Annotated in this window: 108 protein-coding genes (2 of these 108 running past the window's edge); 62 read left to right on the top strand and 46 right to left on the bottom strand. The window is 72.0% G+C overall.

Translation table 11 applies throughout. The features are described 5' to 3' along the window. The 3 genes in view from ACXJKF_RS01105 to ACXJKF_RS01095 are tightly spaced (at most 44 nt apart) and all read left to right on the top strand, a layout consistent with a single transcriptional unit that may run on beyond the window. Positions 1–155: the final stretch of a carbohydrate ABC transporter permease gene (locus tag ACXJKF_RS01105; protein ID WP_456785897.1), read on the top strand. It extends 799 nt beyond the left edge of the window; only the last 155 of its 954 coding nucleotides appear in the window; the start codon falls outside the window, past its left edge; it ends in the stop codon at positions 153–155. Beyond that, positions 155–1066, top strand: coding sequence for a carbohydrate ABC transporter permease (locus tag ACXJKF_RS01100; protein WP_456785896.1), 912 nt, complete (start codon positions 155–157; stop codon positions 1064–1066). Before ACXJKF_RS01105 ends, ACXJKF_RS01100 begins: the two co-directional genes overlap by 1 nt. Before the next feature lie 44 nt (positions 1067–1110). Further along, the gene (locus ACXJKF_RS01095; protein WP_456785895.1) at positions 1111–1776 is read left to right on the top strand and encodes a hypothetical protein; all 666 of its coding nucleotides are present in this window, start codon (positions 1111–1113) and stop codon (positions 1774–1776) included. Between the two features lie 28 nt (positions 1777–1804). Here the strand turns inward: ACXJKF_RS01095 and ACXJKF_RS01090 are convergent, their stop codons facing one another. The 3 genes from ACXJKF_RS01090 to arfA (ACXJKF_RS01080) all read right to left on the bottom strand — a co-directional run bounded on the left by ACXJKF_RS01090 (position 1805) and on the right by arfA (ACXJKF_RS01080) (position 4712). Beyond that, positions 1805–2053 (bottom strand): hypothetical protein, encoded by a 249-nt coding sequence (locus ACXJKF_RS01090; protein WP_456785894.1) that lies wholly within the window; start codon positions 2051–2053, stop codon positions 1805–1807. Between the two features lie 48 nt (positions 2054–2101). Further along, positions 2102–3100: an alpha/beta hydrolase gene (locus ACXJKF_RS01085; protein ID WP_456785893.1), complete on the bottom strand. Its 999-nt coding sequence runs from the start codon at positions 3098–3100 to the stop codon at positions 2102–2104. 94 nt (positions 3101–3194) lie between these two features. Next, complete coding sequence (gene arfA / locus ACXJKF_RS01080) at positions 3195–4712, bottom strand: arabinosylfuranosidase ArfA (protein WP_456785892.1); 1518 nt, start codon at positions 4710–4712, stop codon at positions 3195–3197. A gap of 109 nt (positions 4713–4821) precedes the next feature. On the opposite strand from arfA (ACXJKF_RS01080), the gene ACXJKF_RS01075 reads away from it, so the two are divergent. The 4 genes from ACXJKF_RS01075 (at position 4822) to ACXJKF_RS01060 (ending at position 8532) form a co-directional block, all read left to right on the top strand. Then, positions 4822–6267 carry a Gfo/Idh/MocA family protein gene (locus ACXJKF_RS01075; protein ID WP_456785891.1) on the top strand — a complete coding sequence of 482 codons (1446 nt, stop codon included), beginning with the start codon at positions 4822–4824 and terminating at the stop codon, positions 6265–6267. Then, positions 6264–7178: a DUF6807 domain-containing protein gene (locus tag ACXJKF_RS01070; protein ID WP_456785890.1), complete on the top strand. Its 915-nt coding sequence runs from the start codon at positions 6264–6266 to the stop codon at positions 7176–7178. Before ACXJKF_RS01075 ends, ACXJKF_RS01070 begins: the two co-directional genes overlap by 4 nt. Before the next feature lie 42 nt (positions 7179–7220). After that, positions 7221–7949, top strand: a complete 729-nt coding sequence (locus ACXJKF_RS01065; protein ID WP_456785889.1) for a cupin domain-containing protein — start codon at positions 7221–7223, stop codon at positions 7947–7949. A gap of 79 nt (positions 7950–8028) precedes the next feature. Next, positions 8029–8532: a hypothetical protein gene (locus ACXJKF_RS01060; protein WP_456785888.1), complete on the top strand. Its 504-nt coding sequence runs from the start codon at positions 8029–8031 to the stop codon at positions 8530–8532. A 3-nt stretch (positions 8533–8535) separates the two neighbouring features. Here the strand turns inward: ACXJKF_RS01060 and ACXJKF_RS01055 are convergent, their stop codons facing one another. The 9 genes from ACXJKF_RS01055 to ACXJKF_RS01015 form a co-directional block, all read right to left on the bottom strand. Next, the gene (locus ACXJKF_RS01055) at positions 8536–10182 is read right to left on the bottom strand and encodes a bifunctional 3'-5' exonuclease/DNA polymerase (RefSeq protein WP_456785887.1); all 1647 of its coding nucleotides are present in this window, start codon (positions 10180–10182) and stop codon (positions 8536–8538) included. 153 nt (positions 10183–10335) lie between these two features. After that, positions 10336–10557, bottom strand: coding sequence for a DNA polymerase beta superfamily protein (locus ACXJKF_RS01050; RefSeq protein WP_456785886.1), 222 nt, complete (start codon positions 10555–10557; stop codon positions 10336–10338). Between the two features lie 234 nt (positions 10558–10791). Then, positions 10792–11556, bottom strand: coding sequence for a hypothetical protein (locus ACXJKF_RS01045; RefSeq protein WP_456785885.1), 765 nt, complete (start codon positions 11554–11556; stop codon positions 10792–10794). A gap of 64 nt (positions 11557–11620) precedes the next feature. Continuing rightward, complete coding sequence (locus tag ACXJKF_RS01040; RefSeq protein ID WP_456785884.1) at positions 11621–12931, bottom strand: AAA family ATPase; 1311 nt, start codon at positions 12929–12931, stop codon at positions 11621–11623. Between the two features lie 252 nt (positions 12932–13183). Further along, positions 13184–13363, bottom strand: coding sequence for a hypothetical protein (locus ACXJKF_RS01035; RefSeq protein ID WP_456785883.1), 180 nt, complete (start codon positions 13361–13363; stop codon positions 13184–13186). Next, entirely contained in the window at positions 13342–13530 is a 189-nt protein-coding gene (locus ACXJKF_RS01030) for a hypothetical protein (protein WP_456785882.1), read from the bottom strand. The genes ACXJKF_RS01035 and ACXJKF_RS01030 overlap by 22 nt, the downstream gene beginning before the upstream one ends. Before the next feature lie 78 nt (positions 13531–13608). Further along, complete coding sequence (locus ACXJKF_RS01025) at positions 13609–14253, bottom strand: GNAT family N-acetyltransferase (RefSeq protein WP_456785881.1); 645 nt, start codon at positions 14251–14253, stop codon at positions 13609–13611. Positions 14254–14335: 82 nt separating this feature from the next. Beyond that, positions 14336–15550, bottom strand: coding sequence for an ABC transporter permease (locus tag ACXJKF_RS01020; RefSeq protein WP_456785880.1), 1215 nt, complete (start codon positions 15548–15550; stop codon positions 14336–14338). Then, on the bottom strand, positions 15547–16482 hold the full coding sequence (locus tag ACXJKF_RS01015) for an ABC transporter ATP-binding protein (RefSeq protein ID WP_456785879.1): 936 nt from the start codon (positions 16480–16482) through the stop codon (positions 15547–15549). Before ACXJKF_RS01015 ends, ACXJKF_RS01020 begins: the two co-directional genes overlap by 4 nt. 47 nt (positions 16483–16529) lie before the next feature. Here ACXJKF_RS01015 and ACXJKF_RS01010 point away from each other — a divergent pair, with 47 nt between their 5' ends. Beyond that, complete coding sequence (locus ACXJKF_RS01010; protein ID WP_456785878.1) at positions 16530–17627, top strand: DNA glycosylase AlkZ-like family protein; 1098 nt, start codon at positions 16530–16532, stop codon at positions 17625–17627. 95 nt (positions 17628–17722) lie between these two features. Here ACXJKF_RS01010 and ACXJKF_RS01005 read toward each other — a convergent pair whose 3' ends face one another. From ACXJKF_RS01005 to ACXJKF_RS00990, 4 genes are all read right to left on the bottom strand, one after another. Next, a complete protein-coding gene (locus ACXJKF_RS01005; RefSeq protein ID WP_456785877.1) occupies positions 17723–19687 on the bottom strand; it encodes a beta-galactosidase in 1965 nt (654 codons plus the stop codon). Further along, positions 19684–20538: a family 43 glycosylhydrolase gene (locus ACXJKF_RS01000; RefSeq protein ID WP_456785876.1), complete on the bottom strand. Its 855-nt coding sequence runs from the start codon at positions 20536–20538 to the stop codon at positions 19684–19686. Before ACXJKF_RS01000 ends, ACXJKF_RS01005 begins: the two co-directional genes overlap by 4 nt. A 218-nt stretch (positions 20539–20756) precedes the next feature. Next, positions 20757–21866 (bottom strand): Gfo/Idh/MocA family protein, encoded by a 1110-nt coding sequence (locus tag ACXJKF_RS00995; protein WP_456785875.1) that lies wholly within the window; start codon positions 21864–21866, stop codon positions 20757–20759. Between the two features lie 114 nt (positions 21867–21980). Continuing rightward, positions 21981–23027 (bottom strand): LacI family DNA-binding transcriptional regulator, encoded by a 1047-nt coding sequence (locus ACXJKF_RS00990; RefSeq protein WP_456785874.1) that lies wholly within the window; start codon positions 23025–23027, stop codon positions 21981–21983. 344 nt (positions 23028–23371) lie between these two features. Between ACXJKF_RS00990 and ACXJKF_RS00985 the strand changes: the two genes are divergently transcribed. The 10 genes from ACXJKF_RS00985 (at position 23372) to ACXJKF_RS00940 (ending at position 35324) form a co-directional block, all read left to right on the top strand. After that, positions 23372–23737 (top strand): L-rhamnose mutarotase, encoded by a 366-nt coding sequence (locus ACXJKF_RS00985; RefSeq protein ID WP_456785873.1) that lies wholly within the window; start codon positions 23372–23374, stop codon positions 23735–23737. Further along, positions 23734–24888: an L-rhamnose isomerase gene (gene rhaI / locus ACXJKF_RS00980; protein ID WP_456785872.1), complete on the top strand. Its 1155-nt coding sequence runs from the start codon at positions 23734–23736 to the stop codon at positions 24886–24888. Before ACXJKF_RS00985 ends, rhaI begins: the two co-directional genes overlap by 4 nt. Further along, positions 24885–26915 carry a bifunctional aldolase/short-chain dehydrogenase gene (locus ACXJKF_RS00975; RefSeq protein WP_456785871.1) on the top strand — a complete coding sequence of 677 codons (2031 nt, stop codon included), beginning with the start codon at positions 24885–24887 and terminating at the stop codon, positions 26913–26915. The genes rhaI and ACXJKF_RS00975 overlap by 4 nt, the downstream gene beginning before the upstream one ends. A 121-nt stretch (positions 26916–27036) precedes the next feature. Further along, complete coding sequence (locus ACXJKF_RS00970) at positions 27037–28515, top strand: rhamnulokinase (protein ID WP_456785870.1); 1479 nt, start codon at positions 27037–27039, stop codon at positions 28513–28515. A gap of 246 nt (positions 28516–28761) precedes the next feature. Next, a complete protein-coding gene (locus ACXJKF_RS00965; protein ID WP_456785869.1) occupies positions 28762–29880 on the top strand; it encodes a sedoheptulose 7-phosphate cyclase in 1119 nt (372 codons plus the stop codon). After that, a complete protein-coding gene (locus ACXJKF_RS00960) occupies positions 29877–30674 on the top strand; it encodes an SDR family NAD(P)-dependent oxidoreductase (RefSeq protein WP_456785868.1) in 798 nt (265 codons plus the stop codon). The genes ACXJKF_RS00965 and ACXJKF_RS00960 overlap by 4 nt, the downstream gene beginning before the upstream one ends. Positions 30675–30714: 40 nt before the next feature. Beyond that, a complete protein-coding gene (locus ACXJKF_RS00955) occupies positions 30715–32205 on the top strand; it encodes a GMC family oxidoreductase (protein ID WP_456785867.1) in 1491 nt (496 codons plus the stop codon). Beyond that, positions 32198–33178, top strand: coding sequence for a Gfo/Idh/MocA family protein (locus tag ACXJKF_RS00950; RefSeq protein ID WP_456785866.1), 981 nt, complete (start codon positions 32198–32200; stop codon positions 33176–33178). Before ACXJKF_RS00955 ends, ACXJKF_RS00950 begins: the two co-directional genes overlap by 8 nt. Beyond that, positions 33175–34131, top strand: coding sequence for a glycosyltransferase family 2 protein (locus tag ACXJKF_RS00945; RefSeq protein WP_456785865.1), 957 nt, complete (start codon positions 33175–33177; stop codon positions 34129–34131). Before ACXJKF_RS00950 ends, ACXJKF_RS00945 begins: the two co-directional genes overlap by 4 nt. Further along, entirely contained in the window at positions 34128–35324 is a 1197-nt protein-coding gene (locus ACXJKF_RS00940) for an MFS transporter (RefSeq protein ID WP_456785864.1), read from the top strand. The genes ACXJKF_RS00945 and ACXJKF_RS00940 overlap by 4 nt, the downstream gene beginning before the upstream one ends. Here the strand turns inward: ACXJKF_RS00940 and ACXJKF_RS00935 are convergent. From ACXJKF_RS00935 to ACXJKF_RS00920, 4 genes are read right to left on the bottom strand one after another with little or no spacing between them, the layout of a single operon-like run. Next, positions 35301–35924, bottom strand: a complete 624-nt coding sequence (locus tag ACXJKF_RS00935; RefSeq protein ID WP_456785863.1) for an HAD family hydrolase — start codon at positions 35922–35924, stop codon at positions 35301–35303. The genes ACXJKF_RS00940 and ACXJKF_RS00935 overlap by 24 nt on opposite strands. Before the next feature lie 51 nt (positions 35925–35975). Further along, complete coding sequence (locus ACXJKF_RS00930; protein ID WP_456785862.1) at positions 35976–36881, bottom strand: AEC family transporter; 906 nt, start codon at positions 36879–36881, stop codon at positions 35976–35978. 41 nt (positions 36882–36922) lie between these two features. Next, a complete protein-coding gene (locus ACXJKF_RS00925; RefSeq protein WP_456785861.1) occupies positions 36923–37381 on the bottom strand; it encodes a hypothetical protein in 459 nt (152 codons plus the stop codon). A gap of 23 nt (positions 37382–37404) precedes the next feature. Next, positions 37405–37539 (bottom strand): hypothetical protein, encoded by a 135-nt coding sequence (locus tag ACXJKF_RS00920; protein ID WP_456785860.1) that lies wholly within the window; start codon positions 37537–37539, stop codon positions 37405–37407. A 129-nt stretch (positions 37540–37668) separates the two neighbouring features. On the opposite strand from ACXJKF_RS00920, the gene ACXJKF_RS00915 reads away from it, so the two are divergent. Genes ACXJKF_RS00915 through ACXJKF_RS00905 form a run of 3 tightly spaced genes read left to right on the top strand, consistent with a single transcriptional unit; the run spans position 37669 to position 41614 of the window. Further along, positions 37669–38427, top strand: coding sequence for a 3-ketoacyl-ACP reductase (locus ACXJKF_RS00915; RefSeq protein ID WP_456785859.1), 759 nt, complete (start codon positions 37669–37671; stop codon positions 38425–38427). Next, on the top strand, positions 38427–40445 hold the full coding sequence (locus tag ACXJKF_RS00910; RefSeq protein WP_456785858.1) for an FAD-binding protein: 2019 nt from the start codon (positions 38427–38429) through the stop codon (positions 40443–40445). The genes ACXJKF_RS00915 and ACXJKF_RS00910 overlap by 1 nt, the downstream gene beginning before the upstream one ends. Further along, entirely contained in the window at positions 40445–41614 is a 1170-nt protein-coding gene (locus tag ACXJKF_RS00905) for an SGNH/GDSL hydrolase family protein (RefSeq protein ID WP_456785857.1), read from the top strand. The genes ACXJKF_RS00910 and ACXJKF_RS00905 overlap by 1 nt, the downstream gene beginning before the upstream one ends. Positions 41615–41679: 65 nt before the next feature. On the opposite strand, the gene ACXJKF_RS00900 is transcribed toward ACXJKF_RS00905, so the two are convergent. The 5 genes from ACXJKF_RS00900 to ACXJKF_RS00880 all read right to left on the bottom strand — a co-directional run bounded on the left by ACXJKF_RS00900 (position 41680) and on the right by ACXJKF_RS00880 (position 47496). Beyond that, complete coding sequence (locus ACXJKF_RS00900; RefSeq protein WP_456785856.1) at positions 41680–42402, bottom strand: hypothetical protein; 723 nt, start codon at positions 42400–42402, stop codon at positions 41680–41682. A gap of 83 nt (positions 42403–42485) precedes the next feature. Beyond that, positions 42486–43361 (bottom strand): sugar phosphate isomerase/epimerase family protein, encoded by an 876-nt coding sequence (locus ACXJKF_RS00895; RefSeq protein WP_456785855.1) that lies wholly within the window; start codon positions 43359–43361, stop codon positions 42486–42488. Continuing rightward, positions 43358–44521, bottom strand: a complete 1164-nt coding sequence (locus tag ACXJKF_RS00890; protein WP_456785854.1) for a Gfo/Idh/MocA family protein — start codon at positions 44519–44521, stop codon at positions 43358–43360. The genes ACXJKF_RS00895 and ACXJKF_RS00890 overlap by 4 nt, the downstream gene beginning before the upstream one ends. Before the next feature lie 348 nt (positions 44522–44869). Next, entirely contained in the window at positions 44870–46384 is a 1515-nt protein-coding gene (locus tag ACXJKF_RS00885; protein ID WP_456785853.1) for a mannitol dehydrogenase family protein, read from the bottom strand. Beyond that, complete coding sequence (locus ACXJKF_RS00880; RefSeq protein WP_456785852.1) at positions 46381–47496, bottom strand: LacI family DNA-binding transcriptional regulator; 1116 nt, start codon at positions 47494–47496, stop codon at positions 46381–46383. Before ACXJKF_RS00880 ends, ACXJKF_RS00885 begins: the two co-directional genes overlap by 4 nt. A 224-nt stretch (positions 47497–47720) precedes the next feature. Here ACXJKF_RS00880 and uxaC point away from each other — a divergent pair, with 224 nt between their 5' ends. The 4 genes from uxaC (at position 47721) to ACXJKF_RS00860 (ending at position 51516) form a co-directional block, all read left to right on the top strand. Continuing rightward, complete coding sequence (gene uxaC / locus ACXJKF_RS00875; RefSeq protein ID WP_456785851.1) at positions 47721–49205, top strand: glucuronate isomerase; 1485 nt, start codon at positions 47721–47723, stop codon at positions 49203–49205. After that, the gene (gene eda, locus ACXJKF_RS00870) at positions 49202–49831 is read left to right on the top strand and encodes a bifunctional 4-hydroxy-2-oxoglutarate aldolase/2-dehydro-3-deoxy-phosphogluconate aldolase (protein WP_456785850.1); all 630 of its coding nucleotides are present in this window, start codon (positions 49202–49204) and stop codon (positions 49829–49831) included. Before uxaC ends, eda begins: the two co-directional genes overlap by 4 nt. A gap of 25 nt (positions 49832–49856) precedes the next feature. Next, entirely contained in the window at positions 49857–50960 is a 1104-nt protein-coding gene (locus tag ACXJKF_RS00865; RefSeq protein WP_456785849.1) for a PfkB family carbohydrate kinase, read from the top strand. Positions 50961–51279: 319 nt separating this feature from the next. After that, positions 51280–51516 (top strand): hypothetical protein, encoded by a 237-nt coding sequence (locus ACXJKF_RS00860; RefSeq protein WP_456785848.1) that lies wholly within the window; start codon positions 51280–51282, stop codon positions 51514–51516. Positions 51517–51561: 45 nt separating this feature from the next. Here the strand turns inward: ACXJKF_RS00860 and ACXJKF_RS00855 are convergent, their stop codons facing one another. Together ACXJKF_RS00855 and ACXJKF_RS00850 are read right to left on the bottom strand one after the other, a co-directional pair. Next, the gene (locus ACXJKF_RS00855) at positions 51562–51765 is read right to left on the bottom strand and encodes a hypothetical protein (protein ID WP_456785847.1); all 204 of its coding nucleotides are present in this window, start codon (positions 51763–51765) and stop codon (positions 51562–51564) included. A gap of 96 nt (positions 51766–51861) precedes the next feature. Then, positions 51862–53391, bottom strand: a complete 1530-nt coding sequence (locus tag ACXJKF_RS00850; protein ID WP_456785846.1) for a UxaA family hydrolase — start codon at positions 53389–53391, stop codon at positions 51862–51864. 91 nt (positions 53392–53482) lie between these two features. On the opposite strand from ACXJKF_RS00850, the gene ACXJKF_RS00845 reads away from it, so the two are divergent. After that, positions 53483–54505, top strand: coding sequence for a LacI family DNA-binding transcriptional regulator (locus tag ACXJKF_RS00845; RefSeq protein WP_456785845.1), 1023 nt, complete (start codon positions 53483–53485; stop codon positions 54503–54505). Positions 54506–54600: 95 nt separating this feature from the next. On the opposite strand, the gene ACXJKF_RS00840 is transcribed toward ACXJKF_RS00845, so the two are convergent. The 3 genes from ACXJKF_RS00840 to ACXJKF_RS00830 all read right to left on the bottom strand — a co-directional run bounded on the left by ACXJKF_RS00840 (position 54601) and on the right by ACXJKF_RS00830 (position 58025). Beyond that, a complete protein-coding gene (locus tag ACXJKF_RS00840; protein ID WP_456785844.1) occupies positions 54601–55305 on the bottom strand; it encodes a FadR/GntR family transcriptional regulator in 705 nt (234 codons plus the stop codon). A gap of 25 nt (positions 55306–55330) precedes the next feature. Continuing rightward, complete coding sequence (locus tag ACXJKF_RS00835) at positions 55331–56200, bottom strand: amidohydrolase family protein (RefSeq protein WP_456785843.1); 870 nt, start codon at positions 56198–56200, stop codon at positions 55331–55333. A gap of 97 nt (positions 56201–56297) precedes the next feature. Continuing rightward, positions 56298–58025 (bottom strand): gamma-glutamyltransferase family protein, encoded by a 1728-nt coding sequence (locus ACXJKF_RS00830; RefSeq protein ID WP_456786018.1) that lies wholly within the window; start codon positions 58023–58025, stop codon positions 56298–56300. Between the two features lie 186 nt (positions 58026–58211). Between ACXJKF_RS00830 and ACXJKF_RS00825 the strand changes: the two genes are divergently transcribed. Further along, a complete protein-coding gene (locus ACXJKF_RS00825) occupies positions 58212–59810 on the top strand; it encodes a beta-1,3-glucanase family protein (RefSeq protein ID WP_456785842.1) in 1599 nt (532 codons plus the stop codon). On the opposite strand, the gene ACXJKF_RS00820 is transcribed toward ACXJKF_RS00825, so the two are convergent. Further along, positions 59807–60268, bottom strand: coding sequence for a tRNA (cytidine(34)-2'-O)-methyltransferase (locus ACXJKF_RS00820; protein WP_456785841.1), 462 nt, complete (start codon positions 60266–60268; stop codon positions 59807–59809). The genes ACXJKF_RS00825 and ACXJKF_RS00820 overlap by 4 nt on opposite strands. Before the next feature lie 28 nt (positions 60269–60296). Here ACXJKF_RS00820 and mgrA point away from each other — a divergent pair, with 28 nt between their 5' ends. Further along, positions 60297–61322 carry an L-glyceraldehyde 3-phosphate reductase gene (gene mgrA, locus ACXJKF_RS00815; RefSeq protein WP_456785840.1) on the top strand — a complete coding sequence of 342 codons (1026 nt, stop codon included), beginning with the start codon at positions 60297–60299 and terminating at the stop codon, positions 61320–61322. 114 nt (positions 61323–61436) lie between these two features. Here the strand turns inward: mgrA and ACXJKF_RS00810 are convergent, their stop codons facing one another. After that, on the bottom strand, positions 61437–62399 hold the full coding sequence (locus tag ACXJKF_RS00810) for an acetylxylan esterase (RefSeq protein ID WP_456785839.1): 963 nt from the start codon (positions 62397–62399) through the stop codon (positions 61437–61439). 2 nt (positions 62400–62401) lie between these two features. Continuing rightward, complete coding sequence (locus ACXJKF_RS00805; RefSeq protein WP_456786017.1) at positions 62402–63391, bottom strand: LacI family DNA-binding transcriptional regulator; 990 nt, start codon at positions 63389–63391, stop codon at positions 62402–62404. Between the two features lie 350 nt (positions 63392–63741). On the opposite strand from ACXJKF_RS00805, the gene ACXJKF_RS00800 reads away from it, so the two are divergent. The 8 genes from ACXJKF_RS00800 to ACXJKF_RS00765 are packed head-to-tail and all read left to right on the top strand — an operon-like array spanning position 63742 to position 73975. Further along, entirely contained in the window at positions 63742–66060 is a 2319-nt protein-coding gene (locus tag ACXJKF_RS00800; RefSeq protein ID WP_456785838.1) for a beta-xylosidase/alpha-l-arabinosidase, read from the top strand. Further along, positions 66057–67094 (top strand): ABC transporter permease, encoded by a 1038-nt coding sequence (locus ACXJKF_RS00795; RefSeq protein ID WP_456785837.1) that lies wholly within the window; start codon positions 66057–66059, stop codon positions 67092–67094. The genes ACXJKF_RS00800 and ACXJKF_RS00795 overlap by 4 nt, the downstream gene beginning before the upstream one ends. Then, on the top strand, positions 67088–67999 hold the full coding sequence (locus ACXJKF_RS00790; RefSeq protein WP_456785836.1) for a carbohydrate ABC transporter permease: 912 nt from the start codon (positions 67088–67090) through the stop codon (positions 67997–67999). The genes ACXJKF_RS00795 and ACXJKF_RS00790 overlap by 7 nt, the downstream gene beginning before the upstream one ends. A gap of 47 nt (positions 68000–68046) precedes the next feature. Continuing rightward, positions 68047–69714 (top strand): ABC transporter substrate-binding protein, encoded by a 1668-nt coding sequence (locus tag ACXJKF_RS00785; protein ID WP_456785835.1) that lies wholly within the window; start codon positions 68047–68049, stop codon positions 69712–69714. Between the two features lie 55 nt (positions 69715–69769). After that, entirely contained in the window at positions 69770–70687 is a 918-nt protein-coding gene (locus tag ACXJKF_RS00780) for a beta-galactosidase (protein WP_456785834.1), read from the top strand. Next, positions 70570–71784, top strand: coding sequence for a beta-galactosidase (locus ACXJKF_RS00775; protein ID WP_456786016.1), 1215 nt, complete (start codon positions 70570–70572; stop codon positions 71782–71784). The genes ACXJKF_RS00780 and ACXJKF_RS00775 overlap by 118 nt, the downstream gene beginning before the upstream one ends. Further along, positions 71781–73292, top strand: a complete 1512-nt coding sequence (locus ACXJKF_RS00770; protein WP_456785833.1) for a GH39 family glycosyl hydrolase — start codon at positions 71781–71783, stop codon at positions 73290–73292. Before ACXJKF_RS00775 ends, ACXJKF_RS00770 begins: the two co-directional genes overlap by 4 nt. 5 nt (positions 73293–73297) lie before the next feature. After that, the gene (locus ACXJKF_RS00765; RefSeq protein ID WP_456785832.1) at positions 73298–73975 is read left to right on the top strand and encodes a glycosyl transferase; all 678 of its coding nucleotides are present in this window, start codon (positions 73298–73300) and stop codon (positions 73973–73975) included. Here ACXJKF_RS00765 and ACXJKF_RS00760 read toward each other — a convergent pair. Then, positions 73965–74969 carry an NADP-dependent oxidoreductase gene (locus ACXJKF_RS00760; protein WP_456785831.1) on the bottom strand — a complete coding sequence of 335 codons (1005 nt, stop codon included), beginning with the start codon at positions 74967–74969 and terminating at the stop codon, positions 73965–73967. The two genes, ACXJKF_RS00765 and ACXJKF_RS00760, sit on opposite strands and share 11 nt — an antisense overlap. Before the next feature lie 131 nt (positions 74970–75100). Here ACXJKF_RS00760 and ACXJKF_RS00755 point away from each other — a divergent pair, with 131 nt between their 5' ends. After that, a complete protein-coding gene (locus ACXJKF_RS00755) occupies positions 75101–76888 on the top strand; it encodes an Ig-like domain repeat protein (protein ID WP_456785830.1) in 1788 nt (595 codons plus the stop codon). A 102-nt stretch (positions 76889–76990) separates the two neighbouring features. Here the strand turns inward: ACXJKF_RS00755 and ACXJKF_RS00750 are convergent, their stop codons facing one another. Continuing rightward, positions 76991–77176 (bottom strand): hypothetical protein, encoded by a 186-nt coding sequence (locus ACXJKF_RS00750; protein ID WP_456785829.1) that lies wholly within the window; start codon positions 77174–77176, stop codon positions 76991–76993. A gap of 78 nt (positions 77177–77254) precedes the next feature. On the opposite strand from ACXJKF_RS00750, the gene ACXJKF_RS00745 reads away from it, so the two are divergent. Continuing rightward, positions 77255–77533 (top strand): hypothetical protein, encoded by a 279-nt coding sequence (locus tag ACXJKF_RS00745; RefSeq protein ID WP_456785828.1) that lies wholly within the window; start codon positions 77255–77257, stop codon positions 77531–77533. On the opposite strand, the gene ACXJKF_RS00740 is transcribed toward ACXJKF_RS00745, so the two are convergent. Both ACXJKF_RS00740 and manD read right to left on the bottom strand, forming a co-directional pair. Continuing rightward, positions 77527–79659: an alpha-glucuronidase gene (locus ACXJKF_RS00740; protein WP_456785827.1), complete on the bottom strand. Its 2133-nt coding sequence runs from the start codon at positions 79657–79659 to the stop codon at positions 77527–77529. The genes ACXJKF_RS00745 and ACXJKF_RS00740 overlap by 7 nt on opposite strands. Then, on the bottom strand, positions 79656–80939 hold the full coding sequence (manD, locus tag ACXJKF_RS00735) for a D-mannonate dehydratase ManD (protein WP_456785826.1): 1284 nt from the start codon (positions 80937–80939) through the stop codon (positions 79656–79658). The genes ACXJKF_RS00740 and manD overlap by 4 nt, the downstream gene beginning before the upstream one ends. A gap of 206 nt (positions 80940–81145) precedes the next feature. Here manD and ACXJKF_RS00730 point away from each other — a divergent pair, with 206 nt between their 5' ends. Together ACXJKF_RS00730 and ACXJKF_RS00725 are read left to right on the top strand one after the other, a co-directional pair. Continuing rightward, positions 81146–82150: a LacI family DNA-binding transcriptional regulator gene (locus ACXJKF_RS00730; protein WP_456785825.1), complete on the top strand. Its 1005-nt coding sequence runs from the start codon at positions 81146–81148 to the stop codon at positions 82148–82150. A 60-nt stretch (positions 82151–82210) separates the two neighbouring features. Beyond that, positions 82211–82690, top strand: coding sequence for a nucleoside deaminase (locus tag ACXJKF_RS00725; protein ID WP_456785824.1), 480 nt, complete (start codon positions 82211–82213; stop codon positions 82688–82690). Here the strand turns inward: ACXJKF_RS00725 and ACXJKF_RS00720 are convergent, their stop codons facing one another. Both ACXJKF_RS00720 and recQ read right to left on the bottom strand, forming a co-directional pair. Then, positions 82691–83506, bottom strand: coding sequence for a hypothetical protein (locus ACXJKF_RS00720; protein ID WP_456785823.1), 816 nt, complete (start codon positions 83504–83506; stop codon positions 82691–82693). 82 nt (positions 83507–83588) lie between these two features. Then, positions 83589–85628 carry a DNA helicase RecQ gene (gene recQ / locus ACXJKF_RS00715; protein ID WP_456785822.1) on the bottom strand — a complete coding sequence of 680 codons (2040 nt, stop codon included), beginning with the start codon at positions 85626–85628 and terminating at the stop codon, positions 83589–83591. 225 nt (positions 85629–85853) lie between these two features. On the opposite strand from recQ, the gene ACXJKF_RS00710 reads away from it, so the two are divergent. The 4 genes from ACXJKF_RS00710 to ACXJKF_RS00695 are packed head-to-tail and all read left to right on the top strand — an operon-like array spanning position 85854 to position 88570. Beyond that, positions 85854–86648: an SDR family NAD(P)-dependent oxidoreductase gene (locus ACXJKF_RS00710; RefSeq protein ID WP_456785821.1), complete on the top strand. Its 795-nt coding sequence runs from the start codon at positions 85854–85856 to the stop codon at positions 86646–86648. A gap of 19 nt (positions 86649–86667) precedes the next feature. Next, on the top strand, positions 86668–87243 hold the full coding sequence (gene pyrE / locus ACXJKF_RS00705; RefSeq protein WP_456785820.1) for an orotate phosphoribosyltransferase: 576 nt from the start codon (positions 86668–86670) through the stop codon (positions 87241–87243). Between the two features lie 7 nt (positions 87244–87250). Then, the gene (locus ACXJKF_RS00700) at positions 87251–87973 is read left to right on the top strand and encodes a DUF3137 domain-containing protein (RefSeq protein ID WP_456785819.1); all 723 of its coding nucleotides are present in this window, start codon (positions 87251–87253) and stop codon (positions 87971–87973) included. Positions 87974–88000: 27 nt separating this feature from the next. After that, a complete protein-coding gene (locus ACXJKF_RS00695; RefSeq protein ID WP_456785818.1) occupies positions 88001–88570 on the top strand; it encodes a LemA family protein in 570 nt (189 codons plus the stop codon). A gap of 58 nt (positions 88571–88628) precedes the next feature. On the opposite strand, the gene ACXJKF_RS00690 is transcribed toward ACXJKF_RS00695, so the two are convergent. Next, complete coding sequence (locus ACXJKF_RS00690) at positions 88629–89369, bottom strand: HAD-IIA family hydrolase (RefSeq protein WP_456786015.1); 741 nt, start codon at positions 89367–89369, stop codon at positions 88629–88631. Positions 89370–89410: 41 nt separating this feature from the next. Next, positions 89411–90145: a VTT domain-containing protein gene (locus tag ACXJKF_RS00685; RefSeq protein ID WP_456785817.1), complete on the bottom strand. Its 735-nt coding sequence runs from the start codon at positions 90143–90145 to the stop codon at positions 89411–89413. Positions 90146–90229: 84 nt separating this feature from the next. On the opposite strand from ACXJKF_RS00685, the gene ACXJKF_RS00680 reads away from it, so the two are divergent. The 7 genes from ACXJKF_RS00680 (at position 90230) to fbaA (ending at position 97902) form a co-directional block, all read left to right on the top strand. Beyond that, positions 90230–91234, top strand: a complete 1005-nt coding sequence (locus tag ACXJKF_RS00680) for a LacI family DNA-binding transcriptional regulator (protein WP_456785816.1) — start codon at positions 90230–90232, stop codon at positions 91232–91234. 154 nt (positions 91235–91388) lie between these two features. Continuing rightward, the gene (locus ACXJKF_RS00675) at positions 91389–92747 is read left to right on the top strand and encodes an extracellular solute-binding protein (protein WP_456785815.1); all 1359 of its coding nucleotides are present in this window, start codon (positions 91389–91391) and stop codon (positions 92745–92747) included. A 15-nt stretch (positions 92748–92762) separates the two neighbouring features. After that, positions 92763–93704 (top strand): carbohydrate ABC transporter permease, encoded by a 942-nt coding sequence (locus tag ACXJKF_RS00670; protein WP_456785814.1) that lies wholly within the window; start codon positions 92763–92765, stop codon positions 93702–93704. Beyond that, positions 93704–94624 (top strand): carbohydrate ABC transporter permease, encoded by a 921-nt coding sequence (locus ACXJKF_RS00665; protein WP_456785813.1) that lies wholly within the window; start codon positions 93704–93706, stop codon positions 94622–94624. The genes ACXJKF_RS00670 and ACXJKF_RS00665 overlap by 1 nt, the downstream gene beginning before the upstream one ends. Beyond that, a complete protein-coding gene (gene arfA / locus ACXJKF_RS00660; protein WP_456785812.1) occupies positions 94624–96159 on the top strand; it encodes an arabinosylfuranosidase ArfA in 1536 nt (511 codons plus the stop codon). The genes ACXJKF_RS00665 and arfA (ACXJKF_RS00660) overlap by 1 nt, the downstream gene beginning before the upstream one ends. Position 96160: 1 nt before the next feature. Then, the gene (locus ACXJKF_RS00655; protein WP_456785811.1) at positions 96161–96796 is read left to right on the top strand and encodes a TrmH family RNA methyltransferase; all 636 of its coding nucleotides are present in this window, start codon (positions 96161–96163) and stop codon (positions 96794–96796) included. 80 nt (positions 96797–96876) lie between these two features. Continuing rightward, the gene (gene fbaA / locus ACXJKF_RS00650; RefSeq protein ID WP_456785810.1) at positions 96877–97902 is read left to right on the top strand and encodes a class II fructose-bisphosphate aldolase; all 1026 of its coding nucleotides are present in this window, start codon (positions 96877–96879) and stop codon (positions 97900–97902) included. A gap of 48 nt (positions 97903–97950) precedes the next feature. Here the strand turns inward: fbaA and ACXJKF_RS00645 are convergent, their stop codons facing one another. Continuing rightward, the gene (locus ACXJKF_RS00645; RefSeq protein WP_307493786.1) at positions 97951–98370 is read right to left on the bottom strand and encodes an STAS domain-containing protein; all 420 of its coding nucleotides are present in this window, start codon (positions 98368–98370) and stop codon (positions 97951–97953) included. 85 nt (positions 98371–98455) lie between these two features. On the opposite strand from ACXJKF_RS00645, the gene ACXJKF_RS00640 reads away from it, so the two are divergent. Then, positions 98456–100558 carry a SpoIIE family protein phosphatase gene (locus ACXJKF_RS00640; protein WP_456786014.1) on the top strand — a complete coding sequence of 701 codons (2103 nt, stop codon included), beginning with the start codon at positions 98456–98458 and terminating at the stop codon, positions 100556–100558. 10 nt (positions 100559–100568) lie between these two features. Here ACXJKF_RS00640 and ACXJKF_RS00635 read toward each other — a convergent pair whose 3' ends face one another. Further along, entirely contained in the window at positions 100569–100940 is a 372-nt protein-coding gene (locus tag ACXJKF_RS00635; RefSeq protein ID WP_456785809.1) for an STAS domain-containing protein, read from the bottom strand. A gap of 99 nt (positions 100941–101039) precedes the next feature. Between ACXJKF_RS00635 and ACXJKF_RS00630 the strand changes: the two genes are divergently transcribed. Together ACXJKF_RS00630 and ACXJKF_RS00625 are read left to right on the top strand one after the other, a co-directional pair. After that, positions 101040–101468 carry a DUF3151 domain-containing protein gene (locus ACXJKF_RS00630; protein WP_456785808.1) on the top strand — a complete coding sequence of 143 codons (429 nt, stop codon included), beginning with the start codon at positions 101040–101042 and terminating at the stop codon, positions 101466–101468. Positions 101469–101592: 124 nt separating this feature from the next. Next, complete coding sequence (locus tag ACXJKF_RS00625; RefSeq protein ID WP_456786013.1) at positions 101593–102879, top strand: adenylosuccinate synthase; 1287 nt, start codon at positions 101593–101595, stop codon at positions 102877–102879. Here the strand turns inward: ACXJKF_RS00625 and ACXJKF_RS00620 are convergent. Both ACXJKF_RS00620 and ACXJKF_RS00615 read right to left on the bottom strand, forming a co-directional pair. Next, a complete protein-coding gene (locus tag ACXJKF_RS00620) occupies positions 102872–103453 on the bottom strand; it encodes a GNAT family N-acetyltransferase (RefSeq protein ID WP_456785807.1) in 582 nt (193 codons plus the stop codon). The genes ACXJKF_RS00625 and ACXJKF_RS00620 overlap by 8 nt on opposite strands. A gap of 10 nt (positions 103454–103463) precedes the next feature. Next, positions 103464–104738, bottom strand: a complete 1275-nt coding sequence (locus ACXJKF_RS00615; protein WP_456785806.1) for an MFS transporter — start codon at positions 104736–104738, stop codon at positions 103464–103466. Between the two features lie 75 nt (positions 104739–104813). On the opposite strand from ACXJKF_RS00615, the gene ACXJKF_RS00610 reads away from it, so the two are divergent. The 3 genes from ACXJKF_RS00610 to purD all read left to right on the top strand — a co-directional run bounded on the left by ACXJKF_RS00610 (position 104814) and on the right by purD (position 108697). Then, positions 104814–105410, top strand: coding sequence for an ArsR family transcriptional regulator (locus tag ACXJKF_RS00610; RefSeq protein ID WP_456785805.1), 597 nt, complete (start codon positions 104814–104816; stop codon positions 105408–105410). 105 nt (positions 105411–105515) lie between these two features. Further along, positions 105516–107381, top strand: coding sequence for a phosphoenolpyruvate carboxykinase (GTP) (locus ACXJKF_RS00605; RefSeq protein ID WP_456785804.1), 1866 nt, complete (start codon positions 105516–105518; stop codon positions 107379–107381). A gap of 11 nt (positions 107382–107392) precedes the next feature. After that, positions 107393–108697 carry a phosphoribosylamine--glycine ligase gene (purD, locus tag ACXJKF_RS00600; RefSeq protein WP_456785803.1) on the top strand — a complete coding sequence of 435 codons (1305 nt, stop codon included), beginning with the start codon at positions 107393–107395 and terminating at the stop codon, positions 108695–108697. On the opposite strand, the gene ACXJKF_RS00595 is transcribed toward purD, so the two are convergent. Continuing rightward, positions 108694–109203 carry an AAA family ATPase gene (locus ACXJKF_RS00595; protein WP_456785802.1) on the bottom strand — a complete coding sequence of 170 codons (510 nt, stop codon included), beginning with the start codon at positions 109201–109203 and terminating at the stop codon, positions 108694–108696. The genes purD and ACXJKF_RS00595 overlap by 4 nt on opposite strands. Before the next feature lie 18 nt (positions 109204–109221). On the opposite strand from ACXJKF_RS00595, the gene ACXJKF_RS00590 reads away from it, so the two are divergent. From ACXJKF_RS00590 to ACXJKF_RS00570, 5 genes are all read left to right on the top strand, one after another. Beyond that, the gene (locus ACXJKF_RS00590) at positions 109222–109629 is read left to right on the top strand and encodes a hypothetical protein (RefSeq protein WP_456785801.1); all 408 of its coding nucleotides are present in this window, start codon (positions 109222–109224) and stop codon (positions 109627–109629) included. Positions 109630–109647: 18 nt separating this feature from the next. Continuing rightward, positions 109648–110532, top strand: coding sequence for a phosphoribosylaminoimidazolesuccinocarboxamide synthase (locus ACXJKF_RS00585; RefSeq protein WP_456785800.1), 885 nt, complete (start codon positions 109648–109650; stop codon positions 110530–110532). Positions 110533–110675: 143 nt separating this feature from the next. Further along, the gene (locus ACXJKF_RS00580; RefSeq protein ID WP_456785799.1) at positions 110676–111689 is read left to right on the top strand and encodes an iron-siderophore ABC transporter substrate-binding protein; all 1014 of its coding nucleotides are present in this window, start codon (positions 110676–110678) and stop codon (positions 111687–111689) included. Positions 111690–111708: 19 nt separating this feature from the next. Beyond that, the gene (locus ACXJKF_RS00575; RefSeq protein ID WP_456785798.1) at positions 111709–112743 is read left to right on the top strand and encodes a FecCD family ABC transporter permease; all 1035 of its coding nucleotides are present in this window, start codon (positions 111709–111711) and stop codon (positions 112741–112743) included. Next, positions 112740–113150 carry the 5' end (the start) of a FecCD family ABC transporter permease gene (locus ACXJKF_RS00570; RefSeq protein ID WP_456785797.1) on the top strand. 618 nt of this gene lie beyond the right edge of the window, so 411 of the gene's 1029 nt are visible here — the first part of the coding sequence; the start codon lies at positions 112740–112742; its stop codon lies off the right edge, out of view. Before ACXJKF_RS00575 ends, ACXJKF_RS00570 begins: the two co-directional genes overlap by 4 nt.

The following is a 113150-nucleotide window of genomic DNA, read 5'->3' as shown; positions in this document are numbered from 1 at the left end:
ACACGCTCTACCTCTACTTCCGCGGCTTCCAGGACTTCCAGATGGGCTACGCCTCCGCGATGGCCTGGATCCTCGTGATCGTCGTCGGCGCACTCGCGGCCGTCTTCTTCTGGAGCTCGAAGCACTGGGTCCACTACTCCGGGGAGGGGAAGTGATGAGCACCATCACGTCGACGTCCGACCACATCGTCAGCGCGCAGGACAGCGCGCGGCTGCGGCAGTCCACCAAGAACCGCAAGCGTGGCCGGGCCCTGGTCTTCCACCTGTGCTCGCTGGCCCTCATCGTGGTCGTGCTCTACCCCGCGGTGTGGATGCTGATGTCCTCGTTCAAGCCGTCCAGCGAGATCGTCGGCAACGTCAGCCTCATCCCCACCGACTTCACCGTGGCCAACTTCCAGAAGGCCATCGAGGGCATCGGCGGCGTCTCGTTCTGGACGTTCTTCATGAACTCGACGATCCTGGCCGTCGGCTCCGTCATCGGGATCACCCTGTCGTGCTCGATCAGCGCCTACGCCTTCGCGCGGATCGACTTCCCCGGGCGGAACGTCTTCTTCGCCCTCATGATCGGCACGCTCCTGCTGCCGTTCCACGTGGTGATCATCCCGCAGTACATCGTGTTCAACCGGCTCGGCCTGGTGGACACGTTCGTGCCCCTGCTGATCGGCAAGTTCCTCGCCGCCGAGGCGTTCTTCGTCTTCCTCATGGTCCAGTTCATGCGCAACCTGCCGCGTGAGCTCGATGAGGCCGCACGCATCGACGGCGCCGGCCACGTGCGGATCTTCCGATCGATCATGCTGCCGCTGATGAAGCCGGCCCTGGTCACCAGCGCGATCTTCGCGTTCATCTGGTCCTGGAACGACTTCTTCGGACCGCTGCTGTACCTGAAGAAGCCCGACCTGTACTCGCTGCCCATCGCGCTGCGACTCTTCGTCGACCAGACCACGACCTCGGACTACGGCGCCCAGATGGCGATGGCCGTCCTCGCCCTCGTCCCGGTCATGCTTTTCTTCCTCGTGTTCCAGCGGTACCTCGTCGAAGGCGTGGCCACCCAGGGACTCAAGGGCTGATGGGGGTTTCCACCGGGCGGCCGGACCGTGTGAGGCTGGATGCCATGAGCACCCCGCCTTCCGACGACGACTCCCGCCGCCCGGCGGACGCACCCGAGGGTTCCGCCGACGGCGACGTTCCGCCCGGTCCGGACCAGAGGCCGCTGCTCGGCGGCGGGCGGTTCGGGCTGTTCAGCGAGGCGCTCCTGGTCGGCCTCGGGGTCTCCGTGCTCAGCCTCCCGATCATCACCGCCGTCCCCGCGCTCGCCGCCGGGGTGTCCCACGTCCGCCGGCACCTCGACGGCCGGCCCGACACCGTCGCCGCGCTCTGGGAGGACTTCCGGTCCGCCTGCCGGGGCGTCTGGCTCGTCTCGATCGGCATGCCGGTCCTCCTGCTGGTCCTGCTGTTCAACCTGCAGCTCATCGGCGTCGGCGGGATGCCGGGCGGGACCGGCGTCCGGATCGCGACCGTGTTCCTGGTCGCCGTGCTGCTCGTGGTCGTGCTCCGGTCCGCCGCCGGCTGGTCGCCCGGCGCGCGCTGGGGGACCGTCGTGCAGACCGCCGCCAAGCGCACCGGCGACGACCTGACCGGCACCGTCCTGCTCGTCGTCGCGCTCGGGCTGTGCGCGGTCATGGTGTGGATGCTCGCGCCGCTCGCCGTCATCGTCCCCGGGCTGCTGTCGCTGGCAGTCGTGGCCGTCGAGCACCGCGCGTCGGTCCGCCAGGGCTAGCGAGAGGCTGCGGAGCGGCCGGCGCTCCTCAGCCCTCCTCGATGGAAGCTTCGTAGCCATGCTTTGCCAGGGCGGCGATGAGGTCCGCCTGCCACCGACTCTCGTCGTCGACGTGCCAGGTGTGGCCGCTCGCGCACCGGTAGTGCACCGGCTCCTCAGGCTCGAAGCAACCCATGAGGGCCAGGTCTCCAGCGTCACCCGCGGCCCGGGCAGCCTCGATCGGGAGCCCGAAGAGCGCAGGTATGCCCCCCTCACCGCACGTCGGGCAGGTCGTCATGCCCGCAGAGTAGGCCGCCGCCACGCGTGGCCGTGCACCCGCGACGGCCTACGGCAGCCGTTCGACGAACCGCTGGATCGCGGCCAGGGCCTCCTGGCCGGCGTCGGTGCCGAGGCGAAACTGGTAGTTGTGCCCCAGGGGCGGGACGTGGTCGGCGTCGAAGAGGAGGGTCTCGTGGGGGACGCCGAACCGCTCGAGCGTGGCGATCAGCGACAGGGTGTGGCCTAGTCCAGGATCGGCGTTGCCGCAGGAGACGAACGTCGGCGGGAAGTCGGCGGTCAGGTGCTCGACGACGGAGATGCCGGAGAAACGGGGGTCGTCGAGATAGTCGAGGGTGCCCGTGAACGACCGCATCACCGAGTCGACGAACCAGCGGTTGCGGCCGCGCAGCCCGCGCGCGAGCGACATGTCGAACGCCCCGCAGAAGAGCACGGTCCCCGCGAGCTGGTCGGGGCTGATCCGCGGGTGGGCGTCGATGGACGCGGCGTATGCCGGGCTCGTCACCATGCCCGCGACCTGCGCGCTGATCTGGGCGCCTGCCGAGTCGCCCGCCAGGACCAGGCGCTGCGCGTCGATGCCGAGCTCGTCGGCGTGCTCCGTGAGGTAGGCGAGGGCGTCGAGAAGCTGGAGTGCCTGCGTCGGGTAGGTGGCCCGAGGCGAGATCGAGTAGCCGACACCGACCACCGTGCAGCCGCCGCCGGCAATCACCCGCAGGTAGTTGGCGATGAGGTCCTTGCTGCCGGACAGCCACGCGCCGCCGTGCACCCAGACGATCGTCGGGAGAGCGACGTCGGGCGTCGTCGAGCGGTGCACGTCGAGGCGGGCGTCGGGGTCGCCGTCGCGGTAGGGGATGTCGAGGGTGGAGACGACGTGCCCGGGGACGAAGGGCAGGGTCGCGGTGAGCCGTTCGGCGCCGTTGCGGTCGAACCGGCGACGGATCACGACCGACGCGGGCTTCGGGCTCAGGTAGGCGGCGACCCCGAAGCCCACCAGGCCCGCGGCCAGCAGGCCGAGCAGCCAGCCGACCACGAGCCCGAGACGTCTCATCTGTCGATAGTCGCACCGTGCGGGCGCTCTGCAGTGGGCGAACTGGCAGTTCGGGCCGGCCTCCGTGGTTCGGGCTGCCGAGCTCGGTGCGGCGTCAGGCGCGGGTCAGTGTGCCCGGCAGCGCGGTCCACGACTCCGGGGCGAGGGTCACGACGGTGCTGCCCGTGGCCGACGCGGGGCCGTCGACCTCGCACACGTGGCGCTCCGCGACCGCGGCAGCGTGCTCCGGTCCCTCGACGGCGGGCTCGTGGTCGGCGGTCACCTGCACGCCCCGGCCCAGGGCCAGCGTCACGCCGGGGTGCGACAGCTCGACCTCGACCGCCTCGGCGGAGCGGTTGACGAGGAACACGGCGACGTCGGACCCGTCGAGCGTCGCGGCCGCGGTGACCACCGGGACGTCGCCGTGGGCCGTCGTCGCCATCGTCGGACAGGAGACGCGCAGGTCGAGGGCGGTGCCGCGGGCCAGGCGCGCGGTCGTCGCGAAGGGGTGGAACGTGGGCTGGCGCCAGGCGGGCCCGTCGGGCTCGGTCATGATCGGCGCGATCACGTTGACCAGCTGGGCCAGGCACGCGACGGGCACGCGGTCGGCGTGGTTGAGGAGCGTGACGAGCAGGTCGCCGACGACGACCGCGTCGAGCGCCGAGTAGACGTCCTCGATGATGCGCGGGGCGTCCCTCTGCAGCGGGAGGTTCTTCTCGCCGACGAACCGGGACTGCAGGTACCAGACGTTCCACTCGTCGAACGACAGGGTGACCACCTTGTCGGACCGGCGCCGGGCGGCGACGGCGTCGGCGGACGCGATGACGCGTCGGATGAACCGGTCCATCGACGTGCCGGACCCGAGGAACGAGGCGCGGTCGCCGTCCATCTCCTCGTAGTAGGCGTGCATCGAGAGGTGGTCGACGACGTCCCACGTGTGCTCGAGGACGGTCTGCTCCCAGGAGCCGAAGGTGTCCATCATCATCGACGACGAGCCGCAGACCACGAGCTCGATCGACGGGTCCACCAGCCGCATGGCCTTGCCGGCCTCGGCGGCGAGCTTGCCGTACTCGTCGGCGTCCTTGTGCCCGATCTGCCACGGGCCGTCCATCTCGTTGCCCAGGCACCACAGCCGCACACCGTAGGGCTCGGCGCGACCGTTCGCGATGCGCAGGTCGGCCCAGCGCGACCCGGCCTCGCCGTTGCAGTACTCGACGAGCGCCGCCGCGGCGGCGACCCCGCGGATGCCCAGGTTGACGGCCATCATCGGCTCGATGCCCTCGCGCTCGGCCCACTGCAGGAACTCGTCGGTGCCCACGGTGTTCGGCTCGATGGTCCGCCACGCCAGGTCGATGAACGGCAGGCGGTTCTCGACGGGTCCGACGGCGTCCTCCCAGACGTAGTTGGAGACGAAGTTGCCGCCGGGGTACCGGACCATGCTCACGCCGAGCTCGCGGGTCAGGTCGGCGACGTCGCGGCGGAAGCCGTGCTCGTCGGCGGTCTCGTGGCCCGGCTCGTAGATGCCGGTGTAGACGGCGCGCCCGAGGTGCTCGACGAACGACGCGAACAGGCGGCGGTCGATCTCGCCCACGCGGAAGTCGGGGTGCAGCAGGACGGTGGCTCGCGGGGACATCGGATCTCCTCTGTGCAACTTCAGGTCCACCGCTTAGGCTACCTACCGACGGACAACGCTTTCCCACGCGTCCGTCGCAACGAGGCGACGACACACACCGAGGACACCCGTGAGCGACCAGAACCCCACCGCACCGCGTCCCGCATCGAGCAGCAGCACGGTCGCCGGACCCGGCGTCATCCCCGAGTTCGCCCCCGCGCCGCCGGGTGAGCGCCTGCGCTACGCCGTGGCCGGGACGGGGCACCGGGCGGGCATGTACGTCGACGCGATCGTCGGGGAGCACGCCGACGTCGCCACCCTGGTCGCGCTTCTGGACACCAACCCGGGCCGGATGGACCACTACGAGGGGGTCGTCTCCCAGGCTCTCGGCCGGACCGCCGGGCTGCCGCAGTACGCGCCGGACGGCCTCGAGAAGATGATCGCCGAGCAGTCCGTCGACGTCGTGATCGTCACCGCACCCGACCACGCGCACGCGGAGCTCGTCGCGCGGGCGCTCGCCGCGGGGGCCGACGTCGTCGTCGAGAAGCCGCTGACCGTCGACCGGCCCGGCTGCCGCCGCATCACGGGCGCGGTCGCCGAGACCGGCCGGGACGTCGTCATGACGTTCAACTACCGGTACGCCCCGCGGAACTCCTCCCTGCGCCAGGTCATCGCGTCCGGCGAGATCGGCGAGGTGACGTCCGTGCACTTCGAGTGGGCGCTGGACACCGTGCACGGCGCCGACTACTTCCGCCGCTGGCACCGCGAGAAGAAGAACTCCGGCGGCCTGCTGGTGCACAAGTCGAGCCACCACTTCGACCTGGTCAACTGGTGGCTGGGCGACGTGCCGGCCCGCGTCTACGCCCGCGGCGGCCTGAAGTTCTACGGCGACCGCAACGCCGCCGACCGCGGGCTGGGCGCCCGACCCGCCCGGGGCACCGGCGTCGTGGGCGACCCGTTCACGCTCGACCTCAACGCCGACCCGCGCCTGAAGTCGCTGTACCTCGACGCCGAGGAGCACGACGGCTACCTGCGCGACCAGGACGTGTTCGGCCCCGGCATCACCATCGAGGACAACCTGGCGCTCCTCGTCGACTACCGCCGCGGCGCCACCCTGACCTACTCGCTGAACGCGCACAGTCCCTGGGAGGGGTACCGCGTCACCGTCAACGGCACCGCCGGGCGTGCGGAGCTCGAGGTCGTCGAGCGCGGGGCGATCGCGCTCGACGAGGACGGCAACGCGCTGCTCGACCCGTCGGCCACCCCGACCTCGCTCGGCGACGCGCTGCGGCCCGAGGGGGAGCGGCTGCTGGTGCAGAAGCACTGGGAGCGGGCCACCGAGTTCCCGATCCCCGACGGCATCGGCGGGCACGGCGGCGGCGACGCGATCCTGCTCAAGGACGTGTTCCGACGGCACCTGCGGGTGTCCGAGGACGCCCTGGGCCGCCCCGCGGGGTACCTCGACGGGCTGCGGGCCGTGTCGGTCGGCATCGCGGCCAACCAGTCGCTGGTCACGGGCCTGCCGGTGACGATCGGCGACCTGGACCTCGGCGTCTCGCTCGAGGCGGACCGGTGACCCTCTCCGCCCTGCACGACGTCGGCCGGGCGATCGACGTCGTCCTCGACGGGACCACCCTGGCGCAGTACATCTACGTCCCCACCGACGTGCAGCTGGAGAGCCCGCGCCCCTACCTGCACCCGGTCCGCACGCGCGGCGGCGACCTGGTCACCGCGTTCCGGCCGCACGACCACGTGTGGCACAAGGGCATCGCCTGGTCACTGCCGGTGGTCGGCGAGCACAACTTCTGGGGCGGCCCCACCTACGTGCACGGTCAGGGGTACGTGCAGCTGGAGAACGACGGGTCGATGGACCACGTCGCGCTCACCTCGCTGACGGTCGAGCAGGACCGGGTCGACCTCACGCACACCCTCGCCTGGCACACGCAGGCCGGAGCTCACGTGATCGACGAGCAGCGGACCCTCGGGTTCGTCGTCCCGGAGGGTCGCGACGACGCCTGGGTGCTGACGTTCGAGACGACGATGACCAACGTGTCCGCCGACGACCTGACCATCGGGTCGCCCACGACGCGCGGTCGCGAGAACGCCGGGTACGGCGGGCTGTTCTGGCGCGGTCCCCGGTCGTTCACCGGCGGCACCCTCCTCGCCCCCGACTTCTCCGGCGGCGAGGAGGCTCGCGGCACGCGCGGTCCCTGGATGGGGTTCGTCGGCCGGCACGACGACACCGGCGGGGAGTCGACCGTCGTCATCGTCGACGGCACCGACAACCCGTCGCACCCGCCGCAGTGGTTCGCCCGGACCGAGCAGTTCGGCTGCCTGAACCCGGCACCGTTCTTCTCCACCGAGGTCCCGTTCGTCCCCGGGGACACCCTGCGGTTCCGGTACGCGGTCGTGATCGCCGACGGTCCCAGCGACCCCACGTCCGCCGCGGCGCTGGCCGCGCTCGGCGCGGAGTCGGTCCCGGCATGAGACGACCGACCGGTCGGCCCCAGGTCGGGGGATCCTGATCCGATGAGCGGACTTCCCGGTGGTGTCTCGATCAGCCACCTGCGCGTGTACGACTGGCCCTCACCCGACGGCGTCGGCGTGGCGGGCAGCGGGTCGCCGCACCTGCACGTCGCCTCGTCCGAGGCGTACGTCGTCCTCGGCGGGACCGGGGCCGTCCACACGCTCGGGCCGTCGGGGTTCTTGGTGCACCCGCTGCGCCCCGGGTCGATCGTCTCGTTCGGCCCCGGGGTCGTGCACCGCGCCGTGAACGACGGCGACCTCGAGGTCCTGGTCCTCATGTCGAACGCGGGGCTGCCCGAGGCCGGCGACGCCGTCCTGACCTTCCCGGCGGCCGTCCTCGCCGACCCGGCCGCGTACCGCGAGGCGGCCACCCTCCCGGGTGAGGGGGCCTCCGACGACGAGATCGCCGCAGCCGCCCGCCGCCGCCGCGACCTCGCCCTGGAGGGGTACGCCGAGCTCGGCGCCGCCGTCGACCGCCTCGGCCCCGCCGCCCTCACACCGCTCCACGACGCCGCGACCCGCCTGGTCCGACCGTTCGCGCCGCGCTGGCAGGAGACGTGGACGCGCAACGTCTACCCGGAGACCGAGAGCACCGCGGCCGCGCTCGAAGGACTCTTCCGCGGTGTCGCGCCGCACCTCGCCCGCGGCACGGTCTCCGGTGTCGAGGCCGACCCGGCGCCGCGCCGGTACGGGATGTGCGGCCGGCTCCAGACCTGGCCGACGTCGTCCTGATCGGCGCCGAGGCGGTGGCCCGTCTCCGGATAGGTCACGATAGGGACCGTTGTCCGACCGCGGAGGGTTGAGGGAGAACGTGGACGATCGCGTCACGCGCGTAGGACGGTTCCTGCACAGCAAGGGGCCGGCGGAGATGCTCTACGGCGCCCTGGTGTCGAGCGTCGTCCTCGCCGCGACCAGCGCCGGCGCAGAGACGGGCGAGCTGGTGGTCGTCGCGACCGCCCTGGTCTCGGTGACCTACTGGCTCGCGCACGTCTACGCGGACGCGATCGGCGGGCGCTTCGAGGACACCGACCACAGTGCGCACCACCGGCTCCGCCACGCGCTGCGCAACAACACCGGCGTCCTGCTGGGCAGTTTGCCGGTGCTCGTCGTCTTCCTGATCGGTCGGATCCTCGGCATGAACGTGGCGAACGCCGCGTTCCTCTCGCTCTGGTTCACGGTCGCGATGCTCGCGGGCGTCGCCGCGTTCGCGGCACACCGAGCCGGGGTCCGTGGTGCTCCGCTGCTGGGCGAGACCGCCCTGGCGGCAGGCTTCGGGCTCCTCGTCATCGCGCTCAAGCTGATCCTGAGCCACTGACCGCTACTTCGCCTGGTCGTAGCTGTCCACCACGGTGACGTTCAGCGCGAAGTCCACGGGGGTGTCCCCGAACAGCAACCGTCCCGCCTCGACCGCCGACTCCCGCACGGCGACCGCGACCACGTCGGCGACGTCCGCCGGCGAGTGGACCATGACCTCGTCGTGCAGGAAGAACACCAGGTGCGGCCGGCCGTCGACCGCGAGCAGCCGGCGCCGCAGCGACGCCATCCAGCACAGCGCCCACTCGGCGGCGGTCCCCTGCACGATGAAGTTCCGCGTGAACCGCCCCCAGTCCCGCCCGCGTCGGCGTGCGGCCCGGACGTCCTCGGCACCCGCTCCCTCGGCCGACGCGGCGGCGAGCTCCGCCTGCCAGGCTGCGTCCGGACGCGGTGACGTGCGGCCGAGCCAGGTGGACACGACATCGCCGCGCTCTCCGGCCCGGGCGCCCGCCTCGACCAGCGCGACCGCCCGCGGGTAGGCCTTGGTCAGGCGGGGCATGAGGACCGCCGACGGGCCGGTGGTCGCGCCGTAGATCGCGCCGAGCATCGCGTACTTGGCCTCGGAGCGGGTCTCGACGATGCCCGCGTCCACCACCCCCTGGTACAGGTCGGCGTGCCGACCGGCCGCGGCCATCGCGCCGTCGCCCGACATCGCGGCCAGCACGCGCGGTTCCAGCTGGGCGGCATCGGCGACGACGAGCTTCCACCCCGGGTCGGCACGCACCGCCGCACGGACGCTCGCGGGCAGCTGGAGCGCACCCCCACCGCTGGTCGCCCACCGCCCGGTCACCACACCGCCCGGCACGTAGTCGGGACGGAACCGGCCGTCGTGGACCCAGGCCTCCATCCACGCCCAGCCGTTGGAGCTGAGGAGCCGGGCGAGCTTCTTGTACGCGAGCAGAGGCTCCTTCACCGGGTGGTCGAGCTGCTGGATCTCCCACTTCCCGGTCGACTCCACGTCGCAACCCGCCGACCGCAACCCGCGCAGCAGGTCCGGCTGCGAGTCCAGGTTCAGCGACGGCTGCCCGAGCGCCTCCCGGACCTCGTCGGCCAGCGCCTCCAGCTTGGCCGGCCGTCCGCTTCGCGGGCGCGGACCGAGCATCTCCGTCAGGAGGGCATCGTGCGCCTCGACGCTCCACGGCATCCCGTCGTGCTGCATCTCCGCGGCGATCAGCGCACCCGTGGACTCGGCGGCCAGCAGCAGCCGCAGGCGCCCGGGCTCGTCCGCACCCGCCACCGCCGCGAGCTGGTTCCGCAGCTCGTCGAGGGGATCCGCCGGGGTCGACGGTCCCGCGTCGTCGAACAGGCTGCCCTCGACCGGCGGCGGCGTGCGAGGCCCGTCCCACGGCCCCGCTTCCGCAATGGCCAGGGCCGATTCCTTCGAGTACACGCTCCGCCGCAGGATCGCGTGGCAGAGCCGCAGGTCGTGACACCGCTCGACCCGCACCCCTGCCGCCAGCAGCGCCGGGTAGCGGCGCGACGTGTCGTCCCAGACCCACCGCGGCCGGTCCGCCTCACGCTCGCGGACGACCTCGACGAGGTCCTCGGCAGCGACCGTGACCGAGCCGAGCGCCTCGCCCTGGTCAGTCAGCGACTGCAGCTCCACCACGCCAGCGCGCGACGGGTCGTCGAGGAGCAGCAGCAAGGACACGGCTCATGGTCGCAGCCGCGTCCGACAGCACAGGTCAGGCCGCGTACGTCCGCAACGCGTGGCGGAGATTTCCGCGGCGACCGCCCGCGTGGCGTCGAGATCGGTCCGTCGATACTCCAGCCAGGGCCGGTCGAGCAGCTCCACCGACACCAGCTAGCTCAGCACGGCGGGCATGGCGCCGGAACCCGTCTCCTGCGTGACCGCCTTGAGCGCGACGAGGTCGTCGATCGCGTCGCATTGCCCGGCCGTCAGAACCGTCTGCGCCGCCACATCGCCGAGCGTCATCGGCGGGAGCGCGGCGTCCGGGAGCTGGCCCAGCCAGCGCACCGCGAGCGCCGGCCGCACCGAGTGGAACAGCTTCTTCGGATCGTCCATCGTTGCGGGCGAACCGCCCCCACTGCTGCCGCCCTACGCCCACGTAGTGCCGACCGACCAGCGCGCAATCCCCGACCTTGTCGGCGAGCGCGAGGAACTCCCCGGCGAGCCCGGCTGCGACCGGTACACCATCGGCGAACCGAGCCGGCTCTTTAGCGCCTAAAGCACTAAACGGCGGCCTGGCGGCATGATAGCGCGCGCCGGTAGTGGGGGACACATGGGTTCAGGGGAGAACTATTCGCCAGAAAGATAGGACACGATCGCGGCAAGCGTCGGATACTGGGCGACGTGCTCGCGGGCGAACGTGCTGCGCACCAGCCTGCCAGCGTCATCGACGCGAATTCCGAGAGTCGCAAGTTGCTTTGTCAGGATCCGCATGCTGTCCTTCCCGTGGATAACGTCGCGTTCTGGAATCGTTTGAAGGTGAGCGGAAATGACTTCGATATCGAGCAACAGCTGGTCCAGCAGCCTCAGGGAGTGATCGGCGGCTTGAAGAAGAGCACTAACTGCCGGCCTCTTGCGAATATCAATGCACAAACCGTCAGCAGTGTCGACGTGTCGGATCCATTTGCCGTCCGAAACGGGTAGTCTAAGTCCTTGCTGGATAGAAGCAAGTCGCACAGCTGCAAAGAAGCGCGCGCACGTCACCATCGAATTAAAGATATCTAGTGCGGGTGGCTCGGAGATGCCGCAGCCTGCGCGCAGTACCGAATCGAGATTCGGCTCTGCGAGCACATAACTCTCAAGGTCCCGATGATCAGTGAGCCACGCCTTGGCTGGTAGTACTTCACCACCATCGTGCAGGCGGAAATGATCGGCGTCCACAAGTCCGCGAATATCAGCGTCGACATCGTCGGCGAGAGTGAGAAATCTCAAGAGACGGCCGCGATTTCCGCCGTCAGTGCCGGAGTCGATCTCGACAAAATCTATCCCGATGACTCGCGCATTGCTCGAAATTTGCGCCTGGGCGAGCCACTCAAGGAATATCTGGTCCGTCACCCCCTCGACGTACAACTCGCGTCGATCAGGATCCATTCGATGCGCCGCGAAGATTGCCTGGGGCTCACGTCTCAGCATCGAACATCACGGACCCGCTGAGTTCGATCAGGCTCTGCGGATATCCAGCAGCGACGTCGGGGGAATGTGTTGCAATCACGAACTGAGGAGCCGCCCGTGATGCACAGCGGATTAGGCTTGGAAGCAGTTTCCGTTGCCAGCCGACGTGCATCGAGAGCTCTGGCTCGTCGATAGCGATGATTGTCCCTCGTCGGCGCGTGGTTAGCGCGGAGACCATGAGGTAGAGCAGTTGGAACTCGCCCGATGAAAGTTGGCTCTCGGACAGGCTGGACACCTCGTCCGTACCGTTTATTGTCAAGCCTTGTCGAGCGTCGACGCGTACATACTTGTCGAAAAGGAATTCGTCCATTACGGATTCGAATGTGAGCAATCGCTCCGCAATAAGTTGGCGGGCGCCAGCTCGCGATTCCAGGAATTCTGTGTAGGTGCCGAGAACCGCTAGCACCCGCTCGTCTAGGTTCGATCCACTCGCACCGAGAATTCCCATTAGTCGCTCGAAGTCCCACTGATCGCGACCCAAACCGAGACGGAGATGCGTCGCCTCCATTTCGTGGACGCGGCTAAGCGTCTGAACAATCTCCTCTCTTTTCATGGGCGCCTTGCCCGGATTTGCAAGTTCGTCAATTACCCGAATAAACAGGTCGGGCTGATTGGATCGAAAATATGAAGGGGAGTCGAGTTGCGCTTCGCGAATGAAGCGCTTGACCTTCTCAGCCAAGCTAGTGCGAGGGCCGCGATCTCGATGTCGGTCGGCGGCCAGTGCCGCCTCAAGCGCAATGACATCCGACAACTCGCCGGAACCTGTGTGCACCAATCTATTCCGTGCAGCGCGCACAACTTGCGCGCGTTCGCCTGCTACGACTTCTTCCAAAGGGTCTCGACGTGTGCCGAGATACTCGAAGGAGAGCAGTTCCGTTGCTGTCTTGAAACGGTTGCGGAAGTTTTCGACGTCTTCCACATCCTGCTCGCGCCAAGGACCGGATTGGTCGGGGCTGAGTAGCGCGGATCCGCCGTCGAACTCGGCCACGAGCACACCGTCGGGCCGCCTTGCGACCGAAATGGCGGAACCAGTGTTAAAGACTAGTCGCGCTGTTCCAAATGGCACGGCCCGAAATGCGGAGAAGTCGAGCGCCATCATTCCATTGAGCATGCGAAGCACGGTTGTCTTCCCAATACCATTGCGCCCATGCAGGATGACGACGGATGGAACCGCGTCCTCCTCGGAAGCGGTGGGAAAAGGTACTCTATGATCATATTTTCCGAACAAACCTCTAACCGTAAGTTCAGCCAACTGCACGGCGCGCCCTCCTTGTGGAAATCGGTCGGGCTCGACGGCTGCCCTTGGCTAGGGTAGCGGCCGGCGAGGGGGGTTTGGCTTGATCGTGAAATTCACTCTTTCGCAGGACGAACATGGCGCCGGCGGTGTTGACGACTATCGAACGGCGGTTCGGCGATTCGCCAGGTGCGAGGTCCGAGAACTTGCCGACCACCGGACAGTTGGCGAGTTCGCGGTCCGTGATGGACTGACCGGACCGTCGGCGGCCAGATGTCACGTCACCGCCTCGAGCTCGGCAGCGCCGGCCGCACCGTCACCGCCGACCCGTCCAGCGGTCCCTGCCGCGAGCGCCTCGCACGCGTCCGACCCCGCTGCGGACACCGCCAGCCGCCAGTTGGCGTCGGCGTGGATGTCCCACCCGTACCGCTTGCTCAGGTAGCTGGACCGCGGCACGGGTGCGACCGGGAGTAGAAGGACGCCAACGCGTCAAGAGACGAAGGGTCGACCGCGTGCCGTGAGGGCCACACCTGAGAGATCACGTCGGAGCGCCGCAGCGCGTAGGGCGCGGACGCGATTAGGGAGAAGGTAGTGGCGGCGATGGTCGTCCCGGACGGTTCCACGCCGGCGACGGCAGAGGCGTCCGGCGCGACCGTGATGAAGGTGGACGCGAAGTCGACGTCCCCCCATGCGGGCTGACGCTACATGCCGCTAGCCACAGGCGAGCGGTGCATCGGGAAGATCCACGGTCCGTCGTCGGGGTGGCCGAGGGGCACGCGCGACTTCACCGGGTTGTAGCCGAGGGCGGTGTAGTAGCCGACGTTGTCGGGCTTGGTGGTCTCCAGGTAGGACGGTGCGCCGGCGCCGTCGATGAGCCCGAAGACGGTCGCCATGAGGCGCTTGCCGCGGCCGGCGCGCTGGAGGTCGGGACGGACGCCGAGGGCCTCGACGTACCAGGAGTCGCCCGGGACGCCGGCGGAGGTCACGTCGCCGAACTTGATGATGCCGAGGCTGTGCTCGCGGGTGTTGACGGCGATCCGCACGATGCGGAACGCCTGGCGCCACCAGCGGGCGGGGGTCATCGGGTAGGTGCCGGGCGGGTAGAGGGCGATGGCGCCGGTCACCTCGCCGTCGAGCCGGGTCACGAACGCGTGACCGTGCTGCACGGAGTCGGACAGGGTCATCCGGTACATCGCGCGGAGCTCACGTTCGCGACGCGCGCGGACGGGGAACAGGTGGACGAAGCCGGGGTCGTCGGCCAGGGCTGCTGCCAGCACCGTCGCCGCTTCCGCGATGCCGGACGGGTGCAACGGCTCGACGACATCGGGCGGCGGGGCGGCGGGCATGTCGCGCATCCTCTCTGGGACATGCGTCCAGATGCAACCCCCGAATGACTCTCGTGAACACCCACCTGACCTGCGCAAACACTTACGACGCTGTCAGTGCGTCCTTGAGCTTGATCCGCCCGCCGCTGCGCAGGACCGCGTTCGAGTAGATCCGGCCGGCCAGCCAGACGAGCACCGGGATCAGCGCCAGCGACAGCCCGAGCGACACGGCGACCTCCCACGGCGCGACCTCGCCGAGCGCGATCCGCATGGGCATCAGCATCGGGGCGCAGAACGGGACGAAGCTCAGCCACACGACGAGCGGGTTGGTCGGGTCCCACGGGGCGATGCTGACGCCGACGAGGTACGGGATCATCATCAGCGTCATGATCGGCGCGGTCACCGAGCCGACGTCCTCCTGGCGCGACACCAGGGCGGCCAGCGCGGCGAGCGCGAGCGCGTACATCGTGAAGCCGACGACGAACCAGATGATCACCCACAGCGCGGTGACGCCGAGGTTGATCGAGCTGGCGTCGACGAGCCCCAGGGCTGCAGCCGTCCCGGCCCCCGCACCGACGACGAGCACCACCTGGCTCAGCCCGATGACCCCGATGCCCAGCACCTTGCCGGCCATGAGCTGCCACGGCCGCACGGTCGCCAGCAGCAGCTCCACGACGCGCGACGACTTCTCCTCGACGACGCCCTGCGCGACCAGCTGGCCGGCGGTCATCAGCGAGATGAACAGCAGGATGCCCGCGACGAACCCCGCCACGATCTGCGCGCTGTCCTGCTCCGGCTCGGGCTCCAGCGCGGTGACGTCCGGCTCCGCCTGCGCGATCGCGCGACCGACCTCGCCCGGGTCGCCGCCCAGGTCGGTGACCTCGGACGTGAGCGCCTCCTGCTGCGCCAGCGACGCGAACACGGGGGTGAGGGCGTCGGGGAGCGACGTGTGCACGCTGACCGCCAGCGGGTCGGTGCCCGTCACGACCGCGGCGAGGGTGCCGTCCTTCAGGAGCGCCTCGCCCTCCTCGACGGAGTCGACGTCCTGCGTCTCGATCGTCGTGCCGGTCACCGCGCCGATGGCGACGATCTGCTCGGCGATGTCGGCCGCCTCAGGCGTGACGCCCACCTGCTGGGCGGTGTCGGCCTGCGAGCCGATGATGTTGAGCAGGACCCCGCCGAGCACCACGGCGGCGACGAGCGCGACGGTGGTCCAGACGAAGGCCTTGGACCGGACGCGCGTGCTGATCTCCCGCCCGGCGATGAGGCGGATGGCGGCGCCGTTCGAGATCTCGACGACGGTCGGGCGGGGGGTCATGCGGACACCGTCTCTCGGTCGGTCGCGGTGGCGTCGGTGGTCACGACGTGCCGGTACAGCTCGGTCAGGGAGGGGCGCAGCAGGCTGAACTCGTGCACGGGCCCGGCCGCCATCGCCGCGCGGAGGATCTCCTGGTCGACGCCGTCGGAAGACTGCCCGCGGACCTCGACCACCGACCGCGTGCCCTGCGCGGACACGACGTGGGCCGACGGGACCGCGCCGGCCCAGGTCGCCGCGGGCGGACCGTCGACCACCCAGCGCCGGTCGTCGGTCCGGCGCAGCTCCTCGATCCCGCCGAACTTCACCATGGACCCGCTCTTGATGATCCCGACGCGGTCGCACAGGGCCTCGACGAGCTCGAGCTGGTGCGACGAGAACAGCACGGGCACACCCGCGGCGGCCTGGTCGCGCAGCACGCCGCTCATCACGTCGACCGCGACGGGGTCGAGGCCGGAGAACGGCTCGTCGAGCACGAGGATGTCGGGGGAGTGCACGAGCGCCGCGGCCAGCTGGACGCGCTGCTGGTTGCCCAGCGACAGCTTGAGGATCTCGTCGCCGCGCCGCTCCGCGATGCCGAGCACCTCGGTCCAGTGCTCCATGGCGGCCTTGGCCGACGACGGGCTCAGCCCGTGCAGCCGCGCGAGGTAGACCAGCTGGTCGCTGACCTTCATCCGCGGGTAGAGGCCGCGCTCCTCGGGCATGTAGCCGATGCGCTGCCGCACCGCCAGGTCGACCGGCCGCCCGTCCCAGCTGACCTCGCCGGAGTCCGCCTCCAGCACGCCGAGCACGATCCGCATCGTCGTCGACTTGCCGGCGCCGTTGGAGCCGACGAAGCCGACGATCTCACCGGCCCGCACCTCCATCGACAGGTCGCGCAGCGCGCGGACCTCGCCATACGTCTTGTTGAGGGACTCCATCGTCAGTGCACCCATGGCGCCCATCGAAACATCTGTCGGAGGTCAGGCCTAGTCTGCCGAGCGTGCACCACCTCACCCGTGCCGACGCCCGCCGCATCGCCGTGCGTGCCCAGCGCCTCACGGCGGACCGGCCGACGGACGTGCACGACACGGTGCACGACCTGTGGCTCCTGCTGCTCAACCCGACCAGCGCCATCGCGCCGAGCGCGGACCTGGTCCTGTGGAGCCGGATCGGGTCGGCGTACGACCCGCGCGAGCTCGAGGACGCTCTCGACGCGCAGTCGATCCTGGAGTACCGCGGCACGCTGCGGGTCGCGCAGGACCTGGCTCTCTACCGCGCCGAGATGGCGGTCTGGCCGGAGGTCGGCGACCGCGCGACGGACTGGCAGCGCTCCAACCGGCGGTGGGTGGCGGACAACGAGGGGTGCCGGCAGGACATCCTCGACCTGCTGCGCTCCGACGGGCCGCTGCCGATAAGCGAGCTCCCGGACACGTGCGTGCGGCCGTGGAAGTCGTCGGGCTGGAACAACAACCGCAACGTCACCATGCTGCTGGGCCTGATGGTGCAGATGGGCGACGTCGCCGCCGCGGGGGGCACCGGCCGCGACCGGGTCTGGGACCTGGCCGAGCGGGTCTACCCGCAGGATCCCCCGGTTCCCCTGGAGGAGGCGTCCCGGACCCGCGCCGAGCGCCGGCTCGCCGCCCTGGGCATCGCCCGGCAGCGCGGGCCAGCGCACCCGGTCGAGCCGGTGGACGTCGGAGAGGTGGGCGAGGAGGCGGTCGTCGAGGGGGTGCGCGGGACGTGGCGGGTGGACCCGGCCCAGCTCGACGCGCCGTTCGAGGGCCGTGCCGCGCTGCTGTCCCCGTTCGACCTGCTCCTGCACGACCGCAAGCGCATGTCCGACATCTTCGAGTCCGACTACGTCCTCGAGATGTTCAAGCCCGTGGCCGAGCGTCGCTGGGGCTACTACGCGCTTCCGGTGCTCGTCGGCGACGAGCTCGTGGGCAAGCTCGACGCGACGGCCGACGTCAAGGCAGGGGTGCTGCGCGTCCACGCGGTGCACGAGGACCACGCGTGGAGCCCCGACGCACGCGCCGCCGTGGACGCCGAGATCGAGGACCTGGCGCAGTGGCTGGAGCTGGACCTGCTCCGGCCCTGACTCGTCGCCTCGGTGAGTAGCGGTCGGCAGGGTCGCCGGTCTGTGCGCAGCACAACGCCCGCCCGGTCATCGACCCGGCGGGCGTCGTCGTCGGATCAGCCCTCGCGGACGACCGCGACCGCGCCGGGCGCGACGACGACCGTCCCGGGTGCCGGCTCGTCGCGGAGCAGCTCGTGGCCGGTGGCCGGAACCTTGACCTCGTCGGTCGTGTGGTTGAGGACGAACAGCCACGAGCGGCCGTCGTCGGCGACCCGGCGGACGGCCTCGACGCCGTCCAGCTCCGGCGTCAGGCCCGCCTCCGCGATCAGCGCGTCCGTCACGTCCTGGAGCCCGTCGGCGTCGAGCCGCGTCCCCAGGTACCAGGCGGCACCCGCGCCGACGGGTCGCCGGGTCACGGCCGGCCAGCCGGCGAGGTCGCCGTCGGCGAACGTGCGGACCGCCGACGTGCCGGGTTCCAGGTGGGTCTGCTCCGACCAGACGTCGGCGGGCGTGCCGTCGTCGAGCGTCAGCGTCTCGCCGTCCTGCAGCGCCCAGAACTCCTCGGTGCGCACGCCCAGCAGCTCCCGGAACGCGCCCGGGTAGCCGCCGAGGCGGATGTGGTCGTTCTCGTCGGCGATGCCCGAGAAGTACGTGACCAGCACGGACGCACCACGCTCGGCGGCCCGGGCGATGTTCGACGCGTCGGCGTCGGTGACCAGGTACAGCCCTGGCACGACGACCAGCGAGTAGCCGGACAGGTCCGCCGACGGCCGCACGATGTCCACCGTGACGTTCCGCTGCCACAGCGCGCGGTAGTGCGCGAGGACGCGGTCCGGGTAGGTGACGGCGGCCGACGGGTGGCTGTCGAGCTCGGTGCCCCACCAGGCCGGGTAGTCGAAGACGATCGCGGCCTTGGCGTGCACGCGGCTGCCCTCGACCTCGCTCAGGGCCGTCAGCGCGTCGCCGAGCGCCACGGTGTTCCGCCACACGTCGGTGTCGGTCCCCGCGTGCGGCAGCATCGCCGAGTGGAACTTCTCCGCCCCCGCGGCGGACTGGCGCCACTGGAAGAACATCACCGCGTCCGCGCCACGGGCCACGTGCGCGAGCGAGTGCCGGAGCATCTCGCCCGGACGCTTGGTGCGGTTGCGCGGCTGCCAGTTCACCGCGCTCGTCGAGTGCTCCATGAGCAGCCACGGGTCACCGCCGGCCACCCCGCGCGTGAGGTCCGCGCTGAACGCGAGCTCGACGTGGGCCTCCGGGTCGTGGGCGCGCGTGTAGTGGTCGTTGGCGATGACGTCGAGGTCGTCGGCCCAGGAGAAGTAGTCCATCCACTTCGTGCCCGTGGAGAGCATGAGGTTCGTGGTCGTCGGCACGTCCGGCGTGACCTCGCGCAGCACGTCGCGCAGCGCCCGGTAGTGCACCAGCAGCTCGTCCGAGGAGAACCGCGCGAAGTCGAGCTGCTGCGTCGGGTTCGGGTACGTCGGGGCGCTGCGCGGCGGCAGCACCTCGTCGAAGTCGTCGTACCGCTGCGACCAGAACGCGGTGCCCCAGGCGTCGTTCAGCGCCTCGACCGTGCCGTACCGGTCCGCGAGCCAGCCTCGGAACGCGGCCGCGGCGTCGTCGGAGAAGTCGTGCGGGACGTGGCAGCCCAGCTCGTTGTCCACGTGCCAGAGCGCCAGCGCCGGGTGCTTCCCGTACCGCTCCGCCATCGTGCGGGTCATCCGCAGCACGTACGCGCGGTACTCCGGCGACGACACCCGGTACGCCTGCCGGCCGCCGGGGTGCAGCACGGTGCCGTCCGCCAGCACCGGCAGGAACTCCGGGTGCTTGCGCGTCAGCCACGGCGGCGGGCTCGCCGTCGCGGTGGCCAGCGCGACCTTGATGCCCGCCGCGTGGAGCCGGTCGAGGATGTCGTCCAGCCAGCCGAACTCGAACTCGCTCTCGCGGGGCTCCAGCTGGGCCCAGCTGAAGATCCCGACGCTGACCAGCGTGACGCCGGCCTGCTGCATGAGCTCGACGTCCTCGATGCGCGTGGCCAGGGGCCACTGCTCCGGGTTGTAGTCGCCGCCGTACTGGATCATCGGGTCCTCGCTGCTCGTCGTAGGTCTAGGTCAACAGGGTCGTGGGGGTCGCACACCAGGTGGCCGTCGACCACGCGGGCTCCTGCGACGCGCACGACGGCCCGCCGTGTCGCCGGGTCCTCGCCCGCGCCGGTCGCGCCGAACGGGGACACGTCGTGCGTGAAGTAGAAGATCCAGGCCTCGGTGGCGGTGGTGACGACGTCCGCGTGGTGCCCGCGCGGCTCCACCAGGATGCGCCCGTCGGCGGTCCAGCGCTCCAGGTCGTCGGACCGGTACACCGCCTGACCGCGCCACTCGTCGACGATCATCCAGTGCCACCCGCCGAGCGTGAACACGTTCGGGCCCTCGTGCGGGCGCCCCTCGATGACCGGTCGCGACGGGCCCCAGGTCTCCAGGTCGGCCGAGTCGGCGCACCAGGTGGTCGAGTCCGCCGCCTCGTCCTTGAACCACATGCGGTAGCCCGTCGGCGTCGGTGCCACGCACGCGTCGATCACGTAGTCCGAGCTCAGCGGCACGATCCCGCGGAACTCCCAGTGCACCAGGTCGTCGGACACGTGGTGCAGGATGTGCCGCTCGTGCCCCGCCCACTGCTCCGGGACCCCGGCGATGTAGCTGACGAACAGGTGGAACCGGCCCTCGGCGAACACGACCTCCGGAGCCCAGAGCGTGTTCCGCCCCTCTCCGGGGTCCAGCCCGTCCACCACGCCGCGGTGCGTCCACGTCAGCCCGCCGTCGTCGCTCGTCGCGACCGCGATGTCCGTCCCGTGCACCCAGCGGACCCCGGGCCCGTCGTCGTCCACCCGGCGCTGCGTGGCGAACAGCCACCAGGTCCCGTCGGGCCCTTCGACCACGGTGGGATCGGTGGGCGCCCCGAGCGGATCGGTGAACAGGGGATCGGGCGCGACGCCCGCAGATCCGGGAGCCGCAACGCGTACGTCCGAGGAACTGGCTGCTCCAGCGCTCACTTCCTCGGACGTCGCGGGGGTGGGCGTGGGTGCGTCCGAGCGTGTGGTCGCTCGGGCAGCCACTTCCTCGGACGTTGTGAGGGGGGTGGTTCGGGTGGGGTGCGTCATGTGGGGCGGAGGTCTTCGACGCCGTGCAGGAAGCCGTCGCGCAGGGTGCTTCCGGGGGCCAGGTTCGCCTTGGTGACCGGGCGGCCCAGGGTCGCCGACGCGTAGATCGCGGTGACCAGCTCGAGCGACCGGTGCGGGTCCGCGGCGACCGGCGGCAACGGGTCGCCGGAGCGCAGCGCCGCGTAGACCGCGCGGAGCAGCGGGGTGTGGCCGGAGGGCTCGTCGTCGACAGGGAGCGACCAGGCGGCCGGTGCCGGGTCCGGCTCTCCGCCGGTGCGGGACGGTGCGGGGGTGAGCCGCCACGAGCGGGCGTCGTGGCCGTAGAGGTGCTCGACCTCGACGGTGCCGAGCGTGGTGTCGACCCGGACGTAGCTGACCTGACGCGGCGACAGCGCGGTGGTCAGCACGGACACGATCGCGTCGTTGGCGAACCGGATGACCGCCGTCGACGTGTCCTCGGTCTCCAGGTCGCGGTCCAGCCGGAACGCGCGGGCGTCGACCTCGGCCCACTCGCCGAGCAGGAACGCGAGCAGGTCGAGCTGGTGGATGCCGAGCCCGAGCAGGGGTCCGCCGCCCTCGGTCGCCCACTTCCCGCGCCACGGCACCGCGTAGTAGTCCTCCTGCTTGCGGTACCAGAGCGTGTGGCAGACGCCGACGAGCGGGCGGCCGAGCGTGCCGTCGGCCAGCAGCCTCTGCACGTGACCGACGGCGGTGCCGGTGCGCTGCTGGAACACGACGGCGTACTCGCGGCCGACCTCGTGGGCGACCGCGAGCACCGCGTCCAGGTCCGCCAGCGACAGGACCGGCGGCTTCTCGCAGACCACGTGGGCGCCGCCGCGCAGCGCGGTGATCGCCTGGTCCTTGTGCAGACCGGGCGGGGTGCACAGGTGCACGACGTCCACGGTCTCGGCGGCGAGGAGGGCGTCGAGGCCGTCGTACCGGCCGGCCACGTCGAACTGATCGGCGAACACGTCACGGACCGCCGGGTTCGGGTCCGCGACCGCGACGACCGTCGCGAGCGGGTCGAGCGCGAGCACCTGGGCGTGGGCGTGGGCGATGGCGCCGGTCCCGACGATGGCGACTCTCAACGTGCCCTGCTCCGTCACGTACGGCTCCTTCGCCTGTATGAATCGACTCAACGCCACGGTAAGCGCTTGCCTACCGATCCGTCCACCGCCTCCGGACGAGGGCGGACAGGGACGGGGTGCGTGACGTGGTCGTCAGGCCGACGGGTCCGACGAGCCGCGGACCACGAGCTCGGGCTGGAACTGGATGCGCTGGTGCTGGAACGTGGCGCCCTCCGAGCGCTGGCGCAGCAGCAGGTCGGCGGCGGTCCAGCCCAGCTGGTGCGTCGGCTGGCGCACGGACGTCAGCGGCACGGTGAGCATCGACGCGAAGACGACGTCGTCGTAGCCGACCACCGCCATCTCGGCGGGGATGGCGACGCCGTGGGCCCGCAGCGCGCGCAGGGCGCCCAGCGCGGTGAGGTCGTTGACGCAGAACATCGCGGTGGGCCGGTCGCCGTCGGCCGCGAGCAGCCGGTTCACGCCGTCCTCGCCGCCCTCGGCGTTGAGCGAGCCGATCGTGATCTCGACGAGCGCCGCCGCGGGGTCCAGCCCGGCGGCGGAAAGCGCGGCGAGCACACCCTCGCGGCGGTCGACGCACTGCTTGATCGTCAGCGGCCCGTTGACGAACGCGATGCGGGTGTGCCCGAGGCTGACCAGGTGCTCGACGGCCAGGGCGCCGCCGCGGACGTCGTCGACGGCGACGGAGGAGATGTCGTCGACCGGGGACGTGGTGTCGAGCAGGACCACGTCGATGCCGCGGTCCCGCAGCGCCAGCAGGCCGTCGAGCGAGCCGGCGGACGGCGTGACCATGACGCCCTGCACGCCGTGCTCCTCGAACAGCCGCAGGTACCGCGCCTCGCGCTCGGGGTCCTCGTCGGAGGAGCTGAGCATGAGCGTGTACTCGTCGGCGGCCAGCCGGTCCTCGACGCCGCGGGCGACCTCGGTGAAGAACGGGTTGGCGATGTCGAGCACGATGGCGCCGACCGTCTGGATGGTCCCCGCGCGCAGCTGCCGCGCCGAGGCGTTGCGGACGAACTGCAGCTCCTCGATGGCCACGAGCACGCGGTCGCGGGTGTTCTCGCTGACCTGGTCGGGCCGGTTGAGCACGTTGGAGACGGTGCCGACCGACACCCCTGCCCGCTTGGCGACGTCCGTGATGGAGGGTCGGCGATCCGCGCGTCCCCGTGTCGTCGTCGACATCGACCGTCCTCTCCTCGAACCACCGAGCGTGCGCCCGATGCTAGTTGCCCGCTGGCGGCCGTCGTGGGTGCCTCGCTGCATCACGATGACGTCACGACCCTTGTCGTGCTCGGGGCGCGCGCGTACGGTGCAGGGTAGTGAATCGATTCACGAACCTCAAGGGAGAGGCCGCGCGGGAATCGTGACCGGGACGTGCTCGACAGGGATCGGATCGGCGACGCCGACTACTCCTCTGCTGCAGATAGGTCGCCACCCCGGCGCCCGGCTCTACCCTTGACACGGCGGTAAACGCTTACATAGAGTGCGTGAATCGTTTCAAAGACGATTCGAGAAAGGCGAGAGCCATGACCCGCGTGTGCTTCGTGTCCCGCGTCCGGCCGGACCGGCTGGACGAGTACCGGTCCCGGCACGCCGCCGTGTGGCCCGAGATGCTCGAGGCCCTCCGGGACACCGGCTGGCGGGACTACTCGCTCTTCCTGTCCACCGACGGGCTGCTCGTCGGCTACCTCGAGACCGACGACTACGCCGCCGCCCAGGAGGCCATGACCCGCACCGCGGTCAACCCGCGCTGGCAGGCCGAGATGAGCGAGTTCTTCGTCGACGACGGCAACCCGGACGAGGGCTTCCAGGTCCTCGACGAGGTGTTCCACCTGGAGGACCAGCTGCGTGCGGCCGGCCTCGCCACCCACCCCCAGGAGCTCCGCGCATGACCATCCAGGACGTTCTCCGACAGCAGACGATCGAGCTCCCCTCCTGGGCGTTCGGCAACTCCGGCACCCGGTTCAAGGTGTTCGCGCAGCAGGGCGTCCCACGCGACCCGTACGAGAAGATTGCGGACGCCGCGCAGGTGCACCGGTACACGGGCGTCGCGCCGCGCGTCAGCCTGCACATCCCGTGGGACCTGGTCGACGACTACGACGACCTCGCGCGGCACGCCAAGGAGCAGGGCGTCGCCATCGGGGCGATCAACTCGAACCTGTTCCAGGACGACGACTACATGCTCGGCTCGCTGACGCACCCGTCGGCGACCGTCCGGGCGAAGGCGGTCGCGCACCACCTGCAGTGCATCGACGTCATGCGCGCCACCGGGTCCACGGACCTCAAGCTCTGGCTGCCGGATGGTCTCAACTACCCCGGCCAGGACTCGCTGCGCGCCCGCCAGGACCGGCTCGCGGACTCCCTCGCGGAGATCTACGCGGCCCTCGACCCGAACCACCGGCTGATCCTCGAGTACAAGTTCTTCGAGCCCGCGTTCTACTCGATGGACATCCCCGACTGGGGCACGTCGCTGCTGCACTGCCTCGCGCTGGGGGACCGTGCGTTCGTCGTGCTGGACACCGGGCACCACGCGCCGGGGACCAACATCGAGTTCATCGTCGCCCAGCTGCTGCGCGCCGGCCGGCTCGGCGCGTTCGACTTCAACTCGCGGTTCTACGCCGACGACGACCTCATGGTCGGCTCCGCGGACCCGTTCCAGCTGTTCCGGATCATGCACGAGATCGTGCAGTCGGGAGCCCTGGCGCCGGACTCGGGGGTCAACTTCATGCTCGACCAGTGCCACAACATCGAGCCGAAGATCCCCGGGCAGATCCGCTCGGTGATGAACGTGCAGGAGGCCACGGCGAAGGCGTTGCTGGTCGACGCCGACGCGCTGCTCGCGGCGCAGACGGCCGGTGACGTGCTGGGCGCCAACGGCCTGGTCATGGACGCCTACAACACGGACGTCCGGCCGCTGCTCGCGCAGCTGCGGGAGTCGCAGGGCCTCGACCCCGACCCGATCGGGGCGTACAAGGCGTCGGGGTACGCGGAGAAGATCGTCGCCGAGCGGGTCGGCGGCAACCAGGCGGGATGGGGAGCATGAGCGTCGCAGAAGAGCTGGTCGCACGGTCCAACAGGCTCGGGGCGGACCCGCGGACCACGAACTACGCGGGCGGGAACACCTCCGCGAAGGGCACGGCGACGGACCCGGTGACGGGTTCGGACGTGGAGCTGCTGTGGGTGAAGGGGTCCGGGGGTGACCTGGGGACGTTGACGGAGAAGAACCTGGCGGTGCTGCGCCTGGATCGGCTGCGTGCGCTGGTCGAGGTCTACCCGGGCGTCGAGCGCGAGGACGAGATGGTCGCCGCGTTCGACTACTGCCTGCACGGCAAGGGGGGTGCGGCGCCGTCGATCGACACGGCGATGCATGCGCTGGTCGACGCGGTGCACGTGGACCATCTGCACCCGGACTCGGGGATCGCGTTCGCGACGGCCGCTGACGGGGAGGCGCTGACCCAGGAGGTCTTCGGCGACTCGGTGGTGTGGGTGCCGTGGCGTCGGCCGGGGTTCCAGCTGGGGCTGGACATCGCGGAGATCAAGGAGAAGAACCCGCAGGCCATCGGCTGCATCCTGGGTGGGCACGGCATCACCGCCTGGGGGGACACCTCCGAGGAGGCTGAGGAGCGGTCGCTGGAGATCGTCCGCACGGCGGAGGCGTTCATCGTCGAGAAGCTGGCCGCAGGCCCGCACCCGTTCGGTGAGGTGGTCGTGAGCCCGTTGCCCGACGAGGAGCGCCGAGCCCGTGCGGCGGCGCTGGCGCCGGTGATCCGGGGGCTGGCCTCCACGGACAGGCCGCAGGTCGGTCACTACACGTCCTCCGAGGTGGTGCTGGACTTCGTGTCCCGCGCTGCGCTGCCGCGGCTGGCTGAGCTCGGGACGTCGTGCCCGGACCATTTCCTGCGCACGAAGGTCAAGCCGCTGGTGGTGGACCTGCCCGCGGATGCGCCGGTCGAGGAGGTCGTGGGCCGGCTCAAGGAGCTGCACGCCCTGTATCGGGCGGACTACCAGGGTTACTACGACCGCAACGCCACCGCGGACAGCCCGGCGATCCGGGGTGCGGACCCGGCGATCGTGCTGGTCCCGGGGGTGGGGATGTTCTCGTTCGGCAAGGACAAGCAGACCGCGCGGGTGGCGGGGGAGTTCTACGTCAACGCGATCAACGTGATGCGCGGCGCCGAGGCGATCAGCACGTATGTGCCGATCGGTGAGGCGGAGAAGTTCCGCATCGAGTACTGGGCGTTGGAGGAGGCCAAGCTCGCGCGGATGCCCAAGCCCAAGCCGTTGGCCACCCGGGTCGCATTGGTGACCGGGGCCGGGTCGGGCATCGGGCGGGCGATCGCCGAGCGGCTCGCCGCCGAGGGCGCGTGCGTCGTGATCGCGGACCTGAATCTCGAGGGTGCGTCCGAGGTTGCGGCCGCACTGGGTGGTCCCGATGTGGCCATCGCGGTGCAGGCCGACGTGACCTCCGAGGACGACATCGCCCGCCTGATCGCTGAGACGTCGCTGGCGTTCGGGGGTGTGGACCTCGTCGTGAACAACGCGGGGCTGTCGATCTCCAAGCCGCTGCTGGACACCACGGTCAAGGACTGGGACCTGCAGCACGACGTGATGGCGCGCGGCTCGTTCCTGGTGGCCCGCGAGGCGGCCCGCGCGATGATCGCCCAGGACATGGGCGGCGACATCGTGTACATCGCCTCGAAGAACTCCCTGTTCGCCGGGCCGAACAACATCGCGTACTCGGCGACCAAGGCCGACCAGGCCCACCAGGTCCGCCTGCTCGCCGCCGAGCTCGGCGTGCACGGGATCCGGGTCAACGGGGTCAACCCCGACGGCGTCGTGCGCGGGTCCGGGATCTTCGCGGGCGGCTGGGGCGCCCAGCGCGCGGCGACCTACGGGGTGCCCGAGGAGGAGCTGGGCGCCTACTACGCCCAGCGCACCCTGCTGAAGAAGGAGGTCCTGCCGGAGCATGTGGCGGCGGCGGTGTTCGCCCTGACCGGCCCCGACCTGGTCCAGACCACGGGCCTGCACGTCCCGGTCGACTCCGGCGTGGCAGCAGCCTTCCTGCGATGACGACCGAGAACGTCACGTTCCCGCGAGAACGGCAGTGTGAAGTGCCGTTCTCGCGGGGAACTGCCGGTCTCGTCGGACGACGCCACGACCTGGGTGATGTCGGGGAGAGGGGCGGTGGGGGGTGAGCGCGTTCGCTGCCGTCGACCTCGGCGCCTCGTCGGGGCGCGTCATCGTCGGGACCGTCGGTGACGGGCGGGTGTCGCTGCACGAGGTCAACCGGTTCCCCAACGGCCCCGTGCGGGTGGCGGGTGCGCTGCACTGGGACGTCCTCGGGCTGTACCGCGGCGTGCTCGACGGGCTGCGCGCCGCGGGCCGCGAGGCGGGCGCGCTCAGCGGCGTCGGGATCGACTCGTGGGCCGTGGACTACGGGCTCCTCGACGGCGACGGCGCCCTGCTGGGCAACCCGTTCCACTACCGCGACGGGCGCACCGACGGCGTGCCGGAGAAGGTCTTCGCGACGGTCCCGGCGGCCGAGCTCTACGCCCGCACGGGCCTGCAGGTGCAGCCCTTCAACACGGTGTTCCAGCTGGTCGCCGCGCAGGGCACCGCGGCGCTGGGCGCGGCCCGCACGGCCTTGCTGATCCCCGACCTGCTGGGCTGCTGGCTGACGGGCGCCCACGTCGCGGAGGTCACCAACGCGTCGACCACCGGCCTGCTCGACGCGACCACGCGGACGTGGGCGGCGGACCTTGCGGAGCGGCTGGGCATCGACGCCACGATGCTCCCGCCGCTGCTCGACCCCGGTGCGCTGCTGGGCCACGTGCGCGCGGACGTCGGGCTGCACGGGCAGGTGCCGGTGTGGACGGTGGGCTCGCACGACACCGCCTCGGCCGTGGTCGCGGTGCCGGCCGTCGGGGACGACTTCGCGTACATCTCCTGCGGCACCTGGTCACTCGTCGGTCTCGAGCTCGACCAGCCCGTCCTCACCGAGGCCAGCCGCGCCGCCAACTTCACCAACGAGGCGGGGGTCGACGGGACCGTCCGCTATCTGCGCAACGTCATGGGGCTGTGGGTGCTCCAGGAGTCCCTCCGGACCTGGAACGAGGCCGGGCTCCCCGCCGACCTGCCCGACCTGCTCGCGGCGGCCGCCCGTGTCCCGGCGCTGACCACCGTGGTCGACCTCGACGGCCCCACGTTCCTGCCGCCGGGGGACATGCCCGCGCGTATCGCCGCCGAGGCCGAACGGACCGGGCAGACGCCGCCGCAGTCGCAGGCCGAGACGGTGCGCTGCATCCTCGACTCGCTCGCGCTCGCGTACCGCCGGGCGGTCCGGCAGGCGTCGACGCTCGCGGACAAGGACGTCCGCGTCGTGCACGTGGTGGGTGGCGGAGTGCGCAACGAGCTGCTGTGCCAGCTCACCGCCGACGCGACCGGCCTGCCCGTCGTCGCCGGACCCGTCGAGGGCGCCGCGCTGGGCAACGTCCTGGTGCAGGCGCGCGCGGCCGGGGTGCTGTCCGGCGGGCTGGCCGAGCTGCGGGCCGTCGGTGCCCGCGGGCTGGACCTCCGGCGCTACACCCCCCGAGCGACCGGTGGACCCCTGCCACGTGCCTGGGACGCCGCTGAACGTCGGCTTCACGGCGAGATTTTGGGACAGGGTTGACGGCCTGTCAGGGGTCAAGATAACGCCGCACAAAACGGACATCACTCACTTGTCAGACACTCGTCCGGTCCCCTATGGTCTGCGCCGGGGGCATTCCATGCACGTGCGGTAATAGCCCCCTGTCCACAGGGTGCTGCCAATGGTGTCGCGTACTCGTCGTTCCGTTCGTGAGTACGCATAGGGGTAATCCTGATGTCATCAGCCGCAGTTCTGACTCGTTCGTGGAAGATCGAGACGACGCTTCCCGTGTCGTACGCGGTCACGGAATCGCACGACATCCTCGACCCGCTCAATGCCGAGCTCGCGTCGACCTGTCACCCGCTCCGTGGCGAGCCCACGACGGTCATCGTGGACGACCGGATCGACGCGCTCGTCGGTACCCGGCTGCGCGCCTACTTCGCGGAGCGCTCGATCGCGGCGCGGTTCCTCGTCATGGAGTCCGCCGAGGAGATGAAGACCCTGACGTCGGTCCAGGCCGTCGCCCGGGACCTCAACGTCGCCGGCACCCTGCGGGCGACGAACCCGCCGATCGCGATCGGCGGCGGCGCGATGCTCGACGTCGTCGGCCTGGCCGCCAGCCTGTACCGCCGCGGTGTGCCGTACGTGCGGGTGCCCACGACCCTGCTCGGCCAGGTCGACGTGAGCGTCGCCGCCAAGACGGGGATCAACTTCGACGGCTACCGCAACCGGCTGGGCTCGTACACGCCTCCACTCAAGACGGTCATCGACCGCAGCTTTCTCGCGACGCTGCCTCGCCGGCAGCTGGTCAACGGGATGGGCGAGATCCTCAAGATGGCCCTGGTCAAGGACGCGCGGCTGTTCGAGGTCCTCGAGGCCCGAGGGCGTGACCTGGTCGACACGTCGTTCGACCTCGGGGACGTGGCGGACGAGGTGATCCGGCGCGCCATCACGGGGATGGTCGAAGAGCTGGCGCCGAACCTGTGGGAGAAGGACCTGCGTCGGTGCGTCGACTACGGGCACTCGTTCGGGCCCCTCGTGGAGATGCGGGCCCTCCCGGAGCTCCTGCACGGCGAGGCCGTCGCGCTCGACTGCCTGTTCTCGGCGTGCCTGGCGGTGGAGCGAGGTCTGCTCGACCACGCGGAGGTGCTGCGGATCGCGCGCGTCGCCCAGGACATCGGCCTCCCCGTCCGGCACGCGCTGTTCGAGGATCGCGCCCTCCTGTGGGAGGCGCTCGAGGACACGGTCAGGCACCGGGACGGGAACCAGCACCTCCCGGTGCTGACGTCCATCGGCCGGCACACCTTCCTCGAGGACGTCACGCCCGCGCAGGTCGGCGCCGCGTCGGCGCTCATGGTCGACGTGGCCGACGCGGTCGCGCTCACGTCCGTCGGCGCCGTCGCGTGAGCGTGCAGGTCGCGACGGCACCGCAGCCCGGGTTCCGGGCCGACGACCTCGCAGGCAAGGTCGCCGTCGTGACGGGCGCGACGTCCGGCATCGGCGCGGCGACCGCCGAGGTGCTCGCCGCCCGGGGCGTGCGCCTGCTGCTCGTCGGCCGGGACGAGGAACGCGGGGAGCAGGTCCGCCGACGCGTCGTGGAGGCCGGGGCGGAGGCGGTGTTCGTGCCGCTCGACCTGCGCGAGGCCGGTGCCGTCGACGCGGGCATCCAGCGCGCGGTCGACTCCTGGGGGCGGCTCGACTGCGCGTTCAACAACGCCGGCGTGCTCGGGCCGGGCACTGTCGCGGACGCCGACGTCGACGTGTACGACGAGGCGTTCGCGGTGAACACCCGGGGTCTGTGGCTGTGCATGCGGAGCCAGGTCGCGCTGATGGGGCAGGGCGGGGGCGGCTCGATCGTCAACAACCTCTCGGTGCACGCGGTGCGCACCGTGTTCCCCGGCATCGCCCCCTACGTCGCGTCGAAGGCGGCCGCGCTGGCGCTGACGCGGTCGGCGGCGGTCGAGCTGGCCGACCAGGGGATCCGGGTGAATGGCGTCGCACCCGGTCCGGTCGACACGGAGCTGTTCGCCCGCTCCCGGGCGCTCTGGGCGGGCGCCGACCCGTGGACACCTCTGCTGCCGATGGGGCGGATCGGGACGCCGCAGGAGGTGGCCGACGTCGTCGCGTGGCTCTTCAGCGACGACTCCCGCTACGTCACCGGAAACGTCGTCGCGGTCGACGGCGGATTCCTCGCGTCCTGACGTCCGCCGACATTTCCCGCCATTCTTGAGAGGTTCCTCCATGGAATTCGACTATGTCGTCGTCGGGGCCGGTCTGGCTGGCTCCCTGGTGGCTTCCGAACTCGCATTGAAGACGCATTCGACGGTTCTCGTCCTGGAATCCGGTCCGCCCGCGACGGATTCGCGCATCGGCATTCCTGCGCGCTGGGTCGACCTCTGCGGCAGCGCGCTGGACTGGTCCCGGACATCGACCCCGCAGGACGGCCTCGACGGGCGCGAGCTCGCACTGCCGCGCGGCCGGGTGGTGGGGGGCAGCGGGGCGATCAACGCGATGGTCTACATCCGTGGCCACATCAGCGACTACCGGTCGTGGGCCGCCGCCGCAGGCCCGCTCTGGGGACCCGAGCGGGTCCTCGGGGCGATGGTTGCGCTCGAGGCGGGGGAGACGGCCGGTGGGGACCCCGTGCCGCGCGAACCCACCCACGACCTGCACCCGTTCTGTGCGGCGTTCCTCGCGGCGGCCGACGAGGCCGGGCACCGTCGCAACCCCGGCTTCACGGCCCTCGACATGGAAGGCGTCGGCGTCTACGACATCACCCGGCGTGACGGGCGACGGTGGAACACCGCCTCCGCCGGCCACGACGCCGCCGGCGGCCCCACGGTCCTCACCGGCGCGCATGTGACCCGTCTGACCATCGAGAACCGTCAGGTGACCGGGGTCGAGGCGCTGGTCGACGGTGCCCCCCGGACGATCCGTGCACGCCGCGAGGTCATCCTGTGCGCGGGGGCGTTCGAGTCACCGGCTCTGCTGCTGCGCTCCGGGGTGGGTCCCGCCGAGCACCTGCGCGAGGTCGGGGTGCCGGTCACCCACGACCTGCCGGGCGTCGGCTCCGGCCTGCACGACCACGTGCAGGTCTCGCTGGGCTTCCGGACCCGGGAGACGCGACCCGTCCTGCCGACCTCGAACCTGGGGGAGGTGGGTGGGTTCGTCTCGACGGCCCCCGGCCTGCCCGCTCCGGACGTCCAGCTGTCGTTCGCGCCGATGCTCGGGCTCAACGGCGCCGCGTCCGCCGGTGCAGGCTTCACCATCGGTCCGGCCGTGACCAGACCCACGAGCCGCGGGCGGCTCCGGCTGCACGACGCCCGACCACTGAGCGCACCGCGGATCGACCCCGGCTACCTGTCGACCGAGCAGGACGTCGAGACGCTCGTCCGTGGCGTCGACGTCGCCCTCGACATCGCCCTCGCCGGCCCGCTGCGCACGCTCATGGACGACCCGCGGGAGCTCCCGGACCGTCTGCGCACCCGGTCGGCGCGGACGGCGTTCGTGCGCGCGAACGCGCAGACGCAGTACCACCCGGTGGGCAGCACGGCGATGGGCGACGGTGACGACGCGGTGGTCGACCCCCGGCTGCGCGTCCGCGGCATCGGCGGCCTGCGGGTGGTCGACGCGGGCGCGATACCCGTCATGCCGACCGGCAACATCCAGGCCGCGGTCCTCGCGGTCGCCTACCTGGGCTCCGCCCTGATCCTCGAGGAGAACCATGCCTGAGCGTCCTGTCCGGTGGGGGGTCCTCGGCTCCTCCGCCTACATCAGCGGACTCGTCGTCCCGGCGATCGTCTCGTCGCCGACCGGGGCCCTGGCCGCGGTGGCCACCCGCGGCGACGGGACGGACGCGACGTCCCGGCTCGCCGTCGAGCACGGCGCTGCGCTGCTGCCCGACTACGCGGCGGTCGTCGACTCGCCCGACGTCGACGCCGTCTACGTCCCGCTGCCCAACACCCTGCACGTCGAGTGGGTGCTGCGGGCCGTCGAGGCGGGCAAGCACGTGCTCGTCGAGAAGCCCCTCGCGATGACCGAGGCCCAGGTGGACAAGGTGCTCACCGCCGCCGCCGACCGCGGCGTCGTGGTGATGGAGGCCTTCATGTACCGCTTCCACCCGCAGCACGCCCTCGTGCACGACCTGATCGCCGAGGGTCGCATCGGTGAGGTGCGCGGCGTGCGGGCGTCGTTCGCGTTCCGGATCGACGACCCGCGCAACATCCGCCTCTCTCCCGAGCTCGGCGGCGGCGCGACCTGGGACGTCGGCTGCTACGCGACGGACGTGGCGCACTGGTACCTGCAGGACGCACCGACCACGGTCCGGGCGACCGCTCGCCGTCGACCGGGCACCGACCTCGACTCGACCGTCGCGGCCGTCCTGGAGTTCCCCGGTGACCGGTTCGCGGTGCTCGACTACAGCATCGACTTCGGGCAGCAGGCGTCGTACGAGGTGCAGGGCACCGCCGGGTCGATCTCGGTCCCGAACGCGTGGGCGATGCGCGAGGACCAGGCGACGGTCGTGGTCCGCGACCAGCACGGTGTGCGCACCGAGACCGTCGTCGCCCCGGCCGACCACTACCGGGCCGAGGTGGTCGCGTTCGAGCGTGCGGTGCTCGACGGTGCGGCGTCGCCGTACAGCGCCACGGACTCGCTCCGGAACGCGCAGACCCTCGAGCGGATCCTCGCGGAGGTGGCACCGTGACCGACCTGACCGATGCCCCCGTGTTCGTCTTCCCGTGCTTCCTGCGCTCCGCGGACGACGCCCGCCACCTCGAGCTCGCCCTCGCCGGGCTGCGCGCCCAGACCGACCAGCGCTGGCGGGCGGTCCTCGTCGACGACGCGTCGCCCGACACCGGTGCCGTGGACGTCCTCACGGCGCTCGCGGCCGGTGACCCCCGCTTCCACGTGATCCGCTCCGCGGTCAACGAAGGACCCGGCACCTGCCGGAACGTCGGCGTCCGCTGGGCGGCGCAGGCCGGCGCGCCGTTCGTCCTCTTCCACGACGCCGACGACGTCTCGCACCCGATGCGCCTCGAGGTGACCCGCCAGGTGTTCGACACCCGCGAGGACGTCGACTTCGTGTACTCGACGTTCATCCCGATCGACGAGCACGGGCGCGCCGTGGACCCGGCCCGGCTGACGCCGTCGGTGCGGGAGGTGCTTGACGCGCACATCGAGCATCCCGTGCACGGCCTCGACGCCTGGGTGACGATCGGCACGGTCACCGGCTACGTGAGCCAGACGTCGACGGTCGCCGTCCGCACACCGCTCGCGGTCGCGCAGCCCTTCCCCCCGATCCGCGGTTCGGAGGACACGCACACCTGGTACCGGATGTCCGCAGCGGGTGGCAGCGTCGCGTTCCTGCCGGGGATCGCAGGGCTCTACCGGGTGCCGTCGGCCGGCGGGGGGAGCAGCGACCGCGACCGCCTCGGGGCCGGCCTCTACTACCGGACGCTCATCGAGATGAACTGCGCGGGCTTCGACGAGGCGTTCACGATCGCGACCGCGCGCGGACGTGTCGACGCCGGGCAACGGTCGGTGCTGCGGTCGCGGCTGCTGCGGCGCATCGCGGTGACCGTCGGCAAGGAAGGGCACGACCAGCTGGCCGACGAGCTCCGTGCGCAGGCGGCCGAGCTCGAGCTGAGCGACGCGTGAGCCTTCGGGTACGCCCACGCGCCGCCGTGACCGTGCTCTTCCTCGTGCACGCCGCGGTGCTCGGCGCGTGGACCCCGGCGATCCCCGGGATCACCGGTGCGCTGCACCTGAGCACCGCCCAGCTGGGGCTGGCGCTGGCGGCGGAGCCCGTCGGTGCCGGCCTCGTGATGGTGCCCGCCGGAGCGTTGATCTCGCGGTTCGGCAGCCGTCGCGTGCTGGCGTGGTCCGTGGTCCCGTACGCGCTCACGACCGCGGCGATCGGGATGGCTCCGTCGCTCGCGGTGCTCGCCGGCGCCCTGTTCCTCTGGGGCGCGTCCCAGGGCGTGATGAACATCGCGATCAACGCCCAGGGGATCGTCGTCGAGGAGCACCTCGGGCGGCACGTCCTCGCAGGGCTGCACGGATGGTGGAGCCTCGGCGCGTTCGGTGGGGCGCTCGTCGGCTCGCTCGCGGTCGCGCGCGGGGTGTCGCCCGCGGTGCAGCTCGGCGCCGCCGGTGGGCTCGCGCTGCTCGCCATCGCGGCGGTGCTCCCGAGCCTGCTCCCGGACACCCCTCGGGCCGACGCGGGCGAGGGGCGGCGACGGCTCGTCGTGCGTCCGAGCCCACGGCTCGTGGCGCTCGCGGCGATCGCCTTCTGCTGTCTCCTCTGCGAGGGAGCCGTCCTGACGTGGAGTGCGCTCTTCCTCACCGGGGCCGTCGGTGCGGCGGCAGGTCTGGCGGGTCTCGCCTACGCGGCGTACGCCCTGATGATGGCGGTGGCGCGCATGACCGGCGACCGGGTGATGGCCCGGTGGGGCGCGCGCACGGTCCTCTGCGGCGCGGCCGTCGCAGGGGCGGTGGCGATGTCGGTGGCTCTGCTGGTGCGTGACGTGCCCACGGCGCTGCTCGGGTTCGCCGCGCTGGGGGTCGGGCTGGCCCTCGTCATGCCGTTCGTGACGCGGTCGGCGGCGCAGGCGTCGCCGCAGGCCGTGGCGCCCGCGATCGCGCTCGTGTCGAGCAGCGGGTGGTTGGGTGTCGTCGCAGGTCCGCCCGTCGTCGGCGCTCTCGCGGTCGCGGTCACGCTGGGGAACGCGCTGTGGTTGCTCGTCGCCCTGCCCGTGGTGATCGCCGTCGCGGGGCTGTTCCTGTTCCGCGCCGACGCCTCGGCCGCGCCCGTCGAGGACGAGGTCCTAGACGCGGTGGGTCGGTCGTAGGGGACGGACGTCGATCGCGTCGATCCCGGCGGCGCGGGCGGCCTCGAGGCCCTCGTCGCTGTCCTCGAGCACCAGGCACTGCGCGGGGTGCAGCGAGAGCCTGTCCGCGGCGACGAGGAAGATCTCCGGGGACGGCTTGCCTGCGCTGACGTCGTCACGGGTGACGACGGCGTCGAGGAACGGGAGCAGGTCGAGGGCCTCGAGCGTGGGGACGACGGTCTCGCGCTGCCCACCGGTCGCGAGCGCGGCCAGGTGGGTCCCGCGGGTGGCGCGCAGCAGGTCGACGACCGGGGTGAACGGTCGGACCTCCGTGACGCGACGCAGGTACTCGTCGTTGCGGACGGCCGTGAGGTGCTCGGCGTCGATGTCACGTCCGGCGAGCTGGGCGAGCATCAGCACCATCTCGGTCGTGGACACCCCGGTGCGCGCGTCGTACCAGGTCTCGTCGAGCGTGAGGTCGACGGTGGCGACGGCGTCGCGCAGAGCCCGGTAGTTCACCGCCTGGCTGTCGACCAGCGTCCCGTCGTGGTCGACGAGGAAGCCGCGGTGGTGCGGCGCCGGCGCAAGGTCGGCGGTGGTGCGGGCTGCTGAGACGGTCATGGATCCCCCCAAGGCGGTCGATGTGCGGGCCGAGCCTAGGGCCTTCCCGGGTCAGCCCAGCGCCGCGGCCACGACGAGGAGCACGGGCACGCACAGCACCGTCGTCACCAGCCCCGCGTCGCGCGCGAGCGCCTCGCCGTGCCGGTACTGCATCGCGTAGACGAGGACGTTCTGCGCGGTCGGCAGCGCCGCCATCGCGACGACCGCGAGGAGCGCGTGCGGCGGCAGGCCCAGCGCCGTGCCCAGCCCCCACGCGAGGAGCGGGTGCACCACCGCGCGCAGGCTCACCGCGAGCGTGAGGTCGGCGCGCGGTGCCGCACTGTCGACCGTCCGTGGCACGGCGAGCGCCATGCCGAAGGTGAGCAGCGCGAGCGGCGCGGCCGCGGCACCGACCAGGCGGAACGGCTCGTACACGACCTCGGGCAGCGACCAGGGCAGGGCAGCCAGGACGAGACCGAGCAGCGTCCCGACGATGATCGGGTTGCTGAGGGTGCGCCGCAGCACGGACCCGCCGCGCGAGCCCCTGTCCAGCACGGCGAAGGCGATCGGCGCGAGGACGAGGAGCTGGAACAGCAGGGTCGGCACGACGGCGACCGCGTCGTCGAGCAGGTAGACGGCGAGCGGGAGGCCGACGTTGCCGGCGTTGACGTACGACGACGCGAGCGTGCCGACGGTGACCTCGGCGGCCGGTCGGCGCAGGGCGAACCGCAGGACGAGGACCGCGACGAGCGCGACGACGATCGTCGACGACCAGGTGACGAGGGCCTGGCGGGACAGCAGCAGGTGCAGGTCGGCGTGCGCGACCGTGGTGAGCAGCAGCGCCGGGGTGGCCACCGCGAACACCACCCGGGCGAGCACCGGCGCGGCCCGCTCGCCCAGCACGCGGCGGCTGGCCAGGAACCAGCCGAGCGCGACGACCGCGCCCATCGTGCCGAGTGCGGTGACGACTGCGCCCATCAGGTCGGGGTCTCGTCGGTCACCCCCCGATCCTCGCAGGATCAGCGTCGCGCGATGTCACGCCCCAGGTGGGCGGGCTGCAGGCCGGACGCGCGCAGGCGTCGGCGGTCCGCGGCTGTGTCGTACATGAGCTGGGTGTGGAAGTAGTTGACCTGCTCCAGGACCGCGAGCACCCAGAACGCGAGTCCGGCGACGACCTCGTCGAGCGGGCCGGTCAGCAGGGCCACGACGAGCACCGGCAACGCGAGCGCGAGCAGCACGGGGTTGAGCCACCGAAGGACCGCGTAGACGCGCATGCCCGCCGGGTCCGCCGGGCGGCGGAGCTTGAGCAGCCAGTACACGGCCCCCTGCAGCAGGATGAACAGCGCGAGCGCGGTGCCGAGCACGTTCGCCGGAGACAGCGGCAGACCGACGAGGCCGTAGGCGACCCAGGGCAGGACGACGACGCTGACGAGCTCGCCCGTCGCCAGCGACCAGAGGCGGCGGCGGACCAGGTGCATCCGTCGAGGCTAGGTGCGCGCGCTCAGGGTCGCTGCTCGGAGGACCGGGCTCGGGCGGCCAGGATCCCGTCGCGCACGGCGAGCCGGATCACCCAGTACAGGGCGGCGAGCACCAGGAGCGGGATCGCGACGTAGAGGAGGAGGTGGGACCCGAGCATGGCGCACGCTAGCGCCTTAGTTGACCGGCCGGACGTCGGAAAGCGCTTGCCCTCACGACCGTCGGCATGGCACGATCGGTTCCGACGCGCAGGTCAGACGTGCGTCCCGCACACGGAGGTAGGGCAACGATGCCAGCAGTCGCACTGGTCACCGGGGGCAATCGGGGGATCGGCCTCGGAATCACGCAGCGGCTGCTCGCCGACGGCTTCGCGGTCTCGATCCTCGCCACGCGCGAGGAGCCGACCGAGCTGCTGGAGTCGCTCGACGCCCCGGGCAGGGTCCGGTACGTGCGCGGTTCGGTGGCCGACCTCGAGGACCACACCCGGTTCGTCGACGACGCGGTCGAGGCATGGGGTCGCCTCGACCTGCTGGTGAACAACGCCGGGGTCGCTCCCAGCGTGCGGGCGGATCTCCTCGAGGCCGGCCCCGAGAGCTTCGACCGGGTGCTCGGCATCAACCTGCGCGGGCCGTACTTCCTGACGCAGACGTTCGCGAACCGGGTGATCTCCCTGGGGGCGGACCGCCTTCCCCGAGCCACGGTCGTCAACGTGTCGTCCATCTCCGCGACGACCGTCTCCACCAACCGCGGTGACTACTGCATCTCGAAGGCCGGCGTCGCGATGGCCACCCAGCTGTTCGCGGTGCGCCTGGCGCCCGAGGGGATCGTCGTCTACGAGGTGCGGCCCGGCGTGATCGCCACCGACATGACGGCCGGCGTCACCGAGAAGTACGACGCACTCATCGCCGAGGGCCTCGCGCCCATCAACCGGTGGGGCCGACCGTCCGACGTCGCCGGCGCGGTGTCGATCCTCGCGTCCGGTCAGACCCCGTACTCCACCGGCGAGGTGTTCCACGTCGACGGCGGCATGCACATCCCGGTGCTGTGATGACGACTCTCCAGGGTGTCCCCGTCGTCACCGTCAACACCGTCGTCGTCGGCACCGGCTCCGCCGGCTTCTGCGCGGCCGACCGCCTGTGGGAGCTCGGTCAGACCGACCTCGTCATGGTCGCCGACAAGGTCAACGCGGGCTCGTCGCGCAACGCCGGCTCCGACAAGCAGACCTACTACAAGCTCACGCTCTCGGGCGGCGACGGCGACTCCGTGCGGGAGATGGCCGAGACGCTGTACTCCGGCGGGGCGATGGACGGCGACAACGCGTTGGCGGAAGCCGCCCTCTCTGCTCGTGGATTTCTGCGCCTGTGCGACCTGGGCGTGCCGTTCCCGCAGAACCGGTACGGCGAGTTCATCGGCTACAAGACCGACCATGACCCGCGCCGTCGCGCCACGTCGGTCGGGCCGTACACCAGCCGGTCGATGGTCGAGCAGTTGGAGAAGAAGGTCCACCGCAACGGCACGCGCATCTACGACGAGTGCCGGGTGGTCGACGTGATCGTCGACGACGGTGCGGTCGCGGGGTTGCTGGTGCTGCGCACCGACGTGCCGCACGACGGCGTCGAGTCCCCGTTCCTGCTGTTCCGGTGCACCAACATCGTCTACGCGACCGGCGGTCCCGCCGGGATGTACGCGACGCGCGTCTTCCCCAACGGCCAGTGGGGTGCGTCCGGGGCGGCCTACCGTGCGGGCGTGCACGGCAAGAACCTCACCGAGTGGCAGTTCGGGCTGGCCTCGACGCACCCGCGCTGGAACGTGTCCGGCACGTACATGCAGGTCATCCCGACGTTCGTCTCGACGGACGCTGACGGTGGCGACGAGCGCGAGTTCCTGACCGAGGCCATCCCTTCGTATGGACAGCTGATGTCGCTCGTGTTCCTCAAGGGGTACCAGTGGCCGTTCGACATCCGGAAGGCGCTCGACGGCTCGTCGCTGATCGACCTCCTGGTCTACCGGGAGACGGTCCTGCGCGGGCGGCGGGTGTTCCTCGACTTCCGTCGGAACCCTGTCCAGGCGGAGTTCGACCCGTCCGCGCTGAGTCCCGAGGCGTACGAGTACCTCGACCGCGCGGGCGTCCTGTTCGGCACGCCGATCGAGCGGCTGCGGCGGATGAACGAGCCCGCCTACCAGTTCTACCTGGGCAAGAACCCGTACGTGGACCTCGAGACGACCATGCTCGAGGTCGACGTCTGCGCGCAGCACAACAACGGCGGGCTCGTGGTCGACTCCTGGTGGCAGTCGAACATCGAGGGCTTCTTCCCGGTCGGCGAGGCCGGCGGCGCGCACGGGGTCTACCGACCCGGCGGCGCGGCGCTGAACAGCGGGCAGGTCGGCGCGACCAGGGCGGCGCAGTTCATCGCGGCCCGTCGCACCGCCGACCCCGCGCCGTTCGACGAGGCCGCTACCTCGGTGCTCGACGCTGCTGTCTCCTTGGTCGCCGCCGCGTCGGAGCGAGCAGCCTCCGGGATCCCCGACAACACCGGCGACCTGCTGCGCGAGGTCCAGGTGCTCATGAGCGCCAAGGCCGGCCCGGTGCGTTCCGCCGAGTCGATCCAGGAGGCGCTGGTCCAGGTCCACGCGTGGCTGTCGGCGTACGAGTCGACCGTGTCCGCGGATGCCTCGTCGCGCCGCTCGATCAACCGCACGTTCCTCGTCCGCGACATCCTGACCAGCGCGTACGTGTACCTGTCCGCGATGGCCGACTACGTCGCGCACGGTGGTCGGTCCCGCGGGTCGGTCCTCTACACCGACCCCGACGGCGCGATCCCGCACGGCCTGACCGAGCTCCCTGACGTCTTCAGGTTCACGCTCGACGGCGGTGCGCTCGACGACGAGGTGCAGGAGACGTCCTGGGTGCCGGCCGAGGGGTTCGTCCCCGTGGTCCCCCGTTCCGAGGGCGACCCGGCCGGAGAGCCGGTGTTCCGGTGGCGTCCCCGCCGGCCGATCCCCGAGGACGACGACTTCTTCGAGAACGTCTGGCGGGAGTTCCGCGAGCACGGGAACATCCACTGATGCGCGTCGCCCTGCCGGATCCTCGGGTCGAGCTCCGCGGGGCGTCGTGGGTGGAGGACGGACCTGGGGGGGTGCTGCCGCACCGGCTCCCCGCCTGGGCTCGCCCGCAGTTTCCCGACGACTTCCTGGCGATGGTCGAGGCGCAGGCGTCCGGTGTCCGGCTGCGGTTCCGGTCCGCGGCGCGGCATGCCTCGCTCGACGTGGCTGTGCTTCGCGTCGCCGTCGATCCCGCACCGCCCGGTGAGCCGCAGCCCTATGACGTCGTCGTCGACGGGGAGGTCGTGCCGCAGCCCTCGGGGACCGCGTCCAGGGGCGGCGTCATCGCGCTCGAACCGCTCGCCCGGACGACCGTCGAGCGACCCGGGCCCGCGGGGGTCGTGGAGCTCGTGCTCGGCGGCGACGGCACCGTCGAGCGTGACGTCGAGATCTGGCTTCCGCCGGGCGAGACCACCCGGCTCGTCGCGCTGACCACCGATGCGCCCGTGGCCGCACCGTCCGCCGTGACCGCCCCGCGCTGGGTTCATCACGGCTCGTCGATCAGCCACGGCGCCGGAGCCGCGTCGGCGCTCGGCGCCTGGCCGATGGTGGCCGCCCGGATCGCCGGGCTGGACCTGGTCAACCTCGGGTTCTCCGGCAACGCCGTGCTCGACCCGTTCGTCGCCCGCGCCATCCGCGACCAGCCCGCCGACGTCATCACCCTCAAGCTCGGCATCAACGTGGTGAATCACGACGCGATCCACCTGCGCGCCTTCACCCCCGCGGTGCACGGCTTTCTCGACACCGTCCGCGACGGCCACCCGACCACGCCGCTGGTGGTCGTCTCACCGCTCCTGTGCCCGCTCGTCGAGACCATCCCGGGGCCGACGTCGCTCGACCCGGCCGACCCGTCGGTCTTCCGCACCACCGGCACCCCGTCCGAGATCGCCGACGGCAAGCTGACCCTGACGGTCATCCGGTCCGTGCTGCGGTCGGTGGTCGACGCGCGCGCGGACAGCGCACTGACCTACGTCGACGGCACGTCCCTCTACGGCTGGCCCGACTGGGACGACCTGCCGATGCGCGACCTCATGCACCCGGACGCCGAGGCGCACCGGCTGATCGGGACCCGTTTCGCGGCGGTGCTACGGACCCTCCAGCGCACCTCGAGCCTCTCCGGGAGTGCCACCTAGCGTTCGCTGGGTGTCGAGCAGGGCCCACGGCCAGCGGCCTGGTGCGGGCCTTCGCTCGTGCCGGTCTACGACGTGGCTGCCGCGGGAGCCCTCCCCAGGGCGAGCGCGACGAGCCCCGCGCCCGAGAACGCGACGGCCACGAGCAGGATCACGATCCCGTTCGACCCCGTGGTGTTCAACCACGAGGCATCGTCGAGGACCGGCCGAATCTGGGCCGCTGTGGAGTGGGCGGAGAACCGTCCCGCCCCCACGACGGCAAGTGCGAAGCCCGCTGCACTCAGCACGACCGCCGCCGTCCGGTACATCGACCTCGCCGGGGCCGTCACCGGCCGACGACCGATGGTCACGCTGCCCGCGATCGACAAGCCGACGAACACGACTGGGAACAGCGCCAGGGTCGCCTCTCGGAGGAGGTTGTTGTCCGCACCGGGCAGCTCGACGAACGCCCACCCGATGGCACCGAGTGCCGCCGAGACGGCGAACAGGGCAAGGCCGGTCGCGCCCGTCACGACGACGTAGAGCCACGCACTCGCGTCGGCGGTGACCAGGACACGTCGGTCGAGGTCCGGCGCCTCAGCGAGCCTCGCCTCGGCTGACCGCCCCGCCCGGGCGAGGACCCGCGCGTCGACGTCCAGCGGGTCGCGACGGGCGTCGCGCAGCACCGTGATCATCCGTGCCGCGACGACGACCGACCAGGCGGCGCCCGCCAGGAGCAGCAGAGACACCAGGACGAACAGGACGGTGGCGACCGCGTCGCCGACGGTGGGCAACAACGGGTTCGGGTCCATGTCGTCCTCCAGGGCGAGTCAGTTCGCTGGCGGTGACGCTAGCGGTCCCGACCGCGACCCGTCCTGGAGGACGAGGGAGGCGCTCAGAGGTGCGGGAGAACGAGCCGCACGTACCGGTCCGCCAGCGTCGCGACGGTCTCGTCGCCGGGGGTGTCCCAGATGGACTGGTTGAAGATCTCCACCTCGACGTCCCCGGTGTAGCCGGTCTCGGCGACCCACCGCGTGATCGTCGCGAAGTCGATGTACCCGTCGCCCACGTGCCCGCGCGACAGCAGCGCATCGGCCGCCAGCGGCAGGGTCCAGTCGCACACCTGGTAGCTCGCGATGCGCCCGGCCGCGCCGGCCCGGGCGATCTGCCGCTGCAGGTCCGGGTCCCACCACACGTGGTACGTGTCGACGACGACGCCCACCACGTCCGCCGGGTACGGCTCCGCGATGTCGAGCGCCTGGCCGAGCGTCGAGATGACGGCGCGGTCCGCCGCGAAGATCGGGTGCAGCGGCTCCAGCACCAGCCGGACGCCGTGCTCGGCCGCGAACGGCGCGAGCTCCCCGATCCGGTCGGCAACCCGCTGGCGCGCGCCGACGATGTCCCGACCACCCGTCCCGGGCAGCGCGGGACCGCCGGGCGCGCTCGCGGCAGGCAGGCCGCCCACGACCATGATCAGCTCGCGCGTCCCGAGGGTCGCCGCCTCGACGATCGCCCGGCGGTTGTCGTCGAGCGCCGCGGTCGTCGCCGCCTCGTCGTCCGCGGTCAGGAACCCGCCGCGGCACAGCGAGGAGACCCGCAGTCCGGCGTCGGCGATGATCTTCGCGGACTCGCCGACCCCCGCCTCCTGCACCCGGTCACGCCACACGCCGATCGCCGGGAGGCCCGCGCGCACCGCGCCGTCGACGGCCTCGCGCAGGGTCCAGCTCTTGGTGGTCGCCGTGTTCAGCGACAAGCGGCTGAGGTCGCTCACAGCGTGATCGTCGGGACGTCGAGACGACGACCCTCCGCCGACGACTGCAGACCCAGCTCGGCCAGCTGCACGCCGCGCGCGGCCGAGAGCAGGTCGAACCGGTGGGTGCGCCCGGCGACGACGTCGCGCAGGAACTCCTCCCACTGCAGCTTGAAGCCGTTGTCCAGGTCACCGTTGGCCGGCACCTCGAGCCACTGGTCGCGGAACGACTCCGTGACAGGCAGGTCCGGGTTCCACACCGGCTTCGGGGTGTGCGCACGCTGCTGGGCGACGCACTTGTTCAGCCCTGCGACCGCCGAACCGTGCGTGCCGTCGATCTGGAACTCGACCAGCTCGTCGCGGTACACCCGCACCGCCCAGGACGAGTTGATCTGCGCGACCACCGGGTCGCCGCCGGGCGTCTCGATCTCGAAGATGCCGTACGCGGCGTCGTCGGCGGTGGCGTCGTACGCGTTGCCGCGCTCGTCCCAGCGCGTCGGGATGTGCGTCGCGGTCTGCGCGCTCACCGTCTTGACCGTGCCGAGGATGCCCTCCAGCACGTAGTTCCAGTGGCAGAACATGTCGACGACGATGCCGCCGCCGTCCTCCTTGCGGTAGTTCCAGCTGGGGCGCTGCGCCTCCTGGCCGTCGCCCTCGAACACCCAGTAGCCGAACTCGCCGCGCAGCGACAGGATCCGTCCGAAGAAGCCCTCGTCCACCAGCCGGCGGAGCTTGACCAGGCCCGGCAGGTACAGCTTGTCGTGCACCACACCCGCCGTGACGCCCGTGCTCTCGCGCAGCCGGGCGAGGTCGATCGCCTCCGCCAGCGTCTCGGCCGTCGGCTTCTCCGTGAAGATGTGCTTGCCGGCCTTCATCGCGGCGGTGAGCGCCGAGTACCGGCGGCTGGTCACCTGGGCGTCGAAGTAGATGTCGACCGTCGGGTCGTTGATGACGGAGTCCGCGTCCGTCGTCCAGTGCTCCACCCCGTGCAGCTCCGCCAGCTCACGGACCTTGTCGGCGTTGCGGCCGACGAGGATCGGCTCCACCTGCACGCGGGTGCCGTCCTCGAGCGTGACGCCGCCCTGGTCGCGGATCGACAGGATCGAGCGGACGAGGTGCTGGCGGTAGCCCATCCGGCCGGTGATGCCGTTCATCCCGATGCGCAGGGTGCGGGTCGTCATGAGTGCTCCGAGTGTTCTGGACCGCGATGTCGGTCGGAGTGTGGAATGCGCTTTCCAGCGTAGCCTACCGGTCTGCTGTCTCGTCAAGAGCCCGACGCCGAATGCTGGTCGTCCACGGTCGCCCGCGAACAGATCCCGAGCGTCACCCCGCCGTGCCCGCCGTGCTGGCGTACCGGCGCGCTCGGCGCGACGCGCGTGCCTGACGCACCCCACGAGGCTCGCTTCGCGCGAGCGCATGTGCCGTCCCTCGCGTCCAGCGGCGCACCCGTGTCGACCGATCGACGAGACCAGTCGTGCCCGGTGCCCCTCGGCATCGGGCGGACGTAACAGGTCCGGCTTGTCCGCCGGCTACGCCCGGATGCTCACCAGATCCGCGACCGCACTGCGGACCGCCGACCGGAACGTGTCGGAGCCGGCAAGGTCCTCCCCGAACACGGCTCGCACGTCCAGCATCCTGTCGGCCAGCGAGTCGAGCGGTCCCTCGGCGGCGGCGGCGAGGGTCGATGCCAGCGGGTCGTCGAGACCGACCTGCCGCCCGCCGACCTCGAGCTCACCCTGTGAGGTCGCCCGGACGTAGGCGATCCAGGCGGCGACAGCCGCTGCGGCTGCAGTGGGCACGGCGCCGCTGCTGAGCCGGTCGCGGACCGTGCCCAGCAGGCGCTGCGGCAGCTTCTGCGACCCGTCCATGGCGACCTGGACGGTGGTGTGGCCGGTGTTCGGGTTGGCGAACCGCGACAGGACGTCGTCCCGGTACTGCACCAGGTCCAGACCGTCCGGCGCGACGAGCGTGGGCAGGACGTCGTCGTCGACGAGCGCCCGGACGGTCGCCTCCAGGGCCGGGTCCGCGACCGCCTGCGCGATCGTCGCGTGACCCCGCAGCGCGCCGAGGTAGGCCAGGGTCGAGTGGCTGGCGTTCAGGACGCGAAGCTTGGCGCGCTCGTACGGTGCGACGTCTCCGGTGAGCGTCGCGCCGACGCGCTCCCATGCCGGTCGTGGTCCTGCGAACGAGTCCTGGATGACCCACTGCGTGAACGGTTCGCCGATCACCAGCCCGGCGTCGGTCAGGCCGAGGAGCGACTGCGCCTCGGCCCGGTGCGCGTCCGTCGTGGCAGGCACGATCCGGTCCACCATCGTGCCCGGGAAGCGCACCGAGGTCCCGATCCACTCCCGGAGCCGGTCGCCGTGCGGCACGGTGTCGAGCGTGGCGGCGACGAGCGCAGCGAGGACCGCTCCGTTGTCGGCGAGGTTGTCGCAGCAGACCACGGTGAGGTTCCCGGCGTCGTGCCTCGCGCGCAGCGCCAGTCCTCGCAGCAGCAGCCCGAGCGGAGAGCGGGCAGGCGTGTCGGCCGTGCCGCCGCGCAGCTCGGAGGCGAGTGCGTCGAGGTCGGCCGCCAGGTCGGGGTCGGCCAGGTCCGGCCCACCGTCGGCCGCCCGCCGGTATCCCTTCTCCGTCACGGTCAGGGTCACGACGTGGGTGGTCGGCGCCGCGATCGTCGTGAGCACCCGGGGGGTGTCGGTCCCGGGGAACGCCACGTCGCGCAAGGATCCGACGAGCCGCAGCGAGGTCTGCGTGGTGCCCTTGGTCAGGACGCCGTAGAGGCCGTCCTGCGGTGCGAGCTGCTGCACGACGCGGGCGCTTCGCTGGGTGACGCCGAGGATGCCCCACCCGTTCTCGCCCGTCGCCGCGGCGGCGTCCTCGGTGAAGACGGCCTGGTGCGCCCGGTGGAACGCCCCGAGCCCGAGGTGGACCAGCCCCACGCTCACGTCGGCGGGGTCGACCGACAGTGGCTGCACCCCGGACGGGAGCACCGTGCTGCTGAGCGTCGCGCGCGAGAGGCGGGGCGTGCTTGCTGTGGTGGTCATCCGCCGGCCACCGACGACTGTGCGGGCGCCACGCCCGTCGAAGCGCGGACCACCAGCTCGACCCCGATGAGGACCGATGGGGGCGTGGCGGCCGCACCGAGGGTCCCGACCGTGATCGAGGGTGTCGCGTGCGGCGTCCGCTCGGCGGCCGTCAGTGCGGCGGCGATCGCCGACTCCGCTGCGGTCGGGACGGAACCGGCCTCGATGAGCAGGTCGACCGCCGCCCGACCCAGCCGGGCCAGCGGGACGGTGACGGTGGTGAGGGTGGGCGAGACGAGGGTCGCCGCCGGGATGTCGTCGTACCCCACGACCGAGACGTCCTCGGGGACGTGTACGCCCCGGGCGCGCAGCCTGCTCAGGATGCCGAGCGCGAGCAGGTCGTTGTGTGCGAGGACCGCGGTGACGCCGCTCGCGGCGACGAGGTCGCCCGCCGCCACACCGCCTCCGAACAGGGGAGGGAAGTGTCCGAGGTCGACCACGTCGATGCTGCGCAGGCCGTGCGACGCGTGCTCGAGCCCGCGCCGCCGCTGGGCGTCGGACCACGAGCCGACCGGGCCGCCCGCGTAGCCGATGCGACGGTGCCCGAGTGCGTAGAGGTGGGTCACGGCCTGGCGGATGCCGTCGGTGTTGTCGATCACGACGGACGGCAGACCGGCGTGCAGCCGGTTGACGAGCAGCAGGGGGACGTCGTCGTCGAGCACGTCCCGGCCGAGCCGGTCGAGCTCGAGGTCCGTCATCCGGGGCGAGCAGAGGATCACGCCGTCGACCTGGGCGCCGAGGTGTCCGACCAGCTCGCTCTCGAGGCGCGGGTCCTCCTCGGCGTCCGCCACGAGGAGCGCGAAGCCGAGGGCGCGGGCGCGGGCCTGGACGCCTTTGGCGACGGCGGCGAAGAACGGGTTCTCGAGGTCCGGCACCACGAGGCAGAGGTTCCCCGTGCGACCGGTGATCAGCTCCCGAGCGGCTCGGTTGGGCCGGTACCCGAGCTCGCGGGCGACCTGCTGGACGTGCTCGCGGCGGGCGGGCGCTACCAGGTCGGGTGCGCTGAGCGCGCGGGAGGCCGTCGCCGGTGAGACACCCGCAGCTCGCGCGACATCGCGCAACGTGACCACCACAGTCCCTCCTCGTCTCGACCCCTCGATGGAATGAATGCGATTTCAGCACGCGAGGTCGACGCGTCGCAAGTGTCGTCCCGACATGCGGGATGTCTCGGCTTCGGGGCTTGTGGTCGACCCCGTCCACCTGGTTGGGTGCCATGAATGCGTTTGCACTGTGCGTCATCGAGGACCCTCGGCGGCGGGACGACAGCTGCTCGACTGCTGCTCGAAGGAGGATCCCGATGGTGAGCGAGACCGGGTGGTCGTTGCACCCCGACCGGGCGCTGCCCAGCGACCCGGTGGTCCGGCCGATCGCCCGGGAGATCCTCGCGGCGACCGCGGCGCTGCCGATCGTCTCGATGCACGGCCACGTCGACGCCGGCCTCCTGGCGCGTGACGAGCCCTTCGCGGACCCGGCCTCGTTGCTGGTCACACCTGACCACTACCTGGTGCGGATGCTCGTGTCCCAGGGTGTGCCGCACGACGCCCTCGGGGTGCCGCGCCGGGACCGGCCCGACGTCGTGGCGGATCCGCGGGAGGTCTGGCGGACGTTCGCGACGCACTGGCCGCTGTTCCGCGGGACGCCCACGCGCTACTGGCTCGAGCACGTCTTCGTCGAGGTGTTCGGCCTGGACGAGCGGCCGTCGGCCGACTCCGCCGACCGCCTGTTCGACCTGCTCTCCGAGAGGCTGGAGAAGCCGGCGTTCCGGCCGCTCGCCCTCTTCGACGAGTTCGGGATCGAGATCCTGGCCACCACCGACGCGGCGACGGCGACGCTCGCGGACCACGCCGACCTGGCGGACCGCGGCTGGGGCGACCGCATCGTGCCGACGTTCCGGCCCGACGCTCTGCTGCACGTCGACCGTCCCGGCTGGCGGGCGGACGTCGCACTGCTCGAGGAGCGTTCCGGGGTCGCGATCCATGGGTATCGCGACCTCGTGCACGCGCTCGAGGAGCGCCGGCGGGCGTTCGTCGCCGCCGGGGCGCGCGCGACGGACCACGGGCACCTCTCCGCGGACACGACCCCGCTGAGCGACGCCGAGGCCGAGCGGATCGTGTCCGCGGCGCTGCGTGGCGACGTCGGCGCGGCGGACGCGCAGGCGTTCTCGGGTCACATGCTGTTCGAGATGGCACGCATGTCGGCCGAGGACGGCCTCGTCATGCAGCTGCACCCCGGCGTCCTGCGTGACCACGACCGCGCCGTCTTCGACCTGCGCGGCCCGGACGTCGGCTACGACATCCCCGTGACGACCGAGTACGTGCACGCCCTGCGGCCCGTCCTGGAGGCGTTCGGGCACCACCCCGGTCTGCGACTGGTCCTGTTCACGGTGGACGAGGACACGTTCAGCCGCGAGCTGGCACCGATCGCCGGTGTCTACCCCGCGGTCCGACTGGGTGCGCCGTGGTGGTTCCTCGACACCCCGGACGGCATGCGGCGCTTCCGCGAGGCCGTGACCGACTCGGCAGGCTTCGCCAACACGACCGGGTTCGTCGACGACACGCGCGCGTTCTGCTCGATCCCCGCGCGCCACGACCTGGCCCGGCGCATCGATGCCGGCTTCCTCGCCCGGCTGGTCGCGGAGCACCGGCTCGACGCCGACGAGGCGATCGAGACCGCGGTCGATCTCGCGTACCGGATCCCGCGCCAGGCGTATGCTCCACCGAGGACGGCAAACGCTTTCCCGCGATCGAGCGGGTCTGAGCACGGTGCGAAGGAGCACAAGTGAGCGACATCCTGGAGCGCCTGGCGGCGCACCGCCTGGTCCCCGTCGTCGTGATCGACGACGCCTCCCACGCCGACGCGCTGGCGCAGGCCCTCGTCGACGGGGGACTGCCCGTCGCGGAGGTCACGTTCCGCACGGCGGCCGCAGCCGACGCCATCCGCGCCATCGCCGCGCGCGGTGACGTCCTGGTGGGTGCCGGCACGGTGCTCACGCCCGCGCAGGTCGACGCCGCGGTCGCCGCCGGTGCGTCCTACGTCGTGTCGCCCGGCACCAGCCGCGCCGTCGTCGAGCGCTGCCAGGAGCACGGCATCCTCGCGCTGCCCGGCGCCGTCACGGCCACCGAGGTGCAGGCCGCGCTCGAGCTGGGCCTGACCACCGTGAAGTTCTTCCCCGCCGGCACCTCCGGCGGCGCCAAGGCGGTCGCCGCGCTCGCCGCGCCGTTCGGCGACGTCGGGTTCGTGCCGACCGGCGGCATCGGACCCGGCAACCTCGCCGAGTACCTCGCCCTGCCGTCCGTCCGCGCCGTCGGCGGCTCCTGGATGGTTCCCCGGGACCTCATCCGCGGCGGCGACCTCGACGCCGTCCGGGACCTCACGGCCGAGGCCGTGAGCCTCGTCGCCCACCCCTGACCTCGATCGCGAAGGAACACCGCACATGTCCGACCTGGTCATCCGCCCCGCGGGCGAGACGCGCTACGACGCCGTCTCCCTCGGCGAGGTCATGCTCCGTCTCGACCCCGGCGAGGGTCGGATCCGCACCGCCCGGTCGTTCCGCGCCTGGGAGGGTGGCGGCGAGTACAACGTGTCCCGCGGGCTGCGCCGCGCGTTCGGGCTGCGCACCGCGATCGTGACCGCGCTCGCGGACAACGAGGTCGGGCGGCTGGTCGAGGACCTCATCCTCACCGGCGGGCTGGACACCTCGTTCATCCAGTGGGTGCCCTACGACGGCATCGGGCGCCAGGTCCGCAACGGACTCAACTTCACCGAGCGCGGCTTCGGGGTCCGCGGCGCGGTCGGCGTGAGCGACCGCGGGCACACCGCAGCCGCGCAGCTGGCGCCGGGGGACGTCGACTGGGAGCACCTCTTCGGCGAGCTCGGGGTGCGCTGGTTCCACACGGGAGGCATCTTCGCGGCCCTGTCGGACAGCGCCGCCGAGACCGTGATCGAGGCCGTGACCGTCGCGCGGAAGCACGGCACGATCGTCAGCTACGACCTGAACTACCGGCCCAGCCTCTGGAAGGCGGTCGGCGGCCAGGCGCGCGCGCAGGAGGTCAACCGGGCGATCGCGCCGCACATCGACGTGATGATCGGCAACGAGGAGGACTTCACCGCCTCGCTCGGCTTCGAGGTGGAAGGGGTCGACGAGAACCTGTCCGCCCTCGAGCTCTCGTCGTTCGCCGCCATGATCGACCGCGTGGCCGAGGCCTACCCGAACTTCCAGGTCATCGCCACGACGCTGCGCACCGTGCACTCCGCGACCGTCAACGACTGGGGCGCGATCGCCTGGTCGAAGGGCACCGGACTCGTCAGCGCCACGCACCGGGAGCGCCTGGAGATCCTGGACCGCGTGGGCGGCGGAGACTCGTTCGCGTCCGGTCTCGCGTACGGCCTGCTCGCGGGAGAGGACCTGCAGACCGCTGTGGAGTACGGCGCCGCCCACGGAGCCCTCGCGATGACGACGCCGGGCGACACCACCATGGTCAGCAAGGCCGAGGTGCTCAAGCTCGCGGGCGGCGGCGGAGCCCGCGTCGACCGCTGATCCCCGACCCCGGCCGCCACGAGTGCTGGACCGCAGACGCAGCGGCGACTGCACCGCGGCGGCGGGGTCCGGACGGACAGGCCGCACCGGCGCAGACGAGCCATCGGTGCGGACCGTCCGGACGGGCGGCCCGCACCGGTGCGGACGATCCACTGATGCACGACCCACCGATGACGACGACCCGCCGATGTGGACGATCCATAGAGGTGGAGCGTCAGTCCGCCGATGACCCGATGTGGACCGACAGGCGCGTCCCCGTGCCGTCGTGGTGCACTGGGGCCAGCGTCCGCACCCTCAGCACGACCTCCGGAGGTACCCCATGAGCCACTCGAGCCTGCCGTCTGCGATGCCCGGAGCGTCGCTCGAGCTGGACCCTGAGGGGCAGCTGCTCTGCCCGAGGTGTCGGGCGTTGACGCTCGACGTCGCGGGGATCGACCAGGTGGGTGGCATGCCGTGGGTGAACCACGTTCTCGTGTGCCGGTCGTGCGGTGTCACGTCCCGACTCGCCCTCGTGGGCGCCTTCGGCCGCACGGTCCTGCGCTGGCTCGACGACTGAGCCGTCTCGACCACCGAGCCGCCTCGAACGCCCCGAGTCGCCTCGTCAGTCCACCGACTCCGGCGCGGCGATGATCGTCCAGGAGCCGACGGGCGCGTAGGTCGAGTCGGAGATCGTCTCGCCCGACCCGGGTTGGAGCGGGTAGTGCTTCACGTTCCCCGCCCAGTAGCGCAGGATCCGGCCGAGCTCTTCGAGCGGGGCATCGGCGACTGCGCCGGCGGACAGGTCGACCTCGAGCACGAACTTCATCGCGGTACCTCCTGACGGTGAACCTCCGACCGTAGCGCTGAGGTCGGCGAGATCGTCAACAGGGGCACGGTGGATGCGCCGCCGGTCAGGACCGGGTCAGGTGACGGCGCCGAGCTGCCAGGGGACGAACTCGTCGGACCCGAGGTCGAGCTCCTCGGAGACGGTCTGCCGGCCGGACGCGACGGCGATGATCAGCTCGAACAGCTCGTCGCCGACGGACGCGACGGTCGCGGTGCCGTCGACGATGCGCCCGGCGTTGAGGTCCATGTCCTCGGTCATCCGCAGGTAGGTGGCGGTGTTCGTCGCGACCTTGATGGACGGTGTCGGCTTGCAGCCGAGGACGGAGCCGCGCCCGGTGGTGAACACGACGACGGTGGCGCCGCCGGCGACGAGGCCGGTGACGGAGACGGGGTCGTACCCGGGGGTGTCCATGAAGGTGAAGCCACGGGCGGTGACGGGTTCGGCGTACTCGTAGACCTCGACCAGCTCCGCGGTGCCGCCCTTGGCGACGGCGCCGAGCGACTTCTCGAGGATGGTGGTCAGGCCACCGGCCTTGTTGCCGGGGGAGGGGTTGTTGTCCATGGTGCCGCCGCCGGCCGCGGTGTAGCCCTTCCACCAGTCGAGCCGGTCGAGGAGCTTCTGGCCTACGGAACGGGAGACGGCGCGGCGCAGGAGGAGGTGCTCGGCGCCGAACACCTCGGGGGTCTCGGCGAGGATCGAGGTGCCCCCGCGGGCGACGAGCTGGTCGGACGCGTGGCCGAGCGCGGGGTTGGCGGTGATGCCGGAGTACCCGTCGGAGCCGCCGCAGTTGAGGCCGAGCACGAGCTCGGAGACGGGTGCGGGGGTGCGGCGCTGGGCGTCGATGGCGGGGAGCATCTTCTCGATGGCCTCGACCCCGGCGCGGACGGTGCGGCGGATGCCACCGGTCTCCTGGATGACGAGGGTGGTGACGGGCTTGCCGGCGGGCAGGTCGAGGCCGTCGAGGAGCGACTCGGCGGGGATCATCTCGCAGCCGAGGCCGAGGACGAGCAGGCCGGCGATGTTCGGGTGGTCGGCGTACCCGCGCAGGGTGCGACGGGTGATCTGGGCGCCCTCGCTGGTGGGCACGAGGCCGCAGCCGGTGTCGTGGGTGAGGGCGACGACGCCGTCGACGTGCGGGTAGGCGTCCAGGACGCGACCGCGGAACTGGTCGGCGATGAGCCGGGCGGTCGACGCGGAGCAGTTCACGGAGGTGACGATGCCGACGTAGTTGCGGGTGCCCCAGCGGCCGTCGCTGCGGGCGTACCCGTCGAACGTGCGGACGGGTCCGGGGGGCGTCGGGAGGGTGACGCGTGCGGTGCCGAACTCGTAGGCGCGCTCGTCGTCGTCCATGCCCAGGTTGTGCGAGTGCACGTGGTCGCCGACGGCGATGTCCCGGGTGGCGCGCCCGATGGACTGCCCGTACTTGTGCACGGGTGACCCGGCAGCGACGGCCCGGACGGCGAGCTTGTGACCGCGTGGGACGCTCTGGATGACGACGAGCGTGTCCAGCTGCGTGCCTGACTGGAGGTCCCGGGTCGCGACACCGACGTCGTCGTCGGGACGCAGCACGAGAACGCAGTCGGCCAGCCTGAGCGTCGTCGTCACCGCGTCAGGATACCGCTTTCCCGAGCATTGCACCGGCGTGCCCACCCCCGAACGGGCCACCGACCTCCGGCAAGCGCCTACCCTCCTGACCATGGCCGCTTCCGTGACCCTCAGCGACGTCGCACGCGAGGCCGGCGTCTCGCTCGCCACCGCCTCCCGCGCGATCAACGGCAGCGCCAACCGCACCGTGCGTGCCGACCTGCGCGACCGGGTGCTCGCCGCGGCGACCCTCCTGCGGTACACCCCGGACGCGAACGCGCAGGCGATGGCGCGGGGCCGCACGACGTCGTTGGGCCTCGTGGTGCACGACATCGCGGACCCGTACTTCTCCTCGATCGCGGCGGGGGTCGCCCGTGCGGCGGACCGCGCCGGCCTGCAGGTGACGCTCGCGAGCACCCAGCACGACCCGAGCCGGGAGAGCGGGCTGGTCGACCTGCTCAAGCGGCAGCGGGCGCGCGCGATCGTCATCGCGGGTGGCCGCCTGGACGACGAGGCCACGAACGACGAGCTCCGCGCGGCGCTGGCCGACTACCGGTCGGTCGGGGGGTCGGTGGCCCTGATCGGTCAGCCGATCCTCGGTGTCGACAGCATCGTGGTCGGCAACGCGCAGGGTGCCGGCGACCTGGCGAAGGCCTTGCACGGCCGCGGGTACCGACGGTTCGCCATCCTGGCCGGTCCGGCCGACCACCTGACGGCGTGCGAGCGGCGGGACGCGTTCCGTGGGGCGCTCGCCGAGCTGGGCAGCCCGGTGCCGGACGACGCGGTGATCACGAGCGCGTTCACGCACGAGGGCGGCGAGGACGCGATGCGCACCCTGCTGCGTCGCGGCGACCTGCCCGAGCTCGTGTTCGCGGTGAACGACGTCATGGCGCTCGGTGCGCTCGCCGCAGGCCGCGAGGCGGGGATCCAGGTGCCGCAGGACGTGGCGCTCGCGGGCTTCGACGACATCTCGACGCTGCGCGACGTCGTCCCTGCCCTCACGACCGTGCGGATCCCGCTCGTCGACGTCGGCATCGCCGCCACCGAGCTCGCCCTCGCGGAGGCGTCCGACGAGCCGCGGCTGACGCACGTCCCGACGCAGGTGGTCCTGCGCGACTCGACCCCGGGTCGCTAGCGCGCCGTCGTCGGACCGCGACACCCGCGCCAACGACGTCGTCGGACCGCGACCGCCCGCGGTGACGACTCGCCGCGCAGGCTCGTCGTGACCGGTCAGGACTGTGCGGCGTGGGCGGGCGCCCAGACGCCGGTCGCCGAGTCCTCCAGGGAGAGCAGGTGCGTCGCCATCCGCAGGCGCGCCCGGTCGGGGTCGTGGGCGGCGACGGCCGCGAGGATCGCCTCGTGCTCGACGAACGCGCGGTCCTCGGCGCCCTCGTCGGAGAGCCCTCGCCACAGCCGGGTCCGGGACGCCCGGCCCGCCAGGCCCACGACGAGCGCTGCCAGCACGGGGTTGCCGGACGCCCGGGCGACCTCCTCGTGGAACGCCAGGTCCGCGTCGACGAGCCGGTCGTGGTCGAGGGGGTGCTCGACGAGCGCGCGTGCGGTCTCGTCGAGGACGGCGCGCAGGCGGGCGAGGCAGGCGTCGTCGACGTGCAGCGCGGCGAGGCCGGCGGCCTCGGTCTCCAGGAGCCGCCGGACGGTGTGGAATGCGGAGGCGTCGTCCTGGAGCTCGGCGACGAAGCCGACGGGGGCGAGCAGCAGCGCGGGGTCGAGCGTGGTCACGTAGGTGCCGTCGCCGTGCCGCGACTCGAGGATGCCGAGCGTCCCGAGCGCGTGGACGCCCTCGCGCAGGGAGCCGCGCGAGACGCCGAGGGTGGCGGCGAGCTCTTTCTCGGCAGGGAGGCGTTGCCCTGCCTGGAGGCGTCCGTCGAGGATCATCTCCTTGACCCCGTCGACGACGTCATCGGAACGTGACACAGAGTGAACTTACGCGGTCGCGCGGTCAGAACGAGTCGAACGGGAGGCCGTACACCTGCGTGGCCGTGCCGCCGAGCACCGCTGCGCGGTCGTCGTCGCCCAGCTGGTCCACCGTCGAGCGCAGCCCGTGCCAGACCTGGGCGTAGGAGTCGCCCTCCAGGAGCGCGTACGGCCAGTCGCTGCCGAGCATGAGCCGGTCGGGGCCGAAGACCTCCAGCGCACGGTCGACGGCGGGCCGCAGGTGGTCCGGGGTCCAGCCGGCGCCGGCGGCGGTGGCCAGCCCGGACACCTTGGCGACGACGTTGGGCAGCTGGGCGACGGCGCCGAGCAGGGCGGACCAGCGCGTCCAGCCGTCCCGGTCGCCGGCTCGCAGGGCGGCCAGCGGGGGAGCGCCCAGGTGGTCGAGGACGACCGTGAGCTTGGGGTGGTTCTCGGCGAGGGTCGCCACGTGGGCCAGGGCCGTCGGGGTGTGTGCGGTGAGGTCCAGGGTCAGCCGCCGCTCGGTCAGGAGCGTCAGGCTGTCGTCGACGGCGGCGTCGAGCAGCCAGTCGGGGTCACGACCGTCGTGCCCGCGGTGCCCGATCCCGACGATCGGCTCGCGCCGCCACTTGTCGAGCTGGTTGGCGGCGTCGTCGGGGGCGTCGAGGGGGACCCACGCCACGACGCCGGCGACCCGGGAGGAGGAGAGGGCCTGGAAGAGCATGAGCTCGGAGTCCGCGCGGTTGTCCGCGGCCTGCACGAGAACCACCCAGGCGACGTCCTCGTCGGCCAGCTGGTCCTCGATGTCCGGCACCCGGTACGTGCGATGCACTCCCGCGTTCTCCGCGGTCATCCAGGGGTAGTGCACGGAGTCCGGGTTCCACACCTGGAGGTGGGCATCCACGACATTGGGCATGACCCGGACGCTAGCAGTGGTCCGATGTCTGAGCGCCGGTGGGGCCGGTTCCCTCATCGAACCCTCATCGATTCCTCAAGTCATCGGAGGACTTGGGTCATCGACCGACGGCGTAGCCCTGCATGCCCCGAGGGTTGGCGGCCGCGACCAGCATCCCGTCCCGCCGCACCCCGGCCGCGCTGAGACGTCCGAGCTCCCACGGTCCGACAGTCTCCACCTGGTGCCCGCGGTCCGCGAGCGCGTCCAGCACCTGGGCCCCGAGGCGCGACTCGGCGACCAGTCCGCGCGGTTCGTGGGTACGCGGGTAGAACGATCCGGGCACGTGCGACGAGTGCCATGCCGGCGCGTCGATCGAGGCCTGCAGGCCCGCGCCGCCCAGGAGGTGCCGCAGCAGGAACGGCACGGTCCACTGGTCCTGCTGGTCGCCGCCGGGGGTGCCGAAGGCGACGCCCGAGCCGTCGTCGTCGAGCAGCAGCGCGGGGCTCAGCGTGGTCCGCGGGCGCTTGCCCGGCGCCAGGCTGTTGGGCAGCCCCGGCTCGAGCCAGAACATCTGCGCGCGCGTCGGCAGCGCGAACCCGAGGCCGGGGACGACCGGGCTCGACTGCAGCCAGCCGCCCGACGGCGTCGCCGACACGCGGTTCCCCCACCGGTCGACGACGTCCACGTGGCAGGTGTCGCCGGGGCTCAGGCCGATCGGGGAGACGGTCGGTTCGCCGACGCCGGGCGCGGACTGCTCGCGAGCCGCCCACAGGGCTGCGGCGACGTGGGGGACGCGCCCGTCGGGAGAGCCGGGCAGGAGGCCTTCGGAGGCGTCGGCGCCGACGAGCCGCGCGCGCTCCGCCGCGTACGCCCCGGAGAGCAGGGTGGCGAGCGGGACGTCGGCCACGTCGCCGTACCAGGCCTCCCGGTCGGCGAACGCGAGCTTGGCCACCTCGACCACGGTGTGCACCAGCTCGACGGTGTCGTTGGTGCGCACGAGGTCCCCGACGCCGAGCGCCTCGAGCATCGCGAGCTGCTGCAGGAGCACCGGCCCCTGCCCCCAGGCGCCGGTCTTGTGCACGGTCCGGCCGGCGAACCGCAGCGACGCCGTGGGCTCCTCGGTCGCGCGCCAGCCGGCCAGGTCGGAGGCCCGCAGCAGCCCGGTGTGGGGCCGGCCGGTGGAGTCCTGCACGGCCACGCCCGACTGGAACGCGTCGACGGCCTCGGCGACGAAGCCCTCGTAGAACGCGTGCCGCGCGGCCTCGATCTGCGCCTCGCGCGAGCCGCCGCTCACCAGGAGCCGCTCGAACGTGTCGGCCAGCGCGGGGTTGCTGAACCGTGTGCCTGCAGCGGGGACCTCGCCGTGCGGGAGGTAGACCGCGGCGGACGTGGGCCAGTGCTCGGTGAACATCGGCGCGACCGTCGCGATCGTCCGGGACGCGGCGCGAACCAGCGGGTAGCCGTCGCGCGCGTAGCCGATGGCCGGCGCGAGCACGTCGGCGAGCGGGAGGGTGCCGTACCGCGCGAGCAGGTCGAGCCACGCGCCGAACGCTCCGGGGACCACGGCGGCCAGGTGCCCGGTGCCGGGGACGAGGTCCAGGCCCAGGTCACGGTAGGCGTCGATGGTCGCGGCGGCGGGCGCGGTGCCCTGCCCGCAGATCACGAAGGTGTGCCCGTCGTCGGCGCGGTGGCCGAGGATCGGGGCGTCGCCGCCGGGACCGTTGAGGTGCGGCTCGACGACGCTCAGCGTGAAGCCCGCAGCGGCCGCGGCGTCGAACGCGTTGCCGCCGGCCTCCAGCGTGCGCATCCCGACGGCCGACGCGAGCCAGTGCGTGGAGGCGACCATGCCGAAGGTTCCGAGCAGCTCGGGGCGGGTGGTGAACACGTCTCGATCTTGCCCCACGGCACCGACGACCACCGGAGGGCCGACGTTGTTGCGTTTCCGTCCACAGAAGTCATAGTGTCCTGCGACTGGTGTTGATACGTGTCAACACGGGTGGGGCATGCCGGCACATGATGAAGGAGCGGGTCAATGACGACCAGCAGACGGGTGATCGGTGCGCTCAGCGCGCTCGCGGTCGCCATGACGACGATGGTGGCTGCGGCCGCAGGAGCGCAGGCGGTGGGGCCCGACCGGCTCCCGCTGACCATCACGAACTCGAGCGGCCGGGGTGAGGCCGTGCACGTGTACGTGCTGGGCACCAACCTGAGCACGGGCAGGCTCGGCTACGTCAACGCGGCGGGCACGTTCACGGCGTGGCCGGCGGGCTCCAACCCGCCGTCGGCCGCCCCCGACGTGTCGATCGCAGGACCGGGCAACGGCGGCAGCACGACGATCCAGGTCCCGCGCGGCATCTCCGGCCGCGTCTACTTCTCGCTCGGGGAGAAGCTGAAGTTCTTCCTCACCCCGGACGGCCTGGTCCAGCCGGCGCCGTGGGCGAGCGGGGACGCCAACCACCAGATCCTGTTCGACTGGAGCGAGTTCACCTACAACGACGCCGGGCTGTGGCTGAACAGCTCGCAGGTCGACATGTTCGCGGTGCCGCACACCGTCACGGTCACCGGTGCGCAGGGCACCCGACGGTCCGGTGACCTCGTCGCCAACGGCCGTGACAGCACGATCAACCAGATCGCCGCGCAGTCCGGCTGGGCGAACACGGTGGTGAAGCGCTCGGACGGGACGGTCCTGCGGGTGCTCGCCCCCGGCAAGGCGGCGGGCGCCGGACTGATGAGCGCGACCTACCTCGACCCGTACATCGCGTCGGCGTGGAACGCGTACACCGGCAAGACGCTCACGGTCGTGCCGTTCGGCGACCAGCCGAACCTGAAGTACTACGGCCGGACCTCGGGCACGACGATGACGTTCACCAACGGCTCCGGCGGGCAGGTGGCGTCGTTCGCCCGGCCCAGCAGCGCGGACGTGTGGGGCTGCGACGGTGCCCTGCACGCACCGAACGACCTGGTCGTCGGCCCGATCGCCCGCACCCTGTGCGCTGCCCTCAACCGCGGCACCCTCGGCACGGTCGACACCCAGCCGAGCACGGACGCGTCGGCGTTCTACAAGAGCAACCCCACCAACCAGTACGCGCGGATCATCCACGCCAACATGGCCGACGGGAAGGCGTACGCGTTCGCGTTCGACGACGTCGGCAACTTCGAGTCCCTGGTGCACGACGGCTCCCCGTCCGCGGCGGGCCTGATCATCCAGCCGTTCACCGGCGGTGGCACGACGAACCCGCCGCCCACCGGCAGCGGCAGCGCCCTGGTGAACGCCAACGGCATGTGCCTGGACAACAGCTCGCAGAACACCGCCAACGGCAACAAGATCCAGATCTGGGGCTGCAACGGCACGGTCGCCCAGAAGTGGACCTTCGTGCAGGCCGGCACGACGCTGCGCGTCCAGGGCAAGTGCCTCGACGTCACCGGCGGCGGCACGGCCAACGGCACCAAGGTGCAGCTCTACGACTGCAACGGCACGGGCGCGCAGGTCTGGCTCCCGCAGAACGGTGGCTACTACAACCCCGCGTCGAACCGGTGCCTGGACAACCCCGCGCACTCGACGACGCCGGGCACCCAGGCCCAGATCTGGGACTGCAACGGCGCCAACGCCCAGAAGTGGAAGCTGGGCTAGACCCCGCCCTCGAAGCCCAGCTGTCGCCATGCCTCGTACGTGGCGACAGCTGCGGCGTTCGAGAGGTTCATGGACCGCCGGTCGGGGAGCATCGGGATGCGGACCTGGCCGGTGATCCGGGGGTGTTCGAGCACCTCCGCCGGCAGCCCCGTGGGCTCCGGGCCGAACAGCAGGACGTCGTCCGCGCGGTACGCGAGGTCGGTGTGGTGCTGGGTCGCGTGCGTGGTGAACGCGTAGACCCGGCCCGGCACCGCGGCGAGCAGGGCCTCCAGGGACGGGTGCACCACGACGTGCGCCAGGTCATGGTAGTCCAGCCCCGCCCGGCGCAGCTTGGCCTCCGACAGGTCGAACCCGAGCGGCTCCACCAGGTGCAGCGTCGAGCCGGTTCCGGCCGCCAGCCGGATGGCGCTGCCGGTGTTGCCGGGGATGCGGGGCTCGAAGAACGCGACGTGCAGCACGGGCTGATCCTACGGATAGCGTTGTCTCATGCCTTTCCTTGCCGACGACTCCCGGTACGACTCGATGACCTACCGCCGGACCGGCCGGAGCGGGCTGGACCTTCCGGCACTCTCGCTCGGCCTCTGGCACAACTTCGGCGACACCACCCCGCTGGACACCCAGCGTGCGGTCCTGCGTCGGGCGTTCGACCTCGGCATCACGCACATCGACCTGGCCAACAACTACGGCCCGCCGTACGGCTCCGCGGAGGAGAACTTCGGCCGCATCCTCGCGTCCGACCTGCGCCCGTACCGCGACGAGCTGGTCATCTCCTCCAAGGCCGGCTACGACATGTGGCCCGGCCCGTACGGCGACGGCGGGTCGCGCAAGTACCTGCTCTCCTCGCTCGACCAGTCCCTGACGCGCATCGGCGTGGACTACGTCGACATCTTCTACTCCCACCGCCCCGACCCGTCGGTGCCGGTCGAGGAGACGATGGGCGCCCTGCACACGGCGGTGACCAGCGGCAAGGCCCTGTACGCCGGCATCTCCAACTACACGCCCGCGCAGACCCGGGTCGCGCAGCAGGTGCTCGCGGACCTGGGCACCCCGCTGCTCATCCACCAGCCCAGCTACTCGATGTTCAACCGGCACATCGAGAACGTGGCCGACGGGCAGACCGAGAGCCTGCTCGACGTGGTCGGCGAGCTGGGCATCGGCACCATCGTGTTCTCCCCGCTGGCGCAGGGTCTGCTCACCGGGCGGTACCTGTCCGGGGACGTCCCCGCCGACTCGCGCGCGGCCGTCGGCCACTTCCTCAAGCCGTCTGCCCTGTCCGAGACCTACCTGTCGCGGGCACGGGCGCTGAACGAGATCGCGGCGGGCCGCGGGCAGTCGCTCGCGCAGCTGGCCCTGTCCTGGGTCCTGCGCGACGACCGCATCACCTCCGCGCTCGTCGGCGCCAGCTCGGTCGCCCAGCTGGAGGACAACGTCCAGGCCCTGAGCGCCCCCGCGCTGACCCCCGAGGAGATCGCCGCGATCGACCCGCACGCGGTCGACGGCACCGGCCGCTAGCCCACGCCCGCGGACTCCGGGCTCGAGAACGTCAGTTCGCCGCGAGAACGGCAGTTCGAAGTGCCGGTCTCGCGGCGAAGTGACGCTCTCGGCGACCTCGGTCGGGGGCGAGGGTCAGGTGAGCCGGCCCGCCAGCCACGTCAGCTGGCGGGCCGTGTGGTGCGCCTCGCCGCCCTCGTGGTGGTTGTACGGGTAGACGGCCATCTCCCGCTCGGCCGCGTAGGCGTTGTGCGCCGCGAACACGCCCGACGGGGGACAGACCGTGTCGCGCAGCCCCGTCGCGAACAGTGCCGGGGCGATCGCGCGGCGGGCGTGGTGCACGCCGTCGACGTACGACAGGGTCCGGAGCACCTGGTCCGCGGCGCCGCGGTGCACCGCGAGGTACCGCACGATCTCGCCGTACGGGTCGGCGTCGGTGATCGAGAGCGCCCGGGGGATGTCGCACAGGAACGGTGCGCTGACCATGACTGCGGCCAGGTCGGGCACCAGGCCGGCGACAGCCAGGGCGATCCCGCCGCCCTGGCTGTTCCCGACCACCGCGACCCGGTCGACCCCGGGCAGGGCGCGCACGGCTTCGACGGCCCGGACGGCGTCGGTCAGGACGCGGCGGTAGTAGTACGTGGCGGGGTCGAGGATGCCGCGGGTGACGAACCCGGGGGCGGCGGGGCCGGAGCCGACAGGGTCCGGGGTGTCGCCACCCGAGCCGTACTGGCCGCCCTGGCCGCGGGTGTCCATGAGCAGGTGGGCGTACCCGGCGGCGACCCAGGTCAGCCGCTCCTGCGGCAGCCCGCGGCCCCGTCCGTAGCCGAGGTACTCGACGACCGCCGGCAGGTCCGCGGTGACACCGGCTGGGCGGGAGTACCAGGCCCGCACCGGCTGCCCGTCGAACCCGGCGAACGTCACGTCCCACGTCTCGACGAGGGTGAGCCCGGTCGGTACGGGGACGACGTCGAGCAGCACGTCGTGCCGACGGGCGTCCGCCACGGACGAGGCCCAGAACACGTCGAAGTCGGCGGGCTCGGGGGCGTCGGACAGGTAGCGCTCGAGCTGGTCGAGCGGAAGGTCGAAGAGCGCCACGGTCAGGACACCGTCGCCGGGGGTGCGGTGCTCTCGCGGATCACCAGCTCGGTGCCCAGCTCGATGCGCGGGTTGGACGGGGCCTCACCACGGGCCATGCCCAGCACCATCCGGGTCGCCGTGGCGGCCATCTCGTAGAGGGGCTGGTGGATGGTGGTGAGCGGGGGGCCGATCCACTCGGTCACGGGCAGGTCGTCGTAGCCGACGACGGACAGGTCCTGGGGCACCCGCAGGCCCAGCTCGCGGGCGGCGCGGAGCACGCCCAGGGCCTGGAAGTCGGAGCCGGCGAAGATCGCGGTCGGGCGGTCGGGCCGGTCGAGCAGGTCCATGCCGTGGGTGTAGCCGCCGCCGACGAAGAAGTCCCCGTACCGGACCAGCCCTGCGTCCACCGCGACGCCGGCCTCGTCGAGCGCGGTGCGGTACCCGTCGATCCGGGCGCGGCTGCAGAGCACGTCCACCGGGCCGGAGACCACGGCGATCTTGCGGTGACCGAGGCCGAGGAGGTGCCGGGTGGCCGCCAGCCCGCCTGCCCAGTTGGCGGAGCCGACGGTCGGGACGCCCGCGGGCTGCTCGCCCGCGGTGTCGACGACGACGAACGGGATCGACCGGGTCTCCAGCTGGCGCCGCTGCGCCGGGTCGAGGTCGGACAGGACGAGGATGACGCCGCGCGGACGGCGGGCCAGCACGTCGTCGAGCCACTCCTGGCGTGGCCGGTGCGCGCCGCCCAGCTCGGACAGCACGACGCCGAGGCGTTCGGGCCCGGCGACGGACTCGACGCCCTTGATGATCTGCACGGACCAGCCGGCGTCGAGCTCGTGGAAGACGAGGTCGAGCAGGCCCGGCCCGGTCTGGGCGCGGCCCCGGCGGCGGCGGTACTGGTGGCGGTCGATGACCTCCTCGACGCGTGCGCGGGTGACCGCGGCGACGTCGGTGCGGCCGTTGAGGACCTTGGAGACGGTCGGGATGGAGACGCCGGCCTCTGCGGCGATCATCGCGATCGTCGCGGTGCTCCCGGGGACCTCGGCGCCGGCCACGTCCTCGTCGGAGGCGGCGGCGGCGCTGTCGGCGCTGTCGGCGCTGGTGGTCGTCATGTGGGTGGTCCCGGTCTGCTCGTCGCAACTATCGGGCCGAACGTAGCACTGACCAGGGCGTCGGCCCAGCATCGCCCGGCGATCTCATCCGCTGTCCAGCAGGGGACCGAATGAGAAACGTTTGCCAAAGTTCCCGTCCGGATTGCCAGTTTGCGCGCGGACGCCTAACGTCCGTCAGCGGCAGATATCGACAACGCGGTCGATACTTTCGGCGCTCACAAGGCTGTGAGACGGGGAGGTGGACAGGTCACATGACGGGGTACGGACCCACGCACGAGCACGCACACCAGACCCGGGTCGAGGACCTGGTCGCCCGGATGACCCTGGAGGAGAAGCTCTCGCAGCTGGTCGGCCTGTGGGTCGGGGCCGACGCGAGCGGTGCGGGCGTCGCGCCGCACCAGTCCGAGATGACGAGCGACGGCCTCGGCTGGTCCGAGGTCATCCGCGACGGGCTCGGCCAGCTCACCCGCCCGTACGGCTCCGCGCCGGTGGACCCCGCCGCGGGCGCGCGGTCGCTGGCCGCGTCGCAGGCCGAGATCGTCGGCGCGAACCGCTGGGGCATCCCCGCCCTCGTGCACGAGGAGTGCCTCACCGGGTTCGCCGCGTGGGGCGCCACCGCCTACCCGGTGCCGCTGTCCTGGGGTGCGAGCTTCGACCCCGAGCTGGTCGAGGAGATGGCCGCCCGGATCGGCGCGTCGATGCGAGCGGCGGGCGTGCACCAGGGGCTCGCCCCCGTGCTGGACGTGACGCGCGACTACCGCTGGGGCCGCACCGAGGAGACGATCGGTGAGGACCCGTACCTCGTCGGCACCGTCGGCACCGCCTACGTCCGCGGGCTCGAGGGTGCGGGCGTCGTCGCCACCCTGAAGCACTTCGCCGGCTACTCCGCCAGCCGCGCCGGACGCAACCTGGCGCCCGTCTCGATCGGCGCGCGCGAGCTCGCCGACGTGATCCTCCCGCCGTTCGAGATGGCGGTCCGCGACGGCGGCGCGCGCTCGGTCATGCACTCCTACGCCGAGCTCGACGGTGTCCCGTCGGCGGCGGACAGCACGTTGCTCACCAACCTCCTGCGGGACCGGTGGGGGTTCACCGGGACGGTCGTCGCGGACTACTTCGGCATCCGGTTCCTGCAGACCCTGCACGGCATCGCGGGGTCCGAGAGCGAGGCGGCCGTCCTGGCGCTGACCGCGGGGGTCGACGTGGAGCTGCCCAGCGTGCACTGCTACGGCGAGCCGCTGCAGCAGGCGCTGGCCCGGGGCGAGGTCGACGAGGCGCTGGTGGACCGGGCGCTCCGGCGCGTCCTGACGCAGAAGGCCGAGCTCGGCCTGCTCGACGCCGACTGGTCGCCCGTCGCGGACCCGGACCTGGACCTGGACGACGAGGGCAGCCGGGACGTGGCGCTCCGCCTCGCCCGCGAGGCGGTCGTCCTGCTGACCAACCGGGGACCGGTCCTCCCGCTGCGGCCCGAGGCGCGGGTCGCCCTCGTCGGACCGCTCGCGGACGACCCGATGGCCATGCTCGGCTGCTACTCCTTCCCCGCGCACGTCGGCGTGCACCACCCGGAGCACGGGCTCGGCATCGAGATCCCGACGCTTCTGGACGCACTGCGAGGCGCCCACGAGAACGTCACCTACGCCCGTGGCTGCGACGTCACCGACACCGACCGCACCGGGTTCGACGCGGCGGTGGCCGCCGCCCGGGACGCGGACGTGTGCATCGTCGCGGTCGGCGACCGGGCCGGGCTGTTCGGGCGGGGCACGTCGGGCGAGGGCTGCGACGCCACCGACCTGCACCTGCCGGGCGTCCAGGCGGACCTGGTCCGGGCGCTGCTGGACACGGGGACCCCGGTCGTCCTCGTGCTGCTCACGGGGCGGCCGTACGCGATCGGCGCGCTCGCCGACGACGCCGCCGCGGTCGTGCAGGCGTTCTTCCCCGGGCAGCTCGGCGGGCTGGCGCTCGCGGACGTGCTCACCGGTGCGGTGTCCCCGTCGGGCCGCCTGCCGGTCAGCATCCCCGCGGACGCCTCCGGGCAGCCGGGCACCTACCTGTCCGCACCGCTGGGCCGGCGCTCCGGTGTCTCGTCGGTGGACCCGACGGCCGCGTTCCCGTTCGGCCACGGGCTCTCCTACACGGCGTTCTCCTGGTCGGCCCGCGCCACCAGCGACGAGTGGGCGGTCGACGGTGACGCCGAGGTCGAGGTCCTCGTCACCAACACCGGGGACCGCGCCGGCGCCGACGTGGTGCAGCTCTACCTGCACGACCCGGTGGCCCAGGTGACCCGGCCCGTCGTGCGCCTCGTCGGCTACGCCCGCGTGGAGCTGGCGCCGGAGGAGTCGGCGCTCGTCACCTTCACCGTCCCCGCCGACGTCACCGCGTTCACCGGGCGGTTCGGCTCGCGGATCGTCGAGCCGGGCGACGTCGAGCTGCGGGTCGCGCGGTCGAGCGCCGACGACAGCGACGCGCTCGCGCTGCGCCTCACCGGCGAGCTCCGGGCGGTCGACCACACGCGCCGGCTGACGACCGCGGTGTCCGTGACGCCGCTGCACGCGTTGGAGGCGACGAACGCATGAGCCTCAAGGAACCCGCCGTGGCCGAGCCGCTGGCGCCCATCGCGCCGGCCCTCGACCCGAAGAAGAAGAAGTCGCGCAACCCGCGCAAGGAGACCTGGGTCGCGCACGACGGCTCGATCATCCCCGCCGCGCACCAGACCTGGCGGACGGCGCTGCGCAAGGACTGGCGGCTCTACTCGTTCCTGGTCCTGCCGCTGCTCTTCCTGCTGATCTTCCGGTACGTGCCGATCCTCGGGAACGTCGTCGCGTTCCGCCGGTTCCGCCCGGGCGGCAGCATGTTCGGCGACGAGTGGGTGGGCCTCTACTACGTCCGGATGTTCATCAACGACCAGCAGTTCTGGCACGCGTTCACCAACACGGTGATCCTCGGGGTCCTCACGCTCGTGGTCGTGTTCCCGCTGCCGATCATCCTGGCGCTGATGCTCAACGAGGTCCGGTCGCGCCGGTTCAAGCGCAGCGTCCAGACCATCTCCTACCTGCCGCACTTCATGTCCGTCGTCATCGTCGCGGGCATCGTCTTCCAGCTGACCAGCGTCAACGGCACGGTCAACCAGATCATCGAGGCGGCCGGCGGGCAGGCGATCACGTTCATGCAGGAGCCGTCGTGGTTCCGCACGATCTACCTGACCTCCGAGGTCTGGCAGACGGTGGGCTGGGGCACGATCCTCTACCTCGCGGCGCTCACGACGATCGACGAGCAGCTCTACGAGGCGGCCCGGATCGACGGCGCCAACCGGTGGCAGCAGACGTGGCACATCACCCTGCCGGGCATCCGCCCGACCATGATCGTGCTGCTCATCCTCAACATCGGGACGTTCATGGCGGTGGGCTTCGAGAAGATCCTGCTGCTGTCCAACCCGCTGATCTACTCGACGGCCGACGTCATCTCCACGTACCTGTACCGCGTCGGGATCGTGTCCAACTCCATCAGCTACGCCACGGCGATCGGCCTGTTCGAGGCGATCATCGGCGTGACGCTGATCCTGTCGGCCAACGCGATCTCCCGGAAGACCGTGGGGGCGAGCCTGTGGTGACCACCGATCTCACCCGTACCCCGTCGACCGGGGTCAAGGACGGCGCCGGCTACCGCACCTTCCGCTGGGTCAACGCGGCGGTCCTCATCATCATCGCCGCCCTCGTCCTGTACCCGTTCGTCAACATCGTCGCCCAGGCGTTCAGCTCCGAGGGCTACATCAACTCGGGACAGGTCAACCTGATCCCGCGCGGGTTCAACCTCACCACGTTCCAGGTGGTGTTCGGGGACTCGATGTTCTGGCGCAACTACCGCAACACCCTCGAGTACACGGTGGTCGCCACGGCCATCGCGATGGCCCTGACCACCACGTACGCGTACGCCCTGTCCAAGCACCACCTCAAGGGCCGCAAGTTCTTCATCGGCGTCGCCGTCGCCACCATGTTCTTCAACGGTGGTCTGATCCCGAACTACATCCTCATCAGCCAGCTCGGGTTCCGGAACACCCTCTGGGCGATCGTCCTGCCCAACGCCATCAGCATCTTCAACCTGCTGGTCATGAAGTCGTTCTTCGAGAACTTCCCGAGCGAGCTCGAGGAGGCCGCCTCGATCGACGGCATGAGCACCTACGGCGTGTTCTTCAAGGTGGTGCTCCCGCTGAGCAAGGCCGTGGTGGCGACGATGCTGCTGTTCTACGCGGTCTCGTTCTGGAACGGCTGGTTCGGCGCGTTCCTCTACCTGGACGACCCGAACCTCTACCCGGTGACCGTCTACCTGCGCAACCTCATGGCGGGCGTCACCGGCGGCACCTCGATCCAGGGCGGCGGCACGGACAACCTCACCCAGATCGGCGCCAACGTGCAGTCCGTGACGATGCTCCTCACGGTCCTGCCCATCATCTGCCTCTACCCGTTCCTCCAGAGGTACTTCGTGTCGGGCGTGATGCTCGGCGCGGTGAAGCAGTAAGCCCACCCCTCCCCAGCTCCACTCACGCACTCTCAACGAGGAGAACCATGAGGACCACCAGGAAGCGCGTCGGGGCGGCGGCGTCCGTCGCCGTGCTCGCGCTCACGCTCACCGCGGCGTGCTCGTCGGGCGGCGACCCGGCCGACGAGCCGTCGGCCAGCAGCAGCGGCATCCCCGACGCGCAGCGCGTCGGAGCGATGGACGACTTCGCGGTCGGGACCGAGTTCGTCGCGACGGAGCCGATCGAGCTCGGCGTGCTGTACCGCGACCACCCGAACTACCCGCTGAACGAGGACTGGCTGTTCTTCTCGGACCTCGCGGAGAACACCAAGGTCAGCTTCGACCTGACCAGCGCGCCGCTGTCGGACTGGGACGCCAAGAAGTCCCTGATCATCAGCGCGGGCGACGCCCCGGACCTCATCCCCGTGACCTACCCGGGCCAGGAGACGCAGTTCGTGTCCGGCGGCGCGCTGCTGCCCATCAGCGACTACGTGCAGTACATGCCGAACTTCCAGCAGCGGATCGAGGACTGGGAGCTCCAGCCGTACATCGACAACCTCAAGCAGGCCGACGGCAAGTACTACATGCTGCCCGGCCTGTACGAGTCGCCGCAGCCGCAGTACTCCATCGCGATCCGCCAGGACGCGTGGGAGAAGGCCGGGATCACCGAGGACCCGCAGACGTGGGACGACCTGCGTGACGACCTGGAGACGATCAAGGACGCGAACCCCGGCGTCTGGCCGATGTCGGACCGCTGGTCCACGACGAACAACAGCCCGCTGGGCGCCACCCTGAACCTGGCGGCACCGAACTTCGGCACGGTCGCCGGTTGGGGCTTCGGCAACGGCCTGGTGTTCGACGAGGACTCCGAGACGTTCTCCTACGCGGCGTCGGGCGACGGCTACAAGGAGCTCGTCTCGTACTTCGCCTCGCTCGTGGAGGACGGCCTGCTCGACCCCGAGTCGGTCACGCAGGACGACGACACCGCCAAGCAGAAGTTCGGCAGCGGCAAGTCCCTGGCGATCTCGGGCAACACCCAGGAGATCACCAGCTACGCCAAGACGTTCACCGACGCGGGCAACACCGAGGCCCAGGTGCACCTCATCCGGGTGCCCGAGGGCCCCGCGGGTGACAACGTCGCGTCCGGCAGCCGGGTCGCGTCGGGCTTCATGCTCTCGTCGGAGGCGGCCGAGAAGCCGTACTTCCTCGCGCTGCTGCAGTTCGTGGACTGGCTGTACTACTCCGACAGCGGTCTCGAGTACGCCAAGTACGGCGTCGAGGGCACCACGTTCACCAAGGACGGCGACACGCGCGCGCTGGCCGCCGACGTCGACTGGAACGGCGTCAACCCCGCCGGGACCAAGAAGCTGAACGCCGACTTCGGGTTCAGCAACGGCGTCTGGATGCTGGCCAACGGCACGACGGACGACCTGATCCGCGGCCTGAACACCGAGGCCACGAACGAGTTCATCGACGTCATGGCGGACAAGACCGAGCTGCCGCTGGTCCCGTCCGCACCCCTGGACGAGATGCAGCAGGAGCAGATCACGCTCTGGCAGGCCGCGCTCAACGACTCGGTCACGCAGAACACGGCCGCGTTCATCCTCGGCCAGCGCCCGATGTCCGAGTGGGAGGACTGGCAGACCGAGCTCAAGGGTCTCAACGTCGACCAGTACGTCGACACGTTCAACCAGGCGCTCGCCGCCAAGGGCTGAGCACCACCGGCCGGCCCCGCGTATAGCGCGGGGCCGGCCCTTGCCATGGAGAGTCATGACGAACCAGATCCTGTACGGCGGCGACTACAACCCCGAGCAGTGGGCCCCCGAGGTGTGGGACGAGGACTACGCCGCGTTCGACCTCGCCGGGATCACCACGGTCACGCTCGGGGTGTTCGCGTGGGCGCACCTGCAGCCCGCCGAGGACCGGTACGACTTCTCCCGGCTCGACGCGATCGTCGAGCGCGCGACCGCGGAGGGCCGCTCGATCGTGCTGGCCACGCCGAGCGGGGCGATGCCGCCGTGGCTCGCGCGCGCGTACCCCGACGCGTGCCGGGTCGACTTCGAGGGCCGTCGCCACGTGTACGGCCAGCGCCACAACCACTGCCCGTCGTCGACGGCGTTCGCGCGGCTGTCGGTCGCGCTCGCCGGCCGGCTGGCCGAGCGCTACGGCGACAACCCGGCGGTCGTCGCGTGGCACGTCGGCAACGAGTACGGCGGCGCCTGCTACTGCGAGGAGTGCGGGGCGGCGTTCCGCGTCTGGCTCCGCGAGCGGTACTCCACGCTGGACCGGCTGAACGACGCGTGGAACACGACGTTCTGGTCGCACATCTTCACCGACTGGGACGAGGTCCAGCCGCCGACGGCGCTGTCCGAGCACTGGCGCGGACCGAACCACACCGCGTTCCAGGGCATCACGCTGGACTACCGCCGGTTCCTGTCCGACGCGCTGCTCGGCGGGTTCCTCGCGGAGAAGTCCGCGATCCGCGCGCACGTCCCGCACACCCCCGTGACCACCAACCTCAGGGCCTGTACCAGCCGGTCGACTACCACCGGTGGGCCGAGCACCTGGACCTGGCGACGTGGGACAACTACCCGCCCGAGGACCCGTCGCCGCTGCGCACGGCCGCGCGGATGGCCCTGGCGCACGGCGCGATGCGCGGGCTGCGCGGGGGAGCGCCGTTCTGGGTGATGGAGCAGACCCCGTCGACCACGGCCAGCCGGGACGTGAACGCGGTGAAGCGCCCGGGCGTCCTCGGGCTGTGGACCTGGCAGTCGGTGGCGCACGGCGCCGACGCGACCCTGTTCTTCCAGCTGCGCCAGTCGCGCGGCGCGTGCGAGAAGTACCACGGGGCCGTCCTCGACCACGGGGGCCGCACGGACACCCGGGTCTTCCGCGAGGTCGCGACGCTCGGCACGCAGCTGGCCGGTCTCGGGGACGCGACGCTCGGCGCCCGGACGCCCGCGCGCGTCGCGCTGCTGCTCGACTGGGACTCCTGGTGGGCGGTCGAGCTGTCCGACGGGCCCAACCGGAACGTCCGCTACCTCGACGTGCTCACCGGCTACCACCGGGCGCTGTGGAACCTGAACGCGCTGGTCGACGTCGTCCCGGTCACCGCCGACCTCGACGGGTACGACGTCGTCGTCGCGCCCCTGCTGCACCTGGTCAAGGGCGACCTGCCGTCGCGGCTGCGGGCCGTTGTCGAGCGCGGCGGCACGCTCCTGACGACGTTCCTGTCCGGCCGGGTGGACGAGGACGACAACGCGTTCCGCGCGGACGCACCCGGTCCGCTGCGCGACCTGCTCGGGCTGCGGGTCGAGGAGACCGACGCGCAGCAGCCGACGGTGGTGAACCCGGTGACGCTCGACGGGGTGCTGCACGAGGCGCGGCACGTGTTCGAGGTCGTCGTCCCCGACCCCGCCACGGAGGTCGTCGCGACGTACGGCGCCGACTTCTACGCGGGCTCTCCGGCTGTGACCCGGGCCCTTCGGGGTGGGGGCGAGGCCTGGTACGTCGCGACCGCGCTCGACGACGCTGGGGTGACGGACGTCGTCCGGCGTGTGGTCGACCGGCACGGCCTCGTCGGCCCGCACGGCGACACCGACGGGATCGAGGTGGTCGACCGCGTCTCGCCCGAGGGCGTCCTGCACCGCTTCGTCCTGCACCACGGCACCGACCCGGTGACCGTGACGTCCGAGGTCTCCGGCACCGACCTGCTCACCGGCCGCCGCATCGAGGCCGGCCAGCCCCTGACCCTGTCCCCGACGGAGGTGCTCGTCCTCTCATGAACCGTGTCCTGATCCCGTCCGAGCCGTCAGGCCCGATGCCCGACGCCTGGCGCGAGTGCGTCGGCACCGGCCGCCTCAACCTCGCCCTGCGCGCCGACTACCAGGAGTCCGCCGCGCTGGTGCAGCGCGAGATCGGGTTCCGCTACATCCGGGGCCACGGCCTCCTGTCCGACGACATGGGCGTGCTGCGCGAGTCGCAGGGCGTGACCCGGTACACGTTCACCTACGTCGACCAGGTCGTCGACTCCTGGCTGCGGGTCGGCCTCAAGCCCTTCCTCGAGCTCGGTTTCATGCCGTCGGCGCTCGCGTCGGGGGACCAGACGGTGTTCTGGTGGAAGGGCAACGTGACGCCGCCGCGCTCGCACGACGACTGGGCCGCCCTGGTCCGCGCGGTGCTGCGGCACCTGATCGACCGGTACGGCCTGGAGGAGGTCCGCACCTGGCCGATCGAGGTGTGGAACGAGCCGAACCTGACCGTGTTCTGGGAGGGCGCCGACCAGGCCGCCTACCACCGGCTCTACGAGGTGACGGCCCGCGCGGTCAAGGACGTCGACGCGTCCCTGCAGGTGGGCGGCCCGGTCCTGTCTCCGGGGTCCGACGAGTGGTGGGCGCCGTTCGCCGACTTCGTCGCCGCGCGGGACGTGCCCATCGACTTCGTCAGCCGGCACGCGTACTCGTCGGGACCCGTCCAGCAGGTGCCGTTCGGGGTCTACCAGACGTTCGAACGGCCGCAGGCGCTGCTCGACCAGTTCGACGCACCCCGCCGCTACCTGGAGGGCACCGCGCTCGCGGGCCTGCCGGTCCACATCAGCGAGTTCAACACCTCCTACCGTCCCGACAACCCGGTGCACGACACCGCCTGGAACGCCGCCTACCTGGCGCCCGTGCTGGCCGGTGGCGGGGAGCTGGTCGACTCCTTCTCGTACTGGACGTTCTGCGACGTGTTCGAGGAGGCCGACGTCCCGACGTCGCTGTTCCACGGGGGCTTCGGGCTGTTGACCCACCGCCAGGTCCGCAAGCCGACATACCACCTGTACGCGTTCATGGCCCGGCTCGGGACGTCCGTCCTGGCGCGCGGCGACGACCACCTCGTGTGCCGGGACGGCGACGGCCGCGTGACGGTGCTCGCGTGGCAGCCGGTCGGGGGTTCCGACGACGGCCCCTACGGCTCCGCGCCCTCCACCCACGACGTCCGGCTGCGGGTGCCCGTCCCGTCGGACGTGGCGGTCGTGCGGCGTTCCGTGAACGAGACCGAGGGCAACGCCTGGGCTGCCTGGCGCGAGCTCGGCCGCCCGCGGAACCCGTCCGAGCGGGTGCTCGACCTGCTCCGCGACGCCTCCGCGCCCGTCGTCCGGCACTCCGCCCTGTCCGCGGCCGACGGTCACGTCGACCTCGACCTCGTCCTCGGGCAGCACGAGGTGACCCTGGTCGAGCTGGTGCCGGTGACGCCCGACGAGCACGACGGGCTGGACGACAGGCGGTTGCTCGGGCAGGACGTGGTGGGATGACGGCCATGACGACGAAGCCCGACGACGAGATCGGCACCGGCCCCCTGCCGCGCTGGTCGGCGGTCGTCTACTGGTTCGTCGTCGTCGAGGGGATGCTCCTGCTGACCTCCGCGCCGGGGCTGGTGCTGCTGGCGCTGCTCGACCGGGACGCCAGCAACCTCCCGCTCGTCGCGCTCGCGTGCGTGCCGTTCGGCCCGTCGGTGGCCGCCGCGCTGTTCGCGTGGCGGGTGTTCGGCCGGGACCGTGACCTGTCCCCGGCGCGGCACTTCTGGAGGGGCTACCGGCTCGACGTCCTCGATGTGCTGCGGTGGTGGGTCCCGACCCTCGGCGTCCTCGGCATCGTCGCCGTCAACCTCACGCACCTGGGCGTCGCCGGCATCCCGCCGGTCCTCGGGGTCGCGCTCGGCGCGGTCGCGGTGCTCGTCGTGCTCTGGTCCGGGCACGCCCTGGTGCTCAGCGCGCTGTTCTCGTTCCGCACCCGCGACGTCGCCCGGCTCGGCGCGTACTTCGTGGCCGGCAAGCCCCTGGTCACGCTCGGGTTCGTGTCCGTCCTGGTGCTCACCGGCGCGCTGGCCTACGTCTCGGACTGGCTCCTCGTCCTGCTCGCCGCGCCCCTGACCTACCTGTACGCGCGCACGGCCGCGCCGATGGTCGCCGCGGCCGAGGCCCAGTTCACAGCCTGACCACCGTCTTGCCGGTCGTCTCGCCGCGCATCATCGCCAGGAACGCGTCGACCGTGTGGTCCAGCCCGTCGACCACGGTCTCGTCGTACGCGATCTGCCCGCTCGTGAGCCACCCCGTCATGTCCGCGAGGAACGCCGGGTAGTGCTGCAGGTGGTACGGGACGGTGAACCCGCGCAGCATCAGCCCCTGCTGGATGATCCGTGCGAGGTTGCGCGGGCCGGGCTGCGGGTGCTCGTCGTTGTACCCGGAGATCGCCCCGCACAGCGCGACCCGGCCGTCACGACGCAGGGCGCCGACGGCCGCCTCGAGGTGCGCGCCGCCGACGTTGTCGAAGTACACGTCGATCCCGTCCGGTGCGGCCGCGCGCAGCTGCCGGTAGAGGTGACCGTCCTTGTAGTCGAAGGCCGCGTCGAACCCGTACCGCTCCTGCACCAGCGCGACCTTCTCGGGCGACCCCGCGGAGCCGACCACGCGGGACGCGCCCTTCAGCCTCGCGATCTGCCCGACGACCGACCCCACGGCACCGGCCGCGCCCGACACGAACACGACGTCACCGGGCTGCATCTGCGCGATCTGCAGCAGCCCGAGGTGCGCGGTGAACCCGGTCAGGCCGAGCACCCCGAGGTACGCCGACAGCGGGACGGAGTCGTCGACCACCCGGAACTGACCGGCGTCCCCCTGCGCGACGTCGCGCCAGCCGAGGTCGTGCGTGACGACCGCGCCGACGGGCACGTCCGCCGACGTCGACTCCACGACGCGACCGACCGCGCCGCCGGTCATCGTCGCGTCGAGGGCGAACGGCGCGACGTACGACTCGGCGTCGTTCATCCGGCCCCGCATGTACGGGTCCACGGAGAGGAACGCGTTGGCGACCCGCACCTGCTCCGGCCCGAGGTCGGGCACGTCGACGCTCACGGTGCGGAAGTCCTCGGGCACGGGCCACCCCTGCGGCCGGCGGACGAGCTGGACCTGGGTGCTGGTGGTGTGAGGCATCCGGCGAGTCTGCTCCCGATGTCCGCCTCAGGCACGCGGGCCGCCGAGCTGCCGGCATCCGTGAAAGGCGTCACGACACCCTCGCCGATGGCCTAGGGTCGGCTCCGCCGGCGCCGTCGAAGGAGCAGATCGTGAGCCTCACCACTGTGACCGTCCGACGCCGGTCGGTGCGGCGCCTCCTGGCGGTCGCGGGCATCGCCGCGGTCGCCGTCGCCGGCATGGTGCAGCCGGCCGTCGCTGCGGGCGGCGCAGCCCTCGTCGCGACGACCACGACGACGACCCTCCCGGACGCGGTGCTCGTCGGGGACCCGGTGACGGTCAGCGTGACGGTCGCGGCAGCCGAGGGCGTCCCGACAGGGAGCGTCAACATCTACCTGGACGACGACACGATGACTGCCGTCCCCCTCGTGGGCGGCATCGCGACACTGGCGCTCGACGACGTCGCCGTCGGGCAGCACCACATCTGGGCCGACTATCCCGGTGACGGCAGCTTCGCCCCCTCCTTCCAGCGGTTCGGGCAGGACTTCTGGGTGATCGAGCGCACGGCTCCGGTCGTCACCGACGTCCTGCCCGCCGTCCTGCCGTCCGACCACGACGTCCGCGTCTCCCTCATCGGCGCGCACCTCGGGGGCGCCACGAGCGTGACGTTCGGCGGCGTGCCCGGTACCGGCCTCGAGGTGTACTCGACCGGCAGGATCTACGTCGACATCCCCCGACACCCCGCGGGCACGGTCGACGTCGTGGTGACCACGCCGGCCGGCACGTCGAAGGCCGTCCCGGTGCAGTTCGTCGACACGCACGCCGGCATCGTGTCCCGGGTCCCGGTGCGGATCCACGACTCCTGGGCCTACCCGTCGTCGCCGAGCTGCCTGCAGGTGGCGGAGACGAACGGCATCCCCGCCGGCGCGACCGGCGTGATCGTGAACGTCACCGTCGTCGCGCCGTACGGGGCGGGCAACCTCGTCCTCTACCCCGACCGGGGCCCGCTCACACCGGTCCCGACGGCCTCCACCGTGAACTTCGAGTACAACCGCGAGGTCGCGAACGCCGCCTTCGTCGCCCTGCCCGACAACGGCAGGATCTGCTACGACGCCCGAGGGTTCGGGGGCGCCCGGGTGCTCATCGACCTGACGGGCTTCGTCATGGGTGACTCCGGCATGGAGCTGCAGGACCCGGTCCGGCTCCTCGACACGCGGCCCGGCACGGATCACGTCGGAGACGTGTCGGGGCCGGTGCCCTCAGGTGTCGTGCAGACGGTCCAGGTCCGCGGCAAGGCCGGGGTGCCCGCCGACGCCACGGCCGTGATCGTCAACGCCACCGTCACCGGCACCATCGCCCCGGGGAACCTGCGGATCTTCCCCGCCGGGGTTGCCGTCCCGAACGCCTCGGTCGTCAACTACGCCCCCGGGAACGACAAGGCGAACCAGTCGATCGTGCAGCTGTCGTCGTCCGGGAAGCTCTCGTTCCTGTCCGACGCCGGCGGGTCCACGGCGCACGTCATCCTGGACGTCGTCGGCTACGTCACCGCCGGCCCGTACCGCGGCCAGACCCCGACCCGCGTCCTCGACACACGTGGGGGGACATGGCAGGTCGGCCCGATCAGGGGGGCGCTGAAGGCGGGCAGGCCGTACACCGTCACGCTGCCCAGCGCGATGGTCCCGGACGGGGCGACCTCGGTGGTCCTGAACGTCACGGCGATGGCGCCCAGCGACCTGGGCAACCTGCGGGTGTACCCGAGCGGGTCGGAGGTCCCCGACGCGTCGACGGTGAACTACATCCCGTTCCGTGACATCCCCAACCTCGTCGTCGTGGACCTGCCGGACAGCGGGCCGGCGACGCTGCAGCTGTACTCCGACATGGTGGCGTACGGCTCGATGTGGGTGGCCGCCGACGTCGCCGGGTTCGTGGTGGCACCTTGACATGCACGGCACGGGAAAGACGGATCCACCGGCATCCAGGGAACGGCCACAGGGTGCCGAGCGTGTCGGTCGCCGCGGGCGTGCCGTCGGACAGCGTCCAGATCACCGACCCTGCGTGCGTTCGCGCCGGTTGATCGCCCACGCCACACCCCAGGCGAGCAAGAGCGCGAGGATCAGCTTGACCAGCAGCTCGACGACGTCGAACCCGCTGACGAGCTGCTGGACAACGACTCCGGCGACCAGCCACACGGAGACACCGGTTCCGATACGCCGCGCGCGCAGACTCATGCGGGGCATCGTCGCACCTGGATGACCTGAGTCCCGGCCAGCGCGGGCGAGCACGAGCATCCGCGGGACCATGGAGGCGTGACCGCTGACCGTGACCTGGAACCCACGAGGCACCACCGCTGGTTGGTCGCGCACGAGTCGGGGGTGAAGGTGACGATCGTGGGCGTGGTCGTCTTCTTCGTCGCCGTGGCCATCGTGGTCACCGTGCTCGACGGAAGCTGGACGGCGTGGCTGTCCGCCGTCGCCATGGCGTCGGTCGGGTCGTCGATCTGGCTCAGCATCGGGGCCAACCGTCGCCACATCGAGCAGTACGACCGGCGGCACCCCGCCGGGTCTGGAGACGGCCCAAGTCAGTAGATCCTGCGCCCCGTCGCGTCCGGGACGCCCGAGCGCCGGTGGAACGCGCTGCGCAGCTGGTCGCGCCACTCGCGGGCGCTGCGCTCCTGCTCGACCAAGCGGTCGGTGACCCGGTCGAAGAACGGCTCGGGCACCCGCCCCCGGACCGACTCCCACGCCGCGGCCATCCGCACGACCTCGTCGTACCCGTCCGCGTGCGTGTCGTAGAGGTGCTGGATCACGGTCGATCCGCTGTGCAGCACGTGGGTGTACGGGACGTGGTGGAAGAACAGGAGCAGCTCGTCCGGGCACGTCTCCACCGACTCGTAGACGTCCCGCCACGGCGCCGGGTACTGGCCGGTGAAGCCCGTGCCGGTCGCGCGGGTGCGGTCGACGCCGATGCCGTCGCGGTCCGCGAAGTGGTAGGTGCCCCACGCGGTGTACTCGTAGCCGTCGACGTCGGGGCCGTAGTGGTGACCGGGCCGCACCATGAAGCCGACGCCGAGCGGCGCGGTGTACCGCTCGTAGGTGCGCCAGGAGTCGTCGAGCACGGCGTGCACCGCCGGCGCCACAGACGGGTCCTGGAAGGTGAGCGCGATCCACTCGTCGAGGATCGCGACCGGGTCCTCCTCACCCCAGGCCAGCCGCGCGAACGCGTAGAGGTTCGCCTGCGCGAGGGGGTGGCCGGTCCAGAACTCGTCGTCGCCGACGTTGGAGACCGCGACGAGCCCGGCAGGGCGCCCGTCGGGCAGCCCGGCGGCGAGGAGCCCGACCGTGCGCCCGTCCTCCGCCAGCGGGAACCCCAGGATCTGCGCCCACTGCGGGCCGAGGTACACCGCGTGCTTCTGCTGGCCCGTGTACTCCTGCGTCACCTGGAGCTCGACGGCGAGCCGGGTCTGCGGCATCGCGGCGATCACGGGGGAGACGGGCTCCCGCGTCTGGAAGTCCATCGGGCCGTACTTGACCTGGAGCACGACGTTGTCGTCGAAGCGGCCGTCCAGCGGCGTGAAGTGGTCGTAGGCCGCCCGCGCGCGGTCCGTGGAGCGGTCGCGCCAGTCCTGGTGGTGGTCGTAGACGAACGCACGCCAGAACACCGTGCCACCGAACGGCGCCAGGGCCCGGGCCAGCAGGTTCGCCCCGTCGGCGTGGTCGCGCCCGTAGGCGAACGGGCCGGGTTGCCCCTCCGAGTCCGCCTTGACGACGAAGCCGCCGAAGTCCGGGATGGTCTCGTAGACGCGGCGGACGGTGTCCGCCCACCAGTCCTGCACGCTCGGGTCCAGCGGGTCCGCCGTCGGGAGCCCTCCGACGGTCAGTGGCGCCGCGAAGCTCACCGACAGGTACACGCGGATGCCGTGCGGCCGGAAGGTGTCGGCCAGCCGGGCGACGTCGCCGAGGTGGTCGGTGAGGAGCCGGGCCTCGGCCGCGTGCACGTTGACGTTGTTCAGCCCGACCGCGTTGATCCCGACGGACCCGAGCAGCCGCGCGTACTGCGCGACGCGGGACAGGTCGTCGCGGACCCGGCCGTCGGCGTAGAAGATCGAGCCGCCCGCGTACCCGCGCTCCACCTGGCCCATGACGGGGTGGACGACGGTGTTGTCCCAGTGGTCGAGCATGCGGACCGGGTGCACGGGGCCGTCCCACCACATCTCGCCCTGGGGGGCGGTGAACGCCGACTCCCCGCGTCGGACCAGGGCGTGCATCCCGTAGAGCAGCCCGGCCGCACCGTCCGCCAGCACGACCGTGGTCCGGCCGACCCGCCCGGTCGTGAACGAGTCGGCGCCGATCGTCGGCCACCGCAGGGTCGTGAAGCGCTCACCGAGCACCGCCGCGATCGCCGGAAGGTAGGGGTCGTGCCGTTCGGGTGTGCCGGGCCGGGGCACCATGCGGGTGACGGCGCTGCCCGCCGGCGCGACGCCGGGCACGATCGCGAGCACCACGTCGCAGTCCAGGGCCTCGTCGGCGGTGACGGGACGCTCGACGGACGTGGTCACGAGGGACCCGCCGAACCGTTCCGTGGCGGCCGCGACCTCGGCGACGAGGGTGTCGGCGACCGGCCCGTCGTCCGGGCCCACCGCGACGAGCACGCGCCGCGAGCCGAGCGCCCGGAAGGCCTCGTCGGGCAGCCAGAGGGGGTGCACGGCCGTCACCAGTCGTGCACCGTGCCGTCCTTGAGCCGGTTGAACGGCAGGTACGCCTGCTCGTACGGGTACCGCGCGGCAGCCTCGTCGTCGTACTCGACCCCCAGCCCGACCGACGAGCCCGGGTGCAGGTAGCCGTCCTCGAACGTGAACGACTGCCGGAACACCTCGTCGGTCCGGGAACCGTGCTGCATGTACTCCTGGATGCCGAAGTTGTGGATCGCCAGGTCCAGGTGCAGGGCGGCGGCCATGCCGACGGGGGAGATGTCCGTCGGCCCGTGGATGCCGGACTTGATCTGGTACTGCGCGGCGAAGTCGAGGATCTTGCGCAGCGCGCTGATGCCGCCGGTGTGCGTGACGGCGGACCGGACGTAGTCGATGAGCTGCTCCCGGACCAGCGTCTGGTAGTCCCACACGGTGTTGAACACCTCGCCGATCGCCAGCGGCGTGGTGGTGTGCTGCCGGACCAGGCGCAGCGCGTCCTGGTTCTCCGCGGGCGTGCAGTCCTCGAGCCAGAACAGGTCGTACGGCTCCAGGTCCTTGCCCAGCCGCGCCGCCTGGATCGGGGTCATCCGGTGGTGCCCGTCGTGCAGCAGCGGAACCTCGGGACCGAACTCGCTGCGGACCGCCTCGAACACCGACGGGATGTGCCGCAAGTAGGCGCGGGTGTCCCAGTCCTCCTCGGCCGGCAGGGGAGCGCGCTGCGCGGGCTCGTAGTCGTAGCGTCCCGACGACGACGGCTGCGCAGCCACCCCGTAGACGGCGTCGATGCCCGGGACCGAGGTCTGCACGCGGATCGAGCGGAAGCCCTGCTCCTGGTGGTGCCGGATCGAGTCGAACAGCTCGGGCAGGTCCCGGCCGCTCGCGTGCCCGTACGCCATGATCCCGGTCCGGCTGGCGCCGCCGAGCAGTTGGTACAGCGGCAGCCCCGCGACCTTCGCCTTGATGTCCCACAGCGCCACGTCGACGGCGGCGATCGCGGCCATGGTCACCGGACCGCGTCGCCAGTACGCGGAGCGGTAGAGGAACTGCCAGGTGTCCTCGATGCGGTGCGCGTCGCGTCCGAGCAGCAACGGCACCACGTGGTCGGACAGGTACGACGCCACCGACAGCTCGCGGCCGTTCAGGGTGGCGTCCCCGAGGCCGACGACCCCGTCCTCCGTCGTGATCCGCAGCGTGACGAAGTTGCGGTCCGGACTGGTGATCAGCACCTCGGCGGACCGGATCGCGCTCCCGCGGGCCGCGGGGGCGAGGTCGCTCGGTGCGGTGTCGGGGTGGTCCGTCGGCATGCCTGCTCCGTCCCGCCGACGACGCCGTCGGCGCTGCTCTGCTGACTCTCGCACCTCCGCCCGTGCGGGGTGCGGGTCCACCGTAGGCGTGCTGCCCTCCGCCGGGCAAACGTTTGCCTACGGTTGCCATCTGGCGGCTTCACCGTCACGATGGGACCCGCGCCGGGCCGGTCGGCCCGTCGCTGCCGATCGTTCGACGAGGACCGATGACCAGGCCACCCACCCTCCGCGACGTCGCGGCCGCCAGCGGCGTGGCCATCTCCACCGCCTCCCGCGCGCTCACCAAGCCGGGACGGGTCAACGAGCGCACCGCCACGCGCGTCCGCGAGGCCGCGCGGGAGCTCGGCTACGCGCCGAGCCCCACCGGTCGCGCGCTGAGCTCGGGCCGCACCCGTATGGTCGCGCTCCTCGTTCCCGACGTCACCAACCCCTACTTCTTCGGGATCGTGCGCGGCACCGCCGCCCGGCTGCGTGCCGACGGCTACGTGCACGTGCTGGTCGACGCCGAGGAGTCGGTCGAGGCGGAGGAGCGGGCCCTGCGCGCGCTGCGCCCGACCGTCGACGGCGCCGTCCTGGCGGCCTCCCGGCTCGACGACGACCGGCTGACGTCCTGGTCGCACGAGTTCCCCATGGTCACGGTGAACCGCCCGGTGCCCGACCAGTCGGGCGTCCTCGTCGACACCGCGGGCGGCACCGGCCAGGCTCTCGCCCACCTCGCGTCCCTCGGGCACCGCCGCGTCGCCTACGCGGGCGGCCCGCGCGCGTCCTGGTCGGACCGTCGCCGGCGCGCGGTCCTGCGCACGGCCGCCAAGCGGCTCGGTGTCGAGGTCGTCTTCCTCGGTCCGTTCGTGCCGCGCCGCGAGGACGGGGCAGCCGCGGCCGACGCCGTCCTGCACGCCGACGTCACCGCCGTCCTGGCGTTCGACGACCTGCTGGCCTTCGGCATCCTCGACCGGCTGGCCGAGCGCGGGGTCGACGTGCCCGGTGCCATGAGCGTCGTCGGCTGCGACGACGTCTTCGGCGCCGACCTGGTGCGCCCCGGCCTGACCACCATCGCGGCGCCGCTGGAGCGCGCGGGCCACGCGGCCGCCGACCTCCTGCTGGCGCGCCTGGACCCCAGCCACCCGGGCGGCACCGTGACCGTCGAGCTGCCCACCCACCTCGTCATCCGCGGTTCCACCGGCACGGCCCCCCTGCGCGTCGTCCGCTGACGGGCGGGGAGACCCGCTCGGGCGTTGTGCCGGGGCGACCGATTGCGTCAGGGTGGCGCGATGGCGATCACCGCGACCGACCTCCTTCACCTGCGCCGGGCCGTGGACCTCGCGCGCGAGGCACTCGACGACGGCGACGAGCCGTACGGCTCCGTGCTGGTCGACGCCGCCGGTCGGGTCCGGTTCGAGGACCGCAACCGCATCAAGGACGGCGACGAGACCCGGCACCCCGAGTTCGAGATCGCCCGCTGGTCGGCCAACCACCTGACGCCCGAGGAGCGCGCGGCGTCGACCGTCTACACCTCCGGCGAGCACTGCCCGATGTGCGCCGCGGCCCACGCCTGGGTCGGCCTGGGCCGGATCGTCTACGCGACCTCGTCCGCGCAGACCGGCGCCTGGCTGGCGGAGTGGGGCGTCCCCGCCGCCCCGGTGGCGCCCCTCCCGATCACCGCGGTCGCACCGGGGATCGCGGTCGAAGGGCCGGTCCCGGCGCTGGCCGACGAGGTCCGCGACCTGCAGCGCCGCCGCTCCGGGCGCTGATCAGGAGTTGACCAGGTCGTCGGACCAGCCGAGCGAGTCGGTCTGGGTCACCTCGACGACCTCCAGGCCGGGCGCCGCGAGCAGGTCGTCGACCAGCGCCCGGGTTCCGCCCACCACCGTCGAGTCGAGGTCGACCTCGGTGGCCAGGCACCACGCCTCGTCGACGGGCCAGAGCAGGTTCGGCGTGCGCCCATCTGGGCGGAACGGGTCGACGTCGGCGCGGGCGCGGCCGTCTGCGAGGTCGACCAGATCGTCCGGGCCGGCCCGGAACAGCACGTACGTGCGGTGCGGGAGCTCCAGCTTCGGGCCGTGCAGGACCTCAGGGTCCAGGTCGTCCGGTGCGGGGACCGAGGACGGCAGCTCACCGGCGGCCCCGGACCACAGGCACAGCATCGCGCCGCCCGTCCAGCCGGTGCCCTCCCAGAACGCCGCGACGAGGTCGCTGCCGGTGTGCCGAGCGAGCACGCGGGCGATCACGCGGAGCTCCCGACCGTCCACGGACCCCGCGGCCGGCTCGAGGCCACGCCACTCGTCGACCTCCGCCACCCGGTTCCCGAGCGGCTCCGCCTGGGGTGCATGGACGCCCGGCCTTCCCGCCACCCGCCACGACTGCGCGGTCGGGTGCACCACTCGGCCGGTCACCGCAGCGACCGACGCCCACGTCACCGGGGCGTACGCCTCGTCGAACATCGGGTGCAGGACGCGCGCGTACGCCTCGTAGCCCTGGGGGACGAGCGAGCCGACGACCGCGCCGAACGGGCCGAGCCGTGGCCGGAGCCAGTCCCCGACGCTCGGGTCGGCCTCGTAGCGGAACATGTCGCGATCGAAGCACGTCGGGTCCACCTCATTGCCGGGCCGCCCGGGCCGCCCGGTCCGTGCGCGGACGTCTCGCGTCGGCTCAGACCGGCTCGGTCACCCCGTTGAGCGCGGCAAGCAGTCCCGGACCGTGCCGCTCCAACTTCGTCGCACCGACGCCGCTGATCCCGCCGAGCGCCTCCAGCGAGGCCGGCCTCTGCGTCACGATCTCGCGCAGGGTCGCGTCGTGGAACACGACGTAGGCGGGGACGCCCTGCTCCTTGGCGACTCCCGCGCGCCACGCCCGCAGCACCTCGAAGAGCGCGACGTCGTCGCCCGTGAGGTCCGCTGCCGCGGTGGCCCGGGCGCCGCGCGAGCCGCGCGACCGGACGACCTTCTCGGTCTCCCGCCGCAGCCGGACCTCGCGCGCCCCGCGCAGCACGTCGGCGCTGTCGGGCGCGAGCCGCAGGGTGCCGTAGCCGTCGGAGTCGACGCCGAGCAGCTCCATGGCCAGCAGCTGCCGCACGACCCCGCGCCACTCCCCGTCGGACAGGTCCTTGCCGACGCCGAACGTGCTGAGGTCCCGATGACCGAGCTGCGTGACCCGCGGCGTCTCCTTGCCGAGCAGGATGTCGACCAGGTGGCCCGCGCCGTACCGCTGCCCGCGCTGCTCCAGCCGGACGACCGTCGACAGCAGCTTCTGCGCCGCGACCGTGCCGTCCCACGACTCGGGCGGCGTCAGGCACGTGTCGCAGTTGCCGCACGCCTGCGACGGCTGGCCGAAGTAGTTGAGCAGCTGCACCCGACGGCACGACACCGTCTCGCACAGCGCGAGCATCGCGTCCAGGTGCGCGGTGAGCCGGCGCTTGTGGGCGGCGTCGCCCTCGGACGTGTCGATCATCCGCCGCTGCTGCACCACGTCGGCGAGGCCGTACGCCAGCCACGCCGTCGACGGCAGCCCGTCACGGCCGGCGCGGCCGGTCTCCTGGTAGTAGCCCTCGACGGACTTCGGCAGGTCCAGGTGCGCGACGAACCGCACGTCGGGCTTGTCGATGCCCATCCCGAACGCGATGGTCGCGACCATCACGATCCCGTCCTCGCGCAGGAACCTGCTCTGGTTCCGTGCGCGCACCTGCCGGTCGAGGCCCGCGTGGTACGGCAGCGCCGGCACGCCCCGCTCCACCAGGAACTGCGCCGTCTGCTCGACCGAGTTCCGGGACAGGCAGTACACGATGCCCGCGTCGCCCTCGTGCTCGGTGCGCAGGAGGTTGAGCAGCTGGTCGCGCGGCTTGTCCTTCGGGGCGATCCGGTACTGGATGTTGGGCCGGTCGAAGCTGGCGACGAAGTGCTTGGCGTCCCCGAGCTGCAGCCGCTGCGCGATCTCCGCATGGGTCTGCTCGGTCGCGGTGGCCGTCAGGGCGATCCGGGGGACCTCGGGCCAGCGCTCGTGCAGCATCGACAGCTGCAGGTAGTCGGGCCGGAAGTCGTGCCCCCACTGGGACACGCAGTGCGCCTCGTCGATGGCGAACAGGGCGACCGTGCCGCGGTCCAGCAGCTCGATCGTCTCCGGCACCCGCAGGCGCTCGGGCGCAAGGTAGAGCAGGTCCAGCTCACCGGCGAGGTAGGCGTCCTCGACCTTGCGCCGCTCGAACGACTGCTGCGTCGAGTTGAGGAACCCCGCCCGCACGCCCAGCGCGGACAGGGCGTCGACCTGGTCCTGCATCAGGGCGATCAGGGGGGAGACGACGACCCCGGTGCCCTGCCGGACCAGCGCCGGGACCTGGTAGCACAGCGACTTGCCGCCGCCGGTCGGCATGAGCACCAGCGCGTCGCCGCCCCGCACGACGGTGTCGATGATCTCGGCCTGCTCACCCCGGAAGCTGTCGTACCCCCAGACGCTGTGCAGCACCTCCGCCGCGGCAGCCAGCGCCGCCTCCGGGTCGAGGGTCTGCGCGACCTGGCGCGGGATGTCGGGGCGCGCGGCCGGTGCGCGCCGCGGGATGCCGGACCGGTCGCGTCGCTCCGCCGCCGGGAGCGCGCGCGGGTCGTCCTGCTCGGGCGGCGGGGCGTCGTAGAACGGGTCGAACGGCGGCTCCTCGTCGAGAGGCCAGTCCGGCACGTCGCTACCCCACCCGTCAGTCACGCGGCACACCCTACGTCCGACCGCCGACGGTCCCGGTCGCACCGTCCACAGCCCGACCCTGCCGGTCGGCGCCCGGGGCCCACCATGCCATCGGTGTCGTCCGGGCGGGCCGTGGCGTGCCTCAGGGCACGGTCGCCGTGCGCTCCCGACCCGGACCGGGCACAGACCCGGCGAGCAGGGGGCACGCGACGCGCGACGCCTCCGACCGATCCGTAGGGTGGGCGCATGGCAACCGCACTCATCACCGGCGCGTCCGCAGGCCTGGGCCTGGAGTTCGCCTGGCAGCTGGCCACGGCCAAGCACGACGTCGTCCTGGTCGCCCGCAACGAGGAGCGGCTGACCCGCCTCGCGGCGCAGCTCGAGGCCGCCGCGGGCATCCGCGCCGAGGTGCTCGTCGCCGACCTGTCCGTCCGCGCCGACGTCGAGCGCGTCGCGGACCGGCTGCGCGCCACCGAGCGCCCCGTCGGGCTGCTGGTGAACAACGCCGGCCTGGGTCTCAACCAGCGGTTCGTGCCCGGCGACCTGGCCGACGAGGAGTCGGCGCTCGCGATCATGGTCACCGCCGTCATGGTCCTGTCGCACGCCGCCGCCGGTGCGATGGTCCCGCGCGGCCGCGGTGCCATCCTCAACGTCGCGTCCGTCGCCGCCCTGCTCACGTCCGGCACGTACTCCGCGCACAAGGCCTGGGTCCGGGTGTTCACCGAGAGCCTCGCCGTCGAGCTGCGCGGCACCGGTGTCACCGCCACCTCGCTGAACCCCGGATTCGTGCACACGGAGTTCCACGCCCGCGGCGAGATCGACATGACCGCGTACCCCGAGATCGCGTGGCTGAACGCCGAGGACGTCGTCGCGACCGGCCTTGCCGACGTCCGACGCGGCGCCGTCCTGTCGACCCCGAGCCTGCGCTACCGGACGCTGTCGGCGGCTGCCCGGCTGGCCCCCCGCTCCGCCGTCCGCGCGTTCGGGCGCTACCGCCGGGCGTACCAGGGCCAGGAGACGGACGCCCCGACGGTCGGCTGACCCCGGTAGCCTGACCGCCGTGAGCACCGACCTCTCCTTGACGCCCCGCGAGCAGCTGCTCGACCTCATCAAGACTCTCGCGGTCGTGCACGGGAAGGTCACGCTGTCGTCGGGCCGCGAGGCCGACTACTACGTCGACCTGCGCCGCGTGACGCTGCACCACCGCGCCGCCCCGCTGATCGGTCACCTGCTGCTGGACCGGCTCGAGGAGGTCGGCCTCGGCACCGCGGAGATCGACGCCGTCGGCGGGCTGACGCTCGGTGCCGACCCCGTCGCGACCGCGCTCCTGCACGCCGCCGCGTCCCGCGGTCAGGACCTCGACGCGTTCGTCGTCCGCAAGGAGGCCAAGGCGCACGGCATGCAGCGTCGCGTCGAAGGGCCGGACATCGCCGGGCGCAAGGTCGTGATCCTGGAGGACACGTCGACCACGGGCGGCTCGCCCATCACCGCGATCGAGGCGGCGCGCGAGGCCGGTGCCGAGGTGCTGGGCGCCGCCGTCATCGTCGACCGCGCGACCGGGGCGCAGGCCAAGATCGAGGCGCTCGGCGTGCCGTACCACTACCTGTTCAGCCTGTCCGACCTCGGCCTGGCCTGACCCGACCGTGGCGGAGGCCGGGTACCTGCTGCTGATGCTGCTCGGCGGGGCGGCCGTCGTCGCGGTCGTCCTCGGCCAGTACTGGGTCCGGCGCACGCGGTACGAGCGGTTCCGGGCGTGGTCGCTGCGCAACGGCTGGACGTACGCGGAGTCCGACCCGACGCTCGTCGACATCTCGACGGGACAGCCCTTCGGGGAGGGCAGCGCGCGTCGGGCGACCGACGTGCTGCGGGGCACCTTCGAGTCCCGTCCCGCCCTCTCGTTCACGTACCAGTGGACCACCGGCAGCGGGGAGAAGCGCAGCACGCAGCACGCGCACGTCGTCGGCCTCGGGCTGCCCACCTACCTGCCGACGGTCGAGGTGACGCCCGAGGGCCTGGGGGCGTTCCTGGCCAAGCTGGTCGGCGCCCAGGACATCCAGTTCGAGTCCGACGAGTTCAACAGGGCGTTCCGCGTGACCGCGCGTGACCAGCGGACCGGGCACGCGATCGTGCACCCCCGGCTCATGGAACGGCTGCTGCGGCCGGACGCCCGGGGGACGTGCTGGCGGATCGACGGCCTGTGGATCCTGTCGTGGCAGCCCGGCAGCACCGACCTCGAAAGCATCGCGCCACGCCTCGGGCTGCTGGCCGGGGTCGTCCGCACGATCCCGCGGCACGTCTGGCTGGACCACGGGCACGACCCGCTGGCACCCGCGGGGAAACCCGGTCCCGACGCTACGATCTCCTGAACCGCCCGACCTCCGAGAGGCCCTGCTGTGAGCACCGGTGTCATCGTCCTGATCGTCCTCGCCGTGATCGTCGTGATCGTGCTCATCTGGGCCGTCGCGACGTACAACGGCTTCGTCCGGCTGCGGAACCTGGTGCAGGAGGCGTGGCGCCAGATCGACGTCGAGCTGCACCGCCGCCACGACCTGATCCCCAACCTCGTGGAGACCGTCAAGGGCTACGCGGCCCACGAGCGCGGCGTGTTCGACGAGGTCGCCCGCGCCCGCGCCGCCGCCGCCGGACCGGCCTCGGGCCCGGCCGAGCAGGCCGCGCAGGAGAACCAGCTCACGCAGGCGCTCGGCCGGCTGTTCGCCGTGGCGGAGGCCTACCCGGTGCTGCGCGCCAGCGAGAACTTCCAGCAGCTCCAGGCCGAGCTCACCAACACCGAGGACCGCATCGCCGCGGGCCGCCGGTTCTACAACGCGAACGTGCGGGAGCTGAACACGAAGGTCGAGACGTTCCCGCCCAACATCATCGCCAACATGTTCCACATCGAGCGGGCCGAGTACTTCGAGGTCGAGGAGCCCAGCGTCCGGGCAGCGCCCGAGGTCAGCTTCTAGGACGACACCCAGAAGCCTTCGTCCTGCCCAGCAGGACGAAGGCTTCTGGATGTGCGGATCAGACCCGGTCCACCAGGTCCTGGACCGAGTTCAGGATCTCGGTGGGCCGGAACGGGAACGCCTCGACGTCGGCCAGCTTGGTGGACCCGGACAGCACCAGGAACGTCCGCAGCCCGGCCTCGATGCCCGCGACGACGTCGGTGTCCATGCGGTCGCCGACCATCACGGTGGTCTCGGAGTGGGCGTCGATCCGGTTCAGCGCGGAACGGATCATCATCGGGTTGGGCTTGCCGACGAAGTAGGGCTGGCGCCCGGTGGCGGCGCTGATCATCGCGGCGACCGCGCCCGTGGCAGGCAGGTCTCCGTCGGCGGACGGGCCGGTGACGTCGGGGTTGGTCGCGATGAACCGCGCGCCGCCCTGGATCAGGCGGATGGCCTGCGTGATCGCCTCGAAGGAGTACGTGCGCGTCTCGCCGAGGACCACGAAGTCCGGCTGCGCGGCGGTCAGCGTGTAGCCGGCCTCGTAGAGCGCGGTGGTCAGCCCGGCCTCGCCGATCACGTAGGCGGAGCCGCCCGGCATCTGGTCGGTGAGGAACTGCGCGGTGGCCAGCGCCGAGGTCCAGATCGCGTCCTCGGGGACGTCGATCCCGGAGGCCGCCAGGCGGGCGCGCAGGTCCCGCGTGGTGAAGATCGAGTTGTTGGTGAGGATGAGGAACGGGCGGTCGCCGTCGCGCAGGGCGGTGACGAACTCCGCCGCACCGGGCAGGGCGGTGCCCTCGTGGACGAGCACGCCGTCCATGTCCGACAGCCAGGAGCGGATCTCCCGGGGACCGTGATGGGTCACGCGCCGAAGGCCTTCCGCTCGACCTCGTCGCGCTCGGCCTGGTCGTCGTAGCGCTCGTCGCGCTCCTCGGGCTCGGGGCCCTTGCGGCGTGCCTTGAGGAGCTCGATGCCGATCGGGATCACCGACAGGCCCACCACGACCACGAGCAGGATCTCGATGTTCTCCTTGATGAACGTGAAGTTGCCCAGCCAGTACCCGAGCAGTGTCACGCCGACGGCCCACAGCAGCGCACCGACCACGTTGTAGGTGACGAAGAAGCGGTAGCGCATCCCGCCGACGCCTGCGGCGACGGGGGCGTAGGTGCGCACGATGGGCACGAACCTGGCCACGATGATCGTGCGGCCGCCGTACTTGTCGAAGTACGCGTAGGTCTGGTCGATGTACTTCTTCTTGAAGAAGCGTGAGTCGGGCTTGTTGAACACCTTGGGCCCGACCGTGCGGCCGATGAGGTAGCCGGTCTGGTCGCCGAGGAACGCGGCGGCGAACAGGACCAGGCAGAGCACCCAGATGTTGATGTCGAGCGAGTCCTGCGCGACCAGGGCGCCGGCGGTGAACAGCAGCGAGTCGCCCGGCAGGATCGGGAACAGCAGGCCGGTCTCCACGAAGATGACGAGGGCGATGCCGACGAGGGCAGCGGTCCCGAACGACTCGATCAGGTGGTCGGCGTTCAGGAAGTCGGGCCCGAGGGCCGCGACGGGTCCGGCGGCCGTGAGGGCGGTCGTCATCAGCATGTGCCCAGAGTACGGGGCGGTCGGTGGGCAGCCCGTGGCCGGGTTGTGCGGACCGTGTGCGTCGCCGTGCTGAACAATGGCGCCGTGCGCGCCACCGTGAAGGACGTCGCAGCCCGAGCGGGCGTGTCGCCGAAGACCGTCTCCAACGTCATCCACGGCGTCGTGTTCGTGCGCCCGGAGACGCGCGAGCGGGTGGAGCGCGCGCTCGCGGAGCTCGACTACGTGCCGAACCTCGGCGCGCGCGGCCTGCGCAACGGGCGGTACGGGCTCATCGCGCTGGCGCTGCCGGACCTGTCGACGGCGTACTCCGCGGAGCTGGCGCACCACTTCGTCGAGGAGGCGCACTCGCGCGGCTGGTCCCTGCAGATCGAGGAGACGGCTGCGGAGCCGGGCCGGGAGCGGGACCTCCTCTCCCGGGCGCGGTCGCACCTGGTCGACGGGCTCGTGCTCAACCCGGTCTCCCTGGCGGACTCGGCCGTCCCGGTGGTGGCGGGGCCGCTGCCGCCGACGGTGCTCATCGGCGAGGTGGTGCAGGACCGGGCCGACCACGTGGGCGTGGACAGCGTGCGGGCGTCGCGGGACATGACGGAGCACCTGCTGGCGACGGGCCGGCGCCGCATCGCCGCCGTCGGGACGCCACCCGCCGGGGTGGAGACCGCGGCGGCACGGCAGCGCACGGAGGGGTACCGGGCTGCCCTGGCGGCGGCCGGGGTGGCGCACGACCCGGACCTCGAGATCCCGGTGCGGCACTGGACGACGGAGCGGGCGGTCGAGGCGACGCGGGCCCACCTGGCGGAGCACCCGGCGCCCGACGCGTTCGTCTGCTTCACGGACTCGATGGCCCTCGGGGTGCTGAGCGTGCTCTGGGAGCGCGGGCTGCGGGTGCCCGACGACGTCGCGGTGGCGGGGTTCGACGACGTCGCCGCCGCGCGGTACGCGGTCCCTCCGCTGACCACCGTGGCGTTCGACCTGCGGGGCTACGCGGTGGCGGCGCTGGACCTGCTCAGCGAGCGCATCGCGGACCCCGGCAGGCCGGCCCGACAGCTCGTGTACCCGCACCGGGTCGTGGTCCGGGCCAGCACCGGCTGACGGCGCAGCAGGTCACTGTCCCGATGACTCGGGTGTGAGCGCTTCTGTTGGCAACCCTGTTCCAACGATGTAATGATGCGAACCGGGCACGGCGACGACGCCGGACCCACCTGCCGACGATGACGTCGGACGTGTCTCACGAAGGAGTGAGGGCATGGCACCGCACCACTCTGCGCCCCCGAGCCCAGCCGACCCGCCCGGACCGGGCCTCACCCGTCGCCAGATGCTCATCGGCTCGCTCGCCGCAGCCGGCGGCGTCGTCGCGATCGGGTCGCTCGCGGGCTGCACCCCCGCGAACGCGACGGCGGCCGGCGTCCGCGAGCTGGCCTTCTGGCACCTGCTCAGCGGCGGCGACGGCATCAACATGGCCGGCCTGGTCGACGACGTGAACGCCCTGGACCACGGCTACGAAGCCACCCAGACCGTCCTGGCCTGGGGGGCGCCGTACTACACGAAGCTCGCCATGGCGAGCGTCGGCGGCCGGGCCCCGGACACCGCGATCATGCACGCCTCACGCGTCGCCGGCTACGCGCCGGGCGGCCTCCTCGACCCCTGGGACCTGGACCTGCTGGCCGAGAACGGCGTGCAGGAGTCCGACTTCCTCGACCGGGTCTGGGCCAAGGGCGGGCTGGACGGCAAGCAGTACTCGATCGCCCTCGACTCGCACCCGTTCATCATGATGTACAACCTCGACGTCGCCGAGCAGGCCGGCGTCCTGGGGTCCGACGGGCAGCTGGCCCCGATCGACAGCCCGGAGCAGTTCCTCGAGGTCGCGCGGGCCATGCAGGCCGTGACCGGCAAGCACGGGCTCTCCTACGGGTACCTCGGCGACGGCGCCCAGATGTGGCGGCTGTTCTACACGCTCTACAAGCAGCACGACGCGGACTTCGACCTGTCCGGCCTGACCGCGAAGGTCGACGACGACGCCGCGGTCGCGTCGCTCGAGTTCATCCAGACGCTCCTCGACGGGACCATCTGCACCCCCAGCGGCGACTACGGCACGGCGGTCTCGGAGTTCATGTCGGGGGAGAGCGGCATGTTCTTCACCGGCGTCTGGGAGCTGCCGACCGCCAAGAGCTCGGGCCTCAACTTCGACGCCCAGCCGATCCCGACGCTGTTCGGCACGCCGGCGGCCTACGCCGACTCGCACGCGTTCACGCTCCCGCACCAGTCGAGCCCGGACCCGGAGCAGCGCCGCGCGACCTACCGGTTCGTGGCGGACATCCTCACCAGCTCGCTCGCGTGGGCCGAGGCCGGGCACATCCCGGCGTTCCAGCCCGTCGTGCAGAGCCCCGAGTACCAGGCGCTGGTGCCGCAGGCGCACTACGCGCCGGCCGCCGAGATCCTCAACTACGACCCGGAGGCGTGGTTCACCGGATCGGGCAGCGACTTCCAGAACTACTTCCTCGAGACCGTCCAGGGCGTCTACCTCGACGGCTCCGACGCGGCGGAGGGCTTCGCCGCCTTCATCCGACGAGTGAACGTCCAGCTCTCCAAGCCGAACCCCGTCTGACCGGAAGGAGTCGACATGTCCACCGCAGCTCTCAGCGCCGCCGCCGGCACGCGCGCAGGCTCGTCGCAGGTCCGGGCCGGCGAGCGTTCGGCCCACCACCGCAACAACCGCATCGGCTGGGCGTTCGTCGCGCCGTTCGTCATCGTGTTCGCGATGTTCCTCATCTGGCCGCTGATCCACGGCTTCTACCTCAGCTTCACCGGCGAGAGCATCACGGGTGCCAACGGCCAGCTGATCGGCTTCGCGAACTACGCGGAGGCGCTCCGGGACCCGATCATGTGGCGCTCGCTGCTGAACACCCTGTGGTTCACGGTGCTCTCGACCGTCCCGCTCGTCGTCGTCTCGCTCGCCCTCGCCCTGCTCGTGCACCAGGGGCTGCCCGGCCAGTGGCTCTGGCGCCTCTCGTTCTTCATGCCGTTCCTGCTCGCGTCGACCGTCGCCGCGCAGATCTGGATCTGGATGTACAACCCGCAGCTCGGGCTCGTGAACTACATGCTCGGCGCCGTGGGGGTCGATCCGGTGGCGTGGCTGCAGGATCCGACGTGGGCGATGTTCGCCGTCGTCGTCATGACGACGTGGTGGACCGTGGGGTTCAACTTCCTGCTCTACCTCACCGCCCTGCAGAACATCCCGGAGCAGCAGTACGAGGCGTCCGCGCTCGACGGGGCCGGGCGATGGCGCCAGCTGCGGTCGATCACCGTCCCGCAGCTGGGCCCGACCACCGTGCTCATCGTGATGCTGCAGGTCCTGGCGTCGCTCAAGGTGTTCGACCAGATCTACGTCATGACCAACGGCGGTCCGGCGGGCGTCACCCGCCCGGTCGTCATGTACATCTTCGAGACCGGGTTCACCGGCTACCGGTTCGGGTACGCGTCGGCCATCGCCTACATCTTCTTCGCCCTGATCGTCATCATCTCGGTCGGCCAGGTCCGGCTGACGTCCCGCAGGAGCGCCTGATGACCGCCGTCGCCACCGAGCCCACGACCCAGCGCACCGTCCACCAACCGCGCGGCAGGTTCGCCGAGCGCGCCGGCCTGCGCATCGGCGAGCGCTTCGCCAGCCCGGGCCGCATCGGAGCGCTCGTCGCTCTGGTGGTCCTCGCGCTGCTCTGGCTCCTGCCGTTCCTCTGGGCCCTCGTCACGTCGTTCAAGACCGAGACGGCCGCGGCCGCGACGCCGGTGTCGTGGCTCCCGGACGACGGCTTCACCACGCAGGCGTACACGAGCGTGCTGCAGCAGGGGAACATCCCGCTCTGGACGTGGAACAGCCTGCTCACCGCGACCGCGATCACGCTCATCACGCTCGTGGTGTCGTCGCTGGCCGCCTACGGCTTCTCCCGGCTCGAGTTCACGGGCCGGCGCTGGCTGTTCTGGGGCATGATCGCGTCGATCATCATCCCGCCGCAGGTGCTCATCGTCCCGCTGTTCTACGAGATGCTCACGCTCAACCTCGTCGACACGTACTGGGCCGTGATCCTGCCGCAGGTCGTCGCACCGGCCATGGTGTTCATCCTCAAGAAGTTCTTCGACCAGGTCCCGGTCGAGCTCGAGGACGCCGCCCGGATCGACGGGGCGGGACGTCTGCGGGTGTTCTGGTCGATCGTGCTGCCGCTGTCCCGGCCGATCCTCGCCGCGGTCTCGATCATCGTGTTCATCGCGGCGTGGAACAACTTCCTGTGGCCGTTCATCGCCACCAGCGACTCGTCGCTCATGACGCTGCCCGTCGGTCTGCAGACGGTGAAGAGCGCCTACGGACTGCAGTACGCGCAGGTCATGGCGTCGGCCGTGCTGGCGGCGATCCCGCTCGTGGTCGTCTTTCTCTTCTTCCAGCGCCAGATCATCAGGGGTTTCGCCACCACCGGTTTCGGAGGCCAGTGATGACTCGTGCACGCGTCACGCTCGACCGCGACTTCGTCGTCGGGGAGGTACCCCGCCGGATCTTCGGGTCGTTCGTCGAGCACATGGGCCGGTGCGTCTACACCGGCATCTACGAGCCCGGCCACCCGACGGCCGACGAGCAGGGCTTCCGTCGGGACGTCCTGGACCTGGTGAAGGAGCTGGGCGCGACCGTCATCCGGTACCCCGGCGGCAACTTCGTCTCCGGGTACGCGTGGGAGGACGGCGTCGGTCCGGAACGGCCGCGGCGTCTCGACGGCGCCTGGCACACGGTCGAGAGCAACGCGTTCGGGCTGCACGAGTTCGTCGACTGGTCCCGGGTGGCCGGCGTCGAGGTCATGGAGGCCGTTAACCTGGGCACCCGCGGGGTCGAGGAGGCGCGCGCGCTGGTCGAGTACGCCAACCACCCCGGCGGGACCGAGCTGTCGGACCGGCGCCGCAAGAACGGCCACGAGGACCCGTTCGACATCCGGCTGTGGTGCCTGGGCAACGAGATGGACGGCCCGTGGCAGATGGGCGCCAAGACCGCCGACGAGTACGGCCGGCTCGCCCAGGAGGCCGCCAAGGCGATGCGCCTGGTGGACCCGCGGATCGAGCTGGTGGCGTGCGGCTCGTCGAACTCCGGCATGCCGACGTTCGGCGCGTGGGAGCAGACGGTGCTCGGGCACACCTACGACCAGGTGGACTACGTCTCGCTGCACGCCTACTACCAGGAGCACGACGGCGACCACGCGAGCTTCCTGGCCAGCGCGGTCGACATGGACTACTTCATCGAGTCGGTGGTGGCGACCGCCGACGCCGTCCGCGCACGCGGAAAGCACAGCAAGCTCATGCAGCTCTCCTTCGACGAGTGGAACGTCTGGTACGCCACCGGCAAGGACACCGAGGACCAGCCGCACGTGATCGAGAAGACCGGCGCGTGGCGCGAGCACCCGCGGATCATCGAGGACGAGTACTCGGTCACCGACGCCGTGGTCGTCGGCACGTTCCTCAACTCCCTGCTGCGGCACGGCGACCGCGTGAAGATCGCCAACCAGGCGCAGCTGGTCAACGTCATCGCGCCCATCCGCTCGGAGGAGGGCGGGCCTGCGTGGCGGCAGTCGATCTTCTGGCCGTTCGCCCGCATGGCTGCGCTGGCCCGCGGCGTCGTCCTGCGCACGGCCGTCACCTCCGACCGGTACGACACCGCGCGGTTCGACGCGGTGGACCTGGTGGACGTGTCGGCGACGTGGGACGAGGAGCACGGCCGCGTCGCCCTCTTCCTGGCGCACCGGGGTCTCGACGACGACGCGGAGGTCGCGGTCGACCTGCGCGGCTGGGCGGCCGGGCAGGTCACGCGCGCCGAGGTGCTGACCGTGCCCGAGGGCGGCGACCGGCACACCACCAACGCGCAGGACGCCCAGGACCGCGTGCGGCTGCGCACGCTCGACGGGGTCCGTGCCGACGACGGTGCGGTGAGCCTGCGGCTGCCGCCGCTGTCGTGGGCGGTCGTGGAGGTGGAGGTCACGCTGGCCTAGCGTGGCGCCCGTGGACGAGGAGCGCGCGGAGGTCGGGGTCGGCCCGTGGACGGGCGAGTGGCCGACGGGCCAGCGGTACGACCCGGACCTGCTGGCCCACGGGGACCGGCGCAACGTCGTCGACGCCTACCGCTACTGGACGGTCGAGGCGATCGTCGCGGACCTGGACACCCGCCGGCACCCGTTCCACGTGGCCGTCGAGAACTGGGCGCACGACCTGAACATCGGCTCGGTCGTCCGGACCGCGAACGCGTTCCTGGCGGCCGAGGTGCACATCGTGGGCAACCGTCGCTGGAACCGTCGCGGCGCCATGGTCACCGACCGCTACCAGCACGTGCGCCACCACGCGGGCGTCGAGGACCTGGTCTCCTGGGCGGCCGAGCAGGACCTGCCGGTGCTCGGCGTCGACAACCTGCCCGGCTCCGTGGCCCTGGAGGGCTACCCCCTGCCGCGCGCGTGCGTCCTGCTGTTCGGGCAGGAGTCCGTCGGGCTGTCGGACGCCGCCCGCGACGCCGCCGTCGACGTCCTGCACATCGCCCAGTTCGGCTCGACCCGCTCGATCAACGCGGGCGCGGCGGCGGCGATCGCGATGCACGCCTGGATCAGCAGGCACGCCTCTCCGGGTGTCCAGGGGTAGAACGTCCCGGGCGTCGCGCTGCGCGGCCGTGCCAGAATCGATGCGATACCCCCTCCCTCTACGCGCAGGAGATGCTGCAGATGGCCATCGCCACCCCCGAGGTCTACGCCGAGATGATCGACCGGGCGAAGGCGGGCAAGTTCGCCTACCCGGCCGTGAACGTCACGTCGTCCCAGAGCGTCACCGCCGCACTGCAGGGCTTCGCCGAGGCGGAGTCCGACGGCATCATCCAGGTCTCCGTCGGCGGCGCCGAGTACGCGGCCGGCTCGACCGTCAAGGACCGCATCGCCGGCTCGCTCGCCCTCGCGGCGTACGCGGCCGAGGTGGCCAAGGGCTACCCCGTCACCGTCGCGCTGCACACCGACCACTGCGCCAAGCAGAACCTCGACTCCTGGGTGCGGCCGCTGCTCGCGCTCGAGATCGAGCAGGTCAAGGCCGGCAAGCTCCCCACGTTCCAGTCGCACATGTGGGACGGCTCGTCGGTCCCGCTGGACGAGAACCTGATCATCGCCGAGGAGCTCCTCGAGCTCAGCGTCGCCGCCCGCACGATCCTCGAGATCGAGGTCGGAGTCGTCGGTGGCGAGGAGGACGGCCACACGGCCGAGATCAACGACAAGCTGTACACGACCGTCGAGGACGGCCTGGCCACGGTCAAGGCGCTCGGTGCGGGCGAGAAGGGCCGCTACCTGACGGCCCTCACGTTCGGCAACGTGCACGGCGTCTACAAGCCGGGTGCGGTCAAGCTGCGTCCGTCGATCCTCGCGGAGATCCAGAAGGCCGTCGGCGAGGCCATCGGCAAGGAGAACCCGTTCGACCTGGTGTTCCACGGTGGCTCCGGCTCGACCGAGGCCGAGATCGCCGAGGCCGTGGACAACGGCGTCATCAAGATGAACATCGACACGGACACGCAGTACGCGTTCAGCCGGCCGGTGGCGGACCACTTCTTCCGCAACTACGACGGCGTGCTCAAGGTCGACGGCGAGGTGGGCAACAAGAAGGCCTACGACCCGCGCGCCTGGGGCAAGCTCGCCGAGGCCGGCATGGCCCAGCGCATCGCGGAGGCCTCGCGCCAGCTCCGCTCGGCCGGGCACACGCTCGGCGCCTGACCCTCGGACGAACGAAAGGCCCCCGGTCACCCGGGGGCCTTTCGCGTGTCAGCTGGTGCTGTCTCCGACCGGTTGGAACTCGGACTCGTCCCCCTCGACGACGTCCAGGAGCTCACCGATCCGCGTGACCTCGAGCAGGAACCGCACGGTGGGCGGCACCCGCAGGAGACGGACGCGGTGCTGGGACCGGATGGACAGCCGGGCGAGGAACGCCACACCGGACGAGTCCATGAACGTCACGTGGTGGGCGTCCACCTCGATGGGCAGGCCCACCTGCTCGGCCTCCGCCGTCGCCTCCTGCAGCTCCGGACCGAGGTCGGCGTCGACCTCGCCCGAGAGCACGATGCGTGTGGCGTCGGTCCCCACGATGACCTGGACCGCCCCCGGCTCACCGACGATCCCTGCACCCTGGTCGGCCTGCGAGACGTCCGCAGGCCCGTCGGGGATCGTGCTGTTACCGTCGCGCACGGCGCTCCTTTCAGCTTCTTCCGGCAGGCCCGCGCCGCTTCTCGACGACTTGCCTGTTCGGAACGCTAGACGATCGGAGGTGGTGGTGGTCAACTCCCACGCCACACCCCTTCCCGATCGGGCCCTCGCCGACGTGCGTGACCGGGCCCTCAGCTCGACTTCCGTGCCGATGGCCCTGCTGGATGCGGCGACGACGAACCTGCCTGTGATCTGGGTGAACGAGGCGTTCGAGCGGGTCACGGGCTTCGACGTCGTGGAGGCGCGACGCCGTCAGGAGGCGATCGAGGCGGACGCCGACCGCGATCTGGCCCGGCTCCAGGACGAGCTGCGCGCCGGACGTGAGGTCGCCCACACCATCGTCCTGCGCCGTGCCGACGGCTCCCAGCTCGCATGCCGTGTGCACCTCTCCCCGGTCCGCGACGGCGACGACGGTCCGCCCACCCACTGGGTCGCCGCGCTCCAGGACCTGACCGAGCAGCTCACGCACGACGCCGAGCAGGCGGCGATGGTGGAGTCGGAACGCCGCGAGCGGCGCAGCCTCGGGCTCATCGCCCAGGTCTCGGACCTGCTGATGGACGTCGACGACCCGCACGCGCTGCGCGAGATCGCGACGATCCTGCGGCGGGCGGTCGTCGGCTGGGCCGCGTTCTACCTCAACGACGGCGGTCTGCGGGTGGCCGACGGGATCGACGCGGGGCGCCCGCCGACCGGCAAGGGCTCGCGGCACGGGGAGGGGCAGACGGTGCCGGACGCGGGGCCCGACGCCGTCCAGCAGCTCCTGGACGCCGAGACCGACCGGCCGGTGGAGCTGGCGCTCGACGGGTCGTACGCGCCCGGGAGCGCGTCGGCGTGGCTCGCCCAGCAGGCCGACGCCGAGCTCGACGTCGAGGAGGGGCGCAGGGTCCTCGTCTTCCCGCTGCCCGGTCGCCGCCGGGTCCTGGGGGTGCTCGTCGTGCACGCGCAGGACGGCCACGGTCTGCACGGCCTGGAGCCGTCCGTCCGCACCGTCCTGGACCTGACGGCCCGCCGCGTCGGCCTGGTCATCGACAACGCGCGCCTCTACGACCGTGAGCACCGGCTGGCCGAGACGCTGCAGCGGGCGATGCTCCCCGAGCAGGCCGAGGTCGACGGCCTGGACGTGTGGACGTACTACGCGCCGAACTCGGAGAACGCCCAGGTGGGCGGTGACTGGTACGACGTCCTGCAGGTCGGCCCCGACGTGGTCGGCGTGGTCATCGGGGACGTCGTCGGCCATGACGTCGAGGCGGCCGCGTCGATGGGCCAGCTGCGCTCGGTGGTCCGCTCGTACATGTTCGACATCACGACGCCCGGCCCCGTGCTGGAGCGGGTGGACCAGCTCATCGCCGGCATGCGGGTACCGCGCCCGGCCGGTCTGGTCCTGTCCACGCTGACGCGCGCCGACGACCGGTGGCGGCTGGAGTACTCGCGTGCGGGGCACCTGCCGGCGCTCCTGGTCCGGGCGGGCGGCGTCACCCAGCTCGACGCGGCCGGCGGCCCGCTGATCGGCTTCGGCGGCGTGCCGCGGGGCACCGGCACGGTTGACCTCGAGGCCGGCGACGTCCTCGTCTACTACACCGACGGTCTCATCGAGCGGCGCGACCGCGGCCTGCGCGACGGTCTCGCCGCCCTGTCCGCGGTCGCCGCCGGGGTCACCGCACGGGACGCGGCCGGGGTCGGCGAGGAGCTGCTGTCCCGGCTCGCGGACCACCCCGAGGACGACGTCGCCGTCGTGGTCGTGCGCGTGCCGTCGCCGCTGGACACGTCCGGTCGCACCCGCAGCCCTCGCCGGCGCCGCTGGTCGCTGCCGAGCGAGGCGGCGTCCATCGGGCGGGCGCGGCACGCGGTGGTGCGGACCTGTCAGGCGTGGGGGATCGAGGACGCGGCGAACGCCGAGCTGGTGGTGTCCGAGCTGGTGGCCAACGCCGTGCTGCACGGGTTCGGGCACGTGTCGTTGCAGCTCTACGACACGGGGGACGGCCTGCGCATCGAGGTCGAGGACGCCAACCCCGCACCGCCGGTCACCACCGACGGGCACCCCGGGCGGGTGGGGGGCTTCGGCATGCAGATCGTGGAGCGGCTGGCGGACTGGGGCTGGCGGCAGTCGCGCGGCGGAAAGCTGGTGTGGGCGAAGGTGCGCCCGGGGTCGCTGCCCGCCGGCGGTCGCTAGGCGGGAGTCGCTAGGCGGGAGCGGAGGCGCCGTCGGGACGACGGAAGTCCGACTGCTCGACGCTCGACTCGCACCGGTGGTCCGCGTCGATGCGGAACAGGTCGAGGGCACCGCAGATCTCGATGACGAACAGGTCGCGGGCGTCCGCACCGCGCAGCACCGTGGCGCCGCCACGCTTGCGGCCGGCGTCCGCCAGCGAGATGAGGAACGCCGCACCCGTCGAGTCCATGAAGGTCACTCGGCACATGTCGATGACCACGAGCTGACGACGCAGTCCCACGACGCGTGCGGCGATCTCCGGGAACTGGTCGCGCTCGGCCAGGTCCAGGTCTCCGGCGACGGTCAGCGTCGTCGTCGTCGAGGACGTCGAGATCTCGATCATGGGCACCCTGTCTGGAGGGGGGGAGGTGCACACCGAACAGTGGTCCAGGTCGGCGGGACGACTGTAGTCGCGCTCCCAGGGGCGTGCACACTGGGGGCCATGAGCCACGAGAACCTGCTGGACGGACCTGCGCCCACACTGCTGCCCACCGACGGCCCGGACGCCGACGCCCGCGCGGCGCTGAGCAGCGGCTCCACCCCGCGCGAGGCAGTCTCGGCGGCACCGGCGGCGTCGATCCTCTGGGCGCTGCTGGCGGAGAGCGCCCTCTCCGACGACGGTGACCCCGTGGCCGCCTACGCGTACGCCCGGACGGGCTACCACCGCGGTCTCGACGCGCTGCGCCGGGCGGGCTGGCACGGTCGCGGCCCGATCCCCGCGGACCACGCGCCCAACCAGGGGTTCCTGCGGTCGCTGCTCGCACTCTCGGAGGCCGCGGAGGCCATCGGCGAGTCCGAGGAGGCGACACGGTGCGAGACGTTCCTCGCCGACAGCGGCACCTCCGTCGAAGAGGTCGCGAACCTGCGGTGACATGACCATCTCTTGACGATCCGGTACCCTCTGGGAGTACTGGGTCACTGCCGCCCGGTGCACGGCCCCCGGCCTACGTTCGGGACCCGGGTCCGCACCGTAGGCAGGGAGAGTGGTGATCTGGATGCCGGCCGTCGTGGTGCTCGGAGCTCAGTGGGGCGATGAGGGCAAGGGCAAGGCGACCGACCAGCTCGGCTCGCGGACCGACTACGTCGTGAAGTTCAACGGCGGGAACAACGCGGGCCACACGGTCGTGATCGGTGGCGAGAAGTACGCCCTGCACCTGCTCCCCTCCGGGATCCTGTCGCCCGGCGTCGTCCCGGTCATCGGCAACGGCGTCGTCGTGGACATCGAGGTGCTGTTCGAGGAGATCGACGCGCTCGAGGCGCGCGGCGTGGACACCTCCGCCCTCAAGGTCTCCTCGGCTGCGCACGTGATCGCCCCGTACAACCGCACGCTCGACAAGGTCACCGAGCGCTTCCTGGGCAAGCGCCGCATCGGCACCACCGGCCGCGGCATCGGCCCCGCGTACTCCGACAAGATCAACCGCGTCGGCATCCGCATCCAGGACCTGTTCGACGAGAAGATCCTGCGGGAGAAGGTCGAGGGCGCCCTCGACCAGAAGAACCACCTGCTGGTGAAGGTCTACAACCGCCGGGCCATCACGGTCGACGAGACGGTGGACGACCTGCTGCGCCACGCCGAGCGCCTGCACCCGTTCGTCGCCGACACCCCGCTGCTGCTGAACACCGCGCTGGACGACGGCAAGACGCTCGTCTTCGAGGCCGGCCAGGCCACCATGCTCGACGTCGACCACGGCACCTACCCGTTCGTCACGTCCTCGTCGGCCACGGCCGGCGGTGCGTGCACGGGCTCGGGCGTGGGGCCGACGAGGATCGACCGCGTGGTCGCCGTCGCCAAGGCGTACACGACGCGCGTCGGCGAGGGCCCGTTCCCCACGGAGCTGCTCGACGACGACGGCGAGTGGCTGCGCCAGACGGGCGGCGAGTTCGGCACGACCACGGGCCGCCCGCGCCGCACCGGCTGGTACGACGCCGTCGTGGTCCGGTACGCCAGCCGCGTCAACGGGCTCACGGACCTGGTGGTCACCAAGCTCGACGTGCTGACGGGGCGGGACAAGATCCCTGTCGCCGTCGCCTACGACGTCAAGGGCCGCCGGTTCGACGAGATGCCGTACGACCAGTCGGACTTCCACCACGCGACGCCGGTCTACGAGTACCTCGACGGCTGGTCCGAGGACATCTCGGGGGCCCGGGAGTTCGACGACCTGCCCGCCGCCGCGCAGCGCTACCTGCTGCGGCTGGAGGAGATCTCGGGCGCCCGCATCTCCTCGATCGGCGTCGGACCCGGCCGCGAGGCCACGATCGTCCGGCACGAGCTGCTCAGCTGATCGGTCCGTCCCCGTGCACGCGGGCGTGCAGGTGCATGTCGTGCCAGCCGTCCGTGTGCAGGGCGTCGCCCCGCTTGGTGCCCTCCAGCCGGAAGCCGGCGCCCGTGGCCACCCGGCACGACGCGAGGTTGTCGACCGAGTGGTCGACCTCGATCCGGTGCAGCCCGAGCGTGTCGAACGCCCAGGCGCTCAGGGTGCGCAGCGCGGTCGTCGCGACCCCGCGCCCGCGCGCCTCCGGCACGACCCAGTAGGAGATGTCCGAGCGTCCGTCGCCGTGCGCCATCGACCGCAGGCTGATCTGCCCGACGACCTCGCCGTCGCGCTCGAGGGCCCAGCCGGCCCCGGTCTCGTCCTGCCAGCGGCCCACCCACGACGTCGTCCAGGCGGTGGCCTCGTCCAGGTCCATGGATCGGGTGTGCCACCGCCGGATGTCGGGGTCGGTGTAGGCCGTGACCACCGCGGCGGCGTCGTCGGCGCGCCACGGGCGGAGCCGCAGACGGCCGGCGTCGAGCTCCGGCTGGGTCAGGCTGCGCAGGGTTCCGGGAGTGATCGCGGGCGACGTCAGTCGGGGCACGGGGCCAGTTCTACCGTGACCCGACGGTCGCCGTCAGCACGGTCTCGTCCACTGGCACCGGGGGCAGCTCGAGCTCGGCCACCATGTGCTGCCGGACGACCGCGACGGGGTACGCGATGGCGGCGAGGCACAGTACGGTGGCGCCGACGAACACGGCCGGCAGGCCCCACTGCTCCGCGACGAGGCCGCCGAGCAGTGCGCCGACCGGCATGAGCCCGTAGGCGAGGGTGCGGCTCGCACCGCCGACGCGACCGAGCATGCCGGGCGCGACCATCCGCTGGCGCATCGACTGCGAGATGACGTTGCCGTTGGTGTTGAGGAAGCCGAGGAAGAACACGGCGACGGCGATCGCGGGCACCGTCGGCACCAGCACGGGGACCAGGAGCAGCAGGGTGTTCAGGGTCCAGCAGCCCAGCAGCAGGCGGACCTCCGGGATGCGGCGGCCGAGCGGCTCCGCGGCGAGCGAGCCCAGGACCGCGCCCACGGCCAGCCCTGCGATCACCAGCGGGTACTGCGCGGGGGTGAGGCCGACGCGCGACCCGGGGCCGACCATCCAGAGCACGAACACCGCGAAGTAGCCGGTGTTGGCCATGTTCATGACGCTGCCGGCCACCAGCAGCGGGCGCAGGACGGGGTGCCGGACGAGGAACGCGACACCCTCGCGGACCTCGGTGGTGGCGCGACGCTTCTGCGGGGCGGCGTGCTTGTACGTGCCGGGGATGCGCGTGACGACGAGGAGCAGCGCGGCGACGCCGAGGCCCGCCGGCACGCCGAGCACCCAGCCCGCACCGAGGGCGAGCAGGGCGCCCGCGACCGGTCCGCCGACGAACGCGGACATGACCTGCTGCGCGGCCAGGGTCCGGCCGTTGGCTGCGTCGAGGCGGGAGCGCGGCACGAGGTCGGGCACCAGTGCGGAGCCTGCGAGGTCGACGAACACGTCGGTCACGCCGTAGAGCAGCACGACCACGGTGAGCGTGGTCATCGTCATGTGCCCGGCGGCGACCAGCCAGACCGCGACCCCGAGCAGCAGGGCGCGGGCGGCGAGCCCGACGACCTGCGTGTACTTGCGGTCGCGCCGGTCGACGACGACCCCGGCAGCGAGCCCGAGCACGAGCCAGGGCAGCCAGGCCGCGGCGGTGAGCAGCGCGATCTGGCTGGGGGAGCGGGTGAGCGTCAGGGCGTACAGCGGGACGCCGGTCTGCACGATGCCGTCGCCGAGGTTGGCCATCCCGGTCGCCGTCAGGTGTGCGGCGAAACGCCGGCCGAGGGGTTCGCGCTCGCTCATGGGGAACTCCGGTCCGAGACGGTACGATCGAAGAGAAAACTCTGCAAAGACAACTCTGCAAAGGTATCTCTGCGAATGACCGAGAGCAACCCCCTCCCGTTCCGGGCCCGTGCCATCGGCCCGGAGGAGCTCAAGGCGCTGGCGCACCCGTTGCGGATGGCGATGTACGACTACCTGTCGGAGCACGGGTCGGCCACCGCCAGCCAGCTCGGCCGGCACCTGGGGGAGAGCAGCGGGCAGACCAGCTACCACCTGCGCCAGCTGGAGAAGCACGGGTTCGTCGAGGATGACCCCGCCCACGAGCGCGGCCGGGACCGGTGGTGGCGCGCGGTCGGGTACAGCGTCGACGGCCGCGACATGCTCCGGGACCCGCGGACCGCGGACGCCGCGAGGGCGCTGCTCCAGGGGGTCGTCGCCGAGCGGGCGAAGGTCCTGCAGCGGTGGCTGTCCACGGGCGACACCCCGGAGTGGGAGGCCGCGTCGCTCAACGACTCCTCGACGGCCGACCTGACCGTCGAGGAGATGCAGCAGGTCGTGCTCGCGGTCCAGGAGGTCGTCGACGGCGCGGTCAAGGCGGCCAAGGCGCGCAAGGCGGCGGGGGAGATCGAGGGGCGCCGTCGCGTGCGGATCTACGTCGACGCGCTCCCGCTGCCGCGCGACGATGACGCCTGAGTTGTGCAGATCGAAAGAATCGCGGTTGTTTCACGTCTGAGGTGATGGAATCCGCGGGCGAAGAGGTTCACGGTGGAAGGACTGGATCCTTTCCCGGAGGTCGTCATGACGCTCGTCGAGCACTTCCCGCTCCTCACCGTGCCCGCTGCACCCGGCGTGCACCGGCACCGCGCGCTGCACTCGTGGGTCGGCGCGGTCGCGGCGCTCACGGAGCCGGACGACGTCGTCTGGGTCGACGGCTCCCCGGAGCAGGCGTCCGCGCTGGTCGAGGGCATGGTCGACGCGGGCACGCTCCTCCGGCTGAACGAGGAGCTGCGGCCCGGCTCCTACCTCGCACGCTCCGACCCGTCCGACGTCGCCCGCGTCGAGGACCGCACCTTCATCTGCTCGGTCGACCCCGACGACGCCGGTCCGACCAACCACTGGCGCGAGCCCCACGTCATGCGCGCCGAGCTCGCGGGCGTTTTCGCGGGGTCGATGCGCGGCCGGACCATGTACGTCGTCCCGTTCTCGATGGGCCCGCTCGGCGGACCGATCTCGCAGCTGGGCGTCCAGGTGACCGACTCGCCGTACGTCGTCGTGAGCATGCGCGTGATGACCCGGGTCGGCACCGCCGTCCTCGACCTGCTGGGCACCGACGGCGACTTCGTCCCGGCGGTCCACTCCGTCGGAGCGCCCCTCGAGCCCGGTGAGGCCGACGTCCCGTGGCCGTGCAACGAGACGAAGTACATCGCGCACTTCCCCGAGACGCGGGAGATCTGGTCGTACGGCTCGGGCTACGGCGGCAACGCGCTGCTCGGCAAGAAGTGCTTCGCGCTGCGGATCGCGTCCGTGATGGCGCGCGACGAGGGCTGGCTCGCGGAGCACATGCTGGTGCTGCGCGTGACGTCGCCGGCCGGGCGGGTGTCGCACGTCGCGGCCGCGTTCCCGTCGGCGTGCGGGAAGACGAACCTCGCGATGCTCCGGCCGACCATCCCGGGCTGGACGGTCGAGACGATCGGCGACGACATCGCGTGGCTGCGCCCGGGCGGTCCGGGCACCGACGGGCGGCTGCGGGCGATCAACCCCGAGGCCGGCTTCTTCGGCGTCGCCCCCGGCACCGGCGAGGCCACCAACCCCGCCGCCATCGCGACGCTGTCGCACGACGTCATCTTCACCAACGTCGCGCTCACCGACGACGGCGACGTGTGGTGGGAGGGCCTGACCGACACCCCGCCGGACCACCTGACGGACTGGCGCGGCGACGACTGGACCCCCGCGTCCGAGACGCCCGCCGCCCACCCGAACAGCCGGTTCACGGTCGCCGCCGACCAGTGCCCGACCATCGCCGACCAGTGGGACTCACCCGAGGGCGTGCCGATCGACGCCATCTGGTTCGGAGGCCGCCGCGCCACGAACGTGCCGCTGGTCGCGCAGGCCCGGGACTGGGCGCACGGGGTGTTCCTCGGCGCGACGATCGCGTCCGAGCAGACCGCCGCCGCCGAGGGGCCCGTCGGCACCCTGCGTCGCGACCCCTTCGCCATGCTGCCGTTCTGCGGCTACAACATGGCCGACCACTGGGGCCACTGGCTCCGGCTCGGCGCGCAGCTGTCCGCCCGCGGCATCCCGCTGCCCGCGATCTTCGGCGTCAACTGGTTCCGCAAGGGCGCCGACGGCTCCTACCTCTGGCCGGGGTTCGGGGAGAACGCCCGGGTGCTGGCCTGGGCGCTGCAGCGGCTCGACGGGTCGGTGGAGGGGACCGACTCGCCGCTCGGCGTGCTGCCCGCGGAGGGGGAGCTGAACCTGGACGGGCTGAACCTGCCGACCAGCGCGCTGGAGGAGCTGCTCGCGGTCGACCCCGCGGCGTGGCTGGCGGAGTGCGACCTGACCGAGGAGTTCTTCGACCGGTTCGGCGACCGGCTGCCGCTCGCGATGGTCGACGAGCTGGATGCGCTGCGGACCCGTCTGCACGCCGCGGAGGCAGGCCGGTAGGCTCCCGGCCCGTGAAGATCCTCGTCATCGGCACCGGTGCCCGTGAGCACGCGCTGGTGCGCGCGCTGTCCCTCGACCCGGCGGTGACCGCCCTGCACGCGGCCCCCGGCAACCCCGGCATCGGGTCGCTCGCGACGCTGCACTCCGTCGACCAGCTGGACGGGTCGGCGGTCGCGGCGCTGGCCACCTCGCTGGCTGTCGACCTCGTCGTCGTCGGGCCCGAGGCGCCCCTGGTCGCCGGCGTCGCCGACGCGGTCCGGGCCGTCGGGATCCCCGCCTTCGGCCCGTCCGCCGCGGGCGCCCGGCTCGAGGGCTCCAAGGCGTTCGCCAAGGAGGTCATGGCCGCGGCGGGCGTGCCGACCGCCGAGCCGCGGGTGGCCACGACGGTCGAGGAGGCCGCCGCCGGGCTCGACGCGTTCGGCGCCCCCTACGTCGTCAAGGACGACGGGCTCGCCGCGGGCAAGGGCGTCGTCGTGACGCACGACCGCGCCGAGGCGCTGGCCCACGCGCAGGCGTGCCTGGCCAAGCCCGACGGCCGCGTCGTCATCGAGGACTACCTCGACGGTCCGGAGATCTCGCTCTTCGTCCTGTCCGACGGCATCGACGTGGTGCCGCTCGTCCCTGCGCAGGACTTCAAGCGCGCGCACGACGGTGACGAGGGCCCCAACACCGGCGGGATGGGCGCGTACTCGCCGCTGCCGTGGGCGCCCGCGGACCTGGTCGACGAGGTGGTCGAGCGCGTCGCGCGCCCGACGATCGCCGAGATGGCACGGCGTGGCACCCCCTTCTCCGGCGTCCTCTACGTCGGGCTCGCGCTCACGACGGCCGGGCTGAAGGTCGTCGAGTTCAACGCCCGGTTCGGGGACCCGGAGACGCAGGTCGTGCTGGCCCGGCTGGAGACCCCGCTGGCGGCCGTGCTGCTCGCCTCCGCGACCGGGACGCTCGGCACGCTGCCGCCGCTGCGCTGGCGCGACGACGCGGCGGTGACCGTCGTCATCGCCTCGGGCGGGTACCCCGGTGCCGTCCGGTCCGGTGACCCGATCACGGGGACCGAGGACGCCGACGCGCTGCCCGGGGTGCACGTCCTGCACGCCGGCACGGCCCTGCGGCTCAACGCGGCAGCCGACGACGACGACGCGATCGACGGCGCGCACCTCGTCTCCGCGGGCGGTCGCGTGCTGTCGGTCGTCGGCGTCGGACCCGACCTGCACGCCGCCCGCGCCGCCGCCTACTCGGGCGTGCAGCAGATCGAGCTGCCGTTCTCGCACCACCGCTCGGACATCGCCGCGGCGGTGGCGGACCTGCCGCTCGTCTAGCCCGTCAGGGCGCGCACCTCGGCCACCAGGCGGCCGGTCGGCTTCCCGGCGGAGTCCAGCACGGTCGCCTCCGGCCACGGGTCGAGGCGCAGCGCGCTCACGTCGGGCCACGTCGGCTGCCGGTGCCCGGGGATGTCGGCGACGCGCTCCTCCACCCGCCGCCGGTGCTCGGCCGGGTCGGAGCAGACCACGAGCACCTCGACCAGCCGCGCACCGGCCTCGTCGGCCACCCACCGCCAGCCGTCCTGGCTGGCCCGCACCGGGTTCACGCAGTCCGCGACGACCGGCAGCCCGAGCCGCAGGTTGTCCAGGGCCACACGCGCCCCGGCGGCGTAGCCGGCCTCCTGCGCGTCCGGCACGGCCAGCGACGACTGCACGATCGCCTGCTCGAGGGTGTCGATCCGCACGTGCACGGCCCGGAGCTCGCGGGCGAGGGCGCGAGCCAGGGTGGTCTTGCCGGTGCCGGGCAGCCCGCCGAGCACGACCAGCAGGGAATTCTCGGTCATGGGTGCCATCATCGCGGGATGGCCACCACCACGTTCGCGTACGGCGACGGCACCTGGGGCGGCGACGTCGCCGTGACCCCCAGCCTGACCATCTCGGTGCAGGACGGTGACATCGCGACCGTCGACTACCGCCCGGCGCCCGACGGGCTGGGCCGGTTCTACCTGGGCTTCCAGCCGCGCGACTTCTTCGACGACCCGGCGGAGAGCGACCCCGTCGACCTGGCGGCCGAGGCGGAGGCGTTCGCCGAGTGGGCGCTGCTGGTCGGTGCGGTGGACGTCGAGGCCAAGCACGTGCGGCGGCTGCTCGCCGAGGAGCACGTGGACGAGCCCGAGGACACGTTCGTCGAGGAGACCGTCGAGCGGCTGGTCCGGCTGGTGGGACTGCCCATCCCCGAAGGCCTCGAGGGCGGGGACGACCTCGTCTGATCCGGCACACTGGCTCCCGTGACTGCGCAGATCCCCGGCTGGACGCACACCTACTCCGGCAAGGTCCGTGACCTGTACGCGCCGACCGATCCCTCGCAGGGGGACGTCGTCCTCGTCGTCGCGAGCGACCGGGTCTCCGCGTACGACCACGTCCTCGACCCGGGCATCCCCGGCAAGGGCGTCGTGCTGACGCAGCTGAGCCTGTGGTGGTTCGAGCAGCTGGCGGACCTGGTGCCCAACCACGTGGTGTCGACGGACGTCCCGGCCGAGGTCGCCGGCCGCGCGATGGTCTGCCGTCGCCTGGACATGTTCCCCGTCGAGTGCGTCGCGCGCGGCTACCTCACGGGGTCGGGGCTCGCCGAGTACCGGGTGTCCGGCTCGGTGACCGGCCTCGCGCTGCCCGCCGGGCTGGTGGACGGCTCACGGCTGCCCGAGCCGATCTTCACGCCGGCCACCAAGGCCGAGCTCGGGGACCACGACGAGAACGTGCCGTTCGAGACCGTCGTCGGGACGGTCGGCGCCGAGGCCGCGTCGTCGCTGCGGGAGCTGACGCTGGCGGTGTACGCCCGGGCGGAGGCGATCGCGCGCGAGCGGGGCGTGATCCTGGCGGACACCAAGCTGGAGTTCGGCACCGACCCGACGACGGGCGCGATCACCCTGGGGGACGAGGTGCTGACCCCCGACTCGTCGCGGTTCTGGCCGGCGGACCTGTGGCAGCCCGGCCGCGCGCAGGCCAGCTTCGACAAGCAGTTCGTCCGTGACTGGCTCACGTCATCGGCGTCCGGCTGGGACCGGGCGAGCGACTCACCGCCGCCGAGCCTGCCCGCCGACGTGGTCGAGCGCACCCGGGAGCGGTACCTCGACGCCTACGAGCGACTGACGGGGACGCCGCTGGCGGTGTGACGCGTCGCTCATCCCGGACCCCCTGGGAGGGGTACGAGGAGAGGTTAGGCTTGCCTCATTCCGGCGCCGCCCGCTTCGTCGAGGTGGCAGTCCCCCGAACGAATGAGAGCACCCCCGTGCGCATCGCCCGTCGTGCGGCAGCCGTGGCAGCCGCCACCGCCGTCGCCGCCCTCACCCTGACCGCGTGCGCCGGCACGGCCGACGAGCCCGAGGCCAGCGCGCCCGCCCCGACGGCGTCGGACGACATCTTCCCGTTGTCGATCGACTCGACCCTCGGGACCGCGCAGATCGAGGCGAAGCCCGAGCGCGTCGTGACCCTCGGCTGGGGCGCCGCGGACATCGCGTTCTCGCTGGGCACCGTGCCGGTCGGCATCGAGGAGGACACCTGGGGCGGCGACGCCGACGGGTACCAGCCGTGGTTCCGCGAGGCGGTCGAGGACGAGGGCGCCGAGCTGCCGGAGACCATCGCGATGTACCCGGAGCTGGACGTCGACGCGATCATCGCGCTGGAGCCCGACCTGGTGCTGGCCCCGCAGTCGGGCCTGGAGCAGGACGTGTTCGACCAGCTCTCCGCGTTCGTTCCCGTCGTCGCCTACCCCGGTGAGCCGTGGCAGACCTCGCTCGAGGACCAGGTGACCATCGCCGCCGAGGCGCTGGGTGTCCCCGAGAAGGCCGACGCGCTGCTCGCGGAGCGCCAGGCCGCCATCGAGACCGCCGCGGCCGACAACCCCGAGCTGTCCGGGCTGACGTTCGCCTACGTGTACGGCGGAGACCAGCCGGGCGCCCTGTCGGTGTACCTGGCCGGCGACTCGCGCGTCGAGCTCCTGACCGGTCTCGGCCTCTCGCTCGCCCCGTCCGTCTCGACGCTCTCGGCATCGCCGGGGACGTTCGTCAGCACGCTCGGCCTCGAGAACGCCGACCAGCTGAACGACGCCGAGCTGCTCTTCACGTGGTTCAACAGCGCCGACGAGCAGGCCGCGACCGAGGCCCAGCCGCTCTGGGCCCAGATCCCGGCGTTCGCGTCCGGCGCCTACGTCCCGATGCTCGACCCGCAGCTGGGCATGGCCGTCTCGGTGGCCACGCCGCTCAGCGTGCCGTGGGCGATCGACGAGTACGTCCCGCTCATCACGGCCGGCGCAGCGAAGGTCCAGGGCTGACCGTCCTTCACCTCGCGCCGTGACCACCGCCGTCGCCCGAGCCCCGCACGCCACGCGCGTGCGGGGCTCGCGCGCGCTCGTGCTCGGCCTCGGGCTGCTCGCCGCGCTCGTGCTCCTCGTGCTCGTCGTCGGGCTGAGCATCGCCGTCGGGGCCAAGCCGCTGCCGCTGGCCGACGTGTGGTCGGCGTGGCGTGACCCCGACGGGTCGTACGCGTCCACGGTGGTCGCGTCGCGGGTGCCGCGCACGCAGCTCGGGCTGCTCGTGGGTGCCGCGCTCGCCGTGGCGGGCGTCGTCATCCAGGGTCTGACGCGCAACCCGCTCGGCGACCCGGGGCTGCTGGGCGTCAACGCGGGCGCGTCGGCGTCGCTCGTGGTCACCGCTGCGGTCCTCGGCGGGGTAGCGGGCCGGACCGTCTGGGCCGCGGTGCCCGGGGCGCTGCTCGCCGCGGCCGCCGTGTATCTCATCGGGTCCGGGGGCCGACGGGCGACCCCCGTGCGGCTCGTCCTGGCCGGTGCGGCCGTCTCCGCGGTGCTGATCGCGCTCGTCGAGGCCATCACCCTGGCCAACCCGACGGTGTTCGACACCTACCGCGCGTGGGTGGTCGGCTCGCTCGCCGGGCGGCCGCCGTCGACCGTCGACGCCGTGCTGCCCTTCGTCGTCGTGGGGCTGGTCCTGTGCCTGCTGCTCGCGCGGCCGCTCAACGCCCTCGCGCTCGGGGACGAGGCCGCGACCTCCCTCGGGCTGCGCGCCGGCCGGACCCGGCTGCTCGGTGCCGCCGGCGCGACCCTGCTCTGCGCCGCGGCCGTCGCCGCCGTCGGCCCCATCGCCTTCGTCGGGCTCGCGGTGCCGCACGTCGTGCGCTCCTTCACGGGCTCCGACCACCGATGGCTCCTGCCGTACTGCCTCGTGCTCGGCCCGGTCCTGCTGCTTGCCGCCGACGTCGTCGGGCGGGTCGTCGCCCGGCCCGGTGAGCTCCCCGTCGGCGCCGTCACGGCGTTCGTCGGAGCGCCGTTCCTGATCATGGCCGTCCGCCGAGGGCGGGTGGGGCTGTGACGGCGGTGCTGACGCTCGGTCCTGCCGTTGCCGTGCGCTGGCGGCGGCGGCCGGTCGTCGTCTGTGTCGTCGCGCTGGCGGTCACCCTGGTCACCATGGTCGTCACGCTCTCCGCGGGGCAGCTGGGCATCCCGCTGGCCGAGCTGCCCGGGGTCGTCGCCGGCAACGGGTCACGCGCGCAGGAGTGGGTGCTGTGGACCAGCCGCCTGCCGCGGCTGCTCGTCGGGGCGGCGGCGGGTGCGGCGTTCGCCGTGTCGGGAGCGATGTTCCAGTCCGTCACCCGCAACCCGCTGGGCAGCCCTGACGTGATCGGCCTCGGCGCGGGTGCGGCGGCGGGTGCGGCGGCGGCCGGGCTGGTGTGGCCGGGCGTCGTGCCGACCCCCGTCGGCGCGCTGGTCGGTGCCGGC

It is taken from the genome of Cellulomonas sp. P5_C5, from assembly GCF_054049655.1.
Note: the sequence above shows the minus strand (reverse complement) of the source record. Positions and strands in the feature narration are given on the sequence as shown.

Excerpts from the sequence above, each read along its gene's own strand:
- ACXJKF_RS01100 (WP_456785896.1), top strand. The coding sequence starts at position 155 with ATGAGCACCATCACGTCGACGTCCGACCACATCGTCAGCGCGCAGGAC.
- ACXJKF_RS01095 (WP_456785895.1), top strand. The coding sequence starts at position 1,111 with ATGAGCACCCCGCCTTCCGACGACGACTCCCGCCGCCCGGCGGACGCA.
- ACXJKF_RS01090 (WP_456785894.1), bottom strand. The coding sequence starts at position 2,053 with ATGACGACCTGCCCGACGTGCGGTGAGGGGGGCATACCTGCGCTCTTC.
- ACXJKF_RS01085 (WP_456785893.1), bottom strand. The coding sequence starts at position 3,100 with ATGAGACGTCTCGGGCTCGTGGTCGGCTGGCTGCTCGGCCTGCTGGCC.
- arfA (WP_456785892.1), bottom strand. The coding sequence starts at position 4,712 with ATGTCCCCGCGAGCCACCGTCCTGCTGCACCCCGACTTCCGCGTGGGC.
- ACXJKF_RS01065 (WP_456785889.1), top strand. The coding sequence starts at position 7,221 with ATGAGCGGACTTCCCGGTGGTGTCTCGATCAGCCACCTGCGCGTGTAC.
- ACXJKF_RS01050 (WP_456785886.1), bottom strand. The coding sequence starts at position 10,557 with ATGGACGATCCGAAGAAGCTGTTCCACTCGGTGCGGCCGGCGCTCGCG.
- ACXJKF_RS01025 (WP_456785881.1), bottom strand. The coding sequence starts at position 14,253 with ATGCCCGCCGCCCCGCCGCCCGATGTCGTCGAGCCGTTGCACCCGTCC.
- ACXJKF_RS01020 (WP_456785880.1), bottom strand. The coding sequence starts at position 15,550 with ATGACCCCCCGCCCGACCGTCGTCGAGATCTCGAACGGCGCCGCCATC.
- ACXJKF_RS01015 (WP_456785879.1), bottom strand. The coding sequence starts at position 16,482 with ATGGGTGCACTGACGATGGAGTCCCTCAACAAGACGTATGGCGAGGTC.
- ACXJKF_RS01005 (WP_456785877.1), bottom strand. The coding sequence starts at position 19,687 with ATGATCCAGTACGGCGGCGACTACAACCCGGAGCAGTGGCCCCTGGCC.
- ACXJKF_RS00990 (WP_456785874.1), bottom strand. The coding sequence starts at position 23,027 with ATGTCGACGACGACACGGGGACGCGCGGATCGCCGACCCTCCATCACG.
- ACXJKF_RS00985 (WP_456785873.1), top strand. The coding sequence starts at position 23,372 with ATGACCCGCGTGTGCTTCGTGTCCCGCGTCCGGCCGGACCGGCTGGAC.
- rhaI (WP_456785872.1), top strand. The coding sequence starts at position 23,734 with ATGACCATCCAGGACGTTCTCCGACAGCAGACGATCGAGCTCCCCTCC.
- ACXJKF_RS00975 (WP_456785871.1), top strand. The coding sequence starts at position 24,885 with ATGAGCGTCGCAGAAGAGCTGGTCGCACGGTCCAACAGGCTCGGGGCG.
- ACXJKF_RS00955 (WP_456785867.1), top strand. The coding sequence starts at position 30,715 with ATGGAATTCGACTATGTCGTCGTCGGGGCCGGTCTGGCTGGCTCCCTG.
- ACXJKF_RS00950 (WP_456785866.1), top strand. The coding sequence starts at position 32,198 with ATGCCTGAGCGTCCTGTCCGGTGGGGGGTCCTCGGCTCCTCCGCCTAC.
- ACXJKF_RS00935 (WP_456785863.1), bottom strand. The coding sequence starts at position 35,924 with ATGACCGTCTCAGCAGCCCGCACCACCGCCGACCTTGCGCCGGCGCCG.
- ACXJKF_RS00930 (WP_456785862.1), bottom strand. The coding sequence starts at position 36,881 with ATGGGCGCAGTCGTCACCGCACTCGGCACGATGGGCGCGGTCGTCGCG.
- ACXJKF_RS00925 (WP_456785861.1), bottom strand. The coding sequence starts at position 37,381 with ATGCACCTGGTCCGCCGCCGCCTCTGGTCGCTGGCGACGGGCGAGCTC.
- ACXJKF_RS00920 (WP_456785860.1), bottom strand. The coding sequence starts at position 37,539 with ATGCTCGGGTCCCACCTCCTCCTCTACGTCGCGATCCCGCTCCTGGTG.
- ACXJKF_RS00915 (WP_456785859.1), top strand. The coding sequence starts at position 37,669 with ATGCCAGCAGTCGCACTGGTCACCGGGGGCAATCGGGGGATCGGCCTC.
- ACXJKF_RS00910 (WP_456785858.1), top strand. The coding sequence starts at position 38,427 with ATGACGACTCTCCAGGGTGTCCCCGTCGTCACCGTCAACACCGTCGTC.
- ACXJKF_RS00905 (WP_456785857.1), top strand. The coding sequence starts at position 40,445 with ATGCGCGTCGCCCTGCCGGATCCTCGGGTCGAGCTCCGCGGGGCGTCG.
- ACXJKF_RS00900 (WP_456785856.1), bottom strand. The coding sequence starts at position 42,402 with ATGGACCCGAACCCGTTGTTGCCCACCGTCGGCGACGCGGTCGCCACC.
- ACXJKF_RS00890 (WP_456785854.1), bottom strand. The coding sequence starts at position 44,521 with ATGACGACCCGCACCCTGCGCATCGGGATGAACGGCATCACCGGCCGG.
- ACXJKF_RS00885 (WP_456785853.1), bottom strand. The coding sequence starts at position 46,384 with ATGACCACCACAGCAAGCACGCCCCGCCTCTCGCGCGCGACGCTCAGC.
- uxaC (WP_456785851.1), top strand. The coding sequence starts at position 47,721 with ATGGTGAGCGAGACCGGGTGGTCGTTGCACCCCGACCGGGCGCTGCCC.
- ACXJKF_RS00865 (WP_456785849.1), top strand. The coding sequence starts at position 49,857 with ATGTCCGACCTGGTCATCCGCCCCGCGGGCGAGACGCGCTACGACGCC.
- ACXJKF_RS00860 (WP_456785848.1), top strand. The coding sequence starts at position 51,280 with ATGAGCCACTCGAGCCTGCCGTCTGCGATGCCCGGAGCGTCGCTCGAG.
- ACXJKF_RS00855 (WP_456785847.1), bottom strand. The coding sequence starts at position 51,765 with ATGAAGTTCGTGCTCGAGGTCGACCTGTCCGCCGGCGCAGTCGCCGAT.
- ACXJKF_RS00845 (WP_456785845.1), top strand. The coding sequence starts at position 53,483 with ATGGCCGCTTCCGTGACCCTCAGCGACGTCGCACGCGAGGCCGGCGTC.
- ACXJKF_RS00835 (WP_456785843.1), bottom strand. The coding sequence starts at position 56,200 with ATGCCCAATGTCGTGGATGCCCACCTCCAGGTGTGGAACCCGGACTCC.
- ACXJKF_RS00830 (WP_456786018.1), bottom strand. The coding sequence starts at position 58,025 with ATGGTCGCCTCCACGCACTGGCTCGCGTCGGCCGTCGGGATGCGCACG.
- ACXJKF_RS00825 (WP_456785842.1), top strand. The coding sequence starts at position 58,212 with ATGACGACCAGCAGACGGGTGATCGGTGCGCTCAGCGCGCTCGCGGTC.
- mgrA (WP_456785840.1), top strand. The coding sequence starts at position 60,297 with ATGCCTTTCCTTGCCGACGACTCCCGGTACGACTCGATGACCTACCGC.
- ACXJKF_RS00805 (WP_456786017.1), bottom strand. The coding sequence starts at position 63,391 with ATGATCGCCGCAGAGGCCGGCGTCTCCATCCCGACCGTCTCCAAGGTC.
- ACXJKF_RS00800 (WP_456785838.1), top strand. The coding sequence starts at position 63,742 with ATGACGGGGTACGGACCCACGCACGAGCACGCACACCAGACCCGGGTC.
- ACXJKF_RS00795 (WP_456785837.1), top strand. The coding sequence starts at position 66,057 with ATGAGCCTCAAGGAACCCGCCGTGGCCGAGCCGCTGGCGCCCATCGCG.
- ACXJKF_RS00785 (WP_456785835.1), top strand. The coding sequence starts at position 68,047 with ATGAGGACCACCAGGAAGCGCGTCGGGGCGGCGGCGTCCGTCGCCGTG.
- ACXJKF_RS00780 (WP_456785834.1), top strand. The coding sequence starts at position 69,770 with ATGACGAACCAGATCCTGTACGGCGGCGACTACAACCCCGAGCAGTGG.
- ACXJKF_RS00770 (WP_456785833.1), top strand. The coding sequence starts at position 71,781 with ATGAACCGTGTCCTGATCCCGTCCGAGCCGTCAGGCCCGATGCCCGAC.
- ACXJKF_RS00765 (WP_456785832.1), top strand. The coding sequence starts at position 73,298 with ATGACGACGAAGCCCGACGACGAGATCGGCACCGGCCCCCTGCCGCGC.
- ACXJKF_RS00760 (WP_456785831.1), bottom strand. The coding sequence starts at position 74,969 with ATGCCTCACACCACCAGCACCCAGGTCCAGCTCGTCCGCCGGCCGCAG.
- ACXJKF_RS00750 (WP_456785829.1), bottom strand. The coding sequence starts at position 77,176 with ATGAGTCTGCGCGCGCGGCGTATCGGAACCGGTGTCTCCGTGTGGCTG.
- manD (WP_456785826.1), bottom strand. The coding sequence starts at position 80,939 with ATGCCGACGGACCACCCCGACACCGCACCGAGCGACCTCGCCCCCGCG.
- ACXJKF_RS00730 (WP_456785825.1), top strand. The coding sequence starts at position 81,146 with ATGACCAGGCCACCCACCCTCCGCGACGTCGCGGCCGCCAGCGGCGTG.
- ACXJKF_RS00725 (WP_456785824.1), top strand. The coding sequence starts at position 82,211 with ATGGCGATCACCGCGACCGACCTCCTTCACCTGCGCCGGGCCGTGGAC.
- ACXJKF_RS00720 (WP_456785823.1), bottom strand. The coding sequence starts at position 83,506 with ATGTTCCGCTACGAGGCCGACCCGAGCGTCGGGGACTGGCTCCGGCCA.
- ACXJKF_RS00710 (WP_456785821.1), top strand. The coding sequence starts at position 85,854 with ATGGCAACCGCACTCATCACCGGCGCGTCCGCAGGCCTGGGCCTGGAG.
- ACXJKF_RS00690 (WP_456786015.1), bottom strand. The coding sequence starts at position 89,369 with ATGGACGGCGTGCTCGTCCACGAGGGCACCGCCCTGCCCGGTGCGGCG.
- ACXJKF_RS00685 (WP_456785817.1), bottom strand. The coding sequence starts at position 90,145 with ATGCTGATGACGACCGCCCTCACGGCCGCCGGACCCGTCGCGGCCCTC.
- ACXJKF_RS00675 (WP_456785815.1), top strand. The coding sequence starts at position 91,389 with ATGGCACCGCACCACTCTGCGCCCCCGAGCCCAGCCGACCCGCCCGGA.
- ACXJKF_RS00670 (WP_456785814.1), top strand. The coding sequence starts at position 92,763 with ATGTCCACCGCAGCTCTCAGCGCCGCCGCCGGCACGCGCGCAGGCTCG.
- ACXJKF_RS00665 (WP_456785813.1), top strand. The coding sequence starts at position 93,704 with ATGACCGCCGTCGCCACCGAGCCCACGACCCAGCGCACCGTCCACCAA.
- arfA (WP_456785812.1), top strand. The coding sequence starts at position 94,624 with ATGACTCGTGCACGCGTCACGCTCGACCGCGACTTCGTCGTCGGGGAG.
- fbaA (WP_456785810.1), top strand. The coding sequence starts at position 96,877 with ATGGCCATCGCCACCCCCGAGGTCTACGCCGAGATGATCGACCGGGCG.
- ACXJKF_RS00635 (WP_456785809.1), bottom strand. The coding sequence starts at position 100,940 with ATGATCGAGATCTCGACGTCCTCGACGACGACGACGCTGACCGTCGCC.
- ACXJKF_RS00630 (WP_456785808.1), top strand. The coding sequence starts at position 101,040 with ATGAGCCACGAGAACCTGCTGGACGGACCTGCGCCCACACTGCTGCCC.
- ACXJKF_RS00625 (WP_456786013.1), top strand. The coding sequence starts at position 101,593 with ATGCCGGCCGTCGTGGTGCTCGGAGCTCAGTGGGGCGATGAGGGCAAG.
- ACXJKF_RS00615 (WP_456785806.1), bottom strand. The coding sequence starts at position 104,738 with ATGAGCGAGCGCGAACCCCTCGGCCGGCGTTTCGCCGCACACCTGACG.
- ACXJKF_RS00610 (WP_456785805.1), top strand. The coding sequence starts at position 104,814 with ATGACCGAGAGCAACCCCCTCCCGTTCCGGGCCCGTGCCATCGGCCCG.
- ACXJKF_RS00605 (WP_456785804.1), top strand. The coding sequence starts at position 105,516 with ATGACGCTCGTCGAGCACTTCCCGCTCCTCACCGTGCCCGCTGCACCC.
- ACXJKF_RS00595 (WP_456785802.1), bottom strand. The coding sequence starts at position 109,203 with ATGACCGAGAATTCCCTGCTGGTCGTGCTCGGCGGGCTGCCCGGCACC.
- ACXJKF_RS00590 (WP_456785801.1), top strand. The coding sequence starts at position 109,222 with ATGGCCACCACCACGTTCGCGTACGGCGACGGCACCTGGGGCGGCGAC.